Below are 115,343 nucleotides of genomic sequence, written 5' to 3'. Positions count from 1 at the left end.
GTTATCCACAGAGTGCAATAAGACCGGCCCCATCGACAGCAGCGAACCATTCGCGGTGCGCACAATTTGTTGAAACTCGTGCTGCTTTCCATCCGGCCCCACCAGAGGATAACGTTCAAGCACACCGGTCTCCGGATCAAACAATCGCGGTACTCCCACCCGCAATGGCAACAGCCACCGACCCTTACTCCAAGGTAGAACATTATGTCGTACCGCACCCAGATGTTTTCCGTCAACCGGTCCGATCAGATGCTGCTCACTCCAGCTGCGTCCCTGATCTTCACTCAATGAGTAAAGCAAGGCCCGCTCATAATACCCGTCCAGCGCCTTATCATCGGCAATATAATTCCAGGTCACCAGAATTCGACCGTCAGGCAAAGCATCAACAGTCCCCGGATACACTTCATACTTCCTCACTTCACGAATCACATCGGGCCGTTTCGCCGACGTCGGAATCGGCCGGGGTTCAGACCAGTTCGCTCCCTGATCAACTGACCGTGAGCAGAGTAATACGTTCTCTCCCTTAAAGACAACAATCAATGTCCCATCGCTGGCCCGGCAGATTGAGGGATGAATGTGCCCGCCGATCCGCTGATCGAAAATCGAAACCGGCTTCTCTTCCGCCTGAATGAACGGGGGAAATCCCAATACCATCAGAACGACAGGTAAAACCAGCGAAAGCAATCGCATCATTTTTCATACCTCACAAAGCGCTTTACGGCGAATCAATCATGAGTCATCGCGAAGCTGTTTGAATTGCTGGTAACTTTTCCAGGCAATGCGTTGCAGGTCGGCACGGTCTTTTGGGGAAAACGTTTTCGTAATCGGCTTTCCATCGCGATCTTTATCACGTTCTTTGTTTTTGAAAAACCGAATATCGGTAATCGAATCCACGGGCAATCCTTCCGGGCTGCGATCAAACAGTGCCGCATACAAACAGCAGGCTGTCAAATAAGCCATCGTCTGATTCAAATGCGCATCGTTCACAAAACGCAATGTCAGATCAGGACGTTCTGTCTGACAATGCAATCCCGCCAGTGACATCGGAGCCGCCGACGCGTCAATCTTTTTTGCCAGTACAGCAATCGCTTTCGCCTTTTTCATGACCGCTTTAGAATCGGGAGCATTTTTCAAAGGCTGCGCGTTTTGAGTGTTCGGCGTCGTTTCATACAAAATGACGCGTGCGCCCTGTTTTTTCGCCAGCGCAGTAAACTTCGGAGCATACTGAGCATACAATGAATCTTTTCCATCCAAGTCGTCACGGTAAGACTGCAATATCACAACGTCCCATTTGGTGCGTTGAGATTCAAAATCCTTCAGCAGTTTTCGATGCCGTGCCAGTGCTCCCTTCGCATAGCGATTTTTGGAATCCTTCGCCGCTTCCTCCAGAGAAGCGACCGTCTGCTCCTGTTCCGCCCGCGTCAACGCATGTCGTTTCACATAGTTCTGCGAGCCCAGATTCCAGTGATCCACCAGCCGCCGTCCCCCGTAAATCACCGTCGTCGGATTGAACGTCAGTCCCGGATTACCGGCCTCTGCCATCTGCTTTACCACTTGGGCCAGCTTGTGTCTGGCTGTGTAACTGTTTCCAATAAACAGCACATTCAACGTCTCTTTCTGATCAGACTCTGCAGCGTTCATATCAGAGATACTGAAATTCATCATCAGTAACAGACATAACAACCGGACCATCGTTCGAGTGTGGTTTAACATCATTTCAGCGTTTTCTTTTCACAGGAGAAGGACAGGACATATCGACGCAAACGCGATCAGCTATCGGTGGATTTGGCATAAATCTTTACATCATCTACGACCGCATTACGTGGCACCGCCAGACGCAGTAATCGCTTGGTCGGATGCGCAATTCCGTCCGAAGAAAATGAACCGACTTTCTTTCCGTCAATCGAAACCGTCAGCGTATCACCGGAAACGCTCACCACTAAGTCATACCACTTTCCGGTTTCCAGCTTGTTCGGAAATCGTTTGGTTTTCGTCTTCAACTTTTCTTTCAGTGCGGCTGGCAGCTTGCCGGCTTTTCGCAACTCGCGCGTTTTTAACTCCATGTTGCCCGTTTTCAGGTCAGTCAACTCCACGCGTTTTGTACTGATTTTCGCAACGAACAAATGCCCCGCATGCACTGGCTTATATTTCAAATCAGCAAAGTTCAGCCCCAGACTGTCCCTGGGATCTTCCAGCATGAACCGCAGGGCTATCGCGCCATCTTTGAACTCAGCCGGGTGAGTCACGGAAACCGCATGGTCTGCGACTTTGTGAATGTAAATATACATCGCCCCGTTCTTGAGATCGACCTGCTTATTCCCTTTCGCACGACTCCGACTGTTCGATCCCCAGCCCTTCCCGATTTCGTCTTTGGTTTCCTGAGACTCATTCCGCTCAAAATCATCTTCAAAAATCAACGTACCTCGGTCATCAGCATAAACGGACGCAGACAGACAGACGATCAATGACCAGACGGAAATGAGTAATCGTTTCACAGGTTGTTACCTCTTCAATAAAATAAGCGCTGACAGAATTTACAGAATCCAGGACGCTTTCTTTTCCAACGTCCCGATCTTCCATTCTACTAAGATTCGCTACCAATGCTTTAGCATTTACTGGAAAGCGATTCCATTAATTGTACTTTTCTCTCAAATCCCTGTCGCTGTTCCAGTGCCTGTTTTATCACTGTCACTGCTCATTTTCGACTTGACGTCATCCCGCGATTGGAAAAGATGGTCCCTTACATGCGTCGCACGCGAGAACGCGACTGGTTCAGCTGTTGTTCCAGAATCTCTGAAAGAATCAGCACCATAAAACCCGCTCGTTTCAGCTCGATTTCCTAATACCCTGCTCATCCGCTCCTCAATTATCAAACGATATCGCAACGCATCAGCCCGATTTCCAACCCTTTCACTTTGACTTAGTTGCATCTCAGCACTCCTTCACAAGAGATAAGTTCCGACTTTCCATTGACACTCCCAAGCCGCTGTAGAAATTCTTCTCGTTGTGCCATTGATCAATTTTTCGGAGTGTGGTTCTCAGGATAGTAGCCTTACCCAGGTCGGTATTAACCGCGGCTAACGCCGTGCGGCTGATCTTGTTTTGAGGTAATGTGCCAGCCGGAATGACTTATTAGCCGAAGGGTATTCGCCCCGCTTCAGCCACATTTGCATGGATCATTCGAATTAAGAAACACGACCTGACCGCCGGTAAAAGCCAATGTAAACCAGCGTCCTCAAATTCTACCCGATGCAACTCCCTCTACCACAGATAAACATCCAGCACCAGTAGAAACAAAATAGCAGATCCATCATTAACCCCAGACATCATTGATTGGATGGTTTCAGACCAGTTCGCGCTCTGACAGGTCAATTCTCGCTGATTTCACTACTGAAAACACGATTTCCGTAAGACTTCCAATGCTTCTGAAGATATGGCATACGAATTGCATTCTCAATTGAACTGATTCCAGAGCATTCAGGTACCCCCTGGATGATCACCTGAAAACGGAAAGGGAAACCTCATGTCGCTACACGTCAACAACATCAGTCCGCCGCTCACTAGAAAGCGATTCAAACCCGCAATCGGTGATTCCTATCACCCGGAGCGAAGCGATCGAATGGCGAGGTTTGAACAGCTCACCCACTTTCTGGACGACGCCTTCAGAGTTCCCGGCACCAATCTGCGAATTGGCTGGGATACCCTGATCGGAATCGTCCCCGGCTTGGGAGACATGATCTCGGCCACCCTCTCCGGCTACTTGATCTATGAAGCAAAACAACTCGGCGCATCACGATGGGTCTTAGCGCGTATGGTTGGAAACGTGGCACTCGATTCTCTGATCGGCGCGATTCCTCTGCTCGGAGACGTCTTTGATGCGTTCTTTAAATCAAACCGCCGCAACTCCCGGCTGCTGAAAAAGCACTTGAATAAACGAAACACAGGCTGATATGATTTGCCCTTTCTTTGAGGTGAATGTTTCCATCAGTGACTTTCGAAATAAGGGCAAACAGTGAATTTTCAGATCTCGGAAGTGCATGACGAGCCGATTGAAGCAGCCGTGAGCGCGATTCTCTCAGAAAATTCAGCAGCGACGGGCTTTCCGTACTCACCACTTCCCGTGAAGCTGAAAATCGAGGAAGACGGAACGATCATCGCCGGGCTGGTCGGTTTTACCTGCTGGGAATGGCTCTATATCGAGACCCTGGCCGTCGATCGCAACTTTCGCAAGCAGGGTCTGGGACGTCAGCTCATGCGGGAAGCAGAGCGCATTGCACGAGAACGGAACTGCCACTCTTCCTGGGTCGATACATTCAGTTTTCAAGCCCCCGATTTTTACACCAGCCTGGGTTACACCCCCTTCGGCACACTCCCGAATTTCCCCACCAACCAGCAAAGAATCTTCCTGCAAAAAAAGCTAACGTGAGCGGGTCGGCGCTAGCCGCCGGTAAAAAACAAATAACATCACTGATCTCCCAAACCGCTATTCAGCCGTTCCAATTCCAACACTATAATCCCCACATCAATTCTATTCGGATACCAAAACAGGAGTGCGCCCCCAATGGACGAATTCATGCAGGCAGCGATCGAAGAAGCCGAACAGGGTCTGGCAGAAGGCGGCGTGCCCATCGGTTCGGTGCTGGTCTACGAAGGCAAAATCATCGGCCGCGGCCATAACCAGCGACAGCAGAAACACAGCGCCATTCTGCACGGTGAGATGTCGGCCCTGGAAAACGCGGGCCGTCAGCCGGCCCGCGTCTATCGCCAGAGTGTGATCTACACCACGCTCTCCCCCTGCCCGATGTGCAGCGGTGCAATACGCCTGTATCAGATCCCCCGCGTCATCATCGGCGAAAACCAGACCTTTCTGGGCGACGAAGATCTCCTCAAATCCGCCGGCATCGAACTCGAAGTCCTGCAAAACCAACGCTGCATCCAGCTTATGCAAGACTTCATCAACGCCAACCCTGAAATGTGGAACGAAGATATTGGTGAGTGATCGATTTGCGTAGTCGCTCGCAGACTCAAATGCACTTTCCGTCACCGAGAGGAACCTCATGCAATGTCATTTTGGGATGGCTTCTTTATAGTCATTATGTCAATCGCCTCAATTGGTGTCCTCATCGTCCTCCCCTTCTATCTTGTGGCATGTGGGGGGATCATGAATTATGGCCTGATCCCGCTGCAGCGATGTTTCGAAGGCGTCACACTCCGCACGTCGCCGCAAAAAGGAGATGTCTCCCTCACTTACCACACCTATCGCGGCGTTTTGGCCTGGGTGACTCAAGAAGAATTCGCAGGCTACACCACTCCCCAGGAAGCCAGAACTCTGCTGAAGCGGTTGATGAAATTTAACCTGACCTGGGGTTTGTTGAGCTACGGCCTGATTTTTATCCCCCTCCTTGCCATCGGAAACTATCTGGCGCAGATACGATCGGTTCGAATACAATCTGAATCAGGCGAGACGAAAGCCCTCAAGCCACCAGCCTGGCACTAACTAACATCAAAAGTAGCGACTGTCTTAAAAATTCAGGAATTTCTCACGTTTGCCTCCCATTGTTTTCCTTCTTTGACCATGGTGTTGAGAATGATGAGCGGGTCGAAGTCGGCCACCGTTAGATTTGCCAGAGTCAGAATGATCTACCAATAAAGAAGCAATATCCAAAACTGCTGCCGCACTCTTTCCACAGATCAATTTCACTCTGTAAGCAGTCGGCAAGATTTTGGGCAGCTGCATTTGCTGAATGCATCAACCGGAACTCGTCAACATGCTCCTGTAGTGGATCGTAGTAATTCTGCCAATCCTCTAAGGGAAGAATGAAATGGCCAACAGGATCATAACCTAGCTCGGACATCGTATTGATATTCTGCTCCACCATTGTCATCATAGGATATTCTGCCTCCCAGAACTCTTTTGCTTTGCTGGGAGGAGCCGACGTCAGCCATACGACTTCCGAGACTACAATGTATCCGCCAGACCGTAATAGTGGTTTCCAGAGTTGTAGACCTCGTTTGAAACCGACGTTGTAAATTGCAGCTTCGGACCAGATCACATCAAACGAGCCGTTTGGAAAAGGTGGAATTCCCATATCCGCTTGAACGGTCTTTATCCGATCTGCCAATCCCTCTCGGACTGCAATAGCCGCCAGTTCATCGAGAAATGGCTGGTGAATTTCCACTGCAATCACACTACAGTCGAGACTTCTAGCCAATGGTATCGTTGCAACGCCGGAACCGCATCCAAACTCAGCAATCTGAGGATTAGCCGGCAACTCTTTCAGCAACGACAAAGCTTTCAATGTCGAGGTTTCGCTGCCTGGTCCCTTACGCTTGACCCCCTCAAAGAACGAAAACATCATCTCCAGCGGAAATTCGGTCTCTTCCTCCAACACTCTGCTCCTTTCGTTATCTTACCACTATAACAGACGGCCAGACCTGAATAGCCCAGCTCGCTTTTTCATCGATAAAGAAGCAGACGTTACCTTGAATGCAGACACCACCATACTTATTTCGCCCGGACCAGCACGCGTAACCGCTTCACTTCGTATTGCAACGCGTTCGACGAAAACGTCCAGTCGCGGGTGCGGCCGGTGCTGTTGCCGATGCCGAGGTCGGCTCCGGGGCCGCTTTTCCACTGGTTGATCGCGAACAGCGTCTGCTTCGCTTCATAGTTATGCACCTGCATACAGCCGTAACCGTCGGCGGGTGGGCCGGGCTCGTCGCCGAAGTCCCACAGCGTCGCGCTGGCGTTAGGGATGTTCTTCGAATTTGCGGGACCGTAATTGCTCGACCAGAATTCGATGTTGCCCCCGATCAGTCCCGTGCCCGTTGCGATGCCGGCGACATTGGAGACGACATTCAGATTGCCCACCTTTGTTTGAAACACGGCTTTGCTGCCGAACGTGGGTACGCCGATCTTCGTGAGATCGTCAGTAAAGGCGTCCATCGAAACATACACGAACTGGGTTTCCTCACCGATTTTCTGTAGTTCTAGAAAGTAAGCGATCCGGTCGAAGGGTGACAAAACGCCCTTGCTCAGATCGACACTGTAATTGACCTCTTTACCCAGATTTTTCAGATCGAGATCATAGATCAGCTTATAATCTTTGGATTCTTCAACCTTGAGCGACATCCAGTCGCGATCAGGAACCTTGCCCGCGCGGAAGGGAGTCGCCGGCAGGCCTTCTTTATTGGCCAGATTCGGTTCGGCCAGTTTGTGCCAGCCAAACCGCATCGCTGCCGCCTGTTTAACTTTGGGTGAAGAGAGAACTACCGAGTTCCCTTCAATCACTGCGGTCGCAGGGACGAAGTCGGTCTCTTCCCCGATGATTTCGAACCAGTTGAGTGGCTTTCCATCGCGAGAGACCAGTCCACTGCCCACATGATCGAAGGTCACACGCAGCTTGGCGCCCTCTTTCTTCAGCGATTTAAAAACCGGTCCTGAATAAACCAGATCCTCTTTTCCGTATGTCTTGGCCAGTGCGATCAACGCCAGGCGGGCACCGACATCCTGCTTGTTTTTGGGATGAATATCCTTCAGGTTGCCGATATCGTGAATGACGACCTGCCCCGTGTTCGGAATCTCCAGCGACTTGTTTTGGGCTTCCCAGAAGACCGGCAGAATGCTCGGGGATTCGCTGCCATACTGATAGGGAGCAATTTGCACATACAGAAACGGAAATTCGCCCTGATTCCAGACGTCACGCCATCCACCGATGAGTGCTTTCATTTTGTCATAATACAGCATGCCCTCACGGTGGTTCGATTCACCCTGGTACCAGATCGCCCCGCGCATCGCATACGGAACCAGAGGATGAATCATGCCGTTATACAATGTGGTCGGCGAGCCGTGGCTTGTCAGCGGCTGGATCGCTGTCGGGTATGCGGGAGGCGGCGTTAATGGTGTTTCCGCATTCAATCCCGCTTTCGCTTTCGCGGCCCATGCTTCCAAACTGTCGAGATACGAACTCAGCGTTTTTTTGTAAGCGGCGTTCGCTGGATTGGTCAGTTCAACCTGTTTGAAGATGGCCTCTAATGCCGGTTCCTGCTCAAAACCACAAGGGGGCGTCCAGGGTTCAATACGTGTGCCGCCCCAGGATGAATTGATCAGGCCGACGGGAACATCAAGATCTTTGTGTAATTTGCGACCGAAAAAGTAGCCCGCCGCAGTAAAATTGCCCACAGTCTCAGGCGAACAGGCGGCCCACTCGGCGGTCACATCATCCTGCGGAAAGCCGCTGGGACGTTTCGGGATTTTGATATGACGAATCTTGGGATATTTCGCAGCCGCCTGTTCCTTTTCGAAGTTATTGCTGCGGGCAACCGTCCACTCCATGTTGGACTGTCCCGAACAGAGCCAGACTTCTCCCAGCAACACATCGGTCAGCGTGACCGTATTCTTCCCTTTTACGGTTAAAGAAACCGGATCGCCGACCTTCTGTGCGGGCAGTTTCACCATCCACTTTCCTGCTTCGTCGGCGACCGTCGAAACGCGGTCGCCGCCGAGTTCAACAGACACCTTTTCCCCGGGATCAGCCCAGCCCCAGACCGGAATGGGCATCTCCCGTTGCAGCACCATATGATCCCCAAAAATGTGAGGCAGTCGAACATCTGCCTGAATTCGGGTGGTCACACAGAATAGAACAAAACAGGTCACAGCGAGCAGTGAGACGTTTTTCAGTTTCATTATCTTTTCGATTCTTGTCAGAAATTCATGTTGGGATGTCAGCATACAAGTCAGATAGAATTATCTTAATCCTATGTAAAATGATTCACAAGTTTCGCTCGCAATACAAGGAAAAGTTCGCAGATCCCAAAACAGAATTTCTGATCAGACCAAAAGCATCATTCATTCTGCATTGTCGCGGCTTTACAGAGAACGACCTGATAGCCGGCATAAATAATCTGCCAGCCTCGTTCCAGTAACCAGGGAATCGCAAATTCTCCCTTACCCCGAAATGCACCTTTTGACCAGGGAGAATCATCATAAGCGATAATCGACTGATCATGCAGTTTCGGATAGGCGACCTTGAGTTCCGTCAGGCAATCCTGAGCATGAGTGGGAATCTCAGTATCGACACTATCCTGATAGAGTACATCAATGCTTTGATCCGGCAACGACTTCAGGAAATCAGACGAATGGGCATGATGAATTTCGACGACCTCTTTGAAAATCCGGGTCCATGCGCGGGCAAACTGACAATTTCCTCCATTTAAATCGACGGATGCTATTTTACCTCCATACCGAGAACAGAAAGCACCAAACAGGTAAGTCGAAAAACCGGCTCCCGCCCAATCCTCTTCAGCCCGGATGGTGCCTGTCTCTACGATATTGGGTGCGGAAAAACGTTTCTTAATTTCCCGGAACAAAACATCAAAGCCTCGATGCCGGTCAGCAAACGTAGATACACCACCCGCAACACCGCGTTCAAATTCATCAACAAACTGCTGGAGTTGAACGTCGGCAGCGATCTTCTCTTCGGACAGGTAGCGCGGTGCACTCAGCATTCGCACGCACATCTCGGCCAGTTGTGCGGCATCGTATTCGTCTCCCGTTGTTTGTTCTACGATATTATAGGGAATCCGTAAGTGCCTTGTGCGATTTTTGGCCCGCGATCGCAGCACCATATTCAATGTTTTATTGCGAGGTAATGTAAAGTGTGAGGGGAAATTATGCGTCCAGACTCCGACAGTGGGGATATCGGTATAACGCGTTAAATGTAACGGACCACTATCGACGCCGACAAATAAATCCGACATCGTCATCAGGATCAGCAATTCTTCCAGATTCAAAAGGTGCAGATCATCGCGCAAATGCCGAATTCGATAATTGTTCAAACGCGGAACACGATTGTCCCAGTCGAGTAGAATGATTGTTCCATCCGTGCGATCCAGCAACTGCTGATAAAGTTCTGTGGTGACGTCGGGAGAAAGATTCTTATACCCCGGCGACGTATTCCCCATGGTATGCAAAAGAATAAGGGGCTTCGGCAAATCTTCGATCAACGAAGCAACATGGTCCCGCGACTCATCAGAAAGATAAGGAGTAATGTCTAATTTCGTTGCACAATACTCATCCCATAATTCTTCAGTCTTACCAATGGCAGGCATCGGGCCACGCCCCAGATTGAACCCGGCCTTGTTGATGGACCAGGGATGAAGTTCACGGGTGGAGGGAGCATGATCCCAGCCATGATGTAACGAATTTTTCTCTGGTGTCGTGATGACTTCAACGCCCGTGGGTTGATACAGAATCTGCTTATCGGGAGTACAATAGATACGCGGCTTGTGCCCCCGTTTCGTATACAGTGGCAAGGAGTGTGCAAAATAGGTACTGTCGCCTAGACCATGATGAAACGTAATCGGATTCGATGATTTTGTCATAGAATGACTCTTTCTGCTGGAGATACGGTTAACAATCCGATCTGTAAACAGATCGACAAAAGTAGAAACGGAATCAGGCCCACTGGTAGTTTGGAATTCTGGTTTAAAGTCCGGCTCAGCAATGCGGGTGAACGGCGTGGCTTCAACGCCAAATTCTCTGAGCGTCAATGCGCGCGAATCGGTAGCAAGATGACACACTTGCGCTCCCAGAGAGAGTGCTGGAATACTCGCATGCAGGCGGCAGGAGACGAGCTTGTCAACTTTGCCATAAAAATTGAGCAGATCTTTGTGATTGTAGATGCAGACAACGTTTTCCAATTCAGGACAGCGACTGCGAATCCATTGATATTCGCGCAGTGCATGCGCGAGGACATACGTTGGCTTGTCTTGTGAAAGCTGTGACTGAAGTTTTTTGACTGCGGGCAACAAAGGCGCCCATTCACCGATGTGCAAATCGGCCACGGTAATACAGTGATAATTTTTGGGCTGCGGTTCGACCTGATGATAGGCCTGCGCCCACCAGCTTGAGCATGGCAGTAAATGCGCGTTTTCTCCCGATTGCTTTAATAGTTCATACGCAACCTGATCGCGGGCGATTTTCAAATCGACGTCCTGTTCATACTCGAGAATTGCCTTTGTTTTTCTCAGTTTCAGAATCTCTGAAGCCATCTCGGAAGCAGGCTTTGAAAACACCCCTGAAACAAAAGTAGATGCCCTTTCTGCAGCAGAACGATGTGACGCTTCGGTAAACGATGCGCCTGCCCACAAATCTGCAATGAGAATATTTTCTTTACGGATTGACTTGAGAACATCCCAGACATCCCAATCCCAGTACTCCGTTTCCTCTGTCACGTTAAAACGCGGGTTCCCGCAAAACACAACGACATCGGCGGCTTCACGAACATAGCGCCAGATGGCCTCATCGTGACGCAGCATATTCACATTAAAGAACACTGCCTCTGGATCAGCTTTAGAAATCAAATGTTTGATGCCATCGGTAATCAGGTTTGACCCAGGATTCGTATGAGCGTCCTGGCTCACGGGAGTCAGTAGAAAGTACTTGTGCATGGATTTTCGTCTCTTTCAAAAATGGGAATCATAAGAAGGCAGCCTGCCTTCAGAACATTCGAATGATGCAGCACCGCATTCAAATCAATCGATGGTTCGAAACGACATCGACTCATTCTGCAATCATTCAGGGAACAGGAGCGCGGAATGATAAAATTTATAACCGCGTGCCTTAAGACCAGGTCCACTAAAATTGTGGAGGCCGCGACGTCGAAAACGGCGCATATGTTTATTGTCCAGACGCGAAACCCAGAGTCGCGTTTTAGCAACAAGACCTGCACGATTCTTATGGATTCAAAATCCCTGCACAGCGTGAACTACTCATCGAACGCCCACCAGCGGGCTGAAGAAAGATTGTCTTTCCTCTTGATTGAGAGCCTCCCAATCGTACATTTCCCCCATTGCTCGAATCGGAGCAAATCACCCGATGATGTTTTTCTGTGTTGGGAATTCTTTCCGGCTGCCAGCCTGCACCCGCAAGCGTCTGAATCCGGCACTTGATGAATCTTGTGTATCAATAGTTGATATTGACTAATCCTACCTGTAATTAGATATGGAAAAAGCGATGAGTACGGAACCGAAAAAAGATGTGTGGCAGATTAAAAACCCTCAGCATGTGCGTGTCTCTGTCTATGGCGCCACCGAGGGACTTTCAAAATGGAATGGCGACTACGACCTCACGCTCACACAGCAAAACAGACAGAGCTGTGTCTGGAGCACGAACTTACCCACTCGAAATCATTTGAAACAGGCAGTATTGACCGCCACCAGAACAAAGGACAATCGATTTGAGATCTGGTTTCAACTAAAAGGCACGATTCAGGGACCGGAATGGACGGCTTTCGAAATCACAAATTTAACCAGCACGAAAATCCTGGCTTTGAATCCAGATCTTCCGCCTGACAAAACGATTGCCCAAGGCTGGCCTCTGAATATTCAAGTCACTTTTCCACAAACTGAGGCCAAACAGAGGTCATTTTATATTGCTCCTGAATTAAGCGCTGCTGGTATGTCGATGCTGGCCGGTCTGGGCAGTTCCGGCTCCTCGGGATGCTCTGGTTCCTCAGGAGACTGTTCTTCCCCCTCTCCATCACCGTCGAGCTCTGCTTCACCATCAAGTTCTGCTTCGCCATCGAGTTCTTCTTCACCCTCGAGCTCTTCTTCGTCGTCGAGTTCTTCTTCACCATCGAGCTCTTCTTCACCGTCGAGTTCTTCTTCACCGTCGAGCTCTTCTTCACCGTCGAGCTCTTCTTCACCGTCGAGCTCTTCTTCACCGTCGAGTTCTTCTTCGCCGTCGAGCTCTTCTTCACCGTCGAGCTCTTCTTCACCGTCGAGCTCTTCTTCACCGTCGAGTTCTTCTTCGCCGTCGAGTTCTTCTTCGCCGTCGAGCTCTTCTTCACCGTCGAGTTCTTCTTCGCCGTCAAGCTCTTCTTCACCGTCGAGCTCAAACTCCTCATCCAGCTCTTATTCCTCTTCCAGTTCTCCCCTGGTCTCTTCCAGTTCGTCCTCTCCCACTCCCTCTTCGTCCTCCAGCAGCAGTTCGTCTTCCAGTCCGACCTGCAATTGCCCCGAAGATAATGAACAGGATTCCGGATGTTATGCGTCACGGAGTTTGATGACGACGTCCTATTGGGAAAGGAAAGACGGAACGGCCTGGAACTGGACTTCGAAATCAGGCGGAACTATCTGGGAAGTCGTTCCAACTGCTACAACATTGCTCAGTCCCCCTACAGGATCTACACGCAATTCGAATACTATTAAAACAAAATGTCTTTATACCGATTTCAATCTGCAATTCTACTTCTGCTGTCCTAACATGCGAAGCAAATGGAAGGACTGCAGTAATGCTTTATTAGGACCAGAAAACTGGGGGAACAGTGGAGTCAAAATTTTCAGCCTCAATGGCTATGAAGTGCAGATTCTGGACAGCCACGGCGCAACTGACATGGGAGGTGGTATTACAGACCTCAACAATTGTCATATGGGTGGGACTAAGCCTGTCAATACCTACGAAATTTGTGGCGCACTCTACAAATACCGCGCGCCTGACTCGAACCCGGTCCAGGCTGCATCGAATGAGGACGGAGAATATTTTGTTCCCGGCGGTGCCTGGAATCATATGGAGATCGGTTTCATGGCGGCACGCTATAATTGGGAAGAGGTAACGGAAAATGAAATAAGTGAATGGAAATGGGTCAAGAAAAAATGTGCCACAATCACTGTTAAAATCACTGGCGCAGGAGCAACACAAACCGTCCAACATCGTATTGGACTAAACCCCAGGAATGTACCAAACAATCCAGCAGCCAGCTACAATGAAACGGCGGACCTTGTTTGCGATACCGTGTACGACACTGAAGAGGACCAAAAAGGCTGGTGCAAAGCCCGAGGGCCCATCTTTCTACAGGAACATGACACGAAAGTGCAATTCAAAGGCATCACGATTGATCCGACTTGGTTACCCAGATCAGGAGGGACTTTTGTCGATACCTGGCAACGGGAATCTGGCTGCCTGACTCGGAGCTAGATCTGACTGAACCAAGAGTTCGACAAACCTCAAACCCAAACCTGAAGCCATGAAGCGATGGCTTCAGGTTTTCGCCTTTTTGGCAGGGAGCGAACCGATTTTCTGTTTCGTTTGCTTCCCCAACCACCTATACTGTACAGAAGGGTAAGGTATTTCAGTAATGCTAATCTATTATGGGCTCTGGTTGAGGTTGAAACGATGCATTTTTCGATTCCTTTTTTGTTGATCTGTCTGCTCAGTCTGGCTGGCTGCAGTGAGAGTCAATTGCCGCAACAGTCCGCTTCGCTTTCAACAGAGGAAAATGAAAACCGTGGATTTTCGTCTGTGCCTGCTGACTACGGCAAGAGGAAACCGGATGAGTCAGACCTGAATTATCTTCTCAGAAAAGGCGTTTATCCCATTCCACCTGAAAAGGGGGGTGGCTACCGATTCGATGACACATTTGAAACCTGTCCAGAAGAGGACTTGCCCTTACTTTCCCAAGTGGAGGGGCTGAGATCGTTCTGGATAGGAAATGGCCCTTTCAGTCCGGCTGGCTGGAAACAAATTGGTCAGATTTCTGGCCTGGAAACGTTGAGGGCACGAAGCAGTTATATCACAGACGAACATATCATTGGCCTGAAAGGGCTGACTCATCTCAAAGATCTTCAGATCTTCAGAATCTGGGACAGAAAAAGTCAGATCTCAGACAAGGGACTCGAAGTCCTTGCCGAACTTCCGGGACTACGCCGGCTGGTACTTCACAGCAGCGAGCTCAATCCGCGCGCCTGCGAGTTGATTGGCAACTGCACTCAACTCCGTGTGCTGGAACTGCGCGGGCCCCTGACAAATGAATGCTTGAAGCCATTGGGAAAACTGAAAAATCTAAAATACCTGATGCTTGAGGGAACATTCTCCGATACAGGCCTGAAGCACCTGGCAGAATTAAACCAGCTGGAACGACTGGTAATCCACAGTGACCAGATGACGGGGTCCGGTTTAAGTCATTTTACAAACTTTTCTGAATTACGTGAATTGGGATTTTCTGGAAGCTCGGAAGCGAGCGCGACATTGAAATATTTGAACCAGTTACCTGCTCTAGCCATACTAAATCTCGCCTCACCGACAGTCAACGACGCACTTCTCATGACCCTGCCCAACTTGCCAGGTTTGGAAGCACTCTCCTTACGAGGTTCCTCAATCACCGATACGGGACTCGAAGCCTTGGTCCAAGTAAAGAATTTGACAGAACTTGATCTGAAGTTTACGAATATCTCAAATGCAGGCCTGACACGTTTAGAGCCACTCCAGCAACTGCGTTTACTACTTTTGGGAAATCCCGCTCATTCGGATTTCATTACCGGGAACGGACTGGCCCCCCTGACAAAACTGCCCCATTTAGAAATGCTTGATATGGGTCACATTAATTCTGAAAAACTCGACTTGCAGCCTCTGGCGCAGATCAAATCTTTGCGTGAAGTCGATCTGACGTTCGGAAGTCCTGATGTCTCAAAACGCTGGCAGGACGTTCTCGTTCAACGTCCCAATTTGAAAAAAGTTGAGGAAATGTTTCCAGTCTCCCGTCGAGTAGGCGAATTTGGAGTTCATATGAAGGAAATCCCCTGAGATTCCTCCCCCCTGCTTCATCTTTCGAATTTCGCAGACCAGGGAATCGCGCAACCTGACATAGGGTTGATTTGAGCACACGTCTGTAGCAGGTTAAAAAGAGATCGCTCTTTTCTCGCTGAAGTCCCTTTCTAAGATACAGTCCTCGTATCGAATTTCATCCATCGTTTGAGTTTCGTGCAAACCAGATCGAACAGAGCATTGAGACCTGATTTTGTTGCGCTGTCAGCGAGCGTGATGGATCTACTCAGAGTCGCAAGCAACCTGATTTCGCTATCCGCATGCATGAACCGAACCTGTTTCTCCGCTCATAGTTCCAACAGCCAACTCTATCACAGGGAATGATCATGAAACCACGCAAATTGATTTTCAAAAATTCATTAAGCCCCGGCGATATTGTGATGCTCACCGCGGCTGTCCGTGATCTGCATCTGGCCTGTCCCGGTCAGTTTCTCACGGATGTGCGCACTCCGGTGAGCCAGCTATGGGAGAACAATCCCTATCTGACCCCGCTCAAAGAGAATGACCCCGACGTTGAAATCATCCAGACTCATTACCCCTTAATCAATCAATCAAATACAACACCTCATCATTTCGTCCATGGTTTTGCACAGTTTCTGGAACAGAAATTGAAACTGAAAATACCGGTCACCCGATTTTATGGAGATATCCATCTTTCTGAGCAGGAAAAGAACTGGACATCACAGGTTGCAGAAACAGGTTTCAAAGGCAATTTCTGGATCATGATGGCGGGGGGTAAATATGATTTCACCGCCAAATGGTGGAACCCTCGATTTTACCAGGATGTTGTTGATCACTTTGCCGGCCAGATTCTGTTCGTTCAATGTGGCGAAAAAAAACATTTCCACCCTCCATTAAAAGGAGTTTTGAATCTGATCGGCAAAACCGACACGCGTCAGTTCATCAGACTCATGCATCACGCCGATGGAGTCGTCTGCCCGGTCACCTTCGCCATGCATCTGGCAGCAGCCGTAGAAACCAAGCCGAACAAACCTCAAAACCGCGCCGCAGTCGTTTTAGCAGGTGGCAGAGAACCGGCGCAATGGGAAGCTTATCCCCATCATCAATTTATCAGTACCAATGGTGCCCTTCCCTGTTGTGAAAGCGGCGGCTGCTGGAAATCCCGCTGCCAACCGGTGGGAGACAATGACAGCAAAGACCAGGATCTGTGCGACTTACCGATCCAGGTAGATCAAAACCTGCAGATACCCAAGTGCATGAATATGATTACGCCTCAAGATGTGATTCGTCGCATTGAAATGTACTACGAGGGAGGCGCACTCAAATACAACAGCTCATCCTTAACACAAACGCGATCTCAGTCGGCACCGATCAGAACGAAACAGCTTGTCGGAGCAATCAACTAATCTCTGATGCCTCCGTCTTGATTGCTTCGCCGCTCTGGACTGAGGGGAACAAGGACAAAACAGTATTTATCCCATTTCTTTCGAACGATTTCAGTTACAGGAGGTCAGTAAATCAATGCAGAATGATAGTACGCGAAACATAAACAACTGGTCCGTCGGCATCACAACTGCGCCACGTAAACAAAATACGCTATCAATGACGCTCAACAGTCTGAAAGCTGCTGGCTGGGAGTCGCCTCGACTTTTTGCAGAACCAGGAACAGAGATTCCCCCTGAATATCAAACGCTTCCCCTCTCAGAGAGAGATGAAGTTCTGGGTGCTTTTCCGAACTGGTATCTGGCCTTAACAGAACTCGTACTTCGCACCCCCCGCGCAGAGGCGTTTATGATCTGCCAGGATGATGTCCTGTTTTCAAAAAACTTAAGAGATTATCTCGAACTCAATCTGTGGCCTGCAGACCAGGTAGGAGTCGTCTCAATTTATTGTCCCAGCCATTACCAGCAAACAACGAACTCAGGGTTTCTCCGTGAGGATCGAGGCTGGTCCAGCTGGGGCGCTTTAGCCTATGTGTTTTCCAACCCATCAGCCCGATCCATTTTAAGTGATCCGCTGGTACTAAATCACCGCGACTTTGGACCGGCAGAAGGATTACACAATATTGATTCCGTTGTCGGCTATTGGTGTGAACGCCATCAGCTACCTTATTACGTCCACTTCCCCAGTCTCGCCCAACATATAGGGGAATTCTCTACAATTTATCCTCGCGCCACAGCCAGCGGCAAACGAATGGCGCATCAATTTTTAGACCAGGTTTCCATTTCACCTGATAACACACATCCGAAAACGAAGCCAGCATAATAAAACGACACCATGAAATAAAAAGCCAGCGTGTGACAAACTCAATAGTGAACGGGAACACGCTCTGGCATCAAAGAGAAAGTAAGGATTTCAGTAGATGAAAATAGACTGTTCCCATCTGGAAATACAAATCGCATCCGCCCAGGAAAACAATACGCAAAACGACCAGTCTTCAGAAGTCGATCAGACGTTACAGACCATTGAACGATGGGCGCGTAAACTCAATCCGGACTGTATTTCCATTATCAAAACACAAACACTAAATGATCCGAATTTACAAGATCTGATCCACGCCTGCAGGCATTTCTGGAGCAAAACCGAACTACGAATCGTTATTGAAGCGGACCAACTCCCAGACGATACTTCACTTCCTGAGATGCTGGAAGAAACAAACTGCCTGCTGGAAATACGTGCTGACTTCGATGCTCCAGACATCGAAATAATCAAATATCACATCGAGCGTTGGCAACGGACCTGTTATTTCAACGTCGTCTATTCAGTTCCCCAAAGTAACTCCCGGGAAAAAAACGTTTTATTAGCAAATTCTCATCTTTTTTCACTGATCGAGAATGACCCGAATTCTGAAATCAGCCTGGATGATCATCTCATGCTCATCATCAGGAATGGCGAAATTTACTATTCAACTCGAACTGAAAACATCATTTCGGCAAATTGTCCCGATAGTAATTCTGACACACAGTTAAACAATGATCTGTTCAATCATAATAAAATCAAACTCGGGTTCTGTATTCCATCAATGTCAATGGGTGGGGTGACTCGAAGTCTGCTCACAATGATGAATGCACATTGCGAGCATAATCTACAATGGACGGGCATCGCCGTCCGAAATGCGTTTGCTTTTGACCCGGAAACCGCCAGGCTCATTTTAGAGCATTGTCCCATTTATTCATCAATGGATCATCCCGATTTTCAAGGTCTTGTCACCATCGTTGGTAATGCCAGTCAATGGATCGTTGATCAGTCAGACATCGTTAATTTATGGGGATACACGACTCCCGTCAAAGAGCTGAATCTTACAGACTGGAAAAAAAGACCGATGCTGGTCGTCGCTCATGGACAAAATGAGTGGACCAGAAAAAACATTCAAACCAGCCTCGATTATGCCGAAGAATCGATCCTGGTCAGCGTCTCGAAAGCGGGAATCCAGGCATTCCCCAAAGAGGTAAGAGAACAGGTCGAGGTTATCTATAACGGCGTCGATTCTACTCACTGCCAACCGTTATTGGGCCGTGATGAAATTCGAAGATCCTGGGGGATTAATCCAGAAACAATTGCCGTCGGCTATATCGGCAGATTCGCAAAAGAGAAAAATGTTTTCGCGGCTGCCTATGCTGTCTGCGAATCAGGAAACAACCATCATGCCGTTTATGTTGGAGAAGGCATTCATCAGGCTCATGTCATCAGCCGAGTGAAGGAGCTCTGTGGCGTCCACTGTTCTATTCTGCCACGTACTGAAGAGATCGGATCTGTCCTGGCCGGACTGGATTGTCTCATGTCAGCATCCCCCTCAGAAGGGGGCCCGCTCTCTGTTGCAGAAGCCTGGTTCGCTGGGTGCCCGGTCGTCTCGACGCCCGTCGGTTTTATACCAGAACTCGAAGAGAAATATGGACCACTTGTCAAACGTCTTCCACACGATCCCACACCAGCTCAATTAGCAGCCGGAGTCAAAAACGCGATCCAGAGAAGCCACATAAGACAACGAGCCCAGGAAGTGGCATTTAATGAATTTGATGCCGTACTGATGGTAAAAAAATACGAATCCCTGCTTGCCAAGAAACTGAAAGAATCACGTACAACCACGTTAATTTCTTAGCTCTCAAGCCAAATGCAAGCAGTGAGTGAACGTCTCACTTGCACATGGACTCCGACTTTACACTTTGGTTTTTTCGGCTGCAGCCGACATGCGATAGACGCGGGCGGTGCCGTCTGCGTGGGCGATTGCCAGGTGACGACCATCAGAAAACAGATCGAGGCCGCGGGCTGCCTTGGCGAGTTTCATGGTGTGGAAGAATTCGGCTTCGCCCGGCTTGCGGAACCACAATTCTCCTTTGCCGCTGCGGTCTGCACCGGCACCGATCAGGAAACCGTCTGGATGAAAGCGAACGCCCCAGGCGATGCCCTGAAACGTTTTTTCCGGTTTGAGCTGGGCAGTTTCTTTACCCGTTTTCCAGTCGAACAGCATGATGATCGGATCCTGCACGCCGGCGAACGAGTTCACCACTTTGGTAATGCCCGCACTCGCCAGTTCGCTGCCATCCGGGCTGAATTGCAGGTCGCGGGCGCCGCCCATATCAGCGGCGAATTTCTTATCGTAGCCAGTCATCACACTCGCATCGATGCTGCGCACTGCTTTGTCCGCTTTGAGATCCCAGACTTTCATCACGCCCATCAAATCTTGAGACACCAGATGTTGTCCGTCCGGATGAAAGTCCGCCGCATAAACGTGCCGCTCATGGCCTGAGAACGTATGCAATAGACTACCATCTTCGATCTTCCAGACCTTCACCAGCAGATCGTTGCCGCAGGTCACCAGTTTTGTCTGATCGGGAGAAACCCGCACCCAGCGCGCCGACCCTTTGTGAGCGGGAATGGTCATTGTCGGCTTCGGCTCAGCTTCGGTCATGTTCCAGACTTTGATATCACCGCCCCAGCAGGCAGAAAAAAGCGTATTCCCATCAGATGAGAAATCAAACGACCGCACCCAACTGGTATGCCCTTTTAAGGTCCGCTGCGCTTGTGTCGCGAGATCCCAAACCTGAATATCCAGATCTTGTGCACCGGCAACGAAATACCGGCCCGTGGGATCGACGCGGCAAGAGGTCAGCGGGAACGAATGCTTGAACTGCGCCACCTCGTGGGTTTTGGTCGGATCTATCGCATAATAAGCGGAGTCGGGCTTAGGAGCGATAAGCACTTCGGTTTTGTTTTTCTGTTTCGCGTTCATCCTAACAACTCCTTGATGGCATCGGCAGTCGGGTCGCCGATGGGAATCGATCGGCCGGCGATCTCGTGGTCGTTCGTGGAATCAATGCCGAGTGCCTGCAGGTAGGTATGGAACAGATGGCCGGCATCCACTTCGCGATCGGCGACCGCGGTCCCCTTCTCGTTGGTTTTTCCGATGATCGCGCCCGGCTGAATGCCACAGCCGCCTAATGCAATCGACCATGCCGTGCCCCAATGATCTCGTCCATAGCGGACATTGATTTTGGGAGTACGACCGAATTCCGAATAGACCATCACCAGCGTGCTTTCCAGCATGCCTCGTTCATGCAGATCGTCGATCAGCATCGCAAACGTTTTGTCGAATTCGCCTAGTTGCTCTAGATGAAAATTGAAATTCTCTGCATGGGAATCGTAGCCATGATGCGTGACTTTCACACAGGTCGCATTGTTTTCAAGCAGCGTGCGTGCCAACAGACAGTTCCGCCCGAAATCGTGTTTGCCATAGCGTTCGAGATCTTTTCCATCGGGCGTTTTCTCGAAAAATGTTTTCCGGGCCATCAGCTTGGCTGCCTGCTGAAACGACACATCAAACGATTCCGTCATCGATTTCGGACGCCCGCGGCCGAACTGTTTGTTGAACTGCTGCCTCAGCTGAATTCGGCGTGCCGCCGCCGTTTGATCCAGCCCTTTGGGCAAGCCTAAGTTTTTCGGTGGTTTGACGCCTTCAAATTTCAATTGCCCGTGTTGTGCGCCCAGAAACGCAGACGTGCTGTCATTGAGTCCGCGTGTCGAGATATGGATATAACCGGGCAATTCGCTGTTCTCTGGTGCCAGATATTTTGAGGCAATCGAACCGATATAGGGATACTCGCCGGCCCGTCGGCCCTTTTCCATAAACAGGCGACCCTGGCTATGATCATTCGTTTTCAAATTGATACTGCGCACGATCGAGAGCAGATGCATCCGTTGCGCCGTGTAAGGCAGGAGTTCGGAAATATGCATGCCCGGCACCGACGTCGGAATTGCCCGAAACGGTCCGCCGAACTCGGTTCCCGGTTTGGGGTCCCACGATTCCAGCTGGCTGACGCCCCCCTGCAGATACACCTGCAGGATGCGTTTATGCTGGCCTTGTACCTGTTCGGCAATGGCGGGTGCGCCAGACAATCCCAAACTGATCGCACCGCCGGCGGCCCCCGCTAAAAACTGCCGCCGGGCCACTTGATGATCCAGTGGATTGCATCCTTGATTTCGTCGCATTGTCAGTCCTTCTGCCTGTCAAGCAGGAACACATTGAAAAGTCTTAATGATTAAAGCGGAATTCATCGGACGACAACGCCGCCCAGACCAGTTGGGGTAAACCCTGATCAGGTTGATCCTGGCTGACTTTCAGGTACGCCGCCACCTGTTCGATTTCTGTCTGCTCGGGTAAACGCGAAAAGACGGCGAGATACAGAGCTTCCGCAATTTCGGGCGCTGTTTTCAGTTTCTTCAGTCGGGCCGTTAAGTTCGTACCGGAGGGCGTTAACCAGGATTGCACCAGCGGCCCGTTTAACAGGAATAAAGCCTGATTCGCCGAAGCGTCAAAACGCGAAGATTGTGCGCCCACCTTCCCAAACGTGGTGACGAAGGAAGTCACATTTCCTTTTAATGCCTCGTGCAGTTTTTCTTCCTGCCACTGTGGATCGTCTGCTTGCTTTGTCCCTTTTTTGGCGTCCTCTTTGACCTGCTTTGCTTTCACGCTGGCCAGCGTTTTCTCGGTCACACCGGTGGCCTGCATCATCGCCCAGGCGAGCTGCTCAGGAGAGAGCGGTTTTAACAACCCCACGCCAAAATTGACTTCTTCAGGAAATTCCGCGTCTGCAGAAACATGACTGCTGCGCTGATAGGTTTTTGACAGTGCCAGTTCACGCAACAGGAATCGCATGTCACTGTCGTGTTCCTGAAATGCTTTTGTCAGCAGAGCCAATACCTTGGGGTGCGAGGGGGGATTGTCGGCGTGCCACATATCGAGCGGTTCCACAAAGCCGCGCCCCATCATCATCGCCCACAAGCGGTTCACAATGTTCTGCTGAAAAGCGAGATTGGCCGGGTTCGTCATCGCATCGGCTAACTGCAAACGGCGACTGTAAACGGGCACCGAACGTACATTTTTGGCCGGTTTGACTTTGTAGAGTACTTTCTTTTTCTCCGGGTCAGGAATTTCCGGCAGGTCCAGCATCCGCGGCGCCGTCTTTCCTTCTTCGTTTGTAAACACCGAGGTAAAGGTCACCAGCCCTTCGGCTTTTTCGCCGATCGTCATTTTCTTTGTCTTGGGATCTTTGAAGAGATAACTGCGGCTCAAAAAGGCATTCAAGCCGTGATAGTGCCGCTGCAGATAATCATTCACATTCGGATGATTATGACACTGCGCACATTCCAGATCGCGCCCCAGAAACAGCCGCCCCAGATCGCGGGTCACGACTTCGGCTTTCAATTCCCGATCAAGCAGAAACTTGGCCGCCGGTCGTGTTTTCTCATCGGTGCCGTCAACCGTTAGCATTTCCTGAACCAGCGTGTCCCAGGGTTTGTTTTCCAAAAATGATTTTCGCAGATAGTTCCGCCACTCAGCGGCAGGCACATGTTTGTCGCGACGGCGTTCCATTAGCATCGTGTCGAACACATATTGCATCCGCCGCGCATGTTCGGGTGATGCCAGTAGCCGATCGACTAACAACGTCCGTTTTTCCGGTGTTGTGTCGGCTAAAAAAGCTTGTACTTCTTCAACGGTCGGAATGGTTCCGGTGAGATCGAGTCTGACCCGCCGCAAAAACGTGGCATCGTCTGCGAGAGGTGCTGCCTCTTTTTCGAACTGCTGATTCCCCCCGCCAATCAAAGAATCGATCTGTTGATGTAGTGGTACTTCGGCAGAGAAAGCGGAAACCGATCCGGCAACAAGGATGACCTTGCAGAAAACCAGTTGTGGGATGGAACGTAATCTCATAAGGTCACGCAGTTTAGGTAGGGTTAAGCAAGTAGGGACCGAAGCAGGAGCGGCCATATATCGGAGTCTGTTTATTCTATCGAAACTTGGCGCTCATTTCAACAAAATCTCTGCATTCATCCCTTTTTTCAGCATTTCCCTCACAGGTCGAAATCACGCCGGAATCCAGACTTAGACCGAGATCGCTGATATCCACTGAGCATCAGTAGAACGAACGACTCTTGAGCGATATCATCAAATAAACCTGACGCAGAATTAAAGCCGCTTCCAATCGCACACACCGAGATCAGAGAGCCATCATGTCCGAATCGAATTTTCATCCTGCTCGTTTTCAAAACCGTGTCGCCCTGGTGACCGGAGGTTCCCGCGGCATCGGTCGAGCCTGCTGTTTGCGTCTTGCGCAAGAGGGCGCCCGTGTCGCCATTAATTATCGCAGCGGTCAGGAAGATGCACAGGAAACACTGAAGCAGATCGAAGCAGCCGGTGGAACGGGCATGCTCGTGCAGGCTGATGTCTCCGACAGCCAGGACGTGGATCGCATGGTCGGGGAGATCGAATCAAACTGGGGGCCCGTTGAGTTGCTGGTGAACAATTCGGGAATCTTCATTTATCAGTCGCACAGGGAATTAACGGAAAACGACTGGCGGCAGATGCTGGATGTGAATCTGACGGGAACGTTTCTGGTCACCTGGCGTGTGAAGGAAGGCATGCTCAAAAACAACTTTGGTCGCATCGTGAATATGAGTTCGCTCTCCGGTCTGCAGCCGCGTCCGATGTCGATCGCGTATGCCGTCAGTAAAGCGGGCGTGGTCTCGTTCACACAGAGTACTGCGGTCGCCTGGGCGAAAGACAATATCCGAGTCAACGCGGTCGCCCCCGGATTGATCGACACCGAAATCCTGACAGGCGTCAACCAGGACGACCTCGATAAAATCATCGAGGCCACGCCAATTCCACGGATGGGTGAAGTTTCGGAGGTCGCGTCGATGGTGTCATTTCTGCTGTCCGATGAAAGCAGCTTCACCACGGGACAGACGCTCGTCATCAGCGGCGGTCGCTGCATGCTGCCTTGAGATTGTCGCGAACGATTACGCGATAATGTCTTTGATGACGTGTGCTTCTTCCACACCGGTGAGACGGAAATCGAGGCCCTGGAATTTGTAACTGAACCGCCGGTGATCGATGCCGAACAGATGCAGCAACGTCGCATGAAAGTCACGCACATGGACCGGATTTTCTGCAGCCGCATAACCGAAATCGTCAGTCGTGCCAAAACTCTTACCCCCTTGGACGGCGCCGCCTCCCAGCACCATCGAAAAGCCTTTGATATGATGATCGCGACCGGTCCCCTGAGCCATCGGCGTTCTGCCGAATTCGCCGCCGAAGACGATCAGTGTGTCATCATACAGGCCCCGCTGTTTCAGATCTTTAATCAGAGCCGCGGTCGCCTGATCGACTTCTTTGGCTGTGATCTCGATCGAACGTTTAATCCCGCCATGATGGTCCCATGCCCGGTGATAGAGCTGCACAAAGCGGACGCCCCGTTCGAGCAGTCTTCGCGCCAGCAGACAATTTGAGGCGTACGTGCCGTCGCCCCCTTCGGTTCCATAGGCTGACATCGTTTCCTTCGATTCATTTTTCAGATCCATCAAACCCGGCACACTGGTCTGCATGCGAAATGCCATTTCGTATTGGCCGATGCGTGTGGCAATTTCGGGATCGTGCACTAGATCATCGAAGCCCCGATTCAACTGATTGACCGTATCCACGAGCCGGCGCTGCTGCTGCATCGTGACGCCCTCCGGTCGATTCAGATACAACACCGGCGCCCCGGTGGCTTGAAACTGAACGCCCTGAAAACGCGAAGGCAGAAAACCGCTGTGCCACTGACGTGCGGCGATCGGCTGGGCCTGCCCCCCTTTCCCCACGCTGGTCAAGACGACATAGCCGGGAAGATTATCGCATTCCTGTCCCAGTCCATACAACAACCACGAGCCCATACTCGGACGGCCCGCCTGGGAAGAACCGGTATTGAACAGCGTATGCGCGGGGTCATGATTGATCTGGTCGGTATACATCGATCGAATGATGCACAAGTCGTCGGCCACCGAACCGATGTTGGGAAACTGTGAACAGATCCGCTGGCCGCTTTCACCGAAACTGGTAAACTCAAACTGCGGTGCGAAACATTTGAGCTCGCGTCCCTGCAGCTGCGCCACCTGCTGCCCTTTGGTCAGCGATTCGGGCATCGGCTTGCCATGCATCTCGCGTAACGTCGGTTTATCGTCAAACGTTTCCAGGTGCGAAGGCCCGCCCGCCATACAGAGATGGATCACCCGCTTGACGCGCGGCTTAAAGTGCGGCTTCGAAATCACACCCTGCCCGAGATCGCTGGCACCCGCATCGCGAGACAACAGCGACAGCAGAGCCGCTGGTCCAATGCCCAGTGCCGATTGACGGAGAAAACTGCGTCGTGAAGAATAAAAGTCAGACATATTGAAAGCGCCTTAATATCGTGTGATCGTTTCATGCAGATTCAGAACCGCCCGCGCCACGCTGGTCCAGGCCGCCAGCTCAGCGGGATCGATGTCGCCAGACGGTTTGGCCAGACCGACGGACAAAATGCGTTCCGCTTCTGCCTGTTGTGTTTGGTAAAGTTTCAAATCTTCTTCATACAGTGATTTCAACAGCGTTTTTTCGTCATCACGGGGCGCACGCATTAACGTCTGCTGCGTGAGCCAGTTCAATCGTGCTTCAAATTCCGGCTGGGGACTTTCCTTCAAAAGACGCGTCGCCAACACGCGCGCCGATTCAACAAACGTCGGATCGTTCAACAACACCAGTGACTGCAAAGGCGTATTCGAGCGGGGCCGCCGCGCCGTACATTCTTCACGGGCCGGCGCATCAAAGGCCAGCAAACTCGGGTGCAGGAACGTCCGCTGCCAGTGGGTATATAAGCCACGCCGATACTGCTGTGGACCGTTATCCTGCTGATAGGTTCGTTTGGGGAAATTCAACTGCGCCCAGTATCCCGCCGGCTGATATGGTTTGGCACTCACGCCCCCGATTTCCTCATTCAACAGCCCGCTCAATGCGAGGGCATTATCACGAATCATTTCCGCTTCCAGCCGCCAGCGCGACTGCCGGGCATAGAGCCGGTTATAAGGATCGCGTTCGCGCAGCGCTGCTGGCAACGCCGAAGACTGCTGATACGTTTTTGACGTCACAATCAGACGCAGCATGTGCTTGACATCCCAGCCGCTTTCCACAAATTCAGTCGCCAGCCAGTCGAGCAGTTCGGGATGCGTGGGCATTTCTCCCTGTGAACCCAGGTCATCCACCGAACGGGCCAGACCCTGACCGAACATCAGCATCCACAGTCGATTCACAAACGTGCGTGCGACCAGCGGATTGTCGCGTGCGGTCATCCAGCGTGCCAGATCCAAACGCGTCGGACGCGTGTTTTCAGCGACTTTGATCTGCGACAGAAAATGTGGTACCCCCGGCTCAACAATCTCTCCTGAATCGTCCATCCAGTTACCGCGCGGCAGCACCTGCATCGTGCGCGGCTTCGTCGCCGACGTCGCTAATGTCGTCACAATGCTTTTTTCTAAGTGATCTTTCTCTTTTCGTAACTGTGCCAACTGCGCGCGTTCTTTGCTCAATAACGGCGTCGCCTCACGGAACGCAGCGTCGATCTGCTTCTGCTGTTCCGCTGTCCGTTTTTCAGCCGGAAGTGTAACGAGTTCCTGAAGCTGTTCGGAAGCAGAAACCCCCGGTTTACTGATATCGACGTTTGTTGAAAACGAAATCCGAAAACGTCCCAGGTTATGACCTGCGACAAAATTCTGAACCAGACGAATCTCACAGGTGTTCTTATCATCCTCTTTCTTCGCAGGCTCTTCGGTATTGGACTCCTCTGTTTCCGGCTTCCCGTTTTTGGGCTCGGTCAGCTTTCCTGTCAGAAGCATTTGCTGGCGTTTTCCGATGTGTGGCAGAATCGCCCAGCCATTCTTATGCCCATTGATAACATATTCGGGTGAATGATTGCCTTGAGAATGGGAAGCCGTCGCTTTCTGCCATTTTACCGGTGCATCATTAACCGTCATTTCCACTCCGTTCAGAACCAAATTCCCATTGCCGGCACGTCCCGGCCCCTGTTGAGGCAGTGAGATATCGGGCAACAACTCTATTCGCAGAGCAAACGGCTCGTCACCAGGAAGTTTACTGTCACTGAATTCGAGGACATACACATCATGCTTCGGATTCTTTCCACTCGCCAGCACCGAACCGTCCTCCAGCACTTTGAGTGTCGCGCCTCCTTCCGAGCGAACCTGTTTCGGCTTCCAGACCGTCCAGCGGTCGGTGCCTGACTTGATCTCCTGCTCCCACCTGCTTCGGTCCGCCTGCAGTTCGGGAGTCGTTTTCGCAAATTCGGTTTCCGCCTGTTTGAGCGAGACATCCAGCTCCTGCGTGCGTTTTGCCTGCGCTTCGGTCGGCACCTGAAGTTTGGCGACGTGGTTCGCGCCACTCACAATTCCCTGCTCTTTAATGTCGGCAAAAAAGGCAGCGAAGCGATAAAAGTCTTTTGTTGTAAATGGATCAAATTTATGATCGTGGCACTCCGCACAGCCCAGCGTTGAACCGAGCCAGACCGCGCCCGTCGTACGCACCCGGTCCGCGGAGTACTTTGCCAGATATTCCTTGGGTTGAACGCCCCCTTCCGCCGAAGCGCGATTCAAGCGGTTATAAGTGGATGCCACTTTCTGCCAGAGTGTTGCATCCGGTAAGAGATCGCCGGCCAGTTGCTCGGTCGTAAATTCATCAAACGGTTTATTACTGTTGAACGCGTTGATTACATAATCCCGGTAAGGCGAGACACTCTGAACCTGATCTCCGTGGTAGCCCAGCGTATCCGCATACCGCACCAGATCCAGCCAGTACAACGCCATCCGTTCGCCAAAATGAGGAGAATTCAAATATTGATCCACCAACCGGGAATACGCTTCCTCGCTCGGATCTGCTGCAAACGCGGCAACCACCGATGGCTCTGGTGGCAGACCGGTCAGATCAAAAGAGAGACGCCGAACCAGAGTGCGCGGATCAGCGGTCGGACTCGGTGCAAACCCTTCCTGTTTCAGTTTGCGCTGGATAAAGCCATCAACGGGATTCACTGTCGCAGCGGCTGTCTTTGCCGGAACATCCGGACGCACCAGCGGCGTCAACGACCAGTGTTGCTGGTATTGTGCGCCCTGATTGATCCAGTTTCGCAACAGTTCAATCTCGGCTTTGGTAAGCGGCTTGTCGTGATCCGCGGGCGGCATCAATTCACTTTCATCGGTGGCGATGATCCGCCGCACGAGTTCACTCTCTTCCGCTTTACCTTCGACAATCGCACGATGCCCACCTAAATCTGCGAGGGCCGCCTCACGATCATCCAGTCGCAGATCGGCTTCACGCGTCTTTTCATCCGGTCCATGGCAGGCAAAACATTTGTCCGACAGAATCGGACGTATGTCGCGATTGAACTCGACGGGAGCTTCTGCAAATGCACCAGCCCCCCGAAAACAAAAGCAAACAGCGATCACTATACTGAGTCTCATATCGCGCATACTCCAACTCATGATAAATCATCAAAGCAACTAAATCTGACACGGAATCCAATCAACGCCTGATTACTCTAGTGTAAATACGCACGGCGGCATTTCCTAGCTCAGCGTTCTCATTTTTCACACTTGAGTATAGACCACACGGGTACCAAAGTGAATAATAAAGCCATCACTGGAAGAGACCGATTATTTTCTGGAAATAGAGGATCATGAGGAACGCGTCAATCATTGAATTCGTCAGACCAAACCAGCATTTGCTGAGACTCCTTTTTCTCGGCCTGATCCTGCTCTCCCAGTTCGCGGGTGCCCAGCCTGCTTTCTCAGAGGAACCGCGATGTGCGTCGCTGGAACTCTTCATCCGTAACGACGATGAAGAGAATACGCAGGTCATCAAGCGAGTCAAAGCGTTCGCGGAAAAAAACGGGCACATCAAACTCCATATTCACAATCTTGATGAAGATAAAAAGCATGACGAACGCTTTCAGCAGATTTTAAAGTATTTTCATCTGGAAACCGCCGAAACCCCGGCACTGTATGGGTGTAATTATCTGCTCAGAAAACTCAAACCCGATGAAACAACAGACACACGAATCCAGTCCCTGTTAACGGTCTCCATCTATACCAGAACTGGCTGTGCCAAATGTGCAGCCGCCAAAGAGTTCCTGCCTCTGCTCAAAGAGCAATATCCGGTCTTTCAATACAAGATCTATGATATCGTCAGCGATAACAGCGCGCGGGAACGGGTTCAGAAACTATCGGAGCGTTACGGAAAACAAGCCGTTAGCGTGCCCGTCTTCCACTTCTGCAACAAATTGATCGTCGGCTGGGTCAGTGAACAATCGACGGGCCAGAAGCTGGAAGAGACCATGCAGTTCTGGACGAAGGCCTGCCCGAAAGAGAAACCAAAAGCAAAGCCGGCAGATGAAAATCAGAGTTCCAGCAGCACAAACCAGCTGAACCGACCGCCTGCACTGAAAGCGCCCGATGCGATTAACGCTCCCACACTGGCGGTCAGACCCGTTCCAGTTCAACCCCTCGTCTTAAGTGCGCGTGTGGACACGCATAGCATCACGCAAACCGCCAGCCTGCTCCTGGCGAGTCAGCTGGCCAGTTTGGCAGACGATGATGCGTTAGATCCTCCCCCGCCAGCCCTACCCTCCGATGAGGGGCTTCCCCCGATCCCGGGCGGTGATTCCAGCCCGCCACCACTCCCCTTTGGTCAGCCGCCGGTGGTGGCAGGCGAAAAACAGCCCCCTCCCGCGTTAGAAGAGGGGGACACCATCGAGGTTCCCTTTCTCGGAGAGTTAAGCCAAAGCCGGTTAGGAATGCCGGCTTTTACTTTTTTAATCGGCCTGGTGGACGGGTTTAATCCCTGCGCCATGTGGGTGTTGCTGTTTTTGCTGTCGTTGCTGGTGAACCTGAAGAGTCGCGCTAAAATTGTCGCAGTCGCGGGCACGTTTGTTCTGATCAGCGGACTGGCGTATCTGGCATTTATGGCGGCCTGGCTCAATGTGTTTTTACTAATTGGTTATCTGCCGACAGTGCAGTTTCTGCTGGGACTCTTTGCCGTGATGATCGGATTGATTCACGTCAAAGATTATTTCGCATTTAAAAAAGGGATCTCGCTTTCGATTCCCGAATGGGCTAAGCCCGGACTCTACGCCCGCATGCGGCGGATTGTCAACGCCGAGAATCTGACCGGAGCCATCATCGGTGCGTCGATTCTCGCCGTGCTGGTCAATATCATCGAACTGCTCTGCACCGCTGGACTGCCCGCTCTCTATACGGAAATCCTCACCATGCAGAACTACCCTGCCTGGAAATCGTACTCGTACCTCTGCCTGTATATCGTGGCCTATATGCTGGACGATACCATCATGGTCACGATTGTGGTGGTCACGCTGGGCCGTCACAAATTGCAGGAGACGCAAGGGCGGTATCTCAAACTCTTCAGCGGCGTTGTCATTCTTCTGCTGGGACTGGTTCTGATCATTAAACCATCGTTGCTGTTTTAAATGTCGGCTGATCCGGTTTTTAATATTTTCGAGCCGGAATGACTTATTAGCCGCAGGGCGTTAGCCCCGGTTTCTTACATTTGCTAAGAGGCATTTGACTTATTCAACGCTACCTAGAGCGCATCACATTTAACCATAGCGTGTCTCAATCTAATATACTCAATCCAAATGGCCTTGGAGACGCTACAATAAAACTGGACACAGTCTAGCTCAGAATATCGTGTATTACTTCCCCGTAATCCCGCTCCAGCCGTTGTCGGCCGGGATAGTTTAGTTGCGTCGTATCGAGGCCCATCTGATGCAACACCGTCGCATGCAGGTCGGTCACGTAGTGACGATCTTCAACGGCATGAAAACCGAGTTCATCGGTGGCCCCATGAACGTGGCCTCCCTTAATGCCGCCCCCGGCCATCGCAATACTGAAACCGTGCGGGTGATGGTCGCGTCCCGAGCCCTGCACGGTACTGTTTCCTTCGCGGTGCTCGGCTCCGGGGGTGCGGCCGAATTCCGATCCGATCACCACCATCGTCTCATCCAGCAGACCACGCAGTTTCAAATCTTTAATGAGTCCGGCGATCGGTTGATCGACTTGTGCCGCGAGTTTCGAATGCAGCCGCTTGATGTCTCGATGCGAATCCCAGGCCCCGGCATTGCCGCGATAACCGTGGAACAGTTGAATAAACCGCACGCCCTGCTCCGTCAGACGACGTGCAGCCAGACACTTCTCACCAAAGTCTTTCGTCACTTTATCATTCAGACCATACAGGTTTTGAACTGACTCGGTTTCTTCCTGAAACTGCATGACTTCCGGAACCGTGGATTGCATCTGAAACGCGAGTTCGTACGATTTGATCCGCGCCTGCAGATATTGATCGTCCGGGTATTGAATTCCGGTTTGCCGATTCAATTTCCCCAGCAATCCGAACATTTTCTTTTGTTCGGCCGGAGTCAGCCTTTCATCAGCCGAACGCACGAAGGACAGCGGCTGCTTCGCGTCGACTTTCATCCGCACGCCTGCATGCTCCGGTCCTAAATAAGCAGAACCGTGTGTCCAGGCAGCACCGCAGCAATCGGCACTGGGATTTCCGAGCACCACATAATGCGGCAGATTTTGATTACCCGACCCAAGTCCATAACTGACCCACGAGCCAACCGTAGGAAACGCTCCTTCAGTAATTTTCCGGCCGGTATGATAAGTCAACTGGGCACCATGATTATTATCAATCGTCCACATCGATCGGACCAGCGTCAGATCGTCGGCACAGGAACCCATGTGGGGGAACCAGTCGCTGATTTCTAATCCGCTCTCGCCATATTTTTTGAAGCCGGTCTGCAGCGGCATCAGTGATTTATAGATTTTTCGTTTCTGCTTCGAGGGATCCAGCAATACTTTGTTAATCTTGTCTTTATTGAGGACCGCATCTCCGAACGGCGTTTCATCGATCGACTTGCCCGCGTATTTGTTGAGTGCCGGCTTGGGATCAAAACTCTCCAGATGGCTCAAGCCCCCGATCAGAAAGATCCAGATCACCGATTTTGCTCGCGGCGCCAGATGGCGGCCTGATCGGGATTCCGAAGCTTGCAATTCCCCATTCTGAAACAACAACGAAGTCAACGCCATGCCGGTCATACCCATACCGGTATCTCCCAGAAACGTACGGCGGTTCATGTGAGGCAATGACATAGTAATCTCTTTCTTATGGAATCAACGTCTGATCGTTAGCGAATCGTGACGAAATCATTATGGTTGAACAGCACGGTAATCAACTTCTGAAACTGGTCTTGCGAAGGTGTCCCTTTGCCCCCCTCGGTCCCATCAAACAGAAATTCACGACACAGCTTTTTTTCTTCCGCGTTTGGTAGACGGGAAATAATCGACAGAAACGCTTCCTCAATGAAGGCGTCTACATCGCCCGTTGTCTTTTGTTCGATTTTTGCCGTCAATGCTTCACTGGCCAGAAACGATAACTTACTGTTCGCCAGCGCCAACGCCTGATGCGGTTGGACGCTCGTTTCACGCATATAACATTCTGAGACACTGGGCCCGTCGAAGATCTGAACAAACTCGACCAGTTTTTCGTGCGCGTGTCTCAAATAAATACTCTTGCGACGAGAATCCTGGGCCTGTTCATTGCTGATATCCGGGCCCCCCAGTTGCGGATCAAGTCGTCCGGGAATCGACAGTAGATTATCGCGAACGATCTCACCTTCCATGCGGCGGGCCGACTTTTTCCAAAGATACAGATTATCCGGATCAATTTTGGAATTCGCTTTTGAACCGGTGCCCGCCATTCGGTATGTCGCACTGGTGACGATCAACCGGTGCATCTCTTTCATGCTCCAGTTTCGTTTCATCAGTTCCGCAGCCAGCCAGTCCAGTAAAGCCGGGTGCGTTGGTTCGCGACCATTGCCGCCAAACTCATTCACCGTTGGGACAATGGGCTGACCGAAGTGCCGCAGCCAGATATGATTCATCGCCACCCGCGCGGTCAGCGGGTTGTTCCTGTCTGTCAGCCAGCGGGCAAATGCCAGACGACGTCCCGAACTCTGTTTCGGATAGGTCGGCTGTTTGCGCGGCGTGTACTTCGTCGTCACTTTTGCCTGAGCCGCTTCTTCTGCTTTCTTCAGACTTTTTTCTGCCGCCTTGTGGGCTTGTTCGGCTTTCTTGAATTGTTGCTTCGCTTTGCTGATGGCTGATTTTTTCTTTCCTTTTTCTGCCTTCGCCAGCGTCTGTTTCGCCTGCTCCTGTTTCTCAACCGCGGACGTCAGTTTCCAGTGCGCCTCCTTGAGCGCCGCCTCGCGCTGTAACTTCACCAGTTCTTTTGCGGCGGTCTTCCACGCATCCGATTTCTTATCTCCCGCAGCTTCCATTTCTTCAATCGCAAACTGCGCTTCTAAGACGGCTAAGGCACTTTCGGCAGCCAGACGCTGTTCCGGCTGCTTTGCCTGCTCCATCGCACCTCGCATCTGAGACAGAAAGTCTTGTTTTACAAAGTCCCGCTGGGCCGGTTGACTGGCCACCAGCGGCAGGGAAACCGGTTGCACTTCATACGCGCCCCCCAGGAACTTCGGAACCCCGGGAGGAATGCTTTTATCTTTGACTGGCCGCCGCTCATCCCCTTTTTCGAAGAACCAGGTTTTGGCAGTCACCGATTTATCATAGGCCCGTGGAATCCCATTCTCGGAGGTATCCAGCACACCTTCCACGCGATCGGTGCGTACGTGATAAGTTTCAAAAACCGCACGCATCTGATAGTACTCGTCTTGTCGAATCGGATCGTACATATGATCGTGGCATTTCGCACAGCCCACGGTAATCCCCAGAAAGGCTTGTGACGTATGCTTCACCACATCGTCCATCCACTGATCCCGAACTGCGTGATAGTTGCGTGCCAGAAAGCCGGTTGCGCGCAGCGTATCCCAGTCATCGGGTTTCAATTCGTCCGCCGCCAGCATTTCGACAACCATCTGATCGTAGCCCTTGTCGGCATTCAACGATTCAATAATCCAGTCCCGCCAATGCCAGATATGCCTCTGACTCACACGGAGTGCATCTTTATAACCGGCCCAGTCACTGTATCGCCAGACGTCCATCCAGTGTCGTCCCCAGCGCTCGCCGTAAGCGGGATGCGCGAGCAAGCGATCTACCACCTCTTCGTAGGCCCGCGGATTGGTTTCGCTCTCTTTTAGAAACGCACGAATTTCTTCCGGCGTCGGATTCAATCCGACCAGATCCAGAGAAACGCGTCGTAACAAAATCGACGGCGCCGCTTCACCGGCCCGCTTCAGGCCTTTCTGTTCGTGACCGGCGGCAATGAAGTGATCGATGGGATTCCGCGCCCAGTCCGCGTCTTTAACCAATGGTACTTCAGGACGTTTTACCGTCTGGAACGGTTTCCAGGCATAACGATTTTGATACTCGCTGAACTCAGCGGTCAAGGTTTTCAGTTTTTGAACTGCCGCCGCATCAGGGAATTTGGTTTTGTCACCGGGAGCCGTTCCGACCAGAATTTCCTGCAGATTGGAAAAGCCATCTCCGTCGGCATCCTGGTCGGCGAGCAATTTCAGTCGCAGCGCAATTTCGGGATCGCGATTCGCTTCGCTCAGCTTGTCCCCTTCGAGCCGTAATTGTGTTCCAAACGGATTGTGCGGAAAATCATCCAGCGACTCCGCCCCTTCGGCATGTTTGCCAACATGACAGGTGCCGCAGGAATTCATGCTCTCGGAAAGATAGTTTCCAAAGTAGCGGGCAAACGCACGGCGGTTCGCCGGATTCGCCCAGGCAGGAGTGCAGATTCCCCACGCTGAAACCAGCAGCAGCACACAAATAGCTCGTCTGTTTAAACCGTTCATATTTTAACCATCGGAGTTCTACGCGTTTGCAGTTTAAAAAACAGGCAGCAAAAAGACGCAGATATTTCAGGGTTATCGAATTTGGCACTGCGAGCAAAAGCGCTCACATCGCGGGCGAGAGTCCAGGTAGGAGAGCGAGGCATCCAGTTGAAACATCTGTTCTCAACAGAACACACGCATCAATAGAATAGCATATCAGAATTTCAGGAAAATGCCAGAGAAAACTGCAGATCGAAGGGCAATATCAACAACTGATTCTGTATCCATTCTCACGGTACATCATTAAACAATGGCTCCCTGTTCACGCAACCTTGTACGAAGCAATTTTACATCCAGATCCCGTGGTGTCATACCTTGTTGAATCGACAGACTCGCTGCAGTTCCCGCTGCCTCTCCTGTCGCGTAACAGGGAGGAATCACGCGTGCGGAAGCGGCGCCTTCGTGGTCGGCGGAGATCGGCCGGCCGGCCACCAGCAAATTATTCACCTGTCGCGGCACCAGACAGCGATACGGTATCTCATAATGGTCGGCGTGAATTCCTTCCAGTCGCCCCCGCGGTCCCTGTGGATCATGAATATCAATCGGATACGAACACTGGGCGATCCCATCCTCAAACTTGTGACCTTCCAGCACATCCTGACCGTTGAGTACATAGTCTCCTAGAATATGCCGCGTTTCACGAACACCGACCTGCGTTCCCGTCGCGATCAACTGCGCATGCTCCAGTCCGGGACAGTGCGAACGGAAAAACCGAATCAACTCCCACGCCTGACGCCGCCCTTCGATTTCCGCACGCGACAGATCATCAGGGTTGGTCCCGTCCACATTCTGAATACGCGTGGAATTCACCCGCCATTGACCGGGCGTCGGCTCGCGATAAATATTCAGAAATTCGCGCTCCAATGTCCATTCGCCGCGTTCCCGCGCTTCCTTCACAATGCACTCAAACAAACGCTCCCCGGGATGCAATTGTTCGTGTTCCCGCATCCAGACTTCCACACGCGCGTCATCGACATTGCCAATCGTCAGAAACAACGTGACCGGCATCATCTTGCCGTCTTCACGTCGGCCCACTTCAAAGGGCGCCCCTGCTTTCGCAGCGATATCGCCGTCTCCCGAAGTATCAATCACCACTTTGGGGCGCAGTAATCCCAGGCCTGCCTTATCAAGGATGATGATATCCCGAATCCGTTCCCCGTCCATCACGACATCAACAAACGACGTATGAAAACGAATTTGCGCGCCGGCATCACACACCATTTCCAGCGTCGCCATCTTGAGTGCTTCAACGTGAAACGGCGTCACGTTGGCATGTCCCAGTTCGATAAACGAGGCCCAGGCAGAACCGGCTTCCGTCGTCCCAGGATCGACGGCGCCGCCCATCGCCACCATGCGATCGATGACTTCCTGAAACAGTCCCCCAACGAGCTGGCGTTTGCCGTCCGGTGTATAAGACGTCATAAAGGGACCGACCATCCCGGCTGTCGAAGTCCCGCCAAGAAAACCATATCGCTCGACCAGCACAGTCGACGCTCCATTCCGCGCGGCCGCTGCCGCAGCCGCCACCCCGGCAGAGCCACCTCCGATGACAGCCACGTCAACGGTAGCACGTAACGGAATCTCCCATGTGTGACTGATTGTTTCCAGCATGTCTGACATAAAAAGCGATTCCTCTAAAGTAAGTGAGAGCAGCAATATCACTTTAGAAAATAGCAATAGTCACACAGGGCCGCAACGCCGCGATCAGGCACCGGTTTCAGGTGCCGGAGCTGTCTGCTCCGTTTCTTCGCGCTGATACAGCAACCAGTAGGTCACCGGGATCACAATCAGTGTGAACATGGTTGATGTCAGAATGCCGAAAATGATTGCCCAGGCCAATCCGGAAAAGACGGGATCGAGCGTGATCACCCAGTTCGCCAGCAGCGTGGTGCCGGCCGTCAAAAGAATTGGTCGCGTGCGAACCGCGACCGAGCGGACGACCGCTTCCTGCAGCGGGAACCCTTCTTTTCGCGCCAGGTGAATAAAATCAATCAGCACGACCGAATTCCGCACCACGATTCCCGCCAGCGCAATCATGCCGATCATGGCCGTTGCCGTGAAGAAAACTGGATTGGGATGCCCGCCCACCGGCACATCCATGATCACATTCAGCAACCAGAAACCGGGCAAAATGCCGATCAATGTCAGCGGGATCGCCAGCATGATCAACACCGGCAGCGTCCGCGAGCCGGTTTGAAACATCAAAATAATAAAGATACTCAATAGTGCGGCTGCAAACGCGAAGCCCAGATCTCGAAAGACATCCAGGGTAATCTTCCATTCCCCTTCACCTGCCCAGTTCACGGAATAGCCGGCGGGGATCGACCAGGCAGCCCCGCCGCCGGGAGACAACCAGGTACGGTTCTCCACAGGTCGGACCTCAGCTGCGCTCTGTGCGGGTTCTGTCTGTCGATCCATGTCGACATCCAGAATCGCATCGGCGGGCGGTCGACCGGCGACTTCCGCATACACATAAACGACGCGTTTCAGGTTTTTATGATAGATGGTTTTGTCTTCGAGTGTTTTTTTGAATTTTCCGAGCGCCCCCAGTTGCACGACCTGACCTCCGCTCCCCTGCACATAGAGTTCTTCCAGATCATCAATCGCAGACCGGTTGGAGCGAGGCAGCTTGAGTTCGATCCATAGCGGCTCCACCTCATGCGGCAGATGCAAGACCGTTGATTTATCTCCGTTGAGCGCGATGCGAATGGTTTCCGCGACCGCTTCTGTGGAAATTCCTGACAGCGCCGCCTTGGGTTTATCGACGTCAAACACCCAGCGGATCTGATCGTCCTCGGCACTCAAGTCGACATCCACCATACCCGGTTCGCCAGCCAGGCGACCTTCCACTTGACGGGCCACATCAATTAGATCTGCATACGTTTTTCCCGGAGGCCCATAAACTTCCGCAGTAATCGTCGACAATACCGGGGGCCCCGGCGGTACTTCCACCAACTTTAATTTCGCGCCCAGTGTGTTGGCTAATTCGGTTAAGGGCTTGCGAAGGCGTAATATAATTTCATGAGACTGTGCAACACGATGATCTTTACCGATCAGATTCACACGGATGTCAGCCAGATAAGAGGCGTTTCGCAGGAAGTAATGCCGCACCATTCCGTTGAAATCCATCGGCGATGCCTTCCCTACGTAGATTTCATAATCGCGTACTTCCGAGACACCACTTAAATACGCGCCGACCTGCGTTGCTGCGGCGGCTGTCCGTTCGAGCGAAGTCCCTTCCGGCATGTCGAGCACGACCTGAAATTCATTCTTGTTGTCATAAGGCAGCATCTTGACAGGCACCAGCCGCATGACCGGCAGCGTCATCGCGCCGACGAGCAGTAACACGATTCCGAACAATACCCCCCAGCAATACATCCGCCGGGACAGTATCGGATTGAGAATCGCACGCGACAGTCGATACAGGGGCTGTTTCGTCAGGTCATAAGAATTTTCATTCTCTTCGTCGGTCTGAGAGAGTCGTCTGAGAGAGACCATCGCCAGCCAGGGCGTAATCATAAACGCCACGAATGTCGAAAACGTCACGGTCAGCGGCACGTTTAAAGCCATCGGCGCCATGTAGGGGCCCATCATGCCAGTAATAAATGCCAAAGGCAGAAAGCTAACGATGATCGCCAATGTGGAAAGTATTAACGCGGGGCGCACTTCCTGCACCGCACGCAACACCGATTGCCGCGGCGGTAGAATACGCATCGCAAAGTATCGGGCGATATTTTCGACGTCTGTAATCGGATCGTCAACCAGCAGTCCTAAAGCCAGGATCAGCGCAAACATGGTCACGCGGTTGATCGTATAACCGGCGGTCAGATTGACGAACAAGGTCAGGCTGTAACAGACGGGTATCGCCAGCGCAATCACCAGCGCCGCCCTCCAGCCGATCACAAATCCAATCAGCGCAATCACCGTCAGCACCGCAACGATCAGCCCTTCAACCAGTTCGTTCACTTTTTCATTGGCAGTCTCACCATAATCGCGGGTGATGCGATATTCAACGCCATCAGGAAAGTGGGTGGTAGACAGCTCCTGCAGTCGCTCTTCCACCGCAGCAGCTACCCAGACCGCATTCGTCCCCTTCCGCTTAGCAACGGAAAGATGGACGGCGGGATACAACTGGTCTTCGCTGGCATGCGCTTCATCCGCGGCCCCGAAGCCAATCCAGCTGTAACCTTCGACTTCAGCGGGACCATCCACCACCGTCGCGACATTTTTGAGATAAACCGGCCGGTCTCCCGAAACATTCACCACAATATTTTCCAGATCGGACACATCCTTGATAAACGTGCCCGACTCAACAATAAACTGCTGATCCTGTTGTTCAAATTCCCCCGCCCGGATCATCACATTGCTGACCTTTATCGCATTACGAATCTGCAGGGGTGATGTCTTGTGAGCCGCCAGTCGTTGTGCATCGAGTTCAACACGAATTCGCCGCGGACGGCCGCCGACCACTTCCACACGGTTGGTGTTGGGAATTGCCTGCAGTTCAAGCTGAACTTCTTCCGCAATCCGGCGTAATTCGTGGTCGCTGTGAAGTTCGGGATCTTCACTCCAGAGCGTGGCAATCACAATGGGAACATCATCCACTTCGATCGGTTTAATCACCCACGATGTGACCCCCGGCGGAATCAGATCGGTCGATGAATTGATCTTGTTATACAGCTTTACCAGCGAGTCTTCCCGATCCTCGCCGACATAAAATCGGACTGTGACCACACACTGACCGGGCTTGGACATCGAATACAAGTACTCCACGCCATCAATCTGGTACAGCAGCTTCTCCAGTCGATCTGTGACCTTGGCTTCGACCTCTTCGGCCGACAGGCCGGGCGCACTCACAAAGACATCCGCCATCGGGACCACGATCTGCGGTTCTTCTTCACGAGGTGTCAGCCATAAGGCGGCGGCGCCCAGCATCAGCGAGACAATGATCAGCAGAACCGCCACGTCGCCGCGCAGGAAGACTTCGACCACACGCGTCAGGAAACCAACATTTTCGTCGGAAATCTCATCCAGCTTATTTGTCATCGGTGCTGGACTCCTTCGCTGGAGAATTCGGTTTCAGAATCACCTGCTCTCCCGCCTGAAGGCCGCTTAAGACCTCCTGGCGACCGGGAATGCCGACTTGTCCGGTTTTGATAAAGCGTCGTTCCAGAGTTCCATCGGGACGAAGCACATTCACAAATTCGAGCTGGCCGATGCGCTCGATCGCATCCATATCCAGACAAAGATGCTTGCGACTTCCGGCGGGAATCCGCAGTCGGCCGAACATTCCTTCATACAGATCTTCCGAACGAGGCAAACTTGCTTTAACCAGAAACGAGCGACTGGGCGCATCCGCCTGAGGCACAATTTCGTCAATCGTCGCGTTTAACTCACGGTTCAATGCATCCACATAGACCTTGAGTTCATCCCCGGGCCTCAGTTTGACGGCCAGATGCTCCATCACTGGTGCTTCGAGCCTCAAGGAAGTCGCGTCATATAATACCAATAGCGGCGCCCCCGGATTCACGATGTCTCCCGGTTCGGCCAGCCGATCCACAATCCGACCATTCTTCGCCGCCTTGATCGTGGTATAGGATAATAAGATTTCCGCTTCCGTAACCGCTTGTTTGGCGCGTGACTCTTCCGCTTTCGCCACTTCCAGTTGCCGCTTCGCCCGATCGAAGTCAGACTTCGTCACCACGTTCTTTCTCAAGAGTGTTTCGACTCTTTTAAACTCTTTTTCTGCTTCGTCACGTGTCGCACTGGCGGCTGCCAGAGATTGTTTGGCCTGACTCAGACGCGCTTGATATTCTTTGGCATCCAGTTCAATTAGCATCTGCCCTTTGGTGACCTGATCCCCGGCTTTTACGTTGATCTTTTCAATCGTCGCCAGGACCTTGGATGCCACAATCGTACGGCTCGATGCTTTGAGCGTTCCGATGGCTTCCTCAACATAAGGCTTCGTTACCTCGTGCACTTCAGATATCGGCTCGGTGGTATGCCGCCGCACACCTCGTTCCTGCCAGTCAGATCCCACTTTCGGCTCAAACATCCCCGACAGCCAGGCGATAGAAAGAACCAGCACGGCAAAACCCGCGACCACCATTAGTATGCGGAAGAAGATGATCAAACCTTTGTGAGCGAACATTAGCTTCATCCTGATTCCCTTAACATTGTTTTTGATCGAACGACTTGAGATGCTGGTTCACTAAAATCCAAATCGGCAGGATGTAACTTATCAGTCCCATTTGCCTCACTGAAGCTCGATTCTTTGGATACGAAAACCAACTCTCATAACCACAAGACATATTATATCGTAACATTGCGATATCTAAACATATAATTATTTTTGATCTTCAAATACCTATGAATTACTGCCAGAAAATACTTGGCATCCCACGCTTATCAATGCCCAAGGATCTCTCTCACTATTTCTGCGATCACTTCTGATCTCTGAAATCGGTAATAATTGACTGTTATCTCTCCTTTTCCGGAAAGATGATCATTTCACTTACACTTCACATCGAAGCAAGATTCAAACGATGAAACTTGCCTCTTGTTAAAATGAGGGATTTATCTGCAATCAGTGAATTCAAGTCGACTATTGTCATCCCAGGCAAACGATCCACTGAATACCAGTGTATCGCATGTATTGAAATGAACAGATCTATTCATTCTACCGATTATTAGCTTTGTAGCAGTCGTATCAATTCTAACGAATATCCGTATTCCGGTCACATGACCTGATGGATGCCAATACAGATCCCTGTCACTTGTGAGTGTCTTAAGATTGGGAGGAATCCGATCAGGTCACTTCGTATCGCAAGTATTTTCACATTAAATATAAAACAAATCGCGCGTCTCTATTTTAACAGGATCGTTAAATCATGAATCGGGTCAGATCGAGAAGAATCGGTGTTTACTGCCTCTTGGCAACATTTATGGCGAACTCAATCATTCCAACGCAGGTTCTCGCCGGAAGCTGGTCATTTTATAAAATTGGAAAATCGACCACGATCGGTGCACTGGCAAAGAAAATCGATCATGTGCAACACCGCCTCGACAAGTTCGGCACGATCGTGGCCAAATCACCGGACGTCTGGGGAGAATCACGCTTGCTGCAACACCGAGACGAATTTGAAAAAGTTATCAAGGAAGATTTAAAAACTTTCGAAGAAACTCTGCAGGGAGCCCAGTCAACACGAGACTCTGCTTTCCTGGCGAGTGCTTTGTCACTGTCCAATGTTTTGGGAACTCCCATCGCCACCCCATCGACCACAGAGGAAGTCAAATCGAACACACAAATTTTTGTTGCCACAGCAGATCAGCTTGTCCCGGATAATACCGCTCTCAATTCTAAAGACAATAACCTGGTTCCCCGATCATCGGGCTTTGGTCCGCAATTTGCGAATGAATTTACAAGTGCGAATTCATCGAACAAGAAACTGAGCATCTCTCTGGAGCCAACGGTTTTCCTGGATCAGAAGAAACGCTATCTGGATCACCTGAATGCCCTGCGCAGGTTGAATGAAGGTGACGACATTGCAGACTCCCCCGGTTACGCATTGAACCTGGTGCGCATTCCCGTTTCCGTCCTGCCAGGCCGCGAAACACGCAAAGGTTACGGTGCGCAAGTCTCAATTACCGTCGATCCCTATGCCAGCGAAGAACTGCTTCCCGAAGCATTTCGCAACTTCGTCATCAACGGTGTCATCAATCGCATCGCACCCACAGTCACAAATGTGATCAACAACGACTCAGAATTTGAAAATCTTGACGAAGCATGGAAGAAATATAGCAAGTCTATAATGCAAAAATCAAACGATTCACAACGCCGTGATGAGCTGAATTTAGAGTATCAGAAATTGCAAGCTTATCAACAGATGGATTCCGCATTGCAAGACGATGAACAATTATCCGCTGTTGAGCAAAAAATCCCCAAAATCAAAAATGAATTGGATCGATTAAACAATTCTGTTAACGACGCACAGCAAACAGAATTAAATAGTTTCAATTCTGTAATGAATGCTTTAGACAATGGGAAAAAGAGCGGACGAGCTGGCGTGATCGAACAGCTTGGCTCGGCTCCCTTTGTCAATTCAAAGCGAGCTTATCCTCCCTCCCTTTCTCAGGCGGTTTCCGGAACATCACTGGCATCAGTAAGCATTTCTGCACACAACCACCTACAAATGAACGGTGAGTTAATCCACTTGGAAGATGTCCGGCGATACCTGATTCTGGAAATCCAGGCGGCCTATGACCTGCTGAGCCAACCCGAACTCACAGAACTCTGGTATGATCACAATTTGATGAACGATATCAAAAACGCCATCATCGAAAATCGAACGGCTCCCGGCGATAAATTCCTTCCCAGAAAACTTTCTTCTTTGCGAAAAGAGTACTACGAACGAGTGAGCTCAGTTTTCCCGGGTGCTAGCTTTTCCCCGACAATTAATATCGGTTGGCATATTTTAGTCGAATCGGTGATGTTAAACGAGCGTCTGATCGAAGACATCAAGTCCGTTTCTGCCAACAAAAACTGCTGCCAGATGCCTCCCGAAGGCCTGGTTTTCTATGGTCCCGAACCGAGCATCGAAGCGCGTGTTGCATTTCAGGATTATATTCGCTGTCGCTGGCCGATTCATGTATTCGCATTAGACCCTGTCACCGATGACCAGAATATCGCTGATTCCTTCAGCCAGCGTCGTGAACTGCAACTGGCTTTAGCGATCGCCGCTTCCAAAGGAATCTTCGGGGCGCAGAGTTTAACACGCTTTGTACGTCGTCTGGAATACGATCTGGAAACCATCCAGTTGAATCGTACCGCGGTCGGCTTTTCTCATGGGAATGATACGTTTGGCTGGCGGTTTTATCCGCGCGTTCAAACTCTCCCCGCGCCAGGTAGTATTACGGCGTTTGGGCAAACTCTGATTGGAGGTCAGTCTCGCGAAAAACGGCTGAAACATCAAATGCTGGAACCGGCGATGCGTGAATGTTCAGCTTTGATCGTGATGCCGTCCTTCATCCCTTATATCACCGTCGATGTGCAAACCAACTGGTTCAAACTAAGTACCAGTTTCACCGGCAAATTTTTGAAACGTCAACCCGATCTCTCCGATGCCGTCGCATTGAGCAAAGATGTCACGAAACTGCGCGAACTGGCCAGCCTGTGTAAAAAAGACGAACACCTATACCGTGATGGAGAAACTCATCGCCTGCTCCGGGCCGTCGAGCAAATAGAACGGCAATTGCCCCTGCAAACGGCGTTTGTCCAAATTCCGTATGAAAATAATTTGAGCGGATTTGAAATCTTCAATAATGGCGTTACCGATCTCGGACCGGAACTCATCGACTGGTATGGCGGCCCCGGAATTGCCGTCGGCGGTCCCAATTATAAGGCCGATCATCAGATCCATGAATTAACGTCAAGTCCGCCAGTAACAAAAACGACACTCGAAAAGCGAACACAATTGGAGATCAATAACCCTCCTACTACTCTGTTCCTGGTTGGAAAGAACTTCACTTCCCTGGGCAATAAAACACGAATCATTGCCGGAGGTGTCGACATCTCTGATTCCAGAGTATTAGTCAGCCGCAATGTAATTCAAGTCACCGTTCCGTCTCATGTCGTTGTTGAAGAATCGGGAGGTAAGGATGTCCAAAAGTATGTTGATGTGCATATCGCGACACCGCATGGTGTGACGAGCCACCTGGAAATTCCAGCAGTGGAACCCAAGGCAACCGCTGCTCAAGCCAGTATCGATGCCAGACTTGCCAAAGTCGAAAAAGAGGTGAAAGAGGCAAAGCAAAATCCACCTTTACAATTCGAATGGTTGACAACCGAAATTGACGGATGTCTCGATCTTGACCCAACGACACGAAACATCAATCTACAGCTCCGGGAAGACCCCCAGATCAAAATAGATACGGAAGTTCTACCGCCTGAAGCACATAGAATCAAACTGTCAGCTAACCTAAAAATCTCCACGGATGATAAAAAAGAAACGACTCTCGTAAAAAATCCGTCGGGACCCAATGCTGAAATTTTCATTGAGGCGGATATCCTGCGCTGGAGAGATCCTCAGACTATGAAATTGATTGCCGGGGTTCAGATCCCCGCATTCACTCTCTCATCTGCAATCGCGGATGCAATTTCCGAAAGCACTCATGTCAATAATGACATTAAAGCAATCAAGCTCAGTGGTACGATCCAGGTCTTTCTAAATGGCTCACTGGATCCGCTACCGATCTACTCAGTCAACAAAAGCCTGACCATCAAACTGGCTCACTGTAAAGAGTGTAAAAAGTGTGACGATGTTAGTGTAGAGCCGGCGACTGAAATGGCACCAGAGTCAAAGAGCTCGGGTTCCGTTCCTCCTGCTCCCTTGAAAGGGAAAACGCCCGTTCAACCGGCGCCGTCAGCGAGCCCCAAAACACCAGCACCACCAGAATTAAAACCCTATGACTCTTCGATACTGTACCCTCCGGTAAGTCGGCCTGTGCGGCACGTCAGCGGCACTCAACAGAAAACGACATCCCAATCCAAATCAGGAGGGGTCACCAGGCTACTTTTTAAGGTCGATTCGGGGCGCTGATCATTTCTTCCAGCACAGTTTGCTGAAAAGACATCACTGATTATAATGAAGATCAAGCATTAATGCCCCTGCGGAAAACAAATCCGCAGGGCAAGTAGAACTGCTAATCCACAGAAAAACGAGACAAAAGCAGCGATATTCTCTCGGACATCGCTGCTTTTTTTAATTTCCGGAATCAAATCCGCCGCACCGATAAACAGATTTTTCCCGCTGCAAACGGCACAAGAAAATCCACATTCACGGTGCCCTAAATGCCATAAACAATCAATCCCCCTAAACCGAAAACAATACTCCAGATCAGCATATCCCTGCGCCAGCAAAAAAATCGTTTTCAATAATTTGATCAGAGTGAGTTCGTGGTTTTATCCTGTTTGTCTCCTGATTCGCAATCAGCATTAAGTAAGTTCAAAGACCGTACCATACTTGAAGTCTTGAACTGGTACCGGCAATGGTGTAAGTTGTCGCAACACAAACTGCAGTAATAATTTACTTACCACACGTTGCTGGCTCCCAGAGTTAAGTGGCTCATACGCGTAGATCAAGGACCGACTTATGGACGTAACCACCATGCTGGTGGAGACTCATATCCTGATTGAGATTCTGCTCATCCTGCGTGTCATCCTCAGGCCGCATCGAGAGCCGACCTCGCGACTGGCCTGGATTGTTGTCATTGTAACGGTGCCGGTCGTCGGCATCCTCGCTTATCTTTTATTTGGTGAAGTGAATATTGGCCGCCGCCGCATCGCACGGATGCGTGAGGTGATCGAGAACCTGCCACCATTTCCAGCAAACGGGGATGTAAAAGAATTACCGGGATTCGTTGAGGTCCCCGATCGCTACGATCATCTGTTTCGCATCGGCCAGTCCATTAGCGGCTTCTCTGCTGCAGATGGAAACGCGGCGACGCTGCTGCCTGATTCGAACGCAACGATCGACGCGATGGTGGCCGACATTGACGCCGCTCAAGATCATGTGCATCTACTGTTTTATATCTGGCTGGCCGACAATAACGGCTGCAAAATTGTAGAGGCGCTCAAGCGGGCTGCAGCACGGGGTGTGACGTGCCGGGCTATGGCTGACGGGCTCGGTTCACGACTGATGATCAAGTCCCCCTATTGGAGTGAGATGACTGAAGCGGGAGTGCATGTCGCGGTTGCACTGCCGATCGGGAATCTGCTTTTGCGTCCATTCGTCGGTCGCATTGATCTGCGCAATCACCGTAAGATTGTGGTGATTGATGGAGACATCACCTACTGTGGCAGCCAGAACTGTGCCGATCCGGAATTCCGCGTGAAACCGAAATATGCCCCCTGGGTAGATGCTGTCATCCGCTTTCAGGGACCAGTCGCACTCCAAAATCAATTTCTGTTTGCCAGCGACTGGATGACTTATGTAAATGAAGATCTAACCAACCTGCTACGTACCCCGGTCCCTCCACAGAAATCGGGTATTCCCGCTCAAGTCATCGGCACGGGCCCCACCGTACGGTATTCTGCCATGCCGGAAGTCTTCGAGTCCCTGATGCACACCGCGCGTCGCGAACTGATCATCACGACCCCGTATTATGTTCCCAACGAATCGATGCAGGACGCACTCTGCGCAACCGCCTATCGAGGCATTGATACCACCATCATCTTTCCTGCCCGCAATGATTCCCGGGTTGTGGCTGCTGCCAGTCGCAGTTATTACGCAGAATTACTGGCGGCGGGCGTCAAAATCTTCGAGTACACCGAAGGCCTGTTACATACAAAATCACTCACTCTGGATGGTGAAGTCACATTGATTGGTTCTGCGAACATCGACCGGCGCAGCTTTGACCTCAACTACGAAAATAACATCCTGTTTTACGATCCCACACTGACCGCCGCCGTTCGAGAACGACAGCAGGAATACCTCGCACATTCCCTCGAAGTCACATCAGAGGATGTGGCAAACTGGTCAATGACACACCGATTATGGAACAATACCGTCGCCATGCTGGGCCCGGTTTTGTGAATTTAAGTACGATCACACTGACTACATTACCAGCCAAAGCCAGCACGCTGCGATGCATAAGGTGAGAAGTGTCACCGGAATCCCGACCCGCGCGTGAGTTTTAAAGCTGATCTCGACGCCGTCCTGCCGTGCCGCTTCCACCACGATAATATTCGCGACGCTACCGACAATGATCAGATTCCCCGCGAGCGTACTGCCCAAAGCAAGCAAAGGCCCTACTTCGGCACCCGGTACGATCTGCAAGAGCAACATGATCGCCGGCACGTTAGAAACCAGGTTGCTCAGAATCGCCGTCGTTACAAACAAGTGAGACGGCTGATCGAGTGAAATGCCCGCGGCTTCCGTCTGGGAAACCAGCCATTTCAAACCGCCGGTCAACTCAAACGACTCATTGATCATAAACAGACTGATAAACAGCACCAAGAGCGGCCAGTCCACCAGTCCCATGACCTTACGGGTATAAAATTTTCGACTCATTAACAGAATCCCCGCCGCCCCCAGTGCCAGCAGTTCGCGCGGCCAGGGCGCAAAGACGAAACACCCGATCAATACGACCAGAATCAGTACACCTTTCCCCGTCTGCCAGCGATCAAAGCGCGTCTCCGTGTCGTCAAGAATTTCTTTTGCTTCAATCAACCACTGCCCCTGATACAAGTGCCTGATCACAGCCCAGACAACCAGTAGTCCCAACAGACAGGGTGGGACTGCGATCAGAAAATAGTGATTAAACGAAAGCTTGAGCGATTCCCCGATCAGAATATTCTGCGGATTCCCGATCAATGTGGTCGCGCTGCCAATATTTGACGCACAGGCGAGTGCAATCAGAAAGGGAACCGGATTCAACTGCTTGCTGAGACACATCCGGGAGAGTAATGGCGCCACAGCCAGACAGACCACATCATTCGTCAACATCGCACTTAAGACTGCTGAGACTGCGATCACAACTCCCAACAGCGTCCCAGGCGCCATTTCGCACATCACTACACGTCGCGTGATCAGAGTATAGAATCCCCCCAGACTAAATTGAGCGGAAACCACCATCAGCCCGAACAGCAGCGCCAGCGTGGGAACATCGATGGCATTCAGTGCCTGCTTCTCACTGAGACTTCCACCAGCCAGTAGCAGGATCGCTCCCAAAAGAGCAGCACCGGTCCGATCGACTTTTAGCCCGGGAATTCCGCCCAGCAGCATACTCAGATAGACGACGATATAGACAACAATGACAAAGGTGCTCATTACCCATCCTGGGTGAAGTGTGAGAAAGCGAAGGCGGATTATAGAAAAATCAAAAAACAACGGTCAAGCTGGTTTTTTTACGCTCTCCAGCGGCTTCGCAGCATAATTTTCTATACACTCATTAAAAATTGAAAAGTGCCCGGTTTTCGCAGTCGCACGATAGAATCACAGTTGCTATGATTCGCTCCTGTCCGCCTGCAAAGAGACACCGATCAACGCAATAGCGCCCGGAATTGCGTCCCCCTTTTGGCTGAATCGACAGCATTCCAAGTGACCACAACCCTGCCGGCTCAAAGAACCCAGGATTTCGTTGCAAATACAATTGGAATGTGTATCCCAACCTAAACCAGATATTCAAGGATAGATGTTTCGTGTGGTCTCTAAAAACGGCGCAACGGGCCATTATCGTGGCTGGTTGCCTCGCGATGATTTACACGCAGTTGACGTTGTCCCCCGCGACGATTGAATTCGCGCGCTCCCTCGGTGCCACCGGCTTGCACATCGGTATTCTTGGTGCCTTACCTACGCTGATGCTGTTCATGCAGTTTGTGGCGGCGGTACTCGCCAATCACCTGCAACATCGCCGCTGGGTCTGGTTCTCATTCTGTATCGTTCAAAGACTGGTCCTGATCCCGGTGGCCGTTGGCCCCTGGCTGTTTCCTGAACTATCCAGTCTGACTCTGCTTTGGGGGCTGATTTTCCTGACGGCCATTAATCATGCCCTGATCCATTTTACCACGCCTTTGTGGCTGTCCTGGATGGGAGATTACCTGCCGCATCAAGGGCTGAACCGTTATTGGGGCATTCGCCAGCTATGGATGTACTGGAGCGGTGCCCTTTCCCTTTTAGGGGGAGCCTTTTTTCTGGCAGAAAGCGGCTTAAATATCCAGCAGGGCTTCGCTGTTTTGATCTGTCTGGGTGGAGTGTTCGGCTTGATCGACATCCTCATCTTTCTCAAAGTAGACGAGCCACTCGTCACCAAAGTCAAAGACCCCAAACTGAAAGAAGTTCTCTTAACACCATTTTACGACAAGAATTTCCGTTCATTTATTTCATTCACCTGCTTTTGGCATTTTGCTGCCATGCTGGGTGCCCCGTTTATCAGTTATTATCTGCTCGATTATATCGGCATGGATGTCTTTCGCCTGCTCTTACTCTGGACCTGTTCCTGGATTGGGGGCGCTCTCTTATCCAAACGACTGGGCTCCATGGCAGAGCACTTCGGGAATCGGCCGATGCTGATTCTGTGTACGGCATTCAAATCGACCAATATGCTCGGCCTGTTATTATTACCCCGAGACCCCACCATTGCTTTCTGGATTATGGTCCCTGTTTTCATCCTTGACTCTCTACTGAATGCGGGAATTGCGATTGCTAATAACGGCTTTATGCTGAAAAATTCACCAGCGGAAAACCGGACCATGTTTATCGCCGCCGGCACAGCCGTCGCTGGCATGGTAGGCGGGCTCACTTCCATCGCAGCCGGTGTATTCCTGGTCCTCAGCTCCGGATGGAACTTCCCGCTCCTGGGCTTCGATTTCAACAATTTTCATATTTTATTCACAATCAGCCTGCTGATGCGACTGGTCGCCGCCGTGCTTGCTCGCACCGTTCGCGAACCGGAATCCCACTGGACCGCCCAAGTCGTGGTACAACTGGTGGGAGTCACCCCGTTTCGGATTCTCCGGTTTCCGGTCGGGCTCTATCGCTCTTTTCGTTCCGACGAAGATCCAGACCAGGCCCTCAAAGCAAAACGGAAGCGGAAACGTCGTGCGAGTTCCGCGAAAAACAAGAAAAGCTAAGCGAAACACCCAATCTGTATGGAAAGCAAAAGGCGCGTCGTGAGGCAGGAACGAAACATCCGCCCACAATAATCCACAGCAGCGGCGTTCTCGACGCCTTTGTTGCCAGTTCGCGAGTTAGCCAATCAGTTCGGGAATCGGCTTCCCCTGGTCCGCAATGATTGGCGTGGGACGCCCGTTGAAATCCTCGATCAACACATTGGCAGAATCAATGCCTAAGTGATGATAGATCGTCGCCAGGAAATCGCCGGCACCGCAGATCCGCTCGATCGAATCTTCGCCGAACTTGTCTGTCGCGCCAATGAACCGCCCGGTTTCAATACCGCCACCAGCCCAGATATTGGAAAAGGCCCGTGCCCAGTGATCGCGGCCAGGCTGCTTGGTCCCAGCGGGAGCACTTGCATTTCCGGCCCCGGTACTTGGTTGATAGTTAATTTTCGGAGTACGACCGAATTCGCCGGTCACCACCACCAACACGCGTTCATCCAGACCACGTTCATAAATGTCTTCAATCAGAGCAGACACTGCCTGATCGTAGGCATGAGAACGGAATCGCAACGCGTCAAACACGTGATGATTCACGGCGTGATCGTCCCAGTTATTCACACGACCACATAACGGACCACTCAGACTGGTCGAGAGCACATCTACGCCCGCTTCTATCAGACGGCGTGCCATCAACAATTGCTGCCCCCAGGTATTTCGGCCGTAACGATCGCGAGTTCGGTCATCTTCCTGGGTCAGATCGAAGGCATCTTTAGTTTTAGGGTTCGTCAACAGTGTCATCGCCTGAGTTTCAAACTCATCCAGCGCCTGCAGTTCCCCTGCCTGATCGAAATACCGTTCGAGGGTATCGAGCTTTTGGCGCAGGGTTGCGCGGCGATCCAATTGCTTGACTTCCGCCGCATTCGACAATCCGATGTTAGGCACGACAAAATTCGGTTTGTTGGGATCACCGGAAACAGTAAACGGCCCATAGGCATCCCCCAGATAAGCGGGGCCAACACGCTGTGATGAAAAATTCACTCCCACGTAGGGTGGCAGAGGATTCTTGCGAGGGCCTGCCTGGGCACGCAAATAGTTCGTGACTGACATCCAGTCAGGATACTTGGGAATTTCCTTATCGCGGGTATCAGGGTCACCCGTCAGCATTCGCAAAGTCCCTGCAGGGTGACCGGGACTACCGTGACGCATCGATCGCAAAACCGTAAATTTATCGGCAATCTTTGCCTGCATCGGCAAAAGCTCGGTAAAGTTCATACCGGGCACACTGGTAGGAATGGTCCCGAATGGGCCACTATATTCACTGGGGGCACTCGGCTTGGGATCGTACGTATCAATGTGCGAACAACCACCCGGCTGCCAGACCATGATGACGGCCTTTTTCTTCTTGTTCTGCACAGGACTGGCCGCCTGCAATCGCATAATCCCGGGAAGAGTCAGCGACGCAAATCCCGCCAGGCCCATTTTCAGGAACCCACGCCGGCTCTCTGGACCGGGACAGGGAGTGATCGATGAAGCGTTAAACGAATCTGTCATCTCTATTTCGCCTTCTTAGCTGGATTCACACGAATGGTAACGGGCGTGGAAACAATAATATCAACGATGTCTTTGGGCTTGGCTTTAGCAGTGGCGTTCTTTAATTGTTTATCGGCGTTTGCAATACTTGCCTGAGCCATTTTTGCTTTTTCAGCAGCCGCTTTGGCAGCAGTTTCCGCACTCGGACGCTGTGCATCCGGCGCTGACTTGACAATTTCCGCCAGTTTTTTCGCTTCTGCTGCGAGTGCTTCTGCATCCTGTTTTGCCTGCATCAGCGCGGTTTTCGCTTCGGCAACGGCTTCCAGATTTTCCTGGTACTTCACAACGGCATACCCGTAAAAGGCGATCTTGTATTCGCCGGGCGGTGTTTTCAAAGCCGCCAGATCGAGAACTGCCTGCGATTGATCAGCCGTCAAAGGTGCATCGAAAGCAGGCACTTTCTCGAATCCAGCACCATACGTCTTCAAGGTAATATTGGCACCGGAAAATTCACTACGACGTTCATGCGTCAGCGGCAGCGTCAGTTTTTCCCCTGCGGTCACTTCCCAGACCTTCTTTTCGGCAGGTGAGATCGTGATCGGTGCCAGTTCAGAATTGCTGACGGAAACAGGGACATCGGCCATCAAACGCGGGCTGGGAACTTCACTCCAGGCATTTTTGACCGGCCATTGCATCGAAGCCATTCGGCAAGTACGGGTGACTTCTTTACCATCGATTGTAGCCCGCCCAAAAAACTGGGCGCTGGTCAAACCGCGGGGGGCACTTCCTTCGGCACTCACCACCATGATCCCGCGCGACTTGCCTTTGGGAATCTTGAGCCCAGTTGCTGTCACACCGTTGGGTAAATTATCCATAAACAATTCAATCTCACCATCAAATCCGTCGCGGCGAACCACAACCACTTCAATGGGCATCGTCGCACCCGCACGTAGTGCAATTGGTTTCGACAATGCATTACGGTCCCCGTTTCGCAGATTCATATGCAAGGCCCAACCGACCAGTGCAAAATCAGGGGCTGCTTTACGAATCACCAGACGGTAAATATTTTTGGGATCATTTCGAGTACCACCAAACAGATCTCGCAGCTGAAGCCGATGCAGACCGTCCTGTTTAATCACTACTTTGCCCAGAATATCCGATGAGCCCGCATTGTAGGGAGGGCCATCATACGAGTAACCGTTGCTGGAAACTTTCACGGGACTCGGAATATCACTCAGTTCGACCAGATCGGTGATGGTTTCACTGCCTGGCTTTCCGCTGACATGTTGCACAACAATCGAGGGATCGGTGGGACGCCCCAGTCGCTCGGATGCCACTTCAACCCACCAGACGTCCCCTTTCTTTGCGGTAAATTCGAAAGTATCGACATCTGCAGCCGGAAAGAAACTTCCCGTGATATCACAAGGCAGCGTTATTTTCTGTGCCTGTGCATGCTGGTTATTGGGTTCTGTTTCCGGTTTGATTGATTTATCTGTCAGTCCAACGGGAGGCCAGGAAAAGGCGCTTACCTTTTGAATCGAAGGCATGCGCGCGACGACTTCATCGTTGGCTGCTTTTTTCAGCGCCAGCCGATAAAAGTGATGCGGACCGCCGTCATAGGTCAGCCCGTGCAGCTTTATTACATACTTGCCTGTTTGGGGAACTTCAAAATCGAGCATGCCGCCACGGCGTTCAACCTGCAGGTCCATGCCCTGCTCATCCGCAATGATCACTACGGGATTCAGTTTGGAATCGATGCCCTTCGCGGCACAGTCCACGATAATGCGCTGGCCTTGGTTAGCTTCAAACGTATAGAAATCCACCTTCTGCTTCGTCATCACGGCATTGCAGATGGAATTCAAATCCAGCTTCATCGCTGTCTCAAGCGTCGTATTCGCCTTGGCCTGAGTCGCTTCGGGAAGCACCCCCACATTAAACGCACGAGAGGAAGAAATGCCGAGTCGCGTCATCACGCGCGCTTCATGAATTCCCGGCGAGCAATCTTTCGCAATGCTAACTACATATTGACCAGCCACCGGCGCGCCATCTTTTCCCAGTTTGGGTTTCGCGGTGATCGCAGGATTCGAAAAACGGAGCTCGTCGCCGGGTTCAATATTTTCTCCGGTGATTTTCACATCAAAGCTGGTACCAACCTGCCCTCCCATCGGCATCGTGGTTAGCAATCGTGGAGCAGGCAGACAGACCAGCTGTGCCAGCGCCGTCGATGAACCTAGACAGCATGCGAGAATAAAGAATCCCACAGCGAGAGAGGATTGCAGTCGAAGATGTCTCATAGATTTGAGGCCTCTGGTCAATAAGTTTTAAATGTGTTTTGTGAAAGTAAGTATCGCGCCCTGTGTTCAGGGACAAACGCTCATAATCAGTTTAGTGGTTAAACAGGAATTCCTTGGTATTCATCAAAGCCCAGATCAAATCCTGATAGTCTTTGTTTGTCGGCTTTTTCTTTTGACCCGCCTTGGCTTTCGCATCAGGCTCTGGTTGGGTCAGGTATTCCAGTGCGATTTTCATTTCGTCCGGTTTTGGCTTACGAGCAAACGCGGTGAAGTATAATTCGTTGATTTTTTCCTCAATCGTCTTATCTGATTTGGCTAACTGAGCAGCACGACCGCTACCGTTCGCCAGTTTCGATTTGACCTCATTGGAATTAATCAAATGCAGGCTCTGAGCGAGGCTGGAAGACTGAATCCGCTCACACTCGCAAACACTGGCACTGTTAGGACGCCCGAAGACTTTCAGGAACGCCGATGACTTCGTATAGCTGTTATCCGGCAAAGCGATCGCCCGTGTGCCTGGAGGCAGGTTGGCAAACGTAGTCATCGATCCGGTCAACTGATCAATCGAATCGAGTAAGACTTCTGCCTGTAATCTGCGGGGATAAAAACGCGAATAATTCTGGCGATCGAGCAGATTATACTCGTTTGGCATCGAACTCAACTGATAGGTATTTGACTGCGTAATGGCTTTGATCAATTTTTTTAAATCGTAACCCGAGCTGATAAAGTGTTCTTCCAGAGCCGCCATCAATTCCGGGTTGGAAGGGGGGTTGGTATCACGAATATCATCTTCCGGTTCAATCAGAGCCCGTTTGAAAAAGTGTTTCCAGTAACGGTTGACCAGTGCCTTGGCGAAAAACGGGTTGTCTTTGGAACTCATCCAGTTCCCCAGACGCAGCCGCGGGTCTTCATCAGGAGAAATCGCACCAACGTCATCTCCCAATGCGACCGGCTTCAACATCTCTCCTGTTTTGACATTTTTTGACTGAGCCACGCCACGCTGGTGAAAAATCAGGTCTTCCCCCCGAATGCCCGTTGGCTTGCGGCCAATCTGAGAAAAGAAGGCGGCGAAACTGTAATAATCGTCTTGGCTCCAGCGTTCGAACGGATGATGATGACACTGGGCACACTGCATCCGCACTCCCAGAAACAGCTGCGCAATGTCTTCCAGCTGCTCTTTAGGATCTTTGACCCGCTTATACCAGGCAACCGGTGGATTCGCGACGACGGTTCCCGTCGCACCAAGCAGCTCACGCACCAGTTGATCGTAAGGTACATTGGCCAGCAGACTGTCCCGAATCCAGGCATGAAAGGCAAAGTTCGAAGTGATATCGCTGGCTGCATCACGGCGATTCTTTAAGACGGGAGCCCACTTCGAAGCGAAGTAGTCGGCATAGTTCGGACTGCGTAACAGTGTCTCCACCACCTGATCCCGTTTTTTGGGGTCAGTACTTGTCAGAAACGCTTCAGTCTCCTGCTGGGTTGGAAACCGCCCGCAGATATCAAGCGTTACCCGACGCAGGAAAGTCGCGTCATCACAGACCGGTGATGGCGGAATCCCCAGCTCTTTCAGATTCGCAAACACATGTTGATCAATAAAATTCTTTTCGGCAGGCACGCTTTGAATGGGTGCTCCCAGGGGAATCGCAGCGGTAAAGACGGCAATCTTGCCCTGATAACGTACCATCACGGCAACCTTGCCCGGGATGTCGTGAACTTTCACCACCCCCTCTTCAGAGACGTCGGCCATGTTTTTGATGTTCGATTCGAATAGCGCCAGACGAGTAATATCTCGTACGCTGCCATCCGAATATTTGGCAATCGCTTTGAGGTGCTTCTCTTCTCCCATCTGAACCAGACCGCGCTCTGGCTGAACTTCGACCGATTCCAGTGTCGGCTCGTTGCCGGTGGAATAGGTCGATCCTTCCTCAATCCATCTGCGGATTACTTCGTAACCTTCTGATCCCCGAGGAAGTCGGTTTCCCCCGCCATGAGGCGTCTCTCCCGATGCTTTCGTAAGCAGTAGACTTTTCGTCGGTGCAGAAGGAAAAAGCCGTCGGCCATGCCCCTCTTTGACCAGACTGTCATAATCTTCCAGCGTCTCAAAGCCCAGCAGGGAAAGCTGAAAACCGTTCTGCCCCCCGCCCGCTTTGGCGTGGCAGACCCCCATGTTACATCCCGCTTTGGTCAGTACCGGAATCACATCGTTTACAAAGCTGACAGGAGCCTTTGCCTCTTCTGCCAACACAGCACGACTACTGAGGAGTGCTATGATGACAACAGGAAGGAAACGACGAAAGAACAGACGTGGTGCAGCAGCATTAGGCAATGTATTCATGTCGATTCTAATTGAGGTGGGAATGTGTGTTGGAGGGTATGCGTAAAAGCGCGATCTCTTATATAAAACTTTACTATTGCGAACTCCAATTGTCAATATTTAAGTTTTATTTAGTCATTAAGTACACGGACATTAGAACACCGACCAGACAAGATCGTTCCGTCACCGCTGAACTTCGTTTGACACACCAGCTTGAGACCATCAATGATAATCCGCAATAACGTCGTTAAGCAGCTTCAATAATGCTCGTGTGATCGCAGGCGATGCCCATCGATTTCGTAATCGCGGGCCGGGATCCCAATCGAATGCAGAACGTGAGTGGACCAGCTTGGCCAGGGAGACCAGAACGAGCGATTAGATGCAGAAACATTCAGAGGAATCCACAACAGAAGCGACAGTAGTGCCGTCATCAATACCACGGAAATACGCCAGCGATCTGTTTTCATCGCGGGAGCACCAGACCAGTCACGGTTGGTCAATCGGCTCACTCGTTGTTGAATGAGACTGGGACTGTTCCGAAACACAAATCCCGCCGATAAGGAATTCCAGCTTTTTTTCTGCTGTTCGGCAAAGTGCAGCAGACTTTTTAAATAAACGAGAGCCTCACTGCTACTGTGTACCGCCTGGTTGTCACAATAGAACTCTCTGCTACAGACGGCTTGACGAGAACTCCACCAGACCAATGGGTGAAACCAGAAAACCGCTTCGACAAGCCTCTGCAGAAATAAATGCAAAGGGTGCCCGGCCCTGAGGTGTTCTGTTTCATGGCGAATAATCATCGCCAGCTCATCTGTCGACAGCATAAGAATCGAACGCGGCATCACAATCACGGGCTGATGGATCTGCCAGCAGAACGGCGTATGTGTTTCGTCACTGCTTAATAACAGGATCGGTTTGCCGCCTGTATGCAGGCACGGCTGATCGGTCAGCGACGTTTGCTCGATGGGAATGGAACGGCGGAGAATTCGCACCGTCTGAGTGGTTCCCAGCACCAGCAGGACCAATGAGACCGCAACTCCCACCAGCCAGATCACCATCAGAAACTGGCCAAGCCCCGACTCCACATTCTGAACGGCTTCGAAATAACCACCATATTCAATCAGAGTGGGGGAAAACAATCGCGGATGCGGCACTCCAAACGCCAACAGAAACTGCACCAGCAACAACATGTGACAAACGGCCCACATCCGATGTGCCGAAGGCGTTTTTTTATTCCGAAAAGTCAAGACTCCGATCATACCAATCAGAACCGCTGATTGCAGTGAAAGAGAACTGATCGTTTCCAGAAAGCCGGCTGGCGTCATTGGTTGGACTCCAGTTTATTGATCGCGTTCTTAAGAGCGGAAATATCATCCTCTGACATATTTTCATTTTCCAGCAGATTCACCATCAGGGTTGGTAGGGAATCTCCCAGCAGAACCTGTTTCAACTGCCCCAGCATCGATTGCGAAACTTCTTCACGCGTCACTGCCGGTTGATAGATATAGGCGCGACCACGTTTAATTCGCTTCAACACCTTCTTCTTTTTTGCCAACAGACTGAGTGTTGTCATCACAGTCGTGTAAGCCAACTCACGCGGCAATGCGTCACACACATCCTGCACGCTTGCTTCTTCCAGTTCCCAGATCACTCCCATCAATTCCAGTTCGTAGTGAGTGAGTCGATAATCTTTCACATTGTGCCTATCTATCAAAAATCGTAAACATTTCTGCGAGCTGATTTTAGCGATTCTCACTTTCTCTGAAAACCTGATTTACCGCACAATTTCCCGGCGATTATAAAACCCGAAACACCGCCGGTTGATTCATTTTTTCAAAAAATGGCATTTACTACTATATCCATAGTTGTTATCGTTCGCCCACAAGACAAGGGATTTCGGAAGTCAGGAATCGTAATACCAGCCTGCTATTTAAATTCGAAACAGACAAGGATTCGTCAGATGTTATCACAGGTACCCTATTACCAACGCATAAATTCCCTGCTGATTGCAGGTTTTGTTGTTCTCAGCATGAGCCTTACCACCAGTGTTCAGGCACAAGATGTCACAGGTGAGGTGAATACGAAAACAAGTCGTGTCTTTACTTTCGTCGGCAAAACCGGCTTTGGACACGAACATGCCGTAATTGGCGAAATCAAAACAGGAACGTTGAACCTGGGCGCCAGAAGTAATGCCGGCAAGATAGTGTTCGACATGACCACCTGGAAAGCAGACACTCCGGAAGCACGCAAATACATCGGCCTGAAAGGGACCACATCAGCCTCAACACAAAAAGATGTGAACGCGAACATGCTGGGCAGCAGCGTGCTGGATGTCCGCAAGTATCCGACCGCCACATTCGAGATTACGTCGGCCGTCCCCGTCAAACAAAATGCCCCCACGGGAAAATCATTCTATCAACTGGATGGCAAGTTCACCCTGCATGGCGTCACGCGAAATTTACGCCTGATTGCCGAAGTCACCGATAAAAACCAACAGAACCATGTGAGAACCAGCTTTTCCATCAAGCAGACGCATTTTGGCATTACCCCTTATAGCAAAGCCTTTGGAGCTGTTGGCATTACCGATGAACTGAAAATTTACGGCGAGCTCGACGTAGCCAGGTAACAGTCTATTTTACTTTTTCTAGCTTATCATTCACATCATGAACCTGGTCTCTTCCCATGATTAGTTGCCCCACCGTACAAAAAGATGTCATTCGCAGCCATTACAATTTAACCACGCTGTTTTACCGATTACTCTGGGGGCGGCACATTCATCACGGCTTGTGGGAAGAAAACAGCAGCACCGCTCTTGAAACGTCCGACTTTGGAAAAACATCGGCAGCCGCACAACAGCAGTTGACCGAAACCCTGGCCGAATTCATTCACGTTCAGCCTGATGAAAGTCTGCTCGACGTCGGTTGTGGCATGGGTGGCTCTTCGATTCATCTAGCGAAAACATTCGGCTGTCAGGTAACCGGCATTACACTGAGCCCGGTCCAAAAGCGCTGGGCCTCGCTGGAAGCACGCTGGCGCGGACAACGTCACAACACACAGTTTCTCTGCCAGGACGCGGAAACCGCGGAGTTTGCACCCGAATCGTTCGATGTCATCTGGAGTATCGAATGCACCGAGCATCTGTTTGACAAACAAGCCTTCTTCCACAAAGCCGCCACCTGGTTACGCCCCGGCGGTCGCATGGCAATTTGTGCGTGGCTCGCCGGCGATCAACTGGAAAGCGAAGACGCGATTCAGCAGGTCCATGATGTCTGTGAAGGCTTCTTCTGCCCCTCACTGGGTAGCGCAGAAGACTATCAGTCCTGGATGGAAACCGCGGGACTGGAATTCCAGGGATATCATAACTGGACGAATCGGGTCTCTCAGACTTGGAAAATCTGTCAGCAACGCGTGCAGAAAACCGGTGTTCGCTGGCTGGCACGGCTGATTGATCAGGACACCGTGATGTTCCTGGATCGATTTGAAACCATTCTAAAAGCCTATGAAAGCGGTGCAATGCAGTATGGATGCTTCATTGCTCAGAAACCGTTATAAATAATATTGCGACAACGATTACGAGGATGCAGGGATGCAACGCTTCGTTGGAATCACATTTGGTCTCGCCACGCAGTTACTGTTCCTGTTCACGGTATGGCATCTGTTCTGGTTTCTCAAAGAAGACTACCGCCATCACGCCGCCGAGTTCCTCTGGATCGATGCTGTATTGGCACTCCAGTTTGCTGTCGGACACAGCCTGCTCCTTTATCCCAAAATCCGCAGCCTGATCACGCGCTGGCTCCCCTCGCCCTTTTATGGCTCGCTGTTTTGCCTGCAAACCTGCTCGGGAATCTTGCTCACCGCGTTCTGCTGGCGCAGCAGTCCGCTGGAACTCTGGCACTTCGAGGGCATTGAAGGCGGGCTGGTGTCCGCTGGATTTTACGGCTCCTGGCTGGCGCTACTCTACAGCCTTAACCTCACAGGCCTAGGCTACCAGACCGGCCTGACTCAATGGTGGTACTGGTTACGCAAGAAACCGCTCCCCCGACGCGAATTTCATCCACGTAGTCTGTACTGCTGCATGCGACATCCGGTCTATTTGAGCTTCATGGGCTTACTCTGGTTCACCCCCGTCATGACACTCGACCGGGCCATTCTGACAGGCATCTGGACTGTTTATATTTTCCTGGGGAGCTACCTGAAAGATGAACGACTCCAGTTTTACATCGGAAAACCGTATCGAGATTACCAAGCGAAAGTCCCCGGCTATCCGTTCCTGTTTTTCGGACCGCTGGGAAAACGGAAAGTAAAACCGGCTCCTGTTAAAACATCAGAGCCGGACAGGACTGCGGAAAAAATCAGCGCCTGAAGAACATAAATGCACATCCTGGCCATGATTCGAGCTTTTCAATTCTCAATATTTGTCATCTTAAAGTTCTCTCTGCATGTCGATTCACCGAAGACGGTTCTGGTTACTGGTAAGTTACCTGCTCCTGCTGCTCCCCCTGATCGGCTATGGCGCCTCGCAGGCGATGCAGACGAAAGTCAACTCACCCATCGACTGGGTTACCGCGGCGTTCCCGGCACGAAATGACTATGATCAATTCTGTCAGGTGTTTGGAAACAGCGATACAGTTATCATCAGTTGGCCCGGATGCACAATTGACAACCCCGACCTGGACCGCTTCGTCAAAGTCCTGCGCACCGCAGACGAATTTCAGGATGCACAGCAACAATGGTATTTCGAACGTGTCATTTCGGGACGCGAGCTCTATCGTTCCCTCAATGCGCCTCAGATGGGTCTGACGACGGAAGAAGTTCACAGCAGACTGCGCGGTACCTTCATCGGCGCAAATGGCAAAACCACCTGCATCATCGTCAGCTTTACGCCGGAAGGCCTGCAGAAACGGAAAGCACTCGTTGCTTCCATTCGCGACGCATTACAGCAGCACTGTCAACTCGACACTGATCAAATTCATCTGGCAGGCCCGATCATTGATGGTCTGGAGATCGATCTCGCCAGCAAAGATTCACTCGACCGGTTTGTACTCCCTTCCACGTTGATTGTGCTTTTCATCTGCTGGATCTGCCTGCGTTCGTTTCGGGCGGCTCTACTGGTTTTCGGACTTTCGTTACTCGCCCAGGGAATCACACTCGCCCTCATTCATTATAGCGGCGAAAGCATTACCGCCCTTCTGATTGTCATGCCCCCCCTGATTCAGGTGCTGGCGGTGGCGGGGGGCATTCACCTGGTCAACTATTATTTTGACGCCGTCAAAGATCCCAGCATCGAACAACCGGCGGCCTACGCATTTCAAATCGGCTGGTTGCCCTGCCTGCTCTCGGCCGGAACGACCGCCATCGGACTCGCCTCACTCTTAGTCAGCGGTTTAACCCCAATCCGTCTGTTCGGAGGATACGCCGCCTGTGGCGTCCTGATCACCACCGGCTTACTGTTGACGCTCATCCCGGGCATGTTTTCCGTCTGGCCTCTCAAACGAAAGCCCCCGAAAGCAACAGAGTCAGAGAGTTCCCAATCCGCGCGACATGACGTCTGGTTTTATTTAACAGCCGCACTCAACAAACAACATCTGCCCATCGCCTGTGTTTCACTCGCAGCGATGGCAGCTGCCGGTTTCGGCATTTCCAGAATCAATACATCGGTCCGCATCGAAACGCTGTTTCCCGAACAGAGCACAATCCTAAACGACTATCACTGGCTGGAAGACCATGTGGGTTCCCTCGTTCCCATCGAAGTCGTTTTGACCTGCACGCCGGAAGCGCAACTTTCGTTTCGGGAGCAGTTACTGATGGTCTGGAATATCGAACGGGAACTCAAAAAAACGGAAAACTTGAACCGAACGATTTCCACGATGACGTTCGCGCCCCGGTTCCCCCGCCCGGCCAATCTCTCAAGAGAGTTATTCCAATACCGCGCCAACGAAGCCCTGCTGGGAATGAAATCACAGTTCATTGACTCAGGCTACCTGAAAGAACGGGAGGGACAGCGTCAGTTTCGCATCACCACCTATGTCAGTTCATTGAACAACGCCGACTACAATGCGTATCTGGATTTGATCGGCGATAAAGTAGACACGACCATTCAAAGCTCGTTCGAAACCGTTCCCCCCGGCATTTCAACACAGCGAACCGGGATCATGCCTTTAGTCCATGAAATCCAGCGTCAATTAATGGTTGACCTCTTCAAAAGCTTTCTATTTGCTTTTGTGATCATAGCCGTCGTCATGACCATCGTTCAGGGCGGCATCATCGCCGGCCTGGTCTCGATGGTCTCGAATGTCTTCCCCCCTCTGATGATCTTCGGTCTGTTAGGCTGGCTCTCCGTCTCCGTCGATATTGGCTCGGTGATGACAGCCAGTGTGGCACTCGGAATTGCCGTCGATGATACGCTGCATTATCTGACCTTCTTTCGCCGTCGACTCGATGCAGGTTATAGTGCCATCGATTCCGTGCTGTATGCCTATCGTCATTGCGGCAAAGCGATGATCCAGACCTCACTGATCTGTGGCCTCGGTTTACTGGTCTTTGCCTTCAGCAATTTTGTTCCGACCTCACGCTTCGCCTGGATGATGTTCGGCCTGCTGTTCATGGCGCTTTTGGGAGACTTGATCGTCTTACCGGCGCTCCTGTTAAGCCCCCTCGGACGATTCTTCACCCTGGCAAGCGAACGGGATGCAGCGGAACCGTCAGCATAACCGTGTTCGAGTTCCGACTAACGAACCAGAGCTGCTTCAATCGTCAGTCCGGGACCAAAGCCCAGCATCACGCACGGCAATGCCGCGTTCTCTGCCTGCAGTTTTTTCAGGATAAACAACACCGTCGGTGATGACATATTGCCGAATTGTGCCAGAATTTCACGCGACGGCGTCAACAGACCTTCATCAAATCCCGCCGCTTCCGCGACCGCGTTCAGAATGCGAGGACCGCCCGGGTGAATGGCCCAGCAGCCGATCTCTTCAATCGTCAAATTCTGTTGTGCCAGCCACTGCTCCAGCCAGTTTCGCAATGTTGCATTGATCAAATCCGGAATCTGGGGAGAAAGCGTCATTTCAAATCCATGATTGCCAATCCGCCAGCTCATCATCTCTTCCGAATCAGGCACCACCGTGGAACCCGAGCAAACCAGCGTCCAGCTATCTTCCGCCGGATCAATCGCCTGTTTTCCCACCACCGCAGCCGCCCCGTCTGCAAACAACGCATTGGCCACAATTTTATTCGGACACCAACCATATTGCTGATGCAGGCTGCACAGCTCTACTGCACACACCACAACGCGTGCTTCAGGGTTACTGTCTGTAAACGATTTCGCCACCCGCAACCCGTTCAACGCACCGTGACAGCCCATAAAACCGATGTGAGTGCGTGACACATCCGCCGAGAAACCGAGCTCCTTCAACAACAGAATATCAAAACCGGGGGCGCTGAACCCACTGCACGACACCGTCACTAAGTGAGTGATCTCATCGGCATTCACATTCCCGTCCTGCAAGGCCTGGCGGACAGCGGAAATCGCCAGCGCGGACGCATGCGTTTCATAAGCTTCCATCCGGTGCGACGTCGTGGGACCAAAGTCCCCATCAGATGTCGCAGGCGGATAAAAGGTCTGTCGCGCCATTTCCCCGTTGGTACTGCTCTCCAGGACGACACTGTGCCGCGTTTTCACCCCCGCGCGACGATATAAAATTGGTAGCAAACGCCGCTGTTGGTCCGTTGACACAGCACTGCAACTCAAAGCTTCCGCATGCACGGCTGCCTCTGCCTGCGCAATCGAATGTTGAGGCGTCGTCGTACCAATTCCAAGTAATTCAAAACTCATATAGGTTCTCGCTCAAACGGCGCTGTTCTTTAATGATTTAAACGGGCGACAATCGGCCGGGCCACTGCCGGAAACAAATGAAATAAACGCAGCCCGATTCCCACCGCAACAGGCAGACGCAACAATGGCGCCAACCAACGGCACCAGGTTAATCTTCCGTCTGTTATCTCATGATGTTTTTTCAACCAGGTCTGCTCAAGGCTCTGATCCCACTCTGAGAGGCCTTGAGGAACGAGCTCCGCAACGGCAACGGCATCCGCAATCGCATTCGCCATCCCTTCTCCCGTAAAGGGTTCCAGATAACCGGCCGCATCCCCCAACACAAACACACGCTTCCCCACGGGCCGCATGGTTTTGCGGGTGAAGGGAATCGTCCCTTTGAAACTCCCTTCAGTGATTTCAGAGAAGGTCGGAAAACCGGATGCCTTCAAAATCGTCAGCACCGCCGCCGCAGGACTTCCGCTCTGTTTAATAAAATCTCCGTCGATCGCCGCCGCCAGGTTCACTCTGTCCTCCTCAACCCGCACCAGTCCCACATAACCGGATTTATGGATGGCCATATGAATCACGCCCGTCGGGTAGTCTGATAAATAGTCACTCGCCAGTAATGCCCCCACCCCCATCCGGGAACTCTGTGATACGGTACTCTCAAACGCCTCACAATGCTGCAGACTGGGATGCCCCAGCCCGTCTGCTGCCAGAACGATTTTCGCAGTCACAGTCCCCGAGGGTTGCCCCTGTTGTGCCAGCTTTACCTGTCGCGTCTGATCCTGCTCTGTGCAGTTCTGCAACGTGGCTGTGGTTTCCGGCAAAAAGAAGGCCCCCGCGTCCACCGCCGCTTCCACAAGCCGTTCATCAAACACAGCCCGTGAGAGCGCCACTCCCCCCGGCAACGGAATTGTCGCCGCCCGTCCGCTAAATCGCATCTCAAATGAATTCAAGGGAACCGCATTTGTCTCTTCCAGGAGATTACCCAGCCCGATCTGCAGTAACGCGGAGATCGCCCGTTGATTCAGGCAACAGCCGCAAACTTTGTATCTGGGAAACGCCTTCCGCTCAATCAATAAAACACGCCAATTCTGCAGTGCTAACTGACGGGCTGCGACCGTGCCAGCCGGCCCCGCACCGATCACCACCACATCCCAGTCACTGCTGCAGGCCTCCTCCATACTGATTGCGTGAGAGAGAGTCATGTTCGACTCCATTCGAGTAACCAGCGTTGTGGCCAGTGCCGCGACATTTGAAAGCCGCTCAAACCGCCTTGCCGAGCTAAGTCGGCCGCTTCCTCCATCGTAAACGCGCCCGCGACAGACAGCGGTCCGTCAGTATGCACAATCGGAGAGCGGGTTAACAATCGACAGCCCGCCCAGGCCAGCCAATAGCCGACCCGAGACCGTCTTAAATCATTGACCAGCACCAGATGCCGGGTGGTCTTGGACATAATATTGAATAACTGCACGGATTGTGCTTCATCCAGATGATGCAGAAACAGAGAGCACATCACCACATCATATTGCCGGTCCACCGGTTCCTGCAGAATATCGCGTTCGTAAAACTGCACCTGTTCCAGCTGCATCCGCGCCGCCAGATCCGACGCATGCTTCACGGCGTACGGGCTGATATCACAACCATCTACTTCGACCGCAATCCCGGCGCGCTGCGCCCGTTGTGCGAGATTCAACGCGACATCACCGCCACCACTGGCAATATCCAGAATTCGCAAGGGACGCTGCTCGACCGTGTGCGACAGCTTCTGAATCGAGGGCCATAAGATCGCACTGCTGCGGCTCCACCAGTTCACGCGCCGCAGTCCGTTTAAAGCAGAGCCATGCTCACGCTCTGACAAGCCTGGCTGATCCATCAGCTCTGGTTCTCGTTTGCGAACCTGAAAATTCATATTCTGTTCAATTCGCGTCGCTGTGTGATTCACATTCCTTTGCGTTTTGAGCCGCCCCCAAAACTACTATCAATATAGTATTACCAGAGACAAATCATCGTGAACGCGCCCCTTTTTGTCAATACAAGAACGAACGGCAATCCCAAATCGAGAGCCTCTCATCACATCAGAGTGCCTTGATAACAGCAGAAAAAGAAGCCAGACCAGGCAGACTCAGTGGCGCTTCGCAAATCGCCGATAGGTAGCCGCGTCAATCGAATCGGAGATTGATTTCACATGCCCGTCACCCCACAAAAAATTCGCACAACCAGGATGTCGACTGTCAAATTCGCATTCGTCTGCATCGCGCCGATTGGGACCAGCATAGGCAAATCCGACCATCCGCCCTTTGGAATCTTCCCCCTCCATCACAATCCCCAGCCAGGTCGAAGGTAACTTCCGCGCGGTGCGTTCTCCCACCATAAGAATATTGCTTAAACCGTTCTGAAATTCAGTAAACCGCAGAAACCGGTTGGCGACAAAAACCCCATCCCCTGGTTGACTGGCGATCGCATCCGGGTCACTGGTCCCATACACGCCCACATAATTGGCGCTCGGCAAATCAATCAGTCTTGAATGAGACTGCAGCCCCGAGGTTTCATGACCTTCTTCATGTTCTTCAAACAGAGTAAACAAATCCTCGGCCACATCTGACGGACAGCGATAAAAAGCCGGCGTGACGGTTCTCGAAACGGCATTGCCCGCCGCATCCACCGATGACTGAAAATCGATCAGGGACGCTAAATTCGACTGCTCCAGAAATGGCAGCAGACTCGCGGCCCAGCCAAAAGCCGTTTCCCTGGAAGCATCAAGTCGCCATCCAGCCGGTAAGCGGCGGTACACATCATGGTAGTTATGTAAAGCGGTCCCAATCTGGTGCAGATGATTCACGCACTGAATCTTACGCGCCGACTCCCGCGCGGAATTTACGGCGGGCAAAATCAATCCAACCAGCAGACCCACAATCGCCATCACGACCAGCAGTTCCAGAATGGTGAAACCCGGTCGATGGTTGGAAGACTGCTGTCGAAAATGAATGAGGGACGTATTCATAAACCGGCGAAAAAGGCACAGGGAACGATGAATCGATGGAAACACGTTACGGAACCATAGCAGACCCTATCCGATTTGGGAACCCCATCACGATCTGCCCTGGACTACTTGAAGAACTTGAAGAAACAGATTATGCAGGCCTGAGATCCTGTGTCTGTTTGACTTGACTGACAATTTTTCGAATCAGTTTTTTCCGGTTAATCGGCTTGGTAGCATAGTCATCGCAGCCTGCATCCAGACATTTTTGCTGGTCTGTTGACATTGCATGCGCGGTGAGAGCAATAATGGGTCTAGAGTACCCCATATTTCGCAGCCGCCGCGTTGCGGCATAACCATCCAGAACAGGCATCTGCATATCCATCAGGATCACATCAAATGGATGCCCGTCTTCCAATGCATTTCTTGCCGCGTCCACAGCGATCTGGCCATTATCGACCACAGTGACCTCAGCTCCTGCCTTTTTCAATACAAAGCTGATCAGCCGTTGATTGTCGGGACCATCTTCCGCAAACAGAATCCGGCAGCCGTGCAGTGATGACACAGAGTGAACAACCGCCGATTCCTGGGTGTCTCCCTCCTTCAGTACGGATTCAGCAGAGCATTGAACCATTTTGATACCGTCTAATGGTCCAGTGGCAGTTGTCACAGAAAACGTACTCCCCTCACCGACTTGACTACTCACAGAAACCGTGCCTCCCAGAAGTTCCACAAGTCGTTTGCTGATCGTCAATCCCAGGCCTGTTCCGCCAAACTGACGCGTCGTCGAGCCATCGGCCTGGGTAAATGATGAAAAGAGTTTTTCGATTTTTTCTTTGGGAATCCCAATCCCACTATCAATGACATCAAACTGCAGTTGGGGTTCATCCTCTGCTCCATTCAACAGTCGAACGACGATTTCAATCGCTCCTGTTTCCGTAAACTTGATCGCATTACCGACAAGATTTATCAACACCTGTCGCAGCCTGGTAGGATCAGAACAGATCGTCTCCGGAATCGGACCATCAAACCTGACCTTTAAATCTAATCCTTTCGAGGTTGAGCGGACTCTCATCAACGAGGCTACGTCTGCTACAACCTGGCTTGCAGAGCAGTTTATATGCTCCACATCCAGTTTCCCTGCTTCGATTTTAGATAAATCGAGAATATCATTGATCAGCCCGATGAGGCTTTCACCATTCCGTTTAATTGTTTTTACAGAATCAATATCCTCTGGTTTGACGACACTCCCAAGCAGGACGTCGGTAAAGCCCAGGATCGCTGTCATCGGAGTCCGAATCTCATGGCTCATATTGGCGAGAAATTCACTCTTCGATTGATTGGCTAATTCCGCAGCTTCCTTCGCATGAATTAAATCCTGTTTAGCGACTTCCAGTGCCTGATCGATGAGCACACGTTGTGTGACATCAACAGAGTATTTCACGATCTTGAATGGTTTTCCGTTCAAATCCAAAATCGGATTGTAAGACGCCTGGATCCAGACAGAATGACCATGCTTGTCAATACGCTTTAACTGGGCTGTTATATATTCACCTTGCTTGAGCTGCTCCCAGAATGTCGCATAATTCACACTCTCTCGTTCTCTGGGATCAACAAAGACACTATGATGCTGGCCGATCAATTCATCCAGAGAGTAACCCATCGTTTCCAGAAATTTCTCGTTGGCTTTGAGAATCGTTCCATCCAATGCGAACTCAATCACCATTTGAGATTTACTGATCGCTGCAATCTGGCCCTCGTAGTCTGCGTTAAGCAGCTTCTGCCGACTGACATCAACGGAGTACTTGACAACCTTGAACGGTTTCCCGTTCAGATCCAGAATCGGATTGTAAGACGCCTGAATCCAGACTTCCTGCCCCTGCTTATTGATACGTTTCAACTCAGCAGCGATGTATTCACCCTGTTTCAGTTTTTCCCAGAACAATGCGTACTCAGCACTTGCGCTCTCTTCAGGGTCGACGAACAGGCGGTGATGCTGGCCGATCAATTCATCCAGAGAGTAACCCATTGTTTCCAGAAATTTCTCGTTGGCTTTAAGAATCGTTCCATCCAATGCGAACTCAATCACCATCTGTGACTTACTGATCGCTGCAATCTGGCCCTCGTAGTCTGCGTTGAGTTGTCTCTGTTTGACTTCACTCGTCAGATCACGAACAATTCCTGTGAACAAAATCTCCTCGTCTTGACCATCCTCTTCAATGAAAACCTGGCTCACCGAAAGATGGATGGGAAAGATAGTCCCATCCTTATGTTGCCCCACCACTTCGCGACCACTGCCGATAATCTTTGCTTTCCCGGTTGTCAGATAGCGGGCCAGATAGCCATCATGTTCTTCACGATAGGGTGAAGGCATGAGAGTATTGATGTTCTTTCCCAGAACTTCGCTCGTGCTGTATCCAAACAAACGTTCCGCAGCAGGATTAAATGCATGAATCTTTCCCTGAGACGTAATCGTAATGATCGCATCAACGACGTTCTCCAAAATCGCCTGATGAGCGGAAATATGCTTGATACCTTTTACCATCGTCCTGTCCAGCGCGCAAAATTTATGAGTAGACTCAAAGCCAGTTATGTCATTTAATGAGTGAAATTAATTGCTACACCTCCACATCAATAAGATAGGATGTATTTTGGCAACATGCGTGGAGGCAAAGAACTGAAACTGAGGTAGATCTACTCTGGTTTCAAGGTCGCCAGAAAGGAATATCGCTACAACCGGTTTTATCCGATGGTACAATGAGAGAAGTCCTCAATCGCAGATTGAAGTGACAGTTCAAATCGGCTCGATAAGGAGCATTCAGACAGATCAGCCGATGTTCTGAACTCAGTTATTTCCGAACTGCTAACTCGCCATTTCAGGAGGTTGCTCCAGAATCTCAGCGACGACTTTCGCGGGACGGCCGTTAGTGATAATTTGCTCCTGGCCGTTATGCAGATACAGCAACTCTTTATAATCGAGTCCGAACAGACGCATGATGGTTGCCTGGAAATCGTTGGGAGTCACCACATTTTCAACTGCCCGGTGACCAAATTCATCGGTCTTTCCAAAGGTCATGCCCCCTTTGACACCGCCTCCGGCCAACCAGATACTGAAACCCTGCCCGTTATGATCGCGGCCCGCTTTTTTCGGATCGCCGTGACTTTGCGTGACAGGCAGCCGTCCAATCTCACCACCCCAATGCACCAGCGTCGATTCCAGCATGCCGCGTTGCATTAAATCTTTCACGAGTGCCGCCGAAGGTTTATCCGTCCGGCCGCAAATCCCGGGCAATCCGGTGATAATGCTACTATGGTTATCCCAGGGTTGACCGCCGTGGAACAGCTGGATGAATCGAACACCGCGTTCCACCAAACGGCGGGCGATCAGACATCGTGTGCCGTATTCGCGTGTCTTGGGATCATCCATACCGTACATCTCCTGCGTCGCTTTGGTCTCCTGTGAGAGATCGAGCGCTTCGCGGGCCGATGTCTGCATCCGGGCCGCCAGTTCATAGCTCGAAATCCGCGCTTCCAGATCTGATTCATGCGGATGTTTTTCGTAATGCTTGCGATTCAGTTCCTGTAGCAGTTCCAGATTTTGTGCCTGCAGCGAACCGCGCAAGTGCGCCGGCGCATCCAGGTTCAAAATCCGCGGCTCTTTCGGACGCAGTACCGTTCCCTGAAACAGTGACGGCATGAAACCGTTCGACCAGTTGGTGACTCCATCCACGGGTAGCCCGCCCGGATCAGTCAGCACCATATAAGCGGGCAGATTTTGTGACTCGGTCCCTAACCCGTACACCAGCCACGATCCTAAATTCGGTCGCCCCACCACGCCGGGAATGCCGCCGTGAAAATAACGAATCGAAACTTCGTGCCCGTTCGCACCGGTATGCATCGAGCGAATCAGGCAGACATCATCCACGATCTCGCCCAAATGAGGCAGCAGTTCCGACACCTCGGTGCCGCATTCGCCATGCTTGTGAAATTTCCACGGGCTGCCCAACAGTTTTTTACTGGCCTGATTGACGAAACTGAATTGAATATCGCCTTTGAAATCCGTTCCGCTAAACTTGGTCAGTTCGGGCTTCGGGTCAGTCAGATCCATGTGCGCAGGACCGCCATGCTGGAACAGCGAGATCATCGCTTTGGCCTGCGGCGCGAATTGTGCTTTTTTCGGCGTCAGATCAAAATGCTGCTGCGCTAAAGAAACACTCTTTGGCTTGGCCAGCAGATTGTCCTGCTTCAGTAACCAGGCCAGCGCCACCGTACCAATGCCCATGGCGTTTTCTGCGAGAAACTGTCGTCTGCTATATTGTGTCATGATTCAAAACCTGTGAAAAGGCGTTATTTGATTCTCTTTGATTGCGAATTTCCCACCAGGTCATTCTCAATCGATGTATAAAAACTCGTTCGAACTCATCAGTGCCTGACAGAGATTGGTAACCGTCTGTCGCGCGGGGCTCACACCTTTGGGAATCTGCTCCGGATGCTCCTGCAGATACGCCAGCTGTTTGCCCATGAAACGCACCACCATTTGCAGTTCGTCCGGCGTCGGTTTCCGGCAGAGCGTTAATTCAAACGCATACGCGGCCTGGGCAGGCAGACTCTTCTGCGGTGGTTCCGGCCCACGAAACTCGGCAGCGGAATCCCATTTGAGTGCCGGCCCTTCTGCGCGTTGCAGCGTCACTTGCACGCCCCACGAAAACGAGTCGAAACCAACATCGCCGCCGATGGCATCAGTAATAAAGTCAATGGTGTCTCCCGGCTCGACCGCCAGCGTCGCGACTTTAGTATCCGCCGCGCCGTTTTTCGCGTTCCATTGACCGGCCAGGCCGGAACGACTGGAGATCACGAGCCCACGCACTCCGTTCCCCTGCGCGCTCCCGTGCTGCAGTTTACCTGTCACAGACAATGTTCCCGCTGCCGGAGCCGTCCAACGACGAATCGCAGTATATTGACTCGCAGGATGCCCACCACCTGCGTTCAGCGTGACCCATCCCAGTTTCGCATCAGGAAGTTTCGCGCCCCCCTGCCAGCTCGATCCAGTCCAATGAGGCAGTGCGGTAAACGTACTTTTAACCGAAGCCGTTTCATCAAGCGTTCCATAGCCGTAACTCCAAGCCGGCTTCGCAGTCGGCGGAAGCTCCGGTAACGCAGCCAGGACATTCTGCTGTAATTCAGGTGCTTCACGCGAAATCCGGTCGGTCAGTTTTGCGGATTGAGACAGAATAAACGAGCCATTCATCAACATCAGAGATTGCGTTGCGACCGTCGAATTGGAACGTCGTTCACAGTTCGTTTCCATGACCGGTGCATCAAATGTCTGCAGCATGCCGACCGGCTGACTGCGTCGCGCCTGAATATACAGACTCCGTCGCAGTTGTTCGCCCGAAACGACAACCTGACCGAAATCGTCTTCTTTAATCGCTACAGGAGCTCCATACAACTGTCGGTTGAGAACCCCTGATGCCGCCAGCATCCGGTCACGTAACGTTTCCGCTTCGATGCGAATGATCGGCTTTCGCCAGTAGTAATGATTGTCGGCGTCGATCGATTCCTTACTTGGATCATGCGCCCCCGCCTGACGATAGACGGTCGACAGCATGATCGTGCGATGCAACTGTTTCAGATCCCAGCCCTTTTCCATGAATTCGGCTGCCATCCAGTCGAGCAGTTCCTGATGGGTCGGATTGGACCCAAGCTTACCAAATTCGCCGGGCGTACCGACAATCGCGCGACCGAAATGATGCATCCAGATACGATTGACCAATACACGCGCCACCAGCGGATGCTGTCCGCTCGTCAGCCAGCGGGCAAACGCCAGCCGCCGCCCCGTTGTCGGCAGACTCTGATCATTCAGTGGGAGTTCATGACGTTGCCCTTCCGGCGAAACCACGGTCAACGCAGCCGGTTTAACCGTCTGCTTCGGTTGACGGTAATCGCCTCGATGAAACAATTTCGTTTCCGGTACATGATTGCTGGGTTCAATGGCCACACGCAGAAACTCTTCAACCGGTTTCTTCTTGCGGATCTCTGCAATCTGCTGATCGAATTTCTTCAATTCTTCCGCCGCTTTCGGCAAGTATTGATAGAGCACACCGGGAGAAATATTCACGCTCGGATTTTTCTTGAGTAGTGCGACTTGCTCAGGCGTGCGTTTCTTCTTCTCGGTCTGATACGCGGTCTTCAATTGATCACGCAGCGGCTGCTCATATTTCGCCAACTCTTTTTCCAACGCTTCTGCCATATATTTGGCCTGCTTCTCATTTTTTTCCTTCACTACTTTTTGCACTTCCGCTTCGACCTCTGCAGCTTTCGCCCGGTCGTCAGCCGTGTAGAGAGAAACCCGACGTTGCTGCGGCGTTTGCCATTTCTGCCAGTCGAAAGTCGGCTCAAATACAGCACGCAGCGCGAAATAATCGGACTGCGGAATCGGATCGTAGCGGTGGTCGTGACACTGCGCACAGGCAACACTTAAGCCAAGCAAAGAAGAACCGACGATTTTCATTGTGTCGGAAATCACCTGATTCCGTGCTTCTGGTGTGTTCTTTCCGCTGCCGGTTCCATCGGCGGCCATTCTCAAAAACCCGGTCGCCGTCAATAATTCAATCTGCCGTTCGGTGAGATCCCCTTCCCGCTTTCCAGCCAGTTCATCCCCGGCCAACTGTTCGATAATAAACTGATCGAATGGTTTACCATCGTTGAACGACTTAATGACATAGTCGCGATACTTCCAAGACCAGGGGCGAACATCATCTTTGACCGTGTAGCCTTCGGAATCAGCATAGCCAGCCACATCCAACCAGTGCCGTGCCCAGCGTTCGCCGTAATGGGGAGACTTAAGCAGTTCGTCTAATAATGTTTCATACCAGTTCTCCGCACTGTTCGACAGCGCCTGCTGAAGTTCTGCGGGACTCGGTGGCAGACCGGTCAAATCAAAATAGGCCCGTTTAATCAACGTCCGCTTCTCGGCATCGGGTGAGAACGTCAGCCCTTCCGGCATCGCCTTGAGCAACAATGCATCGATGGGAGTGCGGACTTTGGGATTCGCTTTGACTTCGTCTGCAACCTGCGGTCGTTTGATCGGCTGGAAAGCCCAGTAGGCCCGCTCTTCCGGTGTGATCCCTAAACCGGGACCAATCGTTTCCGGCTCGGGACGACTCGTTTTTGCGCCGGCGGCAATCCAGCGTTTGAGTGTTTCGATTTCCTCTTTCGGAACCCGTGCCTCTCCCGGCGGCATATCGCCACTCTCTATGCGGTCGATCAAATTACTCTCTTCCGGTTTCCCAGGCACAATCGCTTCGCCTGACTCGCCCCCTTTGATCAGAAAACGGACCAGACGCAAGTCGAGTCCGCCTTTCATCTCTTCAGAGGCACCATGGCAGTCAAAACAATGTGCACGAAAAATCGGCCGAATGTGCTCTTCGTAGGTCAATCGCTCAGGCTGTTTCGGCTCGTCTGCGATACCTGTATCCGCCAGTCCAAAAACAAGTAGTGATGTCAAACAGATTCGTTTGAAAACGGTCGCCATTGGAGACTCCCAAAATAAATCATAAATCCAGAATCAGAATGAATATCGTAGGTAACAGCCAGAGAACTTTCAAGCATTAAAGCTTATTGATGTGTCTACAAAACGTTTCACTACCTAAGTTTATGAATCCTATAATTCTGCACTTTCGCTAGGTATAGACCACGATTCAGCACACATTCGCGTTATCTGTGTTCCCATAACCCATAATGCACTCTCCTCTAAGATCGTCATCCACTGGAAACGCTTCCCTCATTAGAAACAAATCAATCATCGCCTCACAGTCGACTCTCCCTTATGTCAAATTGCACGTTCTTCTCCCCCGGTAGATCCACCTATGCACAAATTGTCATTATATGCTTGAACTGACGCATCTAGTTGTTAATCTAGGAAAACAAAGGAAGCTAGAATCCCCAATTTGCTCCTGAATTCACAACCAAGCACTGCAACAATGAGGGTTTAATGAACGCTGCTCGCCATGAAACGACTCAGAAAAAACAACCATCGGTACGAGATCTGGACACAACCAATTTTATTTGCCAGATCAGAACAGAGTTAGCAGAGGGTAATGGCTTTGTTCCCCTGTTGGGCGCCGGTGTTTCCGTGGGGTCTGGTGTCCCGATCATCAGTGAAGTGCGCGCCTATTTAGCCAAATGTCTTAAGCTGGCGCTTGGGGTTGGCTTACAAGAACAAGATCGTAGAAAACGTCGCTGGTATCCGCGTACCGACGCCTGGCCGCAACTGCAGAACATTCGCCTGCAAGATGCCCATCATGCGTTCGACGAAATCGTCGCGGAAATTCATAAGAAACGTGAATCAAGCTACTCAGCTCAAAATGAATCTCAGGTCTTTGAAGAAGCAATTGGTGCTCTGGCAGACTGGCGATCATTGCTACTCCTTCTTTCCCGTCTGGAATATTTTCCTGAAAGCACAGCACAAACAGACAAGCACACGTGCCAGTCAGCGAAAAAAAATCCCACCTACATTCTTCGTCTGGGTCCACCCAATTATGATGTCATTGACTCATTCTTTCATCACATCACATCGGGAAAGCGCCCTTGTCTTGTGCATTCCATGATCGCACAGCTTGCCAGCCCGATGCGATTTGAAGTGGTACTAACGACCAACCTGGATGAATTGACCGAAGAAGCATTTCGGGAAGCAGGAGAACCTCTTGATCCGGTAGAAGTCCATTTGAGTGCCGGTATTCCCACCGCCTCTTCCAGTCGGGATCGTATTTTAATCAAGCTGCACGGGGGGAGATATGGTGTCCGAGCCGACTACTCTCTCGACGATGAACCAACCCTGAAAGAGAAAGAAAACTTCGCTTCTTATTTCTGGAGGCATACACAAGAATCGACAATTGATGAGGATCTGAAATTCTCAAACTCAGAAAAAGACATCAAGAATCATGCCTTCATCCTGGGGACTTCCGGAAACGATCGGCGTGTGGTCGAACTCTTAAAGTACACAGTAAAACGACAACAAGAGGATCAACCTCAAGACTCGGACCAATCAACAGAGAACGGTAAATCTAACGACACACAAAACGCCCCCCCAAAAATTTTCTGGGTCTGTTATACAGAACGAGATCAACAAGAAGTCAAAGCTGCTTTTCAGGATTCGAATGCAGAAGTTTACACTGTCACCCAGGCATTTTTAGGTGCGTTCCTGTTACAGTTGTTCCAGTCGGTGACCTGCTCATTGCCTCCCAAGTCAGCCCCCTTCCCTTCTTCAGCTTCATTCAGCTTTCCTCCTGGCAATTTGACACCGAAGAAGATCCAGCAGCTCAATGATCTGATTCACGCCGGCATCGATATAAGCGGTTCTAAAGTCAGCGAAACCGCAGACTCCCTGTTCCATGATGAAAAACGTGTTCATACCGAAAAAATCAGAGAGTGCCGTTTATTGAGACTAACCGCACTTCCCGATCAACACGGCGTCGTCAGTAAAGGCATTCATCATTTCTATCGCGCGATGTCGAAACAGAGACAGTGTGTCTGGATGTCGATGGAACATATTGGCAGTACCGATGAGTTATTCGAAATCCTTACTGATGCCGTTGCGAAAACCGCGGGGCTTTCTGATTGGATGCCGATTGTGCTCTATGATCAATCGGAAAAAGCGGTCGGCGAAATCAGGCGGCTCACTCAGGGGCGGAAAGAGTGGGTCATTTTTATCGATGCCCGTGATGGCGCGGGTTCCTCGCGCTGCGACATGGATGACAAAATCAAGTCGAATGATGATGTGCTAACAAGACCTAATGGCTGGCTGGATAGAGTCATCAAAACGGATACACGCCATCAGAGAACAGAATTAGACGATCCTTCCTCAAATGCAAATGACTTTGCCGATCTGCTCGCACGCGTTTCCGGCCTCGAATGTCAGAATGTCAATCTGGTATTACTGTATCATGCGTATTTGACAGAGAAAGACGACGAAGAAGAACATATTCCCAGTCCACTCCATCAATTCCTGAACTCGAAAAAACTGGGACGCTGTATTCAAGTGGAAGATGGGTATGCCTTTCAAACCACCAATTTGGCCGGCACGATAAAACCACCAGCAGGTCCATACGACTCCAAAGAGATAAATACGAAAGTGGGAATCATCCAATCAACTTCGCTACAACAAAATTTCACCCAGGAAAAAACGGCCAAACAAGGACTGAAATGGGCCAGGAATAAAGACAAGGCGACATTTTTACTCGCATTGTGCCTGGCGGACCGGTTTCGCTATGCAGATCTACTGCTATCCGATGCCTTTTTTCCTCCAGAATCCCTTCATCCTTCAAAGCGAGATGACTCGAATCAGTCGAGAAGACGCTACAAACTGATTTTTGGCGATGCCAATCAGGATACCTCGAAGAATATTGGATGGATCAATGAATTAGCAGACGCAGAAAAATGTCTTGTCAGGCGCATGCCCGGTAATTTTACCTGGATGCATGCGCCTGCTAGAAACTACCTGCGTAAGTATTTTCACAAAAAGGCAAGTTCAAACGCCATCAACAACACATGGGACGTCCGAAACTCAAAGACTGTCACTCGTTTTCCTTTTGCCTGTTTCCGCGCTCACTATCTGATTGCCAACTGGTACGACAAACTCTTCCGCTCTTCTGGCGATCCACTAGCAGGTCTCGAAGGAGTCACTCATTATCTCAATGCCGCCTATGAGGCGTTCCAGATGATGCGAGATAATCAAGCAAAGAAAAACAGGAAATCTTCAGTCTGTTGGACGCCGCCTAAAGAAAGCAGCGATGTTCCCGTCGTTCCCCACGAGCAAATCATTGTAGCGTTGACAGCAGCGCGCTTGCTGCTGCAGGAAGTGGAGCCTGCCGCTTCAGTGACAGGCTATCCGAAAGCCACTTGCCGAAGACTTGTTTACATCAGAGAAAAACTGCTAAAAACACTCCACACAGAATTTTCAAATAAGACTTCCCCTCCAGTCAACTTTATTAAAAAAGATCAGCTCGCCCTTGAAAATGCGCAAAGCCTCATTCACCAGATGGTTTTGCGCGCCTTATACATCAAACGAGGTATCGCACGGGAAGTTTCAGAACACAACCGCGGCTTTTTTCGACACCGCCAGATTCGTGAGTATTTGTTGACTCATAAAATCACTGTTAACAAATTCATGCCTGAAACAACAGAAGAGTTTGACGAGATCAAAAACAATCGAAAACAAACCTGGCCAGAGTTATTAAAAAGCACGATTTGGAAAAAATGGTTGAAATCGAAAACAATTTCAACGGGTGAACTGCATCTGCTCAATGAGTTCGCTTCCTGGTATCGTCATGGTGGAATTCTCTCCTTGGCAACGCGTGGTTACCCCGCAACCATCAGGCAATTAAACTACGCGTATCAAATCTCATGCAGTGTCATCAGGGACAGGAAAATTCGTGCATTTCCAGAATGGAATTTCAAAACTCCTAACAAAAACAGCAAATCACCAGACTTATTAAGATTAATTCAGTCAGTCAAACGGCTTGATAACAAGCAATTATCACAAGTACAAAATTTTGCAGAGGCACTTTTTTTCGACCCCGCTCTGATTCCAGATGATATCGAAAATCCCTATCGCGGTAATTTCAAGAAAAAGAAAGACTTAAAAGCGTTCCATGATCTCCTTCACTTAATTGAACAACAAATCACAGGGGATGAAATCGAAGCCCTTCTGCCAAAACAGTTAGATGAATGGCAGTTGGTTGCCGTTTCCGATCTGGCCAAATGCCTGTGTCGGCAAGTTCAATGGCTGATCGTTCAGATCGAATCAGCTCGTTTTGCGTGCGGACAAAGTATAAAAAAACAGGAAGAACAGTGGTGCCAGAAAGCGATTCAAATCCACAAGCTGTTCAATCGACTTTCCCGACGTATGAACCCCTCCGATACAGATTCTTCCAGTCACTGTCGCCAAATGATGGAAACGCAAATGTCAACCATCTATGGAATCCAGAATGACTGGCATAAAGCGCATGAATGCCTGGATAGGGCTCTCGGTCTGACATCCAATCTTGGCGCAGCAGATTCACTTCTGAACTCTGGAATCATTGAGCTGCATCGTGCACAGCTCTTTTTATTGCACGCCAGGTCGCTTGGAAACGGAATCATACCCGAAACACGTCGCAATCTGTTACGGCTGTTACACAGAGTTGCGCGCGGAAATTATTCGCGCGGACTGGAAGGCCTCAAGAAATCCGAACAGGAAATCATTGACTATCTAAAGGACGCAAAAAAATATTGGAAAAAAAAGGGAATCAAAAAGCCGTCAAAGGCGACTCCGGAAGAAAAGAAGAAATGGAAAACTGATTTGTCCAGTGGACGACGACTGCTGGAAGACGCCGAAGCCAGTTTGAAAAAAGCAGAATTGGCGCTGGTTCAAAAACGTAAAAATGTCTGGTGGTCCACCTGGCTTTTCGAATTACAGGCCAAGGTCGTGGAATATCGACTACTCTTTTCCATTCATGAACGGGTACATCATCTTGCTTGGAAATCACAGGAAGATTTAAGAGATCTGATCACCTCAACCCGCGCAGGAATCGTTCCGATTCCTGACTTTGGCTCCAATTCCAGTCCTCGCAGCGAACCAACGATCCTGGATGAAGCACTGGAAAACACACTGCGAATGGTACGTCTCGATCTGGTTCGATTATCGCGCGTTGTGGAAAGTTACGCTTTCTGCCATTGGGCATTGTCCGTTTTAATCCAACTGTCACCCGACCTCGAATGGCTTCCAACCCGGCAGGAAATGATGCGCAAAGCACTTGGCGCAGATCGTCAGCGAACCGCCATCGAAATCTTACAATCGAAAATCAAACGGCGGACCAGCATGCCTCCCGTACTCGACCCGTTCGCCCATGCGTATGCGGAAAACACGCTGCAACTGGCCCGAGACGTCGTCGATTTCACACCCATTCACGGTGGATCCTGAACAACGACAGGTTCTCTGAAACTGTTCAGCCTTTTGGTTCTCTCTGTTCGAATCAAACGGTTCTTTCCTTTTCCCCTGTCAGGATACCCAGAAGAAGATATACTACCATTGCATATTCTACACAGAGTATATGCATGGCATGCATCACACATATCAGAGGAACCATCAATGGAAGTCGACCAACTACGCTATTTTCTCCGTGTCGCAGAACGAGGGAATTTTACCCGGGCGGCCGAAGAATTGATGATTTCCCAACCCGCATTGAGCCGTTCGATCCAAAAACTGGAGGACGAATTGGGGCAACCCGTTTTTGAACGAAAAACACGCTCTCTCGCGCTGACCGATGCAGGCGTACTCTTACAGTCGCGCGCACAACAGATTTTGACGCTCATCGAAGACACCAAAGCCGAAATCTCAGACGATGGTCATACAGGTCAGATTCGTGTCGGCGCCATCCCCACCATCGCCCCTTACTTCCTGCCCGATTTTCTCCGCCAGTTCTCTGCCGAATTCCCCGAGGCCACCTTGATCGTTCAGGAAGAAACCACCGACAAGCTGCTGCATAGTTGTACCCAGGGAGAAATCGATCTGGCGATTCTCGCGTTACCGGTCCCTGCTCGCTACCTTGAAGTAGAAGAACTGTTTCAGGAAGAGCTCCTGTTAGTAATGCCTCCGGATCATCCCCTGGTTGAGAAAACGCAAATCCGCCTGGCAGATATCAAGCCGTACCCCTTCGTCCTGCTGGATGAAGCGCACTGCCTGTCTGATAATATCGTTTCTTTCTGTCGCCAACGATCCTATCATCCTGTAGCCGTCGAACATACCAGTCAACTGGCAATGGTCCAGGAACTCGTCTCGCTTTCACATGGCATTTCGATGGTCCCGCAAATGGCGCGCGACCGAGACGAAACTAACCGCCGCGTCTATCGCTCGCTGAGTGGAAGCAAACCGCTCCGTAAAATCGCCGTGATGTGGAATCCCTACCGCTTTCAAAGCCAACTGCTGGAAACCTTCAAAGACCGCTTGCGCGTTTATACGCAAAAACGCAAAAAACAGCAGAAATGAGTCCCATTTGCATTTGCCTGAATCGCAAATGGCTTTATTGAAAAGATGCATGGAGGTTATGACTGCTATCGAAAGAATGCATTAGACATCCTCAATCCAGCCCTCTATAGTTCATCAACAACGAACATTTGACCGATACATTATAATCAGTCCGATCCGATTCTAATCTTCGTCCGCCAGGATGACGCGATACCTGAAGCACATTCAAGGAGCAGAGACCATGACTAAGAAACCAACGCTCACCACCACAGGTGGTGCCCCCATTGCTGATAATCAAAACTCGTTGACAGCCGGCCCGCGTGGTCCTGTTCTGCTGCAAGATTATCAGTTGCTCGAAAAACTGGCGCATCAAAACCGAGAGCGGATCGCCGAACGCGTTGTGCATGCCAAAGGCTGGGGCGCGCATGGCACACTGACCATCGAACACGACATCAGCAAATACACCAAAGCCAAAGCCCTGCAGCCCGGCATCAGAACCGACATGATCGCCCGCTTCTCCACGGTGGCCGGCGAAGCGGGTGCCGCGGATGCCGAGCGCGACGTGCGCGGCTTCGCCCTCAAATTCTACACCGAAGAAGGCAACTGGGATCTGGTCGGAAATAATACGCCGGTCTTCTTTGTGCGTGATGCCTACAAGTTCCCTGACTTCATTCACACACAGAAACGGCATCCCAAAACCAACCTGCGTTCTCCCACCGCAATGTGGGATTTCTGGTCCCTCTCGCCGGAATCACTGCACCAGGTCACAATCCTGTTTTCGGATCGCGGCTTGCCCGTCGGCGTGCGAAACATGAACGGCTACGGCAGCCACACCTATAGTTTCATTAATGAAAAAGACGAACGGTTCTGGGTCAAGTTCCACTTCAAAACCCAGCAGGGACACAAACACTGGACCAACGCAGAAGCCGAACAGGTCGTCGGCAAGACGCGCGAAAGCACGCAGGAAGACCTGTTTTACGCCATTGAAAAAGGCGAGTTCCCCAAATGGAAGTTCCAGATCCAGGTCATGCCGGAAAGCGATGCGGACGAGACGCCTTATAACCCCTTTGACCTGACGAAAGTCTGGCCGCACAGCGATTATCCCTGTATCGATGTCGGCACGATGGAATTGAATCGCAACCCGGAAAACTATTTTGCGGAAATCGAGCAGGCTGCCTTCTCACCTTCGAATACGGTTCCCGGCATCGGCTTTTCTCCCGACAAGATGCTGCAGGCCCGCGTCTTCTCGTACGCCGACGCGCACCGGCATCGTCTGGGAACCCACTACGAAGCGTTACCCGTCAACGAACCGAAGTGCCCCGTGCATCACTATCACAAAGATGGCGCGATGCACTTCAAATCGAACGGCTGCCCCGTGGACGCCTATTACGAACCGAACTCCTTCAACGGCCCGGTAGAAAACCCGGATGTCGCCGAACCGCCGCTAAAAATTTCGGGCGATGCCGCCCGCTACGATCACCGCGAAGGCAACGACGATTATTCACAACCCCGTGCACTGTTCCAGTTATTCGACGACGGTGAAAAAGCACGACTCTTCTCCAACATCGCCGCCGCGATGCAGGGCGTGCCACAAGAAATCATCGACCGTCAGCTCAAACATTTTGAGTTAGTCGACCCGGCTTATGCAGCCGGTGTGCGGGATGCGTTGAAGGCGTCCTGATTGTCCCAATCCTGAATAAAGAATCCCCTGCCGATAGGAGAGCGTTGGCAGGGGATTTTCGTTTAAATCAAGCACAGCACCAGTCTGTCACCAACTCAGCATACCGTTCCCAGATCACTGGAAATCGGGTGACATTCGGAATGTGATTCACTTCCAACAGGTACTTCGCGCCGTCATCGCCGATAATATAGTCATTGGCAATCACTGGCAGGTTGAAATACAAAGCCAGTTGCCTGGTATCCTCGGCCAGTTCCGAATCCATGTCCATCAAGTCGGCCGTGGAATCATGAATTGATTTCAACCAGTCGTCACCTGCTAGACGAATCTGCAGAACATCTTCGCCCAACAGAACCACGCGCACGGCTTCTCCCGGATAAAACGGCTCCAGAGTGCTACTGAATTCTGCACACCATTCACCCTGAATCCGCGCTTTGTTTTCGCCGCAATGCCAGTTTCCCCATTTCGCTACTTGCTCCGTTGAAACGTTCACAACACCACCAGCGGGCACATAACCGCGCCCGAAACCGGGAAACCGAGTTTGAGAAAGTGCCCGCACCAGACAGGCGTGTTTATCACGACAGTCAAGCATTCCCAGCGGATCAGGAAAACAGGGGCCGCCCCACAATGCCAGCGCGACAAACAGTTCGGCATCGTCTTCAAAGATTCCATGAAAGATCACCCGGTCCACGCGCGACTGCCAACCGCCTGATTCGTTATCAATAAAAAGCAAGCCGTTCTCTACCCGGAAACCGGGTAGAGACGGATGTGCCAGGACACGTCCTGAAATTCGCGTTTTCAGTTTAGAGATTTCAGGTTCATCAAACCCGATCAGACAGATCGTCTCATTCATTGTTTTTCTCCGAAGTTCAACCCGCGTTCAATCGCTGGGGAGGTACCTCAAAAATCACATCGGAACGTAGTGCATACTTGACGCCTGTTTCAACTCGGTTTCCGCAATGATACAGTTCGTGAGGAAAGATGACAGCCAGACCGGTTTCTGGAGTGACCATGGTATGATCAAAGGTAGTTTCCCCGCCGGTAAACGCATCATTGAGATAAAACAGAACCGTGTAAAATGTTCGGCGGGTTTCACTCCACTCAAACGCAAAGTCTTCATGACGTCGGAACTGCTCGCCGGGAAGATATTTGTAACAGCGCAAGACTTCATTCAAGCCACACGATTGAAAATTCTTCAGCGGCGCATGCAGGTGCGGATAGGGACTGAAACCGTCGGTATAAGTGTCGGACAGGTCCGGCACATGAGATTGAATGCGTTCCCAGTAAGACTGCGCCAGTTCCCGATCTTCATAGACACAGCGGGCGCGCACCACGCGATCACGGTCTCCCGAGAATTGTTCCCGAAAGCCCTCTGATTCCAGACGCTCGATGAGCGCGGTGCATTCTGCTTTGCTGAGAAAGTTTCTTAACTGGATAATCCGTCTCATGATTTCCTCTGTCCTCTTGATCAGAAGCAACTAACAGTGATAAAAAAAGTGGACCGGATGGGAATCGAACCCAACACACCGACTTTGCAAGAGTCAGTCGCCCCCAAGGTACATGCCAGCCCTTAAAATAATAAACCGTCGAATAAATAGCAGAGCCCGGTATCGATCCGGGCGGTCCAACCTTATGAGAGTCGGCTGGGCACCTGCCCCTCTGCGTCAAAAAAGTAGCCAAGGCGAGATTCGAACTCGCAATCCCTGGTGGGGAACGACTTTCTGAGAGTCGCGCGTCTTCCAGTTTCGCCACTTGGCCATATTTAAAAGTGCGTTGGGACGGAGTTGAACCGCCACAGCGTGAAGCGGGTGGGTTACAACCACCGGGGCTCGCCAATGCCCAGCCAACGCAGGTTATACAAGGTGTCAGTAGCGCGGGCGGGAGTCGAACCCGCAGACAATCACGAAATTTTAAGTTTCGTTGCTTTACCAGTTTGCATACCGCGCCGGATTTAAGCGTCCCCGATGGGATTTGAACCCACGACCTTCTGCGTGACAGGCAGACGAGCTTTCCAGACAGCTCCACGGAGACGTATTATTTCAGTAGCTCGAGTGGGATTCGAACCCACAGCATCTTTATTTGAGAGAACTTTTTTTCAATTCATTCCCTCAAAATGTTTATCTCAATACCAAAACTCTTAATTGATCAAAATCACCCCGGCAACGGGCTAAACCAAAGTGGTTTGCCAGTTGCCTACCGAGCCGGGTTTAAACTATTAAGCACGCCCCCAAGGATTTGAACCCTGATCCACCGGGTTGGAACCGGTGATGCTGCCGTTACACCAGAGGCGTCTGTTTTGAAATGGAAGACGATAACTTCCACTCAAGCTGCGGTGGCAGGAATCGAACCTGCGTCAAAGCGGTTAACAGCCGCCCACCCGTACCAACACGAGTACCACCGCATTATTGATTTTCTCTTTTCTTATCCCGCATTTCGCGGAGTCAGGGTGACTGGATTTGAACCAGCGGTCTCGTGCTCCCAAGGCACGCGGGTTAGGCCAGACTTCCCCACACCCTGTTTAAAAAGAGCGCCCAGCGGGAGTCGAACCCGCACTTCCGCCATGGCAAGACAGTAGGCTGCCGCTACATCATGGGCGCTGATTTATTTCTTGATTGTCAAAGCTAGAGATAAAAGGTTCCTGACACCTTTTATCCCATCAAAATGAGGTCGGAGGGACTCGAACCCCCACCTGACTGGTTAAAAGCCAGTAATGCTGCCATTACACCACGACCCCGAAAGGAAACGGGGGCCGTGCGTTTAGAATGAAAAACAGAATCCATCACATTAACTCCTAACTCAAAAACAAAAGTGACCCGTGTGGGATTCGAACCCAACCTACCCGACGTGAAAGGCCGGTAACCTCACCAGAAGTTGAACGGGCCGAGTCAAGTACGTACCCCGATCGCAGAGCGAACGAAGCTGCACTAACGATGTTGTAAAATAAATTTCGCCGTTCGCAAAAGACACGAAAAAACCCGCTGCCTTGCGACACCGGGTGATTGAAAAGTCCTGCAGATCAACCAGATGTCAACAGCGCAACCCGAGCGCGAGTAATTCTTCAGCCGGGAGGCCGGCATTCAAATCGCTTTTCGCATTGGCTTCGAAATTGGTTGAAAGCAGATAAGAAAACATGGAAGATGAAATCCCGTAGTTTTAAAAAGTGTTCGGTGTTTTATAAACGGTCTGCCTACATAGAGGCTTGATCAAGAAAACGGTTCGCCTGTTTTTGAAACATTCTCATCTTTTTTATGATGCGCGAGGGACTCGATTTATTTCATAAAACTTGATATAGATTCGAAAAAAGGATGCAAACGTGAATCTCGGTGCCTGGTGAGCCGCGTCACAACGGCAGTGTTAAAAAGAAAAGATATTTCCTGTCTCATAGATTTCTGATTGCAATACGATGCTCGTGATTCAGCATTTTAAAACCGTTTGGACTCAAAAAACGCGTGGCATGCCGGGAGCGGAAAAACGAATAAAAGTCCCTCATAAACTGCTTCTGCCTGACGCGACCCACCCCCTTCCGCCTGTCTTACTGCATGAAATCACCGCTTATGAATGGGAAGACTTTCGGTTGCAGCAAACCACAAAACGCCTTGATCAACTGGAGCAATACTGGTCATTCCAGTTTCAACAGCAGGAGCATCATCTGGAAATCTGGTTTACTTACAGCAAAACGGAACATGGCAGTCCTGAGCGAGGATCCTACTTACACAGAATCTTCAAACTAAAAAAGAATCAGACGGCGGTCTTCCAAATCAATGGACGTTTTGCAAATGAGGAAGGTCAATATTATGTGTCGCACTTTGTGAATCTGGGTTTCGTGAAGCGCTTCAACGACAATCTGTTTTTAACCAAAGAACCGGATCACAACGTCGACTTGAGAGCACAGCTTTATTAAAAAAATTCAGCGTATCGTCAGCAAAGGCACATTGCGATAAGGAAATTGTAATACAATCAGCGCCATCGCGGTTGCGTATTCGTCGCCGATATTCGCGTCGTGCCAGGCCCCCTCGGGAGATTGCTGTGCCAGCAATTCATCGCGAACGGTCGGATACCAGCGATCCCATTCACTATTCCCAGCCTGCCAGGCGGCATGGGTCGCGTAAAAGCGGCCGTAGAAATGGTATTCCGCCAGTTGTCCCAGCGAGAGTTCCAAAGGTGGGTGTGGTTCGCGTAGATAGTCACGGCCACGTTGTACGACTTCCTCATCCTGCAAGCCGGCACAGGTCAACGCGACCACCGCTGCTGCGGAGCGTGGAAAAAGGGACTCGGGAGGGTCGCTCAATCGATAGCGAAATCCGCCATCGGGATTCTGTGCCCGCCGTAAAAATGCAACACTGTGATCGATGGCAGATCGGGGCACGCCAATGCCCGCCTGTCGCGCAGAAAACAGAGCCAGCATCTGACAGGTGGTAATTGACACGTCGGCATCTTCTGGATCGGAAGTGTAACACCAGCCCCCCTGCTCGTTCTGCAGATTCAAAATCAGTTGTGTGGCTGCTTTTAAGACATGACGCATTTGGGGGTCGAACGACTCACCGAAGACCTGCCCGAGAAACATCGTGGCAAATCCATGTCCGTAGAGCGGTGCGTGAGTTTTGACATCTGCTTCGATGATCAAGCCATCGTCTTGTGCCCTGCTGGTGAGGTATCGAATGCACTCCTGAATCGAGCGGCGATACCGTCCCGTCATCCCACGGTGTGCCAGAAACGCCGTCCCCGCCAATGCGCAGACCCCGACATTGCGTGCATACGAGCCGCGTCTGCCAAATCCGCCGTCGGCAACCTGCCGAGATGCCAGCCACCGTAAACCTCGTTCAATCGCAGCCCTTGTATGCGGTGTTACATGTTCGGGGTGCGCAAGTGCTGCTTCGACTGGCTTTGCTCCGCACCAGCCTCGCACGGCGGCAAGTCCACTCCAAAACGCTGCCCCCAATGCAAAACGACGGGAATACTTTGATTCTGAGTCAGAAATTTCAGATGGTTCGTGATGAGACATAAACAGCTCGATGAAAAATAAGATTGTTATTCTATTCTACGCCCAAGAAAGCCCTTTGATAACAGGTTTCTCCGCAGAAAACAGCGTAGTCGTAAATCTTTTTGAGTTCTGAAACATTACCGGTTATCATGAATTCTGTTCACAAGACCAGAACCTTTCAGAGAAACGATCAGACATGGCGTCTTTGCATCAAAGCATGATCACTAACGATTGGACGCAGAGATGGTTCTGCTTATGCCTTCTCTCTCTTACCGCATTGCTGATGTCAAATTCGACAATTTTGTACGGCGATCCGCCTCCTCAAACCATTCGGTTCCTGAAAACCTGGGGCCAGCAAGGACCAAAACCGGGTGAGTTCCATTTCCCAATCGACATCGTCATTAATGCCGCTGATGAGATTTTTGTGACGGACCATCTGAATGATCGCGTACAAAAGTTTGATCGGGAAGGAACGCTGTTGGCACACTTTCCTGTGTTGCCCAATCCAGGCGGCCTTGCTCTTGATAAACGCGGTAACCTGATTTTATCACATATCGTGGCATCGGGTTCGAGCAAGCATAAAATCGGTGATCGCATCTCTATCTATTCTCCCGCAGGGAAACTCATCCGCCAGTGGGGGGAAACGGGAAGCAAACCAGGACAATTTAACTGCCCGGGTGGGATCGCAGTCGCTTCGAATGGCCACATCTATGTTGCTGATCAGACCAACCACCGCGTCCAGGTGTTTGATCCGAAAGGAAAATTCCTGTTTCAATGGGGAAAATACGGAAACCAACCTGGAGAGTTTGGCGGAAAGTCGTCTCAAAACTCGCGCGTGGGGGGTCCGCAGTTCATTGCCTTTGATTCGAAAGGAACGGTCTGGACAACAGAAGGCGCCAACTGCCGGATCCAGCAATTTACGGCAGAGGGAAAACTGCTGCAGCACTGGGGTAGTGAGGCAGACCAGCCTGGCGGTTTCGGTGGACTGTTTACCGGCTTCAAAGGCCGTCCAGCAAAAGGACTCCTGGGACCAATTGCGGTCTGCATCGAACCGAACAATCAACTTTGGATCTCAGCAGTCAACGGACGCGTCCAACAGTTTTCGCCAGCAGGAAAGTATCTACGTGGTCTAGTGCAGGAACAGGGAACCGGCCCTGGGCAGTTTTATGCTCCACACGGCATGGCGTTCGACAGCCAGGGGGACCTGTATGTGGTCGATGCCTATAACCATCGCATCCAAAAGTTTGAAATAAAACGTTGAGAGAACATCAGAATACAATTGTTTATATCATTTCTGTGATCAAAAGATATAATCAATTCTGTTGAATCAAAATCGGCTCAACTGTTTCCCATTTAGAATAACAGGATGCAATGATGAAATTTCTACTTCCGATTCTGTGCCTGATTCCGATCTCCGCATTTGCCGAAGAATGGATGCCGCCTGCGAATCCGGATCTTCAGTCGATTCTCAGTGAAGCCCAAGCCGATGCACGCGCAAAACGCTATGAACTCGCCCTGACGAAACAGGTCTGGTTTCATGAAAACGCGCTCAAACATAACCGCGCGTTTTCGGGGGTTCGGTTATCATTCGCACTTGCTTCCTGGCATGACCTCGGAAAAGTTTACCCTCCTGCACTGGATCGACTTAAAGAAGCCCGTGATCAAGCATCCAACAATGTGCTTGATGGTAAAGACCTCTTCAAATCATTTCAGGATTTCTCCTCGATCAACCGCATACTGAATGAAGACTCACTCACCGTCAACACCTTCATTCAGTTAGAGCTTCAGGACAAAGCAGCCGCTAAAAAAGTCTTTCGCCTGGCGAAACCATCCTTAATTAGAGGCAAGGAATACAAAATTTGCGGCAAATATCTTGAACCAAAACGCTCCTACGCGCTGATGCTACAATTACGCAAGTCAAATCAACGTCTGGCTAAAAATCCACAATTTGGTCCGAATATTCTAGAGTTCTCCAATAAAAAATTCACGAACGACATAGCCACTCTCATCGCATTACTTGTTGTGAATGATCGCAAAATGGAAGCAAAAGAAATTGCCAAGAGCGCCAAAACAGAGTGGGACAATGCCGCCTTCCACGCTGCAATTGACAAAGCATTGGAAGGTAACGTCCCTACCCCCTGGCCTTAAACAAATCTTTTATTTTAAATCAAATCCCATCTATAATGTCGTCGACTGAATAACTCGACGACTTTTTTTAGGTAGAGATTGGATCGACCGCTCCCAAGAGGAAATCTATCGGTCAGACCACTCATCCTTTTCCTAGTAGTAGTAAGGACATCCTTTGAACACGCTCATCCCATTCGTACTGGAAAATTTCACACTCAGTTTTCTGATCTTGGGCCTCATAGCTTCCGGGATTGCGCTTTTGACGAAGCCGCGTCCTCGAACAACGGCTGTGATCATCGAAGCGTTGTTGGCTTACTTCCTGCTGTTTTCAGTCGGCTTTTCTTTTTTCTATAACTTCGTCATGCATTCCTTTTTCGGAGAGACGGCGGCCCGGTTTATCGGCTGGCAACAAAGCCCCTTCCAATTTGAAGTCGGAACTGCCAGCCTGGGATATGCCGTCGTCGGCTTTCTGGCATTCCGCGGAAGTCTGGGAATGCGGGCTGCGGCTGTTGTAGGGCCGTCGATGTTTCTACTCGGCGCTGCGGGAGGGCATATCTATCAGATGATCACCGAACATAATTTTGCCCCTGGAAATGCCGGCATCATCTTTTATACGGATCTATTGATTCCCATCGTGGGTTTTGTGCTCCTAGGATTGCACGCTCGCTGTCAGCGATCCGCTCAAACAATTCTGCAGTCCTGAGTTCGTTTCTCCCATCGCAAACACGTATCTGACTTTCAGCTGGGATTGAAAGATCGATGGACATTGACATCCAGAAAGAACTGGCCGGAAAAAACCCGGCCCGCGTAGCGCCTCAAATCAGGCGGAATGTCAAAATCCAGAAACAGCGCGTGCAGATGCATTTGATAATGACGCTGTTCTTTCTGGCCCTTGCAAGTGCGCGTCTGATTTTCTCTTGGGTGCCGCTCTGGGTTCAACTGTTTGCGCTGATTGCCCTGCCTTTCACTGCGTTGGGAATTTACGGAGACGGACGTCTGCTGAAATATCAGCAGCAAAAGCTGAAACTGATTGAAGAAATTCTGAATTCCCGGGCAGAATCCTGATTTTAGATTGATCCAGTCGACTGTCTGAAACGTTTTCGCTGATACCAGCGCAGTGTTTTCCATCAACGAAACCCGTATTCTCTAATGCATGGTAACAGCACCATTTTTTTCTGGATACAATCGTCGTCGTGTTTCATACTAAACGTGCAACTGCTGAATTCTTTTGATCGAATTTTCCTGCGAAAGGTAAAACGATGAAATCTCGCGCCCAGTTTTTGCTATTACTCACACTCATTCCGATTGCCGGTTGTGCCGCGGCTGCTTCGCCTGCATTTCAAGCAGTGGTCGTTGAAATTGGTAGTGAAGCAGCTCACATGGGCTGGGACGCCTTTGTGAATCAGGTACGCATGCATAAGTTCGGCGATCAGTCTCTGGCAAAAGTGATTCGTCCGGAATATGTCAACGTCGATCCCCAGGATCAGTTACAGGGAACGCTGAATAAACCGATCCGCGTCATCGTCAACATTGATGGCAATCCGCGAACGATCTCTGTCAACAATGCGCACGTGTTTCGCCCGTTCCCCGAAGCAGACTGGACGCTGGCATCGGAAGACGTCGCTAAAATTGAACAGGAACTCGGGCTCTCCTACTGGCAGGGTTCTATCCAATCCAGTAATCGTGCCCAGCAGGTCGATCTGGAACTACGTGTGATTCAGGAAGGAAAACAAATCCTGGGTACCATCGCGTATCCCACTTTGGGTAACGCCGCAGCCAAGGTCAAGGGAACCATTGATGATGACGGCAAAGTGGAATTTGATGCCTATAGCACATTGCGCAGTTCAAAGTACGTCAAGTTTCCCTGCGCCTACTCAGGTAAACTGAATGAGGGAGTCATCAAAGGACTCTGGACAACTGATGGCGCCAAACGAGATCTTAAAGGTCGGTTCACACTGCATCATATTGAAAAACAGACCGAGGTCCGCGAGATTGATCTGGCAACGGAGAAGCAGGAAGAAAGCCCAGTAGACTCACAATAGGGATGAGTCGCTTCGTCACTCTCAGCTTTCAATCATTCATGCAATGCGAATCACATTGACACGTCAATCGCTGTCTTGAAATTGGCTGTGCCATCACCTGCCAGCCATTTTCATTTAGAATGCCTGCTCTCTCATTTCCAACAGAAATACCTCGCGCTCCGGACTTCCCCACCGTTCTGTGTCAACTTGAGGCATCTCCCTCTATTCGTCTCAACTTCAATTCCTGCTACCTGTTGCATACCAATCTACAATCAGCGAGTGTGAGGAAAAACACTCTAACTGAGGGGGAAAACCTGTTTTTCCCTGCGCATTCTGGAACTCTGTCCTAAATTTGGGAGGGAGGCGGTAACGGTACAGAGCCACACCGTCTCCATCAGAGTCTTTCTGGATAACCAGATAAAAGTGAGTAACAAGCCTCACTCAACAATCTTTATCAATATCTGAGAACAATTTTTTGCTCTCATTTTTTCATATAAGAATCAGCCATGTCTTTACGTTTCAAAACGAACTATCGAATCCGGCTTTTCATCCCGACACTCATCTTGGGGATGATTGTTTTTGGTGCGAACTCGTCTCCCCAAGCCGCTGAGTCAAAAACGGAATTGAATTTGAACAAGGCTGGGGAATGTGCCAACGGCCTTTGTCAAAAAACTTCTTCCACAACCGCGCTGAGTGCCGAAGGACCGGGAACGTTTTTCACAAAGCTGTTCGACACAAGCGACTTCCCGGCACGCTGGTACTGCGGTAGCTGGTCATCAGACGTTGGCTGGCTACATATCATTTCTGACATCGCCATCTTCGCTGCCTACTTCGCGATTCCAGTTGTGCTGCTCTATTTTTTACTGCAACGCAAAGATTTACCTTTCCCCAAAATCATCTGGTTATTTGCAGCCTTTATTATGTTTTGTGGATTCGGACATTTGATCGAGGCTGGCATTTTCTGGTGGCCCGTGTATCGGTTTTCTGGGCTGATCAAAGCGTGCACTGCCATCGTCTCCCTGATAACTGTTCTGGTATTAATTCGTCTGGTCCCGGAAGCCCTGAAATTTCCTTCCGCAGTTCTGCTTGCCAAGGATCTGCAACGGAGTAAAGAACGGCTCGACTTCGCTCTGGAATCCGGGCAAATTGGTGTCTGGGAATGGAACATTAAGACGGATACGCTCTCCTGGGATCGAAAAACAAGAGAAATTTTCGACGTAGATCAGGAACAATCTGTGCTTAGTTTCACAGATTTTAGTAAACGGCTTCACTTAGAGGATCGGGAGCGAGTCATTTCCCGAATGAAAGAATGTACTGAGACCAGACAGACTTTTAACGAACAATATCGGGTGATCTACGACAACGGTTCCGTTCACTATATCCAATCACAAGGGAGAGTTGTTTTATGAGATGATGCACAACCGGAACAGTTCATTGGCGTCTGTCTCGATTTCACAGAAAAACAGCTTCAGGAAAATGCGCTGCTCGAAAGCGAACAGAATTTCCGTAGTACGTTTGAGCAAGTCGCAATGGGAATCGCACATGTCGCACCAGACGGCCGCTGGTTGCGCGTGAATAGTGGACTCTCTGAAATCGTCGGTTACAGTAGTGAAGAACTTCTGGAACTAACATACCAGGAAATCACACACCCCGATGATTTAGAGACAAATCAGAAGAATGTCGAGCTTTTGATTGCTGGGGTTATCGAATCATTTTCGATGGAAAAACGATATTTGCATAAAAAAGGGGCACTCATCTGGACCAAGGTAACCGTCTCACTCATTCGACACTCCTCGGGTGAACCAAAACATTTCATCTCAGTCATTGAGGACATTCAAAGACGCAAAGAGGTTGAGGCGTCCCTTGAGATGTATAACAAAAAAGTCAAAAAACTGTCATTGGTCGCCAGTAAGACAAAACATCCTGTCATTATTTGCGATCCCCAGGGGAAAATCGAATGGGTCAACGATGCTTTCACCTATTTAACCTGCTATTCATTAAATGATGTAGTTGAGAAACATCTGACAGAAATTCTGCACGGTCCCAACACCAATCATGAAACCATGGCAGATCTCAAATATCACATCGAATTAAAAGAAAGCGTTGCTACCGAAATCGCCATCTATGACCGTGAAGGATACGAATACTGGATTGAACTCAAAATCGACCCGGTATTAGGGGATGATGGTGCACTCCTGAATTTTATCGCCACGCAAATCGACATTACTGCACGGAAACAATCGGAAATTGCCTTAAGAAAAGTCAACGCCCAGTTCAGCAAGTTACTGCAAGCCGACATCCTGGGAATAATGACATGCCGTAGCGACGGGAAAATCGAACAGGCAAATGATGAATCGCTACGAATTCTGGGTTACACAGCTGAAGACTTTGACGCAGGTCTAATCGATCTCAAAGCCTTGACTCCTCCAGAATGGCTGGAATGTGATCAGGCAGTACAACGCGAAATTAAGGAAACCGGCGCCGCAAAACCTGTCGAAAAAGAATTTTTCCGCAAGGATGGAACCCGTGTGCCGGTTGTCTTTGGAGTGACCCAGTTGGATGAAGCCGACGATTTATGTCTGTGTTTTGTCCTGGATGCAACCACTCAAAAACAGAAAGAGGCAGAAGTCGCACAGCATTCGCGAGAATTACAAATTGCGACCGAGAAAAGTAAAGCAAACGAACGCCGCATCGAAGCGATTGTGAATACCGCCGTCGACCCCATCATCACCATTTCCGGTATTGGTAATATCAAATCATTCAACCCGGCAGCAGAACGGCTGTTTGGCTATACTGCCTCCGAAATTCTGGAAAAGAATATTAAACTGCTCATGCCATCACCGTATCGCGAAGAGCACGATGGTTACCTGGCCCGTTATCTGGCGACCGGAAAACAAAATGTCATCGGCAGCGGCCGGGAGGCGATCGGCCAACGGAAAAACGGAACGACGTTCCCGCTTCACCTTGCAGTGAGTCAGGTTGTTGTCGAAAACAGTGGAAAAGACAAAGAAATCCTCTTCACCGGTATTATTCGGGACTTGACCGAACAAAAACAAAAAGAGGCAGAAGCTGCGGAACGCACGCGAGAATTACAAATTGCGACAGAGAAAAGTAAATCGAATGAACGCCGCGCGGAACTGGCAAACAGGACGAAAAGTGACTTTCTCGCTAACATGAGTCATGAACTCCGCACCCCACTTAATGGAGTCATCGGGATGACGGAGTTGCTGGCTGGAACCAATCTTAGTCAAAGACAACAGGAATTTGTGGACGCCTGTCGGAACAGTGGCGAATCATTACTCAAATTGATCAATGACATTCTGGACTTCTCCAAAATTGAAGCTGGTAAGCTAGAACTCGATATTCATGATTTCGACCTGGAAAATCTGGTCATGGATACGGCCCGGACTATGGTTTGGCGTACTGCAGAAAAAAAACTCGAACTGCCCAGTTACGTTCATCCCGAATCGCGTTTAGTCTTGAAAGGTGACAGCTATCGCCTGCGACAGATTCTGGTAAATCTATTGGGGAATGCAATCAAATTCACAGACACGGGAGAAATCGTGGTTCGTGCTCAATCCGTTTCGCGTAAGGATGATCAGATCACAATTCGTTTTTCTGTCTCCGACACCGGAATCGGAATCTCAAAAGACAAACTCAACCGATTATTTCAGTCATTCTCACAGGTGGATGCGTCCACAACGAGGCATTATGGAGGAACCGGCTTAGGACTCGTCATCTCACAAAACCTGGTCGAACTGATGGGTGGTGAGATAGGCATTGAAAGCCAACAGGGAGTCGGATCTACTTTCTGGTTTGAAATCCCGTTTACGGTCGTTTCCGATTCAAGGGTTGCCTTACCCGTTGATTCACCGATTGCAGGTAAGCGAGCCCTCATCGTTGAGGACAATCAGACCAAACGAACGATTATTCAGGCATATATGACCGAATGGAACATAGAATCGATCGGCACCGCGTCTGTAGACGAAGCCCTGGACGCGATCAACAACGCGAATGCAGAAAACAGGCCCTTCGATCTGATCGTGACGGACTTTGATATGCCACATAGAAATGGGCTGGATCTGGCCGAGGCACTCAAAGATTCACCAGAAAAAATGGTCCTGCTTCTCAGTTCAACCAATGTTGAATTTACCGATCGCGAACTGATGGAATACGGCATTGATACGATTCTCCGCAAGCCGATCCAGCGTCATAAACTCTACGAGATGATCTGTAGTTTATTCGCAAACAACGGCGACAAACAATTTGTCAGTCTCTCGCATAACGATCCTGTCAGTCAGACTGCAAAAAAATTACCCACCACTCGCATCCTGCTGGCAGAAGATAATAACATCAACCTGATGTACGTCACAGAGTTGATGCAGCAACTGGGCTGTATGTGCGATACTGCATGTAACGGCCTCGAAGCAGTCAAAGCGGTTCAACAACGCAAATATGACCTGATTCTGATGGACTGCCAAATGCCTGAGTTAGATGGATTTGAGGCAACTCGAAAAATTCGTGAGTTAGAATCGGAAGGCAGATTAAAAGGACACATTCCCATTGTTGCCCTGACCGCCAATGCCATAAAAGGTGACCGCGAACGTTGTTTTGAAGCAGGCATGGATGAATACCTCAGCAAACCTGTCCAGAAGAATCAAATCATCAATGTACTTGAGCGAATACTTAGCCAGAAAGAGACTACTGTGATTGAAACGCCCCTCGCCAATGCCGAACCTACTAATGGAGAGGAATCTTCAGTTCCCCCTCCCATTGACGCCGCGCTGTTACTTGAACGGTGTTTTGGAAGCCTGGATCTTGCAGGATCTCTATTAGATGAACTGGAATCGACGGGACGGGATCGTGTTGCAGAAATTCGGCAACAGGCAGAAGCAAGTAATGCCCAGGAAATGGCGCTGGCAGCACATTCTCTGAAAGGTGCCACCGGTATTCTGTGTGCTTCATCACTACTGAAATTATCTGAAGAAATCGAACTCGCAGGACACGAATCAGAACTGGAAGGGATCGAAAACCTGATCGATCACATTACCAGTGAAATGGAACGTTGCCTCAACAATCTCCCACAACTACGAGAAGAAATGCGACTTTTGAAAGAAGGTGATGTGTAATTCAATGAACGGTTCTGTTCGAGCTGTTGTACGACACATTAAGTTAATCTATTTAATCTGCAGCGAAAAGCTGCAACTGGTATGAATCATGAACTCAACCATTGACATCATGGACTTTCGCGCGTTAGTTACCGATGACGACAAAATCGTGAGTCGCATGCTTTCCGCTGCCCTGACTCGGGAAGGTTTCCTCTGCAATACGGCAACGGATGGAGTCCATGCCCAGGCTTTACTCAATCAAAAACCATATGACCTTGTCATCACCGACTTGCATATGCCGAACAAAAACGGACATTCTCTCGCCATTGAATTGCTGGAACAGGAATTCCGCCCTGTAATCATGGTCCATACTGCGATTAAAGATCCAAATCTAACGAAAGACCTCACTTTCCGCGGAGTTGAAGATGTTTCTTTCAAACCGACCGATTATGAACTACTGGCATCCAAAGCGCGCGGTCTGGCAGAACGACGCCGTGAAAAACTGGAAGAAGAAGGTGCCGGTTCCAATATGTCCGCCTTAGAAAATAAACAAAACACAAAAGAAATGCTTCCCGTCAAAAGCAATCTCACCAACGGAATTCGAGTCTCACCAACAAAAGTCTATCAAAGCATGTCGCAACTGGACTCGGTTTTCCCGTTGTCCCACGTCCCCTTTGATGTGTACTCGCTCGCTTCGAGAGAAAACGCGGGTGTGGATGAACTGGCTCAACTCATAGTGCAGGATGAATTACTGACTGCAGAAATTCTCAATCTTGCAAATTCAGAGGAAAGCATCACTGAGAGTAATGAAACGGTTGATCTGGAAAAGGCAATCTTACTCCTGGGATGCCAGCGGATTGGAGAATTGGCCATCATGTCGGGCGCGAAACTGGCGTTGACCAGCTGTAGTGCGCCTTGGATCAATTGTGAGCTGCTCTGGAAACGAAGTCTCGCTGCCAGTAAAACCGTCCGCATCATTGAAAAAACGCAGTTCAGCAGTTCCGATGGCTCTGCTTATCTGTGCGCGTTATTCCATCCGGTCGGTCGTATTGTACTGGCGACTCTCTTCCCGGAGGAACATCGCGCATTGACTGAACACTGCCAGGAAACCGGCGAGTCACTGGATTTAGCAGAAGAAGCAGCGTTCGGACTCTCTTACGGACAGATTGCCGCTCGTTTTTTCTCAGCATGGCGAATTCCGGCAACATCCAGATTGCCCCTGGAACATCTCACACGAACATTTGACGAAATGATTTCTTTACCTGATCCCACACGTCAAAATATAGAAATCGTGAAACTGTCTCTCCTTCTTTCACGCATTGCGATGTCGCTCTGGGACCCCTGCGATACGATTGATATCCCTCGCAGAGCCGTCTTAAATAAACTGAATATGCCATCGGTCCAGAGAACGCTTGCCTTAATTCAGGAAGCATGCGATTTTGAATGTCTCCCTCAACCACTTCAACCGGAATTGGAGTCGGACCAGCTCTTACCGAAGATCGCAACACTGATTGAGTATGTTTCCACTGCCTCAACTACTTCCGACTTGCTTTTCCCCCTGCTCAGCTCGCTCGGGCTGAATATTCATGATCAACAACTCGAACTGGCCCATTTAAACCTGATTGACGGCGTCTCGCTGGGTAATAAGCATCTTAGCGAGTTTATCGAGGACCAGCACCTGCCCGATTACATAGGTATTATTCGCCATTACAAAGATGCCTCTCTGTTTAAACCAGGTGCTGCGATCTGCCTGCCAACCACCGTTCAAAAACTGTTTTCATTTTTCGCAACTTAAATGGAAATTCTAAATCGACTTTCTGGATAAAACCATTATTGATCTGTTGATCTAGATATCGACTACTATCCCCATCAGACATAGGCAGCAACAAGTCTCGCACAAACGAAGAGGGCACCTGCCATTTTTTTTACAGACAGCATCTATTTCTGCTGACCAAAGACTTTCCTACCCCTCTCCGTAGCTTATACTGTCTTGAATGAAAGCAAGCCTGATCATCTTCTTTCTTGGTCTGACGATCAGTATCCTGCTCCCCTGGAGCATAGAACGTCAGATAACGGCACCCAATTTTGAAGAACAACCAGAACAGATTCCCCGCAGCCGTGATAAACGGCTTGTAAATACACCTGCGCTGGCGGAACAACCACACTTCGAGCTGGCTGTGGAAATCGGTGCCGAGTTATCCGGCGCCTGTCTCCAGGACCGCGACGGGTTTCTCTGGGTAGGCACTTATGGAGGCGGCCTCTATCGTTATGATAGCCGTCATCTCAAACGTTTTTCATCCAGCTCCGGTGAGCTGACTGGCAGTAATGTGACGTCTCTCTATGAAGATGCAGACGGTGTGATCTGGATCGGAACACTCAGCGGCTTGAATCGGTATGACAAAAGCACAGGACGTTTCTCACAGGTCCCCATTCCTGCTGGTCCCCACCATACAGGCAAAGCAGGCATCTGGATGCTGCTGGGAGATGAAAACGGTCTGCTTTGGATCGGCACAAACGGCCAGGGACTGCTGAAATTCAATCCTGAAACAAACACGGTAGTAAGTTACCGCCATTCCAATCAGGATTCCGAGACGATCCCACACGATAACGTTTATAAAATTTCTGAAGACCACAACGGGAAACTGTTACTGGCAACATTTGGTGGAGGAGCTGCCCGCTTCGACCCGGCAACAGGCAAAGTCGATCTGCAGATCAGGACCACCGATGGTCTCAGCAGCTCTCAAGTCTGGTCGATCTTCGAGGATAGCCAACAGATCCTCTGGATCGGTACCCAGGAAGGCCTGGATCGTTTTGATCCCCAATCTCGAGACATGACTCATTTCCCCTACGAGCCGAACAATTCTCAAACTCTGGGCGGCCCTGTTGTCACCAGCGTACACGAAGATCGAGAAGGAACGCTCTGGATCACTACCTTTAATGGCGATGCCAGTCTGTCGCGTCTCGATCCGGATCAGGGTAGTTTTACCCGCTTCGGTCCGACTCCAGGAGGACTCTCTCGACGCGGTGCGCGCACTGTTTTTGAAGATGAATCAGGAATTTTCTGGATTGTCAGCCTGGATGGACTGGTCAAATTTGATCCTCATAGCAGGGGATTCGATCTGGCAACTCTGGGAAGCGGACTGCTTCCCATTTACGAAGATCATGCAGGCACCATGTGGCTCGGCACTATTGCGGGGCTTCGAAAATTCGATCGCAAAAAAGGAACTGCAATACCAGTAGCCGACTCACAATTGAAAAATCAGCTCGTTTCTGCATTCGCTGAAGACAGTCTGCATCAATTCTGGATCGCCGTCTATGGCGGCGACCTGCTCCACTTTGATCGAAAGTCTGAGCAAATTTTGACCCGCTACAGCCACGACCCTGCTGACCCGGAAAGTATCCCTGCATCAAACTGCATCCGCCGCATCATGGAGGATAATCTCCACCCCGGTTCCCTCTGGCTGCTAACTCAGGGAGGTGGCCTGGCTCATTTCGATACCCAAACCGGAAAAGCAACCCGCTTTGTCCACGATCCCCAAAACCCGGCCAGTCTTGCCAACAATACGGCAAGCTATGGTGCCTTACATCAGGATGTGGATGGAACACTCTGGATTGGTACGGACAACGGCTTGGATCGGTTACCCAAAAATGCCAGCAAATTCGACCATTACTGGCATGGTGCCCAAAAGTCAGGCGGATTGCGTTCTGGCGTAATCCAGTCGATCCATCGAGACCACAAAGGCGTGCTCTGGATCGCGACGTCCGACGGGCTGCATCGTGTCACCGACGAAGAACAGGGAATCTTTGAACGTTTTACCGTTGAAGATGGCCTGTCGGATAACATGATCCTTGGGATTCTGGAAAACGAAGGACGCCTTTGGCTAAGTACGGCCAATGGTCTGACCGCCTTTGATCCGACGGGAAAGCAACCTCCACAGGTATTCGGCCGGGAAGAAGGCTTACAGGGCGATTCGTTCCTGTTAACCTCATTTCACAAAACCCGGGACGGCGAGTTCTGGTTTGGTGGCCCGCGCGGCGTGACGCATTTTCGCCCGGAAAAACTCAAAGCCAACGACTATATACCACCTGTTGTCCTGACAAGCCTGACCCAGGCACAGGTTCCCATGCCCCTGGATTCCGCCCCCAGCCGCGTACACAATATCGAACTCGCATGGCCCAAAAATTATTTTGAATTTGAAGCAGCCGCCTTGAGCTACTCAATGCCCGGCCTGAATCGCTACCGTTTTAAGCTTGAAGGCTTTGACACAGCCTGGTTTGAATCACAGGATGGCTCAGGACGTTATACCGGCTTGCCGGGCGGTCAGTACCTGTTGCGCATTCAAGGATCGAATAATTCCGGTCTGTGGAATGAAAAAGGAGTCTCGCTTGGTATCACTGTGCATCCCCCCTTCTGGCACTCGCGTTGGTTTCGAACACTCGCTTTAGTACTGGCAACAGTACTGATTTCCGGAACCGTCAGGTACGTGGAAGTCCTGCGTTATGAAGTACTCCAACGCCGCAATGCGGAACAACAACGGGATCAGGCGGAAGAACGCATGCGGGAAGCCACTAAAATGGAAGCATTAGGCCGCCTTGCCGGCGGCGTCGCACACGATTTCAACAACCTGCTGACAGTCATTATGTGTGAACTGGAGCTGGCAAATCTTCAACTTGAAGAACAACCAATCGAAGAAATTAAACCCGCACTAGCTTCCATTGAGGAAGCAGCGGAACGGGGAACGGAATTGACGCGACAACTACTGACATTCAGTTCCAACCGCTCCTCGAATCGGCAGTTGATCAACTACAATCAACTCATCAACGAAACACTCCCCTTCTTTTCCCGAGTTCTCGGCGAAGACATTCAAATTGAATGCGATCTGGCTGATTCGCTGGGATTCGTTCTGGCAGACGCGGGAAACCTGCATCAGATTCTGATGAATCTGGTGGTCAATGCGCGACATGCGATGGCTGAGGGAGGCACTTTGACCTTTGCCACATTCGAACAAACGATTCCCCAATCGGAGGGTACACCGGAACGGCCTGCAGGAAATTACATCGGACTCTCGGTCCGAGATACGGGCTGCGGCATGGACGAAGAAACGAAACAACGAATTTTCGACCCCTTTTTCACCACAAAAAGAAATGGCGAAGGAACCGGACTGGGACTAACCTCGGTCAAAGAGATTGTTGAGCTACATGGAGGGTTTATCGAGCTGAACAGCGCACCTGGAACCGGAACCTGCTTTCGTTTCTTACTTCCCAGGACAGACTGTCAAAGCATCGAGCAGCCGCCCCGGCAAGCGCACAGCAAGCCACAGAAAGGCACAGGTTCAGTTCTGCTGATCGAAGATGACCGGGGGGTCAGCAAGGCACTGCGGGATATGCTGGAACGGGATGGCTATCGGGTCGTCGAAGCGGAAAACGCGACCAAGGCACTGGCGATCTGGAAAGAAACACCGTCGCACTTTATCGCAGTCGTCTCTGATGTCGTATTACCCGACTTGAATGGTGACGGCGTGGTAGAAAAAATCAGAGCGGAACGCCCCGAAATTCCGGTCCTCTTCATTTCAGGCTACACACCCAAACAGGTGCAGTTGAACCCCAGCGGTTCTGGTCCCTGGAAAGTACTTCACAAACCAATCCAGCGAGAAAGTCTGTTGAGTGCATTAACAGAACTACTCGTAGAATCTGATCAGCAGGTAATCAGCTAAAACCTTTATAAATAGTACTCACGTTGAATCTTCAATGAATCCCATACAGTCCTTAAGCCCGGATCGAATCGATGGAATTTGACGCGCGTTTCAGAGGGCCGAGCCGGTCTTTGACATCCATTCCCGCCAGCATCGTATTGTAAACATCGATCCCTTCCGCCCCGACATCCATGATTTCACCCGTTTTGAATCGGCCATTGGCGCCGGTAATCGCGTGGAATACACCCGACAATTCGCGTTTCACATCATTGTGACGGCCATCGCCTGACTCGGTAGAAATCGTAATCAGCGAATTTTCCAGAATCGTTCGACCATTGGCCTCTCTGGAATCAGCATCGTCCAACCGTTGCAGGAAATAAGCGATTTCACGCATCTTCATGTGAGCATGCGCCCGCAGTGCTTCATTTTTCTTCTTTTCATTGAACTTGTGCCACCATTCGTGACTGCAGCCTTTATCGCCTGAAGCCTTCTGCTGGCGGGCATCATCGAAATGCCAGATTTTTTTGCCGTCATATGCATAATCGCCCGTCAGTCGAATCCGTTCTCCCGCTGCCAAAAAGGTCAGCGCCCCGAACCGGGTGCGATCCATTTGAATTGCCAGTGCATACAAGTCGGCCATCAAACGCCATTCAGTCGTCAGCTCTTCCAACGTGATATCAACACCCATCCCCCCCGGGTCTGCCGGACCGCCGTGAAGAATCTGCGAACGGGGCGGCAGCTCTGGTGCGTTCGGATTCTTGTTCTTCAAAGCAAAGGCACGCTGTTCGAATTCACGAATGCGATCAAGATGATCGGCAACGCGCGACTTGGAAGCCGACCCGAGTGGCGAGTTCACTCCGGTATAATATTTGTAGTCCGCGACGACCGAATCCAGCACGCTCCGTTTGAGCCGTTTCCGACGCACATCCGATTCGTCACCCGAGAGAGAAATCGAACCAAAGACACGGTCAAACAGATCGCGTGGCTTTTCCTGCATCGTGGCGGCGACGGTACAATCCTGATTGTAACTATGCACATAACGTCCCACGCGACTGCGCCGGAAAAATGTCCCCCCGATCAATGTCGGTACCATGCCTGCCGGCAAGCCTTTGGGGTAATGAGTTTTGCGGACTACCTGATCGATCGAAGGTCCTCCTGAGCGGGCTTCTCCATTCGGCGGTTCCGCGGTAAACGCACCGGAAGCACCATCGTAGTGCGCATTGATCCCCTTCTCATCACAGCGGATCTGATCGACATTCCGCATAATCAGCAGTTTGTCTTTTAGCGGCTTGAGCGGTTCCAGCACGCCCTCATAACCTTCTGTCTGTAGAGGCGCGGGAATTCCAAGACCAAAGAAGAGGTTGAAAGCCCTGACCGGGACCGTTTTCTCGGGAGCTGCTTCCGCCGGGGAATCCAACATTTCTTCCAGTATCGGCAGTCCAATCGTCGCAGCCCCCATGCTTCGGAGCAGTGTCCTGCGGTTGATCGTTCGTTTTCTCATTCTCACTTCTCCGATGAATTAGGTTCTGTTTTTGTCATCAACACCAGATCACTCAGTACGATCGCGGTCATCAAACTGGAATAGGTTCCCCCATTTTTCTGAAAGGTTTGATGAATCTGATCCAGGGTCCGCGCATCTTCAGCAACCAGGGGACGACTTAATGCGAATTGGGTGACTTTCCAGGTAATCGATTTCTGAACCCGCGGACTCTCTGCCAGCAGATTCATCAACGCAGCACTTGTCTGATAAGCAACCGGTTTTGCCGCCCCGGGAAACAATATTTCTCCATCCTCACGCATTTGATTGCCATGTTCATCCCGTTCATGAAAGGCTCCCAGGCCGTCATACTTCTCCAGACCAAATGCCAACGGTTCAAACCGTATGTGACAGCCGCTGCAGGAAACATTTGCCAGCCTCTGTTCCGCAATCCGCCGTTGGGACAACCCCGGCTTCGAAGGCACGGGCGTGATATCGAGACCGGGCGGCGGATCCTTCACGACACCGCGCAGGACTCCCTGCATGACAAACAAGCCTCGGGTAACCATCGACGCTTCGTCTCCCCCTACCGTCAGCACGCTTCCCTGTGTGAGCAGGCCTCCCCGCGCCGGAATAGACGACAAATCATAGCGTTTGAGTCCGGGACCTTGCGGTTTGAGACCATAGTGGGCTGCGAGATCAGGCGTGGCATAAGTCAGTTGCGCGTTTAACAGATCCGCCAGTGGACGACTCTGCTCCCAAACGATTTCTTTGAAAAAGGCCTGTGTTTCGTCGCGCATGTCGGCTGCAAGTGCATCGTTCCAGTTCGGAAACTTCTTCCGATCGGGGCGAAGATTGCCCAACCGATCCAGATTCAACCATTCCGAGAGAAACTGCAGAGAACGATTCACGGCCCGCGGGTCTTGTAACATCCGGCGTGCCTGTTTTTCGATCAGGCCGCGGTCGTGCAGTTCGCCCGCATCGGCCGCCCGCATCAGTTCCCGGTCCGGTGGTCCGCCCCAGATGATATAGCTCATCCGAGATGCGAGCTCGTACTCATCCACGGGCCAGGCACTGCCATCGCCGCGCTGATTTTCGACCCGGTAAATGAACCGGGGCGACTGCAACATCGCTTCGATCAAAAGACGAACGGCTTCCTGATAATTACCGCCCGCACTGGCCACAGTCGTCGGGATGCCGCTATAAGTCGTCACCTCACGATCATCGAGCGGGCCGCGCAAAATCCATTTCCCCATGTCGGCGATAAATTTTCGCATGGTATCATCGGTGGAAAGTTTCCGGCTTTTCGAAAAGCGCGACGCAAACTTCATCACATCCATCCGATCCACAATAATCTCGGCGAGACGCGCATAAATCTCCACATGTTTGAGATCCACATTCAGATTATAAGCCGTATTACTAAAGCCATCCGCCCGCAAATCAGGAGGTAATAGCTCGCGGGCTTCCTGTGCAATATCAACGCCGACAGCACTGCGCACGGTTTCGATATATTCGGGAACCGTCAGTCGCTGTAACCAGACCGCTCCCGCACGGCCCTCATACACATAAACAGCCGGATCGATCAATTCGACCGACCAGACCGCCCCCTTGTCGATCCACTGCTTAAATACATTTTTTTCATGATTCGTCAGTGGCTCTCCTTCCGGAGGCATCGCCCCGGATTTGATCTGTTCCCACAGCAGACTCTCTCCTGCGTTCCCGGGGACAATTGCTTTGCCGCTTTCTCCCCCCGCAAAGGCGGCCGCTTTGCGTGATAAATCAAGCTGACCTTTATTCGCCGCCGAATCGTGACAATCCAGACAGTTCCTTGCGAGTACCGGAGCGACCTGCGTTTCAAACTCATGCCGTGCCTGTGCCGCGGCGAGCGCTGCTTTGGTTTGTGCACTGTCCGCCTTTGATGTCGCTCCCGCCCGGAAATTCTGTTTGACTTCACCGTCGGTTAAGGCACGACTGAAAAGCGCCACCAGATGCAATTCACCCAACCAGGGACGATCTCCCGTCTTTTCATTTGCCAGGATCAGACCAAAATCTTTATCCCAGTTTCTGAGTTTGCCAAAGACCTTCTGCTTAGCTTGCGGCTGCCCATTAATATAAATCCGGGCAGTTCCCGCTGCATCACGGGTATAAACGACATGCGTCAACACGGTTTTCACAAATTTGTCTGGTGTTGCGGTGGAAGGATTTCCATTCACACTGGTCGAAGTCGTGCGTAATCGCACGTTATACTGTTTCCCTTCCTGTCCCAGTGTCAGATTTCTTTTACTGGGATTTCCGGAAAGAGATATGATCCGAGCTGGACCTTTCTGCCGATCGTTCGCAGGCTTGATCCAGGCTTCAACGGTCAAACCATTCGCCCGTTTGATCGAGTTAATAATTTTCCTGGCTGGTCCCATCGAACTGATTTTTGTGGACTTCCGAACGACCAGTGCTCCATTCTTCCAATGCACGGCGGCTGGCTTCTCAATTTTCAAATCGAGCGGCTGCCCGACACTAGAACGATCGCGGACCACGTCTCCCTTTCCAGCATCAAATGTGTACAAGACCTGTAGATCACGGGAAACGCGGGGAGTCGCAGCGTCAAGCGAACCAGGGGAAACACATAAGAACAGCAGAAAGACAAGAATGGGATTCCGGCTGATATAACGTCTCAGTGTCGTTGTCATCACATGGTCCTTGTCGTCTGTTTGTTGCCAACTTGTTTCGATCAATGATCCAAGTACAAAGTTGGCACAACGCCGCTTTTCATCCTGCATCATTGAAAAATACAGGAACATCAGCTTTACCATGTCACTGTGATTTTCCGTGCTGCTTTCGCTTTCGCAACACGACAAAGAATGAGGAAGAACTCCCCACAGGAATTGACTTTGCTTAAACTCAAACCGAATCACAGAACGTGATCAATCGTAAACCGGTTCCAGGCACATGTCAATCCTCGACCAGGGACAGACTCAAACCGCGGAATACTTGTCACGCGGTGTTTGCAACGATTTTGCGTTGCCGGCTGAGCTTTGAGCAGAAACCGGCTCCAGCAGGTAATGGGAGACATACCATTCCGAGCCATTCCGATACCCAAACAGTTCAGCAACTGCCAGAAAAAACAGCCGCCAGCGGATCAGCCAGCGCTTTGCCTGCTGCTCGCCGTAAGTCTGGGCGAGAATCGGTAGAATCTGGTCTCGTCTCTGATCAAGGTTCGCCAGCCAGGCTTCGGAAGTACGCTGGTAATGCCGACCATCCCAACGCCACTGTTCCGTTACCTGCATGTGCTCGTTGAACTGTGCCAGATAATCGTCGCCGGGCATAATGCCGCCGGTGAAGAAGTGGCGGGCCATCCAGTCATCGGCACTTTGATCACTGAATTCATAGACAAACTGACGATGACAGAAAATGTGGACGAATAATTTCCCATCATCGGTCAGCCAGTTGGCAATGCGGTTGAGCAGACGTTGATAGTTCCGCATATGCTCAAACATTTCGACCGACATCACACGATCAAATTTCTGTGATGTCGCAAAGTCGTTCATATCAGCGGTCATCACGGTGAGCCGGTCTGCAACTCCCCGCTCAATTGCCTGTTGCTCGATCGCTGCGCGTTGTGATTGAGAATTCGAAACCGCTGTCACACGACAATGGGGATAATTCTCCACAATCCAGAGCGACAACGATCCCCAGCCACAGCCCAGTTCCAGCACCTGCATTCCGTCTTCGAGCTGCGCATGCAGGCAAGTCTCGCGCAGGGCCGCTGTTTCTGCTTCGTCAAGCGTGGAGACACCTTCTGGCCAGTAACAAGAACTATATTTACGACGGTTCCCTAATACCAACTGGTAGAACTCGGCAGGCACTTCATAATGCTGTTCGTTCGCCTTTTCCGGGACCAGGGCAATCGGGCTCTGTTTCGCCGCTTCGATAAAAGTCTGTATGTTCTCTCTGTTAGCCTGATCGCTGCCGGCATCCAGTGTCGCCAGCCGTTTACTGCACAGATTACGAATCGCCCGCCTCGTGAGCCAATCGGGGATCCAACCTCGCTCAACCAATTCAATCGCGGCATTCATCATCAAATCTGATTTCATACTGTCACCTGTTTCGTTTCAGGAGGCCAGGGAAAAAATGCATTCGTGGTTCGCTGATACTCTCGATAGGCATCACCACGACTTTTCAAAGCCTGTTCTTCTGTGGGAGGAATCCCGGTCACATTCAGAATAAAATGCAACATCAGCAATGGCCCCAAAATTGTAAGCCAGCCCCACGGTGCAGCCATCGCCAGACCAACATAAGCCCACCAGTGCAACCACTCAAAAAAATAATTCGGATGCCGAGAGTAGTACCACAGCCCCTCGCGGCAAACCTGCCCTTTGCTCTCTATTTGGGCTCGAAACCGGGCGAGTTGCCAGTCGGCAATCAGTTCCCCCACGATCGCTGTCAACCAGATCCCAATCCCCAGAAAATCAAACACTCCCAGTGGAGCAGTCCCCTGTGCGGCGATCAGTATCGGCAACGCAAACAGCAAACTGCCGATGGCCTGTAATTGATAAAACCAGAATAGTTTCGACTGTGCGGCGGTGCCCCATTTCTCTTTCAAGGTCTGATAGCGACCGTCTTCCGGCATGGTCCACACGCGCCATAAAATATACCCGCTCAGCCGTAGTGCCCAGACCATCGCCAGCACCGCCAGCATAATCCGTCGTACCAGATCCCCCTCATGACTGCCCCAGACAAAAAACAGAGTCAGTAATCCCACGCCCATGCCCCAGGCGACATCGACAATGCCGGCATCTCCGGTCTTTCGCTGCAACAGCCAGAGCAGAGCCATCACTAGCGCAATGAAAATCCAACCAAGGCCCACCATAAACCAGGGATTCACGCCAGGACTCCCTGTTCTTGAGAAACAAATCGCTCAACCGTCTGCCGCTGGACCGGATCGAAGCGACACCCCGCTTTCGCAAACAACATCTGAACCGTATTGCATTGACGTTCCTCAAACGCTGCTTCACAGTAGCTGAAATAATAGTTCCACATGCGAATGAACGATTCGGAATAGCCCAGTTCGCGCACCCGATCCAGTTGATTTTGAAACTGCTCCTGCCAGCAACGTAATGTCTGTGCATAATGCGGTGCGATGTCATCCAGCTGCAGCAGCCGCATGTCGGTCGCGCGAGTCGTCGATTGCAGAATGGCCGCTACGGACGGCAGACAACCGCCGGGAAAAATATAGCGGCGAATGAAATCCACACTGCGTAGGTACTCTTCGAACCGCTGATCTTTGATCACAATACTCTGCAAAAACATCATCCCATCGTCGCGCAATAACTGACTGCACTTTTCGAAATACGTTTCAAAATACTCGGAACCAACGGCTTCAATCATTTCGATCGAAACCAGCTTGTCATACTCGCCTTCCAGATCGCGATAGTCCGAAAGCAGAACCGTAACCTGATCGGAAAGCCCGGCAGCATGCACTCGTTCCATAGCCAGATGATATTGCTCTTGCGAAATCGTTGTTGTCGTGACCCGGCAGCCATAAAGCTCTGCCGCATAAATTGCCAGGCCACCCCACCCCGTACCGATTTCGAGTAAATGGTCTTCTGGCTGAAGGTTCAAACTGCGGCAGGCCCGATCCAGCTTGGCCAGCGATGCATCCTGCATAGTCGCGGATTCCTCTTCAAACACGCCGCTGGAATAACACATCGTCTCATCAAGGAATAACTGATAGAAATCGTTCCCCAAATCATAATGCGCATGAATATTCCGGGCGGCCCCCATACGCGTATTACGTCGTAACCAGTGACCGGCTCTGGCTGCCTTCTGACGAAACCAGGCAAAGCCACGCTCAAATTGATCGGCGACTTCCAGATTCCGAATAAAAACCCTGACCAGCGAGGTCAAATCATCAGCGGCCCAGTCTCCGTCGATCAATGACTGCGCGATTCCCAGGCCGCCTCCCAGCACCGCACGACGATAAAACCGCGGGTGCTGTACGATCACCTCAACACTTAATTCAGCCTCTGCTTCACCAAAACAGAATCGCTCAGGCCCGTCATGCAAGATCAGCTGCCCCCGTATGAGTCGTTGCAATCGCTTAAACAGCAACTTGCGGCAGACGGAGTCAATCAGGCCGGGATACAATTTTTGCTCTCTGTTCTTCGAATCGCTCTGTTTCTGAAGTGCCATCATGGTGTCCTCGAACTTGTATTTTCCTCAGAAGATTCAATCAGGCCGGGATGTGGATAAAAGGGAACTCGTTTGATCCACAATCGCAGTGCCTGCCAGTAAATCGCAGCAAAAACGTACCAAGTCATCAGCGGATAACGCATCAGCGATCGCATCAGACTGGCGGTTGAAATCTCGCGTCGTTTCAGTTGCATGGTCACACTCAGAACTTTTTCTGACTGTCGTTGATTCTCAATATTGATGGTCAACGCCTGACCGGGTTCAGAAAACCGCCAGAAATATTCCATCTCCATCGGCATGAAAGGCGAAACGTGAAACTCCTTTTCCGTCGAAGATTTTTCTCCCTCTCCTTTGAACTGATCTCTTCCAATCACATAACAGTGTTGCTCACCCCAGGGCGTGTTATTGACTTCAGCCACGATCGTTTCGACACGCTCATTGGTTTGATCGAAACAAAAATAAAATGAAACCGGATTCATCATGAAGCCGAAATACCGTAAATGAGTCAGCAACCGAATTGCCCCGTTTGGGCGGGGAAAACCCTGTTCTTCGACCAGGTCTCTCACTGATTCCGCTAACGTTTTCTGGGGATCTCCCAGATGATCTCGACGTCGAAATTGGGCCAGCGCAATCCGGCGAGTAGACCAGCACCAGCGTCTCGCAAACAGGCGCTCCAGCTCGTCCAGATCCAGATACATCAGGAAGATTCGGTTGAGGAAGCGATGCTCAACGGGTGTGAATCGTCTGTGTCTGACCCAACCTTCGTAGATCCCACTTTCCATGTTTGATTCGTTCCCCCTAATTCTTTACAAACAGCCAACGCACTACTCACGCCATCTTCATGAAAGCCATTTCCCCAATACGCACCGCAAAATGAAGTCCGCCGTTGATTGATCACTTCTGAGTGTCGCCTTTGTGCGGCGGCACGACTGGTCATAAAAATCGGATGTGCATAATTGATGCTGCGAATCACTTTGTCGGGATCAACACGATCCTCACCATTCAGTGTCACGCAAAAAGTATTTTTTGATCGCAGACTCTGCAGATGATTCATGTTGTACGTGACGGTTGCCTTTTGATTAGTACCACGGGGCATGAAATAATTCCAACAGGCCCAGGCACGTCTGCTTTGCGGAAGCACCGTGGTATCCGTATGTAACTGGGCCACATTCGATTCATAAGGAAATTTCGCAAGTAATTCGCGCTCGACCGCATTTGCTTCCGTCCCGAGAATTTGGAGTGCCTGATCGCTGTGGCAGGCAAAAATCACATGATCAAATCGCTCTGTCACACCATTAACAGGCGTGACCTCAACATAATCGGTATGTCGTATGACTGAGGTAATCGGGGTTTCGACCCGAATTGACTCACTGAAGCCGGCAGTGATCGCTTTGACGTAGGTATTCGAACCACCACAAATCACTCTCCACTCAGGCCGGTCCCGAATCGCCAGAATGCCATGATTCTGATAAAACTCAACAATGAAGCGAATCGGAAATTGCTCAAACGTTCCCAGCGGGCAAGACCAGATCGCCGATCCCATCGGCAAGAAATACTGGTCTATGAAGGACTGCGAGTAATGATATCGCGCCAGATAGTCACCCACCGTCTGTTTTTCATCGTTTGACTGTAAGATCTCCAGCGACTCGCGGTTGAACCGCAGAATATCTCGCAGCAGCCGATAGAATCGGGGGCTGATCAGATTGCGTCGCTGGGCGAAGAATCCATTTAGATCAGCACCGCGATATTCCAGGCCCGTCCGATCACACTTCATACTGAAGCTCATCGCAGTCGGCTGTGATGCCACGCCGAGTTCATTCAGAATCCGCGTGAAATTCGGATATGTATGGTAATTAAAGACAATAAATCCGGTATCGACGGCATGTTGTTCACCGGCCAGATCAACATCAATCGTATTTGTATGCCCGCCAATATACTCATTGGCTTCGAATAATGTGATCTCGTGTTGCTGATGCAGACAGTAAGCGGCAGTCAAACCCGAGATACCGCCCCCGATGATGGCTATTTTCATGACCGCGCCTCTTTAATTTGATCAGGAATCTCACAAGCAGCAGTGTTCTGACAACGGCCGGTCAGTTTCAGTCTGTTTTTCGCGAAGACGTGATAAGCCAGATCCAGAAAATGGGATACACCAGGCAACCGCGTCGGCACAACCAGCCAGCCGAAACCAATGGCGGAATATAACCGGCGAAAGACTTCAACGCCAGTCACCCAGGTTCCATCTGGCAGACGTGCATGGATTCCCTCCATCAGTTGATTCATGGTTTTGCCGTAGATCTCGATATCGAATTCTGGTTCCGCAATATCAGTGAATAAAATTCGATGCCGACGATCCAGACGACGAATCATGTTGATTTCCTTCCGGCACAAAGGGCAGGCACCATCGAAAAACACTTCCAGCTCAGTCTGTTGATTCATCAAAGATTTCGTCTCCCTTGATCACCGTTTCTGAGTGGAATTCAACCAACCAGTTCATGGATCTGATCCAGTCTTGTTTCCTCAGACATCGCTCGTAACTTTGCCACGGCCCGCTGTTCTAACTGCCGAACGCGTTCCTTAGAAACTCCCAACTGATCGGCCAGCTTCTGAAATGTCTGCACTTTGGAGCTCCTTCCCAGTGCATAACGGGCGCGGACAATCAGTTGCTCGCGCTGATCCAGATTTTCGATCTTCTGGTCGAGTAACTCAGACAATTCCAACCAGGTCTGCTCATCCATCTCAGGCCGCTTTTCCTCGCTGACTTCTTCTAATGGCTGCTCTTGCTTGGCCTGCAGGTATCGTGAGCGTTCTTTTCTCTGATCGGCAATTTTGCGATAGGCATAGTTTGTAATCGCGCGATACGCATAGGTACTGAATCGAAAGCCTCTGTCATAATCGAATTTGTCAACCGCTTTCATCAAGGTCCAGATACCATCGCTCAGCAGATCATCAAAAGTGACATGAGGTGTGACGCACTTTTTGATGATCGAAACAACCAGTCGCATATTGCTGCGAAAGATCTGATTCCGAGCTCGCAATGCTTCGTCTAAAAACAACTCAATCGTATCCAGTTCCTGATCGCTGCACGTCTCCGGATTTAATTGAGACCGTAGGACATTTGCTTTGTACTTGAGAAAATTCATGCGACGGAACAGCGCTTGTTCCTCATCAGCGGCCAGCACATCCCCTTCACACAGCCGTGCCAGATGAGCTGGCAACTGACGTGGATTCTTCAACGATGGGGAGTTGTTGTTACCCTCCCAGGATGCAGCATTGCATTCACTGAAAATCTCAAATTCACCCTCAACGTCCAATGTCTTGAATGCAGGGTTCGAAATGAAATCGATCTCAGTTTGTAATAACCGCTCGGCTCGACGTCTGGTCGCTTTTTCTTGCCGTGCCTCAAGCAAAGATGAACATGCTATCATTACTCATCACCCATAAAACAGAAAATGATTTGAAACGCACTGTCTTATTTATACCACTCCTCCACTATCGAGACAACCCTAAAATCGTTCAAAACGTTCATTTTAAAATAACTAGTTATATCTTAAGACAGCAGAGTGACTTATAAAACAAGAACTTGTCATATCCTATTTATGAAGCTAGAATCTTAGTATGTAAAAGTGAACCTATTGCCATTTAACGACCAAATCGTTCAGAAAAGAACATATCATGAACGAGTTTCTAACCCCCAAACAAGTTGCCCGAGCGATCCAAG

General features: G+C 50.8%; 75 protein-coding genes and 10 tRNA genes (2 of these 85 running past the window's edge). 33 read left to right on the top strand and 52 right to left on the bottom strand.

Translation table 11 applies throughout. The features are described 5' to 3' along the window. The 3 genes in view from Enr17x_RS10065 to Enr17x_RS10055 are tightly spaced (at most 53 nt apart) and all read right to left on the bottom strand, a layout consistent with a single transcriptional unit that may run on beyond the window. Window positions 1–693: the 5' portion of a sialidase family protein gene (locus Enr17x_RS10065; RefSeq protein WP_145308307.1), read on the bottom strand. Its footprint begins 354 nt before the window's first position; the window shows 693 of its 1,047 coding nt (coding positions 1–693); it begins with the start codon at window positions 691–693; the stop codon falls past the left edge of the window. A gap of 36 nt (window positions 694–729) precedes the next feature. Further along, complete coding sequence (locus tag Enr17x_RS10060) at window positions 730–1,716, bottom strand: hypothetical protein (RefSeq protein ID WP_145308305.1); 987 nt, start codon at window positions 1,714–1,716, stop codon at window positions 730–732. Window positions 1,717–1,769: 53 nt separating this feature from the next. Continuing rightward, window positions 1,770–2,453, bottom strand: a complete 684-nt coding sequence (locus Enr17x_RS10055) for a LamG domain-containing protein (protein ID WP_145313975.1) — start codon at window positions 2,451–2,453, stop codon at window positions 1,770–1,772. Window positions 2,454–3,523: 1,070 nt separating this feature from the next. On the opposite strand from Enr17x_RS10055, the gene Enr17x_RS10050 reads away from it, so the two are divergent. The 4 genes from Enr17x_RS10050 to Enr17x_RS10035 all read left to right on the top strand — a co-directional run bounded on the left by Enr17x_RS10050 (window position 3,524) and on the right by Enr17x_RS10035 (window position 5,497). Continuing rightward, the gene (locus tag Enr17x_RS10050; protein ID WP_145308303.1) at window positions 3,524–3,949 is read left to right on the top strand and encodes a DUF4112 domain-containing protein; all 426 of its coding nucleotides are present in this window, start codon (window positions 3,524–3,526) and stop codon (window positions 3,947–3,949) included. 63 nt (window positions 3,950–4,012) lie between these two features. Beyond that, complete coding sequence (locus Enr17x_RS10045) at window positions 4,013–4,426, top strand: GNAT family N-acetyltransferase (RefSeq protein ID WP_145308301.1); 414 nt, start codon at window positions 4,013–4,015, stop codon at window positions 4,424–4,426. A 135-nt stretch (window positions 4,427–4,561) separates the two neighbouring features. Beyond that, complete coding sequence (locus Enr17x_RS10040; RefSeq protein ID WP_145308299.1) at window positions 4,562–4,999, top strand: nucleoside deaminase; 438 nt, start codon at window positions 4,562–4,564, stop codon at window positions 4,997–4,999. A gap of 63 nt (window positions 5,000–5,062) precedes the next feature. Beyond that, complete coding sequence (locus Enr17x_RS10035; RefSeq protein WP_145308297.1) at window positions 5,063–5,497, top strand: hypothetical protein; 435 nt, start codon at window positions 5,063–5,065, stop codon at window positions 5,495–5,497. Window positions 5,498–5,630: 133 nt separating this feature from the next. Here Enr17x_RS10035 and Enr17x_RS10030 read toward each other — a convergent pair whose 3' ends face one another. The 3 genes from Enr17x_RS10030 to Enr17x_RS10020 form a co-directional block, all read right to left on the bottom strand. Continuing rightward, window positions 5,631–6,392 (bottom strand): class I SAM-dependent methyltransferase, encoded by a 762-nt coding sequence (locus tag Enr17x_RS10030; protein ID WP_145308295.1) that lies wholly within the window; start codon window positions 6,390–6,392, stop codon window positions 5,631–5,633. A 113-nt stretch (window positions 6,393–6,505) separates the two neighbouring features. Further along, entirely contained in the window at window positions 6,506–8,686 is a 2,181-nt protein-coding gene (locus tag Enr17x_RS10025) for a sialate O-acetylesterase (RefSeq protein WP_145308293.1), read from the bottom strand. Between the two features lie 158 nt (window positions 8,687–8,844). Continuing rightward, window positions 8,845–11,451: a polysaccharide pyruvyl transferase family protein gene (locus Enr17x_RS10020; RefSeq protein WP_145308291.1), complete on the bottom strand. Its 2,607-nt coding sequence runs from the start codon at window positions 11,449–11,451 to the stop codon at window positions 8,845–8,847. Between the two features lie 1,050 nt (window positions 11,452–12,501). Between Enr17x_RS10020 and Enr17x_RS10015 the strand changes: the two genes are divergently transcribed. The 6 genes from Enr17x_RS10015 to Enr17x_RS09990 all read left to right on the top strand — a co-directional run bounded on the left by Enr17x_RS10015 (window position 12,502) and on the right by Enr17x_RS09990 (window position 19,664). Further along, the gene (locus Enr17x_RS10015) at window positions 12,502–13,029 is read left to right on the top strand and encodes a hypothetical protein (protein WP_145308289.1); all 528 of its coding nucleotides are present in this window, start codon (window positions 12,502–12,504) and stop codon (window positions 13,027–13,029) included. A 37-nt stretch (window positions 13,030–13,066) separates the two neighbouring features. Further along, window positions 13,067–13,978, top strand: a complete 912-nt coding sequence (locus tag Enr17x_RS10010) for a family 16 glycoside hydrolase (RefSeq protein WP_145308287.1) — start codon at window positions 13,067–13,069, stop codon at window positions 13,976–13,978. A 198-nt stretch (window positions 13,979–14,176) separates the two neighbouring features. Then, complete coding sequence (locus tag Enr17x_RS10005) at window positions 14,177–15,583, top strand: leucine-rich repeat domain-containing protein (RefSeq protein WP_198001080.1); 1,407 nt, start codon at window positions 14,177–14,179, stop codon at window positions 15,581–15,583. Window positions 15,584–15,930: 347 nt separating this feature from the next. After that, window positions 15,931–16,971, top strand: coding sequence for a glycosyltransferase family 9 protein (locus Enr17x_RS10000; RefSeq protein WP_232101008.1), 1,041 nt, complete (start codon window positions 15,931–15,933; stop codon window positions 16,969–16,971). Between the two features lie 115 nt (window positions 16,972–17,086). Beyond that, complete coding sequence (locus Enr17x_RS09995) at window positions 17,087–17,830, top strand: hypothetical protein (RefSeq protein WP_145308281.1); 744 nt, start codon at window positions 17,087–17,089, stop codon at window positions 17,828–17,830. Between the two features lie 97 nt (window positions 17,831–17,927). Next, a complete protein-coding gene (locus Enr17x_RS09990; protein WP_145308279.1) occupies window positions 17,928–19,664 on the top strand; it encodes a glycosyltransferase family 4 protein in 1,737 nt (578 codons plus the stop codon). Window positions 19,665–19,721: 57 nt separating this feature from the next. On the opposite strand, the gene Enr17x_RS09985 is transcribed toward Enr17x_RS09990, so the two are convergent. The 3 genes from Enr17x_RS09985 to Enr17x_RS09975 are packed head-to-tail and all read right to left on the bottom strand — an operon-like array spanning window position 19,722 to window position 23,774. Next, window positions 19,722–20,795 carry a WD40 repeat domain-containing protein gene (locus Enr17x_RS09985; RefSeq protein WP_145308277.1) on the bottom strand — a complete coding sequence of 358 codons (1,074 nt, stop codon included), beginning with the start codon at window positions 20,793–20,795 and terminating at the stop codon, window positions 19,722–19,724. After that, window positions 20,792–22,051 (bottom strand): DUF1501 domain-containing protein, encoded by a 1,260-nt coding sequence (locus tag Enr17x_RS09980; protein ID WP_145308275.1) that lies wholly within the window; start codon window positions 22,049–22,051, stop codon window positions 20,792–20,794. The genes Enr17x_RS09985 and Enr17x_RS09980 overlap by 4 nt, the downstream gene beginning before the upstream one ends. A gap of 43 nt (window positions 22,052–22,094) precedes the next feature. Then, window positions 22,095–23,774, bottom strand: coding sequence for a DUF1549 domain-containing protein (locus tag Enr17x_RS09975; protein ID WP_198001079.1), 1,680 nt, complete (start codon window positions 23,772–23,774; stop codon window positions 22,095–22,097). Window positions 23,775–24,073: 299 nt separating this feature from the next. Here Enr17x_RS09975 and Enr17x_RS09970 point away from each other — a divergent pair, with 299 nt between their 5' ends. Further along, window positions 24,074–24,847: an SDR family NAD(P)-dependent oxidoreductase gene (locus tag Enr17x_RS09970; RefSeq protein WP_145308270.1), complete on the top strand. Its 774-nt coding sequence runs from the start codon at window positions 24,074–24,076 to the stop codon at window positions 24,845–24,847. Between the two features lie 15 nt (window positions 24,848–24,862). On the opposite strand, the gene Enr17x_RS09965 is transcribed toward Enr17x_RS09970, so the two are convergent. Both Enr17x_RS09965 and Enr17x_RS30435 read right to left on the bottom strand, forming a co-directional pair. Beyond that, the gene (locus Enr17x_RS09965) at window positions 24,863–26,269 is read right to left on the bottom strand and encodes a DUF1501 domain-containing protein (protein ID WP_145308269.1); all 1,407 of its coding nucleotides are present in this window, start codon (window positions 26,267–26,269) and stop codon (window positions 24,863–24,865) included. Between the two features lie 12 nt (window positions 26,270–26,281). After that, window positions 26,282–29,377, bottom strand: a complete 3,096-nt coding sequence (locus Enr17x_RS30435) for a PSD1 and planctomycete cytochrome C domain-containing protein (protein ID WP_198001078.1) — start codon at window positions 29,375–29,377, stop codon at window positions 26,282–26,284. Window positions 29,378–29,592: 215 nt separating this feature from the next. Here Enr17x_RS30435 and Enr17x_RS09955 point away from each other — a divergent pair, with 215 nt between their 5' ends. Continuing rightward, complete coding sequence (locus tag Enr17x_RS09955; protein ID WP_145308265.1) at window positions 29,593–31,398, top strand: glutaredoxin domain-containing protein; 1,806 nt, start codon at window positions 29,593–29,595, stop codon at window positions 31,396–31,398. Between the two features lie 205 nt (window positions 31,399–31,603). On the opposite strand, the gene Enr17x_RS09950 is transcribed toward Enr17x_RS09955, so the two are convergent. From Enr17x_RS09950 to Enr17x_RS09930, 5 genes are all read right to left on the bottom strand, one after another. Next, window positions 31,604–33,082, bottom strand: coding sequence for a DUF1501 domain-containing protein (locus Enr17x_RS09950; RefSeq protein WP_145308263.1), 1,479 nt, complete (start codon window positions 33,080–33,082; stop codon window positions 31,604–31,606). A 35-nt stretch (window positions 33,083–33,117) separates the two neighbouring features. After that, the gene (locus Enr17x_RS09945; RefSeq protein WP_145308261.1) at window positions 33,118–35,751 is read right to left on the bottom strand and encodes a DUF1549 and DUF1553 domain-containing protein; all 2,634 of its coding nucleotides are present in this window, start codon (window positions 35,749–35,751) and stop codon (window positions 33,118–33,120) included. A gap of 282 nt (window positions 35,752–36,033) precedes the next feature. Next, a complete protein-coding gene (locus tag Enr17x_RS09940) occupies window positions 36,034–37,410 on the bottom strand; it encodes an FAD-dependent oxidoreductase (protein WP_145308260.1) in 1,377 nt (458 codons plus the stop codon). Between the two features lie 84 nt (window positions 37,411–37,494). Next, window positions 37,495–40,836, bottom strand: coding sequence for an efflux RND transporter permease subunit (locus Enr17x_RS09935; RefSeq protein ID WP_145308258.1), 3,342 nt, complete (start codon window positions 40,834–40,836; stop codon window positions 37,495–37,497). Then, on the bottom strand, window positions 40,826–41,941 hold the full coding sequence (locus Enr17x_RS09930; protein ID WP_198001077.1) for an efflux RND transporter periplasmic adaptor subunit: 1,116 nt from the start codon (window positions 41,939–41,941) through the stop codon (window positions 40,826–40,828). The genes Enr17x_RS09935 and Enr17x_RS09930 overlap by 11 nt, the downstream gene beginning before the upstream one ends. A gap of 793 nt (window positions 41,942–42,734) precedes the next feature. Here Enr17x_RS09930 and Enr17x_RS09925 point away from each other — a divergent pair. Continuing rightward, window positions 42,735–46,388, top strand: coding sequence for a hypothetical protein (locus Enr17x_RS09925; RefSeq protein ID WP_145308254.1), 3,654 nt, complete (start codon window positions 42,735–42,737; stop codon window positions 46,386–46,388). A 59-nt stretch (window positions 46,389–46,447) separates the two neighbouring features. Here Enr17x_RS09925 and Enr17x_RS09920 read toward each other — a convergent pair whose 3' ends face one another. Beyond that, a complete protein-coding gene (locus tag Enr17x_RS09920; RefSeq protein ID WP_145308253.1) occupies window positions 46,448–46,723 on the bottom strand; it encodes a hypothetical protein in 276 nt (91 codons plus the stop codon). Between the two features lie 217 nt (window positions 46,724–46,940). Here Enr17x_RS09920 and cls point away from each other — a divergent pair, with 217 nt between their 5' ends. Further along, window positions 46,941–48,383: a cardiolipin synthase gene (cls, locus tag Enr17x_RS09915; RefSeq protein WP_145308250.1), complete on the top strand. Its 1,443-nt coding sequence runs from the start codon at window positions 46,941–46,943 to the stop codon at window positions 48,381–48,383. Between the two features lie 21 nt (window positions 48,384–48,404). On the opposite strand, the gene Enr17x_RS09910 is transcribed toward cls, so the two are convergent. Beyond that, window positions 48,405–49,619 (bottom strand): anion transporter, encoded by a 1,215-nt coding sequence (locus Enr17x_RS09910; protein ID WP_145308248.1) that lies wholly within the window; start codon window positions 49,617–49,619, stop codon window positions 48,405–48,407. 371 nt (window positions 49,620–49,990) lie between these two features. On the opposite strand from Enr17x_RS09910, the gene Enr17x_RS09905 reads away from it, so the two are divergent. Then, window positions 49,991–51,421 carry an MFS transporter gene (locus tag Enr17x_RS09905; protein WP_232101007.1) on the top strand — a complete coding sequence of 477 codons (1,431 nt, stop codon included), beginning with the start codon at window positions 49,991–49,993 and terminating at the stop codon, window positions 51,419–51,421. 117 nt (window positions 51,422–51,538) lie between these two features. On the opposite strand, the gene Enr17x_RS09900 is transcribed toward Enr17x_RS09905, so the two are convergent. From Enr17x_RS09900 to Enr17x_RS09880, 5 genes are all read right to left on the bottom strand, one after another. Then, window positions 51,539–52,960, bottom strand: coding sequence for a DUF1501 domain-containing protein (locus Enr17x_RS09900; RefSeq protein ID WP_145308245.1), 1,422 nt, complete (start codon window positions 52,958–52,960; stop codon window positions 51,539–51,541). 2 nt (window positions 52,961–52,962) lie between these two features. Next, window positions 52,963–55,233, bottom strand: a complete 2,271-nt coding sequence (locus tag Enr17x_RS09895) for a serine protease (RefSeq protein ID WP_145308243.1) — start codon at window positions 55,231–55,233, stop codon at window positions 52,963–52,965. Window positions 55,234–55,324: 91 nt separating this feature from the next. Continuing rightward, entirely contained in the window at window positions 55,325–57,571 is a 2,247-nt protein-coding gene (locus Enr17x_RS09890; RefSeq protein WP_145308241.1) for a DUF1549 and DUF1553 domain-containing protein, read from the bottom strand. A 236-nt stretch (window positions 57,572–57,807) separates the two neighbouring features. Further along, a complete protein-coding gene (locus tag Enr17x_RS09885; protein ID WP_145308239.1) occupies window positions 57,808–58,875 on the bottom strand; it encodes a M56 family metallopeptidase in 1,068 nt (355 codons plus the stop codon). Further along, the gene (locus tag Enr17x_RS09880; protein ID WP_232101006.1) at window positions 58,872–59,246 is read right to left on the bottom strand and encodes a BlaI/MecI/CopY family transcriptional regulator; all 375 of its coding nucleotides are present in this window, start codon (window positions 59,244–59,246) and stop codon (window positions 58,872–58,874) included. The genes Enr17x_RS09885 and Enr17x_RS09880 overlap by 4 nt, the downstream gene beginning before the upstream one ends. A gap of 264 nt (window positions 59,247–59,510) precedes the next feature. Here Enr17x_RS09880 and Enr17x_RS09875 point away from each other — a divergent pair, with 264 nt between their 5' ends. The 4 genes from Enr17x_RS09875 (at window position 59,511) to Enr17x_RS09860 (ending at window position 64,260) form a co-directional block, all read left to right on the top strand. Further along, window positions 59,511–60,176, top strand: a complete 666-nt coding sequence (locus tag Enr17x_RS09875; protein WP_198001076.1) for a YceI family protein — start codon at window positions 59,511–59,513, stop codon at window positions 60,174–60,176. Between the two features lie 56 nt (window positions 60,177–60,232). After that, window positions 60,233–61,102 (top strand): SAM-dependent methyltransferase, encoded by an 870-nt coding sequence (locus Enr17x_RS09870; protein ID WP_145308235.1) that lies wholly within the window; start codon window positions 60,233–60,235, stop codon window positions 61,100–61,102. A 34-nt stretch (window positions 61,103–61,136) separates the two neighbouring features. Next, a complete protein-coding gene (locus Enr17x_RS09865) occupies window positions 61,137–61,913 on the top strand; it encodes a hypothetical protein (protein ID WP_145308233.1) in 777 nt (258 codons plus the stop codon). Window positions 61,914–61,989: 76 nt separating this feature from the next. Continuing rightward, window positions 61,990–64,260: an efflux RND transporter permease subunit gene (locus Enr17x_RS09860; protein WP_145308231.1), complete on the top strand. Its 2,271-nt coding sequence runs from the start codon at window positions 61,990–61,992 to the stop codon at window positions 64,258–64,260. 17 nt (window positions 64,261–64,277) lie between these two features. Here Enr17x_RS09860 and Enr17x_RS09855 read toward each other — a convergent pair whose 3' ends face one another. From Enr17x_RS09855 to Enr17x_RS09825, 7 genes are all read right to left on the bottom strand, one after another. After that, complete coding sequence (locus Enr17x_RS09855) at window positions 64,278–65,381, bottom strand: type III polyketide synthase (protein ID WP_145308229.1); 1,104 nt, start codon at window positions 65,379–65,381, stop codon at window positions 64,278–64,280. A 29-nt stretch (window positions 65,382–65,410) separates the two neighbouring features. Further along, window positions 65,411–66,574 (bottom strand): NAD(P)/FAD-dependent oxidoreductase, encoded by a 1,164-nt coding sequence (locus Enr17x_RS09850; protein ID WP_198001075.1) that lies wholly within the window; start codon window positions 66,572–66,574, stop codon window positions 65,411–65,413. Continuing rightward, the gene (locus Enr17x_RS09845; RefSeq protein ID WP_145308225.1) at window positions 66,571–67,278 is read right to left on the bottom strand and encodes a methyltransferase domain-containing protein; all 708 of its coding nucleotides are present in this window, start codon (window positions 67,276–67,278) and stop codon (window positions 66,571–66,573) included. Before Enr17x_RS09845 ends, Enr17x_RS09850 begins: the two co-directional genes overlap by 4 nt. A gap of 213 nt (window positions 67,279–67,491) precedes the next feature. Then, on the bottom strand, window positions 67,492–68,370 hold the full coding sequence (locus Enr17x_RS09840; protein ID WP_145313972.1) for a DUF1559 domain-containing protein: 879 nt from the start codon (window positions 68,368–68,370) through the stop codon (window positions 67,492–67,494). A 130-nt stretch (window positions 68,371–68,500) separates the two neighbouring features. Beyond that, the gene (locus Enr17x_RS09835) at window positions 68,501–70,891 is read right to left on the bottom strand and encodes a PAS domain-containing hybrid sensor histidine kinase/response regulator (protein WP_145308223.1); all 2,391 of its coding nucleotides are present in this window, start codon (window positions 70,889–70,891) and stop codon (window positions 68,501–68,503) included. A gap of 318 nt (window positions 70,892–71,209) precedes the next feature. Continuing rightward, a complete protein-coding gene (locus Enr17x_RS09830) occupies window positions 71,210–72,670 on the bottom strand; it encodes a DUF1501 domain-containing protein (RefSeq protein WP_232101005.1) in 1,461 nt (486 codons plus the stop codon). A gap of 66 nt (window positions 72,671–72,736) precedes the next feature. Further along, on the bottom strand, window positions 72,737–75,880 hold the full coding sequence (locus Enr17x_RS09825; RefSeq protein ID WP_145308221.1) for a PSD1 and planctomycete cytochrome C domain-containing protein: 3,144 nt from the start codon (window positions 75,878–75,880) through the stop codon (window positions 72,737–72,739). Between the two features lie 459 nt (window positions 75,881–76,339). Here Enr17x_RS09825 and Enr17x_RS09820 point away from each other — a divergent pair, with 459 nt between their 5' ends. The 3 genes from Enr17x_RS09820 to Enr17x_RS09810 all read left to right on the top strand — a co-directional run bounded on the left by Enr17x_RS09820 (window position 76,340) and on the right by Enr17x_RS09810 (window position 84,032). Continuing rightward, window positions 76,340–81,307 carry an SIR2 family protein gene (locus Enr17x_RS09820; protein WP_145308219.1) on the top strand — a complete coding sequence of 1,656 codons (4,968 nt, stop codon included), beginning with the start codon at window positions 76,340–76,342 and terminating at the stop codon, window positions 81,305–81,307. Window positions 81,308–81,475: 168 nt separating this feature from the next. Continuing rightward, on the top strand, window positions 81,476–82,372 hold the full coding sequence (locus Enr17x_RS09815; protein ID WP_145308217.1) for a LysR family transcriptional regulator: 897 nt from the start codon (window positions 81,476–81,478) through the stop codon (window positions 82,370–82,372). A 220-nt stretch (window positions 82,373–82,592) separates the two neighbouring features. Continuing rightward, a complete protein-coding gene (locus Enr17x_RS09810; protein WP_145308215.1) occupies window positions 82,593–84,032 on the top strand; it encodes a catalase in 1,440 nt (479 codons plus the stop codon). Between the two features lie 67 nt (window positions 84,033–84,099). Here the strand turns inward: Enr17x_RS09810 and Enr17x_RS09805 are convergent, their stop codons facing one another. The 12 genes from Enr17x_RS09805 to Enr17x_RS29555 form a co-directional block, all read right to left on the bottom strand. Continuing rightward, window positions 84,100–84,882 (bottom strand): ATP-grasp domain-containing protein, encoded by a 783-nt coding sequence (locus tag Enr17x_RS09805; RefSeq protein ID WP_145308213.1) that lies wholly within the window; start codon window positions 84,880–84,882, stop codon window positions 84,100–84,102. A 16-nt stretch (window positions 84,883–84,898) separates the two neighbouring features. Beyond that, a complete protein-coding gene (locus tag Enr17x_RS09800; protein WP_145308211.1) occupies window positions 84,899–85,477 on the bottom strand; it encodes a 2OG-Fe(II) oxygenase in 579 nt (192 codons plus the stop codon). A gap of 49 nt (window positions 85,478–85,526) precedes the next feature. After that, window positions 85,527–85,599, bottom strand: a tRNA-Ala gene (locus tag Enr17x_RS29560). Between the two features lie 103 nt (window positions 85,600–85,702). Further along, window positions 85,703–85,787 (bottom strand) — tRNA-Leu (locus Enr17x_RS09795). A gap of 111 nt (window positions 85,788–85,898) precedes the next feature. After that, a tRNA-Leu gene (locus Enr17x_RS09790) sits at window positions 85,899–85,976 on the bottom strand. 9 nt (window positions 85,977–85,985) lie between these two features. Beyond that, window positions 85,986–86,060: transfer RNA gene (locus Enr17x_RS09785), tRNA-Asp, on the bottom strand. A 189-nt stretch (window positions 86,061–86,249) separates the two neighbouring features. Continuing rightward, window positions 86,250–86,320 (bottom strand) — tRNA-Trp (locus Enr17x_RS09780). Between the two features lie 36 nt (window positions 86,321–86,356). Further along, a tRNA-Asn gene (locus Enr17x_RS09775) sits at window positions 86,357–86,431 on the bottom strand. A gap of 39 nt (window positions 86,432–86,470) precedes the next feature. Continuing rightward, window positions 86,471–86,546: transfer RNA gene (locus Enr17x_RS09770), tRNA-Pro, on the bottom strand. A gap of 9 nt (window positions 86,547–86,555) precedes the next feature. Next, window positions 86,556–86,626, bottom strand: a tRNA-Gly gene (locus Enr17x_RS09765). A gap of 65 nt (window positions 86,627–86,691) precedes the next feature. Then, window positions 86,692–86,763 (bottom strand) — tRNA-Lys (locus tag Enr17x_RS09760). Between the two features lie 75 nt (window positions 86,764–86,838). Next, window positions 86,839–86,911: transfer RNA gene (locus tag Enr17x_RS29555), tRNA-Glu, on the bottom strand. A gap of 572 nt (window positions 86,912–87,483) precedes the next feature. On the opposite strand from Enr17x_RS29555, the gene Enr17x_RS09755 reads away from it, so the two are divergent. Further along, window positions 87,484–87,930 (top strand): hypothetical protein, encoded by a 447-nt coding sequence (locus Enr17x_RS09755; RefSeq protein WP_232101004.1) that lies wholly within the window; start codon window positions 87,484–87,486, stop codon window positions 87,928–87,930. Between the two features lie 6 nt (window positions 87,931–87,936). On the opposite strand, the gene Enr17x_RS09750 is transcribed toward Enr17x_RS09755, so the two are convergent. Continuing rightward, window positions 87,937–89,031 carry a prenyltransferase/squalene oxidase repeat-containing protein gene (locus Enr17x_RS09750; protein WP_145308207.1) on the bottom strand — a complete coding sequence of 365 codons (1,095 nt, stop codon included), beginning with the start codon at window positions 89,029–89,031 and terminating at the stop codon, window positions 87,937–87,939. 262 nt (window positions 89,032–89,293) lie between these two features. Between Enr17x_RS09750 and Enr17x_RS09745 the strand changes: the two genes are divergently transcribed. From Enr17x_RS09745 to Enr17x_RS09705, 9 genes are all read left to right on the top strand, one after another. Further along, a complete protein-coding gene (locus Enr17x_RS09745) occupies window positions 89,294–90,271 on the top strand; it encodes a 6-bladed beta-propeller (RefSeq protein ID WP_145308205.1) in 978 nt (325 codons plus the stop codon). A gap of 113 nt (window positions 90,272–90,384) precedes the next feature. After that, window positions 90,385–91,158: a hypothetical protein gene (locus Enr17x_RS09740; RefSeq protein WP_198001073.1), complete on the top strand. Its 774-nt coding sequence runs from the start codon at window positions 90,385–90,387 to the stop codon at window positions 91,156–91,158. A gap of 154 nt (window positions 91,159–91,312) precedes the next feature. Continuing rightward, window positions 91,313–91,840 carry a DUF6790 family protein gene (locus tag Enr17x_RS09735; RefSeq protein WP_145308202.1) on the top strand — a complete coding sequence of 176 codons (528 nt, stop codon included), beginning with the start codon at window positions 91,313–91,315 and terminating at the stop codon, window positions 91,838–91,840. Between the two features lie 56 nt (window positions 91,841–91,896). Continuing rightward, entirely contained in the window at window positions 91,897–92,202 is a 306-nt protein-coding gene (locus tag Enr17x_RS09730) for a hypothetical protein (protein WP_145308200.1), read from the top strand. A 194-nt stretch (window positions 92,203–92,396) separates the two neighbouring features. Continuing rightward, the gene (locus tag Enr17x_RS09725) at window positions 92,397–93,179 is read left to right on the top strand and encodes a hypothetical protein (protein ID WP_145308198.1); all 783 of its coding nucleotides are present in this window, start codon (window positions 92,397–92,399) and stop codon (window positions 93,177–93,179) included. 485 nt (window positions 93,180–93,664) lie between these two features. Continuing rightward, window positions 93,665–94,567, top strand: a complete 903-nt coding sequence (locus Enr17x_RS09720; RefSeq protein WP_145308196.1) for a PAS domain-containing protein — start codon at window positions 93,665–93,667, stop codon at window positions 94,565–94,567. A gap of 24 nt (window positions 94,568–94,591) precedes the next feature. After that, window positions 94,592–98,287 (top strand): PAS domain S-box protein, encoded by a 3,696-nt coding sequence (locus Enr17x_RS09715; RefSeq protein ID WP_315853068.1) that lies wholly within the window; start codon window positions 94,592–94,594, stop codon window positions 98,285–98,287. 88 nt (window positions 98,288–98,375) lie between these two features. Then, window positions 98,376–100,061 (top strand): HDOD domain-containing protein, encoded by a 1,686-nt coding sequence (locus tag Enr17x_RS09710; protein ID WP_145308192.1) that lies wholly within the window; start codon window positions 98,376–98,378, stop codon window positions 100,059–100,061. 199 nt (window positions 100,062–100,260) lie between these two features. Next, entirely contained in the window at window positions 100,261–103,980 is a 3,720-nt protein-coding gene (locus tag Enr17x_RS09705) for a hybrid sensor histidine kinase/response regulator (protein ID WP_145308190.1), read from the top strand. 52 nt (window positions 103,981–104,032) lie between these two features. Here Enr17x_RS09705 and Enr17x_RS09700 read toward each other — a convergent pair whose 3' ends face one another. The 9 genes from Enr17x_RS09700 to Enr17x_RS09660 all read right to left on the bottom strand — a co-directional run bounded on the left by Enr17x_RS09700 (window position 104,033) and on the right by Enr17x_RS09660 (window position 115,050). Further along, complete coding sequence (locus Enr17x_RS09700; RefSeq protein WP_145308188.1) at window positions 104,033–105,460, bottom strand: DUF1552 domain-containing protein; 1,428 nt, start codon at window positions 105,458–105,460, stop codon at window positions 104,033–104,035. A 2-nt stretch (window positions 105,461–105,462) separates the two neighbouring features. Beyond that, a complete protein-coding gene (locus tag Enr17x_RS09695) occupies window positions 105,463–108,243 on the bottom strand; it encodes a DUF1592 domain-containing protein (RefSeq protein ID WP_198001072.1) in 2,781 nt (926 codons plus the stop codon). Window positions 108,244–108,405: 162 nt separating this feature from the next. Continuing rightward, window positions 108,406–109,524, bottom strand: coding sequence for an SAM-dependent methyltransferase (locus Enr17x_RS09690; protein ID WP_232101002.1), 1,119 nt, complete (start codon window positions 109,522–109,524; stop codon window positions 108,406–108,408). Then, a complete protein-coding gene (locus tag Enr17x_RS09685) occupies window positions 109,521–110,315 on the bottom strand; it encodes a DUF1295 domain-containing protein (protein ID WP_145308186.1) in 795 nt (264 codons plus the stop codon). Before Enr17x_RS09685 ends, Enr17x_RS09690 begins: the two co-directional genes overlap by 4 nt. Further along, window positions 110,312–111,625, bottom strand: a complete 1,314-nt coding sequence (locus Enr17x_RS09680) for an SAM-dependent methyltransferase (protein ID WP_232101001.1) — start codon at window positions 111,623–111,625, stop codon at window positions 110,312–110,314. Before Enr17x_RS09680 ends, Enr17x_RS09685 begins: the two co-directional genes overlap by 4 nt. Next, window positions 111,622–112,404 (bottom strand): DUF1365 domain-containing protein, encoded by a 783-nt coding sequence (locus Enr17x_RS09675; RefSeq protein WP_145308184.1) that lies wholly within the window; start codon window positions 112,402–112,404, stop codon window positions 111,622–111,624. Before Enr17x_RS09675 ends, Enr17x_RS09680 begins: the two co-directional genes overlap by 4 nt. After that, a complete protein-coding gene (locus Enr17x_RS09670; RefSeq protein WP_145308182.1) occupies window positions 112,320–113,654 on the bottom strand; it encodes an NAD(P)/FAD-dependent oxidoreductase in 1,335 nt (444 codons plus the stop codon). The genes Enr17x_RS09675 and Enr17x_RS09670 overlap by 85 nt, the downstream gene beginning before the upstream one ends. Further along, a complete protein-coding gene (locus Enr17x_RS09665) occupies window positions 113,651–114,061 on the bottom strand; it encodes a thiol-disulfide oxidoreductase DCC family protein (protein ID WP_145308180.1) in 411 nt (136 codons plus the stop codon). The genes Enr17x_RS09670 and Enr17x_RS09665 overlap by 4 nt, the downstream gene beginning before the upstream one ends. A gap of 41 nt (window positions 114,062–114,102) precedes the next feature. Continuing rightward, the gene (locus Enr17x_RS09660) at window positions 114,103–115,050 is read right to left on the bottom strand and encodes a sigma-70 family RNA polymerase sigma factor (protein WP_145308178.1); all 948 of its coding nucleotides are present in this window, start codon (window positions 115,048–115,050) and stop codon (window positions 114,103–114,105) included. 247 nt (window positions 115,051–115,297) lie between these two features. Between Enr17x_RS09660 and Enr17x_RS09655 the strand changes: the two genes are divergently transcribed. Further along, a protein-coding gene (locus Enr17x_RS09655; protein WP_145308176.1) for a MerR family transcriptional regulator crosses the window boundary here: on the top strand, window positions 115,298–115,343 show its 5' end (the start). The gene runs 836 nt beyond the window's last position; only the first 46 of its 882 coding nucleotides appear in the window; the start codon lies at window positions 115,298–115,300; the stop codon falls past the right edge of the window.

It is taken from the genome of Gimesia fumaroli (genome assembly GCF_007754425.1).
Lineage (GTDB): Bacteria > Planctomycetota > Planctomycetia > Planctomycetales > Planctomycetaceae > Gimesia > Gimesia fumaroli.
The sequence above is the reverse complement of the archived record's forward strand: the minus strand, read 5'-3'. Positions and strand labels throughout refer to the sequence as shown.

Excerpts from the sequence above, each read along its gene's own strand:
- Enr17x_RS10060 (WP_145308305.1), bottom strand. The coding sequence starts at position 1,716 with ATGATGTTAAACCACACTCGAACGATGGTCCGGTTGTTATGTCTGTTA.
- Enr17x_RS10050 (WP_145308303.1), top strand. The coding sequence starts at position 3,524 with ATGTCGCTACACGTCAACAACATCAGTCCGCCGCTCACTAGAAAGCGA.
- Enr17x_RS10040 (WP_145308299.1), top strand. The coding sequence starts at position 4,562 with ATGGACGAATTCATGCAGGCAGCGATCGAAGAAGCCGAACAGGGTCTG.
- Enr17x_RS10035 (WP_145308297.1), top strand. The coding sequence starts at position 5,063 with ATGTCATTTTGGGATGGCTTCTTTATAGTCATTATGTCAATCGCCTCA.
- Enr17x_RS10025 (WP_145308293.1), bottom strand. The coding sequence starts at position 8,686 with ATGAAACTGAAAAACGTCTCACTGCTCGCTGTGACCTGTTTTGTTCTA.
- Enr17x_RS10020 (WP_145308291.1), bottom strand. The coding sequence starts at position 11,451 with ATGCACAAGTACTTTCTACTGACTCCCGTGAGCCAGGACGCTCATACG.
- Enr17x_RS10015 (WP_145308289.1), top strand. The coding sequence starts at position 12,502 with ATGCTCTGGTTCCTCAGGAGACTGTTCTTCCCCCTCTCCATCACCGTC.
- Enr17x_RS10010 (WP_145308287.1), top strand. The coding sequence starts at position 13,067 with ATGACGACGTCCTATTGGGAAAGGAAAGACGGAACGGCCTGGAACTGG.
- Enr17x_RS10005 (WP_198001080.1), top strand. The coding sequence starts at position 14,177 with ATGCATTTTTCGATTCCTTTTTTGTTGATCTGTCTGCTCAGTCTGGCT.
- Enr17x_RS10000 (WP_232101008.1), top strand. The coding sequence starts at position 15,931 with ATGAAACCACGCAAATTGATTTTCAAAAATTCATTAAGCCCCGGCGAT.
- Enr17x_RS09995 (WP_145308281.1), top strand. The coding sequence starts at position 17,087 with ATGCAGAATGATAGTACGCGAAACATAAACAACTGGTCCGTCGGCATC.
- Enr17x_RS09990 (WP_145308279.1), top strand. The coding sequence starts at position 17,928 with ATGAAAATAGACTGTTCCCATCTGGAAATACAAATCGCATCCGCCCAG.
- Enr17x_RS09985 (WP_145308277.1), bottom strand. The coding sequence starts at position 20,795 with ATGAACGCGAAACAGAAAAACAAAACCGAAGTGCTTATCGCTCCTAAG.
- Enr17x_RS09980 (WP_145308275.1), bottom strand. The coding sequence starts at position 22,051 with ATGCGACGAAATCAAGGATGCAATCCACTGGATCATCAAGTGGCCCGG.
- Enr17x_RS09975 (WP_198001079.1), bottom strand. The coding sequence starts at position 23,774 with ATGAGATTACGTTCCATCCCACAACTGGTTTTCTGCAAGGTCATCCTT.
- Enr17x_RS09970 (WP_145308270.1), top strand. The coding sequence starts at position 24,074 with ATGTCCGAATCGAATTTTCATCCTGCTCGTTTTCAAAACCGTGTCGCC.
- Enr17x_RS09965 (WP_145308269.1), bottom strand. The coding sequence starts at position 26,269 with ATGTCTGACTTTTATTCTTCACGACGCAGTTTTCTCCGTCAATCGGCA.
- Enr17x_RS30435 (WP_198001078.1), bottom strand. The coding sequence starts at position 29,377 with ATGAGACTCAGTATAGTGATCGCTGTTTGCTTTTGTTTTCGGGGGGCT.
- Enr17x_RS09955 (WP_145308265.1), top strand. The coding sequence starts at position 29,593 with ATGAGGAACGCGTCAATCATTGAATTCGTCAGACCAAACCAGCATTTG.
- Enr17x_RS09950 (WP_145308263.1), bottom strand. The coding sequence starts at position 33,082 with ATGTCATTGCCTCACATGAACCGCCGTACGTTTCTGGGAGATACCGGT.
- Enr17x_RS09945 (WP_145308261.1), bottom strand. The coding sequence starts at position 35,751 with ATGAACGGTTTAAACAGACGAGCTATTTGTGTGCTGCTGCTGGTTTCA.
- Enr17x_RS09940 (WP_145308260.1), bottom strand. The coding sequence starts at position 37,410 with ATGTCAGACATGCTGGAAACAATCAGTCACACATGGGAGATTCCGTTA.
- Enr17x_RS09935 (WP_145308258.1), bottom strand. The coding sequence starts at position 40,836 with ATGACAAATAAGCTGGATGAGATTTCCGACGAAAATGTTGGTTTCCTG.
- Enr17x_RS09930 (WP_198001077.1), bottom strand. The coding sequence starts at position 41,941 with ATGTTCGCTCACAAAGGTTTGATCATCTTCTTCCGCATACTAATGGTG.
- Enr17x_RS09925 (WP_145308254.1), top strand. The coding sequence starts at position 42,735 with ATGGCGAACTCAATCATTCCAACGCAGGTTCTCGCCGGAAGCTGGTCA.
- cls (WP_145308250.1), top strand. The coding sequence starts at position 46,941 with ATGGACGTAACCACCATGCTGGTGGAGACTCATATCCTGATTGAGATT.
- Enr17x_RS09910 (WP_145308248.1), bottom strand. The coding sequence starts at position 49,619 with ATGAGCACCTTTGTCATTGTTGTCTATATCGTCGTCTATCTGAGTATG.
- Enr17x_RS09900 (WP_145308245.1), bottom strand. The coding sequence starts at position 52,960 with ATGACAGATTCGTTTAACGCTTCATCGATCACTCCCTGTCCCGGTCCA.
- Enr17x_RS09895 (WP_145308243.1), bottom strand. The coding sequence starts at position 55,233 with ATGAGACATCTTCGACTGCAATCCTCTCTCGCTGTGGGATTCTTTATT.
- Enr17x_RS09890 (WP_145308241.1), bottom strand. The coding sequence starts at position 57,571 with ATGAATACATTGCCTAATGCTGCTGCACCACGTCTGTTCTTTCGTCGT.
- Enr17x_RS09885 (WP_145308239.1), bottom strand. The coding sequence starts at position 58,875 with ATGACGCCAGCCGGCTTTCTGGAAACGATCAGTTCTCTTTCACTGCAA.
- Enr17x_RS09875 (WP_198001076.1), top strand. The coding sequence starts at position 59,511 with ATGTTATCACAGGTACCCTATTACCAACGCATAAATTCCCTGCTGATT.
- Enr17x_RS09870 (WP_145308235.1), top strand. The coding sequence starts at position 60,233 with ATGATTAGTTGCCCCACCGTACAAAAAGATGTCATTCGCAGCCATTAC.
- Enr17x_RS09865 (WP_145308233.1), top strand. The coding sequence starts at position 61,137 with ATGCAACGCTTCGTTGGAATCACATTTGGTCTCGCCACGCAGTTACTG.
- Enr17x_RS09860 (WP_145308231.1), top strand. The coding sequence starts at position 61,990 with ATGTCGATTCACCGAAGACGGTTCTGGTTACTGGTAAGTTACCTGCTC.
- Enr17x_RS09855 (WP_145308229.1), bottom strand. The coding sequence starts at position 65,381 with ATGAGTTTTGAATTACTTGGAATTGGTACGACGACGCCTCAACATTCG.
- Enr17x_RS09850 (WP_198001075.1), bottom strand. The coding sequence starts at position 66,574 with ATGACTCTCTCTCACGCAATCAGTATGGAGGAGGCCTGCAGCAGTGAC.
- Enr17x_RS09845 (WP_145308225.1), bottom strand. The coding sequence starts at position 67,278 with ATGAATTTTCAGGTTCGCAAACGAGAACCAGAGCTGATGGATCAGCCA.
- Enr17x_RS09840 (WP_145313972.1), bottom strand. The coding sequence starts at position 68,370 with ATGAATACGTCCCTCATTCATTTTCGACAGCAGTCTTCCAACCATCGA.
- Enr17x_RS09835 (WP_145308223.1), bottom strand. The coding sequence starts at position 70,891 with ATGGTAAAAGGTATCAAGCATATTTCCGCTCATCAGGCGATTTTGGAG.
- Enr17x_RS09830 (WP_232101005.1), bottom strand. The coding sequence starts at position 72,670 with ATGACACAATATAGCAGACGACAGTTTCTCGCAGAAAACGCCATGGGC.
- Enr17x_RS09825 (WP_145308221.1), bottom strand. The coding sequence starts at position 75,880 with ATGGCGACCGTTTTCAAACGAATCTGTTTGACATCACTACTTGTTTTT.
- Enr17x_RS09820 (WP_145308219.1), top strand. The coding sequence starts at position 76,340 with ATGAACGCTGCTCGCCATGAAACGACTCAGAAAAAACAACCATCGGTA.
- Enr17x_RS09815 (WP_145308217.1), top strand. The coding sequence starts at position 81,476 with ATGGAAGTCGACCAACTACGCTATTTTCTCCGTGTCGCAGAACGAGGG.
- Enr17x_RS09810 (WP_145308215.1), top strand. The coding sequence starts at position 82,593 with ATGACTAAGAAACCAACGCTCACCACCACAGGTGGTGCCCCCATTGCT.
- Enr17x_RS09805 (WP_145308213.1), bottom strand. The coding sequence starts at position 84,882 with ATGAATGAGACGATCTGTCTGATCGGGTTTGATGAACCTGAAATCTCT.
- Enr17x_RS09800 (WP_145308211.1), bottom strand. The coding sequence starts at position 85,477 with ATGAGACGGATTATCCAGTTAAGAAACTTTCTCAGCAAAGCAGAATGC.
- Enr17x_RS09755 (WP_232101004.1), top strand. The coding sequence starts at position 87,484 with ATGCCGGGAGCGGAAAAACGAATAAAAGTCCCTCATAAACTGCTTCTG.
- Enr17x_RS09750 (WP_145308207.1), bottom strand. The coding sequence starts at position 89,031 with ATGTCTCATCACGAACCATCTGAAATTTCTGACTCAGAATCAAAGTAT.
- Enr17x_RS09745 (WP_145308205.1), top strand. The coding sequence starts at position 89,294 with ATGTCAAATTCGACAATTTTGTACGGCGATCCGCCTCCTCAAACCATT.
- Enr17x_RS09740 (WP_198001073.1), top strand. The coding sequence starts at position 90,385 with ATGAAATTTCTACTTCCGATTCTGTGCCTGATTCCGATCTCCGCATTT.
- Enr17x_RS09730 (WP_145308200.1), top strand. The coding sequence starts at position 91,897 with ATGGACATTGACATCCAGAAAGAACTGGCCGGAAAAAACCCGGCCCGC.
- Enr17x_RS09725 (WP_145308198.1), top strand. The coding sequence starts at position 92,397 with ATGAAATCTCGCGCCCAGTTTTTGCTATTACTCACACTCATTCCGATT.
- Enr17x_RS09720 (WP_145308196.1), top strand. The coding sequence starts at position 93,665 with ATGTCTTTACGTTTCAAAACGAACTATCGAATCCGGCTTTTCATCCCG.
- Enr17x_RS09710 (WP_145308192.1), top strand. The coding sequence starts at position 98,376 with ATGAACTCAACCATTGACATCATGGACTTTCGCGCGTTAGTTACCGAT.
- Enr17x_RS09705 (WP_145308190.1), top strand. The coding sequence starts at position 100,261 with ATGAAAGCAAGCCTGATCATCTTCTTTCTTGGTCTGACGATCAGTATC.
- Enr17x_RS09700 (WP_145308188.1), bottom strand. The coding sequence starts at position 105,460 with ATGAGAAAACGAACGATCAACCGCAGGACACTGCTCCGAAGCATGGGG.
- Enr17x_RS09695 (WP_198001072.1), bottom strand. The coding sequence starts at position 108,243 with ATGGTAAAGCTGATGTTCCTGTATTTTTCAATGATGCAGGATGAAAAG.
- Enr17x_RS09690 (WP_232101002.1), bottom strand. The coding sequence starts at position 109,524 with ATGAAATCAGATTTGATGATGAATGCCGCGATTGAATTGGTTGAGCGA.
- Enr17x_RS09680 (WP_232101001.1), bottom strand. The coding sequence starts at position 111,625 with ATGATGGCACTTCAGAAACAGAGCGATTCGAAGAACAGAGAGCAAAAA.
- Enr17x_RS09675 (WP_145308184.1), bottom strand. The coding sequence starts at position 112,404 with ATGGAAAGTGGGATCTACGAAGGTTGGGTCAGACACAGACGATTCACA.
- Enr17x_RS09670 (WP_145308182.1), bottom strand. The coding sequence starts at position 113,654 with ATGAAAATAGCCATCATCGGGGGCGGTATCTCGGGTTTGACTGCCGCT.
- Enr17x_RS09665 (WP_145308180.1), bottom strand. The coding sequence starts at position 114,061 with ATGAATCAACAGACTGAGCTGGAAGTGTTTTTCGATGGTGCCTGCCCT.
- Enr17x_RS09660 (WP_145308178.1), bottom strand. The coding sequence starts at position 115,050 with ATGATAGCATGTTCATCTTTGCTTGAGGCACGGCAAGAAAAAGCGACC.